Genomic DNA, 113,787 nt, shown 5'->3' on the forward strand with positions numbered 1-113,787 from the left:
CAGGGACTGCGCAAGCCGGTCAACGACCTCTCTCGCGGTTCCCTGGTGCAGGACATCGTCAACACCGTCGCGATCACCGCGATCCAGGCCCAGGGACAGGAGACCTCCGTATGACCGCCAGCCGCGTCCTCGTCCTCAACTCCGGCTCGTCATCCGTGAAGTACCAGCTGCTCGACATGCGGACGGACACCCGGCTGGCGGTCGGCCTGGTGGAGCGGATCGGCGAGCGGACGTCCCGGCTGGTGCACACCCCGCTGGCCGGCGGGGGCGGGAAGCGGGAGCGGACCGGACCGATGGCCGACCACTCCGCCGCGCTCAAGGCCGTCGCCGCGGAACTGGCCCAGGACGGACTGGGCCTGGACTCGCCCGAACTGGCCGCGATCGGGCACCGGGTGGTGCACGGCGGCCGGCGGTTCACCGAGCCGACGGTCGTCGACGACGACGTGCTGGCCGAGATCGAGCGGCTGGTGCCGGTGGCCCCGCTGCACAACCCGGCCAACCTCACCGGCATCCGTACCGCGCGGGCGCTGCGTCCCGACCTGCCGCAGGTGGCGGTGTTCGACACGGCGTTCCACACCACCATGCCGGAGCACGCGGCGCGCTACGCCATCGACGTGGAGACGGCCGACGCGCACCGGATCCGCCGCTACGGCTTCCACGGCACCTCGCACGCGTACGTCTCCCGCAGGACGGCCGAGCTGCTGGGCCGGGCACCCGAGGACGTCAATGTGATCGTGCTGCACCTGGGCAACGGCGCCTCGGCGACGGCGGTCGCGGGCGGACGCTGCGTGGACACCTCGATGGGCCTGACCCCCCTGGAGGGTCTGGTGATGGGCACCCGTTCGGGCGATGTCGACCCGGCGGTGACGTTCCACCTGGCGCGGGTCGCGGGCATGTCGGTCGACGAGGTCGACACGCTGCTGAACAAGAGGAGCGGTCTGATCGGCCTGTGCGGCGACAACGACATGCGGGAGATCCGGCGGCGGATCGAGGAGGGCGACGAACAGGCGCTTCTGGCATTCCGGATCTACGTCCACCGGCTGAAGAAGTACATCGGCGCGTACTACGCAGTACTGGGCAGAGTGGACGCCGTGGTGTTCACCGCGGGCGTGGGCGAGAACGCGGCACCGGTCCGCGAGGCGGCGATCGAGGGCCTGGAGCCATTGGGTCTGGCCGTCGACGGGGAGCTGAATTCTCTGCGTTCCGACGAGCCGAGGCTGATTTCCCCGGCGTACGCTCGTGTCGCCGTGGCGGTGGTTCCGACGGACGAGGAACTGGAAATCGCCCGCCAGGCGTATGCATTGGTGACCGTTTGACCGGTCGTACAACTGAGCAGAGGCCCGCCCATTTGTATTTTCCGCCAGACGGAATATTCCGCTTCGAAACAAACCGATAGGATCAGCCTCATGCGCCGTTCCAAAATCGTCTGCACACTGGGCCCCGCCGTCGACTCCTACGAGCAGCTGAAAGCGCTCATCGAGGCCGGCATGAACGTGGCCCGTTTCAACATGAGCCACGGGACCCAGGCAGAGCACCAGGAGCGGTACGACCGCCTCCGTCGGGCGGTGGCGGACACCGGCCGCGCCGTCGGTGTGCTCGCTGACCTCCAGGGCCCGAAGATCCGGCTGGAGACCTTCGCCGAGGGACCGGTCGAGCTGGTGCGCGGTGACGAGTTCACCATCACCACCGACGACGTCCCCGGCGACAAGTCCATCTGCGGTACCACCTACAAGGGCCTGCCCGGCGACGTGTCCAAGGGCGACCAGGTCCTGATCAACGACGGCAACGTCGAACTCCAGGTCACCGCGGTCGAGGGCTCGCGGGTGAAGACGATCGTCATCGAGGGCGGCGTCATCTCCGACCACAAGGGCATCAACCTGCCGGGCGCGGCGGTGAACGTCCCGGCACTGTCCGAGAAGGACATCGAGGACCTCCGGTTCGCGCTGCGGATGGGCTGCGACATGGTCGCCCTCTCCTTCGTCCGGGACGCCAACGACGTCAAGGACGTCCACCGCGTGATGGACGAGGAGGGCCGCCGGGTCCCGGTCATCGCCAAGGTCGAGAAGCCGCAGGCCGTCGAGAACATGGACGCCGTCGTCGCGGCGTTCGACGGTGTCATGGTGGCCCGTGGCGACCTGGCCGTCGAGTACCCGCTGGAGCGGGTGCCGATGGTGCAGAAGCGACTGATCGAGCTCTGCCGGCGCAACGCCAAGCCCGTGATCGTCGCCACCCAGATGATGGAATCGATGATCACCAACTCGCGCCCGACCCGCGCCGAGGCCTCCGACGTGGCCAACGCGATCCTGGACGGTGCCGACGCGGTCATGCTGTCCGCGGAGTCCTCGGTCGGCGCGTTCCCGATCGAGACGGTCCGGACCATGTCGAAGATCGTCCAGGCGGCGGAGGAGGAGCTGCTCTCCAAGGGTCTCCAGCCCCTCGTCCCCGGCAAGAAGCCGCGCACCCAGGGCGGCTCGATCGCCCGCGCCGCCTGCGAGATCGCCGACTTCCTCGGCGGCCGGGCACTGGTCGCGTTCACCAAGTCCGGCGACACCGCCCGCCGGCTCTCCCGCTACCGCGCGGAGCAGCCGATCCTCGCCTTCACCACGGACGAGTCCACCCGTAACCAGCTCACCCTGAGCTGGGGCGTCGAGTCCTACCTGGTGCCCTTCGTGGAGTCCACCGACCGGATGGTCGACCTGGTCGACGCCGAGGTGCTCAAGCTCCAGCGCTACAACGCGGGCGACATCGTGGTGATGACCGCCGGCTCGCCCCCGGGCGTGCCCGGCACCACCAACATGGTCCGTGTCCACCACCTCGGCGCGGAGGGCCGCGCCTGACACCCGGCGGCCGGCTCACCCGGCCGAGAACGACGGTGGCCCGCACCCACGGGGGGTGCGGGCCACCGTCGTTTCCGCGGCTCCCGGAAATCTGCCGACGGGGTGCTCAGCCGCCGTTGTAGAAATTCTTGAGGCCGGGGACCCTCAGGGTCCCGCCGAACTGGCCGGCCTGCTTCACCTTGGCGTTGGTGAAGAAGGCGAAGGGGACGTCCAGCGGAGGCGGGGTCTGCGGGCTGAACGTGACCGGGATGAGGCCGAAGAGGTTGCCCTTCAGCTCCTCCGTGTACATGGTGACCGTGCCGTTGCGGATGGTCGAGGTGGAACCCGGGTCCGAAGTCACGTGTGCGGTGGTGCCGTTCGGACCGACGACCAGCTGGTGCAGGTCCTTGATGTCGATCGACGTCGCGGTGAACTTCAGCGCCTTCTTGATCTTGCCGCTGCCCGTCTTCACCTCGACGATGCCGTGGTACTTGAGACCGCTCAGGGTGAGCCGGGAGCTCTCCAGGCGCCACGGGTCGTCCGGCAGGAGCGGGATGCCCGGCTCCAGTTCGGCGGCGGCGAGCGCTTCGGGGTCCGCGGTCGGACACGGGAAGCGGGGCTTGCCGTCGGCGCCCTCCGGGATGTCCTCGTCCTTGCGCGGCTCCAGGCCCTTGGCGTCCTCGTCGAGTTCCTCGACGGTGACGCCCGCCTTCGCGGCGGCGTCACGGATCGCGTCGGCGGTCGGGTCGGACGGCGAGTCCGTCTCCTCCGCCTTGCTCTCGCCGGACGTCTTGCTCGCCTCGGCCGCCTTGTCCGCCACCTTCTCGACCTCGGCGGCCGGCTGCTCGGCGGGGGCGGTGGGCTTCGGGGCCTCGGTCGTGGCCGCGGACGGCTGCTCGGTGGGCGTGGTCGTGGACGGCGTCGGCTTGTCCGGACCGTCGAGCAGGTCCTTGATGGCTGCGCCGACACCCAGCGGGTCGAGCGGGTTGATCTTCTCGGGCTCCGAAGTGGCGGGAGCCGCCGGCGTCGGGGCGGTGGTCTGCCCGGCGGCCGGTCCGGTGGGCGCCGGAGTGGCGCCCGGCTCGGGCTCGTCGGCCGGCCCGGTGGGCTCGGCCGGCTTGGTGGCACCCGGCGACGGCTGCTCCGCCGGCTTGTCCTCGTCCGCGGACTCGGTCGCGGACGGCGACGGGGACGCGGACTCCTCCGGCTGCGGCTCGTCCGAACGCGTCACGCACGGACCGGGGGCGAACGGGATGTCGTTCTCGTCGGCGATGGCCAGCTTGGGTGTGAGGCCCATCCCGACGAACACCGCGGTGGGCATCGCGGCCAGGGCCATCGCCTTGCCCGCGGGCACATGCAACTTGGTCAGCAGCGATTTCTTCGGGGCCGCGTGGCGCGGCCCCTTTCTCGTACGGGGCCCCTCGCCGTCAGCACCGATCAGCTGCGATTCATCACCCCGCACTGTTCCTCCCGCCGTTGGCGTCGACCGTCGTGTCCGTGCTCTCACCGCTCCACTGAGCGGGTACTGCCTCGCTCCCCGCAGCCGGCTCCGCCGGCGCATCCTTCGGCGCCTCGCCCGGCGCCCACGAAAGGGAGAGCGCACCGCCGACGAGGGCGAAGAGGAAGCCGATCAAGAAGCCGCCGATGTTGGACACCGGGAGGGACACCAGTGCCAGCAGGATCGCCGCGACACCCGCGAAGACCCGGACCACACTGTGGAACCACATGGTGAGACCGAGCGTCACCAGCAGTACGCCGATGATCAGCGACCCCGCACCGGCCGTGGTGGCCATGGCGAGCGTCATGTGGCCGAGCTTGAGACTGGCGTAAGGGAAGTAGGCAATCGGCACACCGCCGAGCATGGTGAACAGGCCTGCCCAGAAGGGGCGGTTGCCTCGCCAGGCCCGGAAGCGCTGCTTGAGGACGCGGAGATAGTGCTCGTTGTGTCCCTGTGTCTCGGCGCTCATGGATAGTGCTCCCTGGAACCGGTGGTGCTGTGAGGGGAAAGAAGGAAAAGAATCGGGCGGGCAGGTCCGCGCCAGGCTTCCCCGCCCGCCCTGGGGAGTGCTTAGAAGCACTCCTTGACGCCCTTGTGCAGCTTCAGGCTCAGGTCGGGGAGCTTGAAGGTGCCCGCGGTCGTGGCCCAGGCCGTCTGCTCGACGTTCGTCAGCTTCGCCACATCGGCGCGCTGCGCGAATCCGAACGGGTTGGCCTTGGTGCCCGGCTGGATGCCGGTCTTGTTGCTCTTGTCGCCGGCCGCGACACCGATGTCGATGTTCTCGAACTCGGCGTCCGCCTCGAGCTGGGCGACATCGAGGTAGATGTTCGTCGCCTCGATCTTGTCCTTGCCGGTGCCCGCGCGCAGCTCCAGGCTGACCGCGCCGAAGACCGGCACGTCGGGCGTGACGACGGACTGGCACATGTTGGAGATGGTCGCCCGGCCGAAGCCGGAGACCGCCACCGGGTGCAGCGTCTTGCCACCCTTGAGGTCATGACCCTCGGCAAGGCTGCCGTACTGGATGAAGTCGTAACCCGTGAGGCTCTCGGCCTTCACCTTGAAGCTCTGGCCCGACACGCTGAACGAGGCGGCGAGTGCGCCCTGCGCCAGACCGACGCCGATCGCGGCAGTCGCCGCGATGCTCGGGACCATGACGACGGCGAACCGCTTCCATCTGGTCCCGCCACGAACTTGGGACTGCATAAGTTCCTCCTTCTCGGACGTACATCTCCGGAGGGGCTGTGGGCCCGCCCTGGGATGGGAGAAGTGCTACGTCCTCGGGAAGGAGAGCGCCCTGTCTTCAGGCGCGTACCGCGTCCGAAACACCGGCGATCACCCCCGAGCGACAACCACTGGCCACGCCTTCGCGCAACCTGCATTGGACAGGCCCTGCCCGCGGGGGCAGGAACCCCCCTGTCCTCGGCCGGCGTCAGTGCCGCCGACCCACTCGGTGGGGACCCATGTCGCCCTGCTCCGGATGGCTCCCGGGACTGGTGCGGTAACGGACCGAGCGTGGCCGATCGTGGTCCATTCACGGCGCGGGCACAAGGGGGTTCGTTACTCGCTAGTAACGGACGGATAACCGGCGCGCGCCCGGAGGGTCTCGGGCGGGCACTCACGGTTCCGCGACGGCGCCCGGCATAACCTGAAATGGAATCCCAAAGAGGGACAGAAAACCCAAGATTCTTTACTGCCAGTAACAGCGGCCGCGTTTACCAAGTTTTGGTAAAGCGCGGCCGCGTGCGTCGCCGTGTCGTCAAATCGCCACAGGGTGCCTCAGCGGCACCCGGGGCTCAGAAGAGCACCCTCGCCAACGCCGTACGGGCGGCCGAAACGCGCGGATCCTCGGTGCCGACGACCTCGAAGAGCTCCAGCAGCCGCAGCCGTGCGGCGTCCCGGTCCTCCCCCGCCGTACGGCGCACGGTCTCGACGAGCCGGCCGAACGCGTCCTGGACGTGTCCCCCGACGAGATCGAGGTCCGCCGCGGCGATCTGGGCCTGCACATCGGTGGGGTTGCCCGCGGCGTTCCGCCGGACTTCCTGGGCGTCCATGTGCTGCACCCGTGACAGCAGCTCGGCCTGCGCCAGGCCCAACGACGCCTCGGTGTTGCCCGGGTCGTCGGCCAGCACGTTCTTGTAGGCCTGGACGGCGCCGGGGAGGTCACCGGCGTCCAGTGCGCGCACGGCCGCTTCCAGCAGTGCGTCGTGGGGCCCGGCCGGCACGGCGGCCTGCTCGCCGCCGTCCGCCGCGCCATCGGCGTCGGCGTCGACGGTCAGTCCGGTGAGGCCGAAGCGCTGCTCGGCGACCTGGATGAGCTGGTCCAGGGTGGCGCGGATCTGCGCCTCGGGCGCGGCGCCCTGGAAGAGCGGCAGGGCCTGACCGGCCACCACCGCGAAGACGGCCGGGATCCCCTGGATCCCGAACTGCTGCATCAGCATCTGGTTGGCGTCGACGTCGATCTTCGCCAGCACGAACCGGCCGCTGTAGTCGTGGGCCAGGCGCTCCAGCAGCGGGCCCAGCTGCTTGCACGGCTCGCACCACTCGGCCCAGAAGTCGATGACGACCGGGACCTCGTTGGAGCGCATCAGGATCTCGCGCTCGAAGTCCGCCTCATTGACTTCGATCACCAGACTCGCGGGGGAGACGGCCCCGCCACCGCCCTGCCTGGCGGCTTCGGCGCGCGCCTGCTCGGCCTTGGCCTTGGCCTCACCGGCCGCCTTCACCGCTGCGAGGTCGACGACGCCGCTCATGGACATGTTCCTAGGCTGCATGGGTCCATCCTCCCCCCTCCGCGGTGCTGCCGTGACGTCTCTGCCCTGCGCGAACCACGCTTATGCGCACCCTGTCGACACAAGGAGGCGCACAGATGGACGTGGTACGGAATTCCGGTGTATGTCGCGCCCTGGTCCCCACCCGGGCGCCGGTGGTTGTCACTCGTAGGAGCTCGTACGTTCCAAGCTTTCGCTACGAGTCGTAGCGTAACTGCAAGGGCGCCCCGCAGAACAGGGTTTTCCGGTGATCTGCCTCACGGGCTGTTCTCCTACCGGCCGGTATGGTCACCGCCATGTCCCGTCACGACAGCCCGCACCCCGCCACGGCCGCGCGCACCGGAAGGCCGCGCAGCGCCACCGCCGACGCCGCGATCCTGGACGCCACCAGGGCGGCGCTGGTCGAACTGGGCTGGTCGAAGCTGACGATGGGGGACGTGGCCACCCGGGCGGGAGTCGCCAAGACGACGCTCTACCGGCGCTGGGCCAACAAGAACGATCTCGTCGTGGACGCCGTGTCGGTCCTCTTCGACGAGATAGAGCTGCCCGACCGGGGCAGTCTGGCGGCCGATGTCGAGGGCGTGGTGCTGGAGTTCGCGGCGCTGCTGGAACGCCCCGAGGCGAAGACCGCCCTGATGGCGGTGGTGGCGGAGTCCACCCGTGACGAGGCACTGCGCGAACGCATCCGCACCTCGATCGTGGAACGCCAGAAGCGGCTCGTGCTCGAGGGCCGGGCCCGGGCGCAGGAGCGCGGCGAGCTGCCCGAGGAGGCGGACGAGGCGGGGGCCGCCCGGACCGCCGACCTGATCTTCGACGTGATCGCCGGCGCGGTGGTGCACCGCGCACTGGTGAGCGCCGAGCCCATCGACGCCGACTGGGCCCGCCGCTTCACCCTGCTGCTGCTCGCCGGCCTCGGTGCGGCAGCCGCTGCGCCCTGAGGGGCCGCCGCGCCCGGACCGTCAGAAGCCCGCGGGCTCCGTGTACGTGCCCCACTCGTCGCGGAGCGCGTTGCAGATCTCTCCCAGCGTCGCTTCGGCGCGCACCGCGTCCAGCATCGGCCCGATCATGTTGGAGCCGTCCCGCGCGGCGGCGAGCATGGCGTCCAGCGCGGTGCGGACGGCCGCGTCGTCCCGGCGCTCCTTGCGCTCGCCGAGGACCCGCACCTGCTCCCACTCGACCTCGTGGCTGACGCGCAGGATCTCCAGGTCGCCGGTGACCGAGCCGTGGTGGACGTTCACCCCGACGACCCGCTTGTCGCCCTTCTCCAGAGCCTGCTGGTAACGGAAGGCCGACTCGGCGATCTCGCCGGTGAACCATCCGTCCTCGATACCCCGCAGGATGCCCGAGGTGATCGGACCGATGGGGTGCTGCCCGTCCGGGTGGGCGCGTAGTCCGCGTTCCTTGATCTGGTCGAAGATCTTCTCGGCGTCGGCCTCGATGCGGTCGGTGAGCTGCTCGACGTACCAGGAACCGCCCAGCGGGTCGGCCACGTTGGCGACGCCGGTCTCCTCCATCAGCACCTGCTGGGTGCGCAGCGCGATCTCGGCGGCCTGCTCGGACGGCAGGGCGAGGGTCTCGTCGAGGGCGTTGGTGTGCAGCGAGTTGGTGCCGCCGAGCACGGCCGCCAGTGCCTCCACCGCGGTACGGACCACGTTGTTGTAGGGCTGCTGCGCCGTCAGGGAGACGCCCGCGGTCTGGGTGTGGAAGCGCAGCCACTGCGCCTTGTCCGTCCTGGCGCTGTACACGTCGCGCATCCAGCGGGCCCAGATCCGGCGTGCGGCGCGGAACTTGGCGATCTCCTCGAAGAAGTCGACGTGCGCGTCGAAGAAGAAGGAGAGACCGGGGGCGAAGACGTCGACGTCCAGGCCGCGGGAGAGACCCAGCTCGACGTAGCCGAACCCGTCGGCGAGGGTGTAGGCGAGCTCCTGCGCGGCCGTCGCGCCGGCCTCGCGGATGTGGTAGCCGGAGACCGACAGGGGTTTGTACGCCGGGATGTTCCGGGCGCAGTGCTCCATCAGGTCGCCGATCAGCCGCAGATGGGGCTCGGGCTCGAAGAGCCACTCCTTCTGGGCGATGTACTCCTTGAAGATGTCCGTCTGGAGGGTGCCGTTGAGGACGGACGGGTCGACGCCCTGGCGCTCGGCGGCCACCAGGTACATGCAGAAGGCCGGGACGGCCGGGCCGCTGATGGTCATGGAGGTGGTCACGTCGCCGAGCGGGATGTCCTTGAACAGGACCTCCATGTCGGCGGCCGAGTCGATGGCGACGCCGCAGTGGCCGACCTCGCCGAGCGAGCGGTCGTCGTCGGAGTCGCGCCCCATCAGGGTGGGCATGTCGAAGGCCACCGAGAGACCGCCGCCGCCCGCGGCGAGGATCATCTTGTAGCGCTCGTTGGTCTGCTCCGCGTTGCCGAACCCGGCGAACTGGCGGATGGTCCAGGTGCGGCCCCGGTAGCCGGTCGGGTACAGACCGCGGGTGTACGGGAACTCCCCGGGCCAGCCGATCCGCTCGAAACCCTCGTACCTGTCGCCGGGACGCGGCCCGTAGGCCGGCTCGACCGGGTCCCCGGACAGCGTGGTGAAGTCGGCGTCCCGCTTGCGTGCGGCGTCGTATCGCGCCTGCCAGCGGCGGCGTCCCTCTTCGATGGCGTCAGCGTCCATGCTTCGAATTTACTAGGACGTCCAAGTAAATGTCGATGGCAGACCGCCACGAACGTGTTCGCGGCGGTCGGGACGGGCTGCGCGTCAGGCCTTGGCGGGTTCCGCGGCGGCGTCCGCGATCAGCGGCTCGACCTCCGCGGCGACCTGGCGCTCGACGAAGAAGGCCGCCAGCGGGATGGTGCCGGAGACCAGCACCCACAGGAGCCTGCCGAACTTCCACTTCGCCTTGGACCCCAGGTCGAAGGCGAACACCAGGTAGATCATGAAGAGCACGCCGTGGATCTGCGAGATCACGAACGTGACGTCCTCGCCGGTGTCGAAGCCGTACTTGAAAACCATGCTCGTGCAGAGCACGAGCAGCATCACGGCGGTGACGTAGGCCATCACCCGGTAGCGGGTCAGCACGCTGCGTTTCATGCGGACGAGCGTAACCGCCCGGTTTGGGCGATCTTCGCGCGGGCCGGGGTGTCCGGCCCGGACACCCCTAGCCCTCGTCGAAGTCGTGGGCCGCGACCCGCAGCGGCCGGAGCATCGCGAAGAGCTCCGCGCACTCCTCCGCGTCGTAGACCCCGAGGCCGAAGTCCATGGCCATGAGGTCCCGGGTGGCCGCCTCGACGACCTCACGGCCCTTCCCGGTGATGGAGGCGAGGGTGCCACGGCCGTCGTTGGGGTTGGGACGCTTGGCGACGAGACCCGACTTGACCAGGCGGTCGACGGTGTTGGTCACGGAAGTGGGGTGCACCATCAGACGCTCGCCGATCTTGGACATCGGCAGCTCGCCCGCCTTGGAGAAGGTGAGCAGCACGAGTGCCTCGTAGCGCGCGAACGTCAGCCCGTACGGCTTGACCACCGCGTCGACCTCGGCGAGCAGGATCTGGTGCGCACGCATGATCGAGGTGATCGCGGCCATCGACGGCGCGGGGCCCCAGCGCTTCCGCCAGAGTTCGTCGGCTCGGGCGATGGGGTCGAAGGGGAGGCTGAGCGGCTTCGGCACGCTCCCGACCTTACCCATTGGTCATATGGTGGTCAGCTCCGTCTCGTTCCTCGGTCGGATGCCTTCCGTTCTGCGCACCTCGAGAAGGAGCGCGAGCATGCACAGCGTGCCCACGACACCGAACACCGCCACCGCCCGGTGCACCGGCATCGTCTCGGCCAGGGCCCCTGCGAGCACCATCCCGACGCCCTGCACGGTCATCATCCCCGCCGTCATCAGCGTCATCGCCCTGCCCCGCAGGTCCTCCGGCACGGCGTCGACGTACCACCGGTCGAGGCCCAGGGTGTAGGCCTCGGCGAGCCCGGACAGCACCAGCGCGGCCATGGCCGTCGGCACGCCCGGCCGCAGTGCGTACAGCGCCAGCGGCAGCAGGACCACGGCGGCGAGCGGTACGACGATCCGCTCCCGGGTCGCCGGGGCGAGGCGGGAGCCGGCGAACAGTTCGCCCACGATGGCCCCGACGGGCATCGCGCACATCATCAGCCCCAGCAGGGCCGGGGACGCGCCGATCGCATCGGCGTAGGGGGCGGCCAGCGCCTCGGGCGCCACCACGAACATGGGCGGCACCCAGAACATCAGGGTGAGCGCGCGGATCCGGCGGTCGCCGAGGACCAGCCGCGCGCCGGCCAGCGAGTCCCGGAGCAGCGCCCCGCCCTCCCCCGCCCTCGCGGGCCTGCGCCGGGTGCCGAAGCGGAGCAGCACGGCGGAGCCGAGGAAGGTGACGGCGGTGACGCCGAGGGCGCCGCGGGGCGGGACGACGGTGAGCAGTAGTCCGCCCACGCCGAACCCGGCCAGCAGGGCGCTCTGCGACACGATCCGCAGCAGCGACCGCCCGAGGACGTACAGGTCGCCCTCGCCGAGGATGTCGGTCAGGGTCGCCGTCCGCGTCCCCTGGAACACCGGCGACACCGCGGCGACGGCGCAGCGCAGCACGAGCAGCACCGCGACAGGGGTGGCGGGCAGCACCATCAGGGCGGCGCACGCGGCACACACGAGGTCGCAGACGACCAGCACCCGGCGCGGCGGATACCGGTCGGCGACGGAGGCGAGCAGGGTGCCGCCGGCCAGGTAGGGCAGGAAGCCGAGGGCGAAGGTGAGGGCGCTGAGCAGGGGTGAGCCGGTCAGGTCGTAGACGAGCACGGTGAGGGCGATCTCGCTGACGACGACACCGAGCAGGGACATGAGGTGTGCGGCGAACACGGCACGGAACTCGCGGACGGCGAACACCCGCCGGTATCCGCCGCCGGTTTCTGCAGGGGGCGGCGGGGCGGGCTGTCCGGTGGCCGGCGGGACGCACTCTCCGGCAATCCTCTGGCCGGTCTCTCCGGTGGTGCGCGGACCGGCCTCACCGGCGGCCGACCGGACAGCATCATCCGCGATCCGCGGACCGGCCTCTCCCGCGGTCGGCCGGACAGCTTCATCCCTGGTCCGCGGGGCGGTCTCACCGGCGACCCATGGGGCGGTTCCTCCCATGGGCGGTGGGGCTGGGGCGTTCCGTTCGGTGCCCGCTGGTGCGTGAGCGGGCTGGGAATGATCCGTAGGCATGGCAGGGAGCGTGCCCGGACCCCGGACCGGGACCCTAGACTTTCGGTTCAGGACGAATCCCGGAGGCTCCTGTGCCGTTCCACCTGCACTTCGGCGAATCCGATCCGCTGCGCTGCCGCTTCGCGATCTCGCCGCTGTGGGAGACGCAGGAAGCCGTGCGGATGCTGAAGCGGCCGGACCGGCAGAACTACCACCTGCCCTATCTGCGCCGGATCAGGGAGGCGGCCGCCGGACTCGACCTGGCCCCGGTGTGGCTGCTGATGCCCCCGCGGGGACACAACCCGGACTTCCTGGGGCCGCCCCCGATCGGGCCGGCCGCGTCGTTCGCCGAGGAGATCGCCGCGGTGCGGGCCGCCGACCCCGCGGCGGCCCGCGAGGACATGGCCAAGTCGCTGGCGTGCAGCCCGGGTTCCGCGGAGACCCCGGTCGCCCGACGGCTGCTGGAGGACCCGGCGCGCGCGGTGCGGGAGCTCGCGGATCTGATGGAACTGGCCTGGCACACCCTCGTCGAGCCCGACTGGCCGCGGCTGCGGGCCCTGCTGGAGGCCGACGTCGCGTACCACTCCCGGCGGCTGGCGGAGGTGGGCCTGGAACGGCTGGTGGGGGAGCTCCATCCGAGCCTGAGGTTCGACGGTCCGACGCTCACCATCGCGAAGGACCACGACCACTGCCGGGAGCTCGACGGCCGCGGGGTGGTGCTGATGCCGAGCGCCTTCTCCTGGCCGGACCTGGTGAGCGGGTTCGAGCCGCCCTGGCAGCCCACGGTGGTGTACCCGGCACGGGGCATCGGCGGCCTGTGGACGGAGAGCCCGGACCGCACCCCGGAGGTCCTGGCGCGCCTGATGGGCCGGGCTCGGGCCGACGTCCTGTGCGCCCTCGACGATCCGGGCACGACGACGGGCCTGGCCCACCGCCTGGGCCTCGCGCCCTCGTCCGTATCGGCGCACCTGTCGGCCCTGCGCGACGCGGGGCTGCTGACCTCACGCCGCTATGGTCACCAAGTGCTGTACGAACGGACCCCGTTGGGCCTCGCCCTCCTGAGCGGCGGACCGCCGGGGGCCTGAGCCCGGTGGTCTCGGCCGCCGGCCGCGCGGTCCGGCCCGGGTGCATGTGCGCACGGCGCGAGGGGGACCGGGGCACGACGAGGCCCCCGGCCAGGCAGCTTCGGTTCATGAGGTCGTTGCAGGGCCGGCGCGACCTACATCACGTCCTAGCCGGCGAGGTGACGCTCGACCGTCTCCACCTTGGAGGTGAGGCCGTCCGTGACGCCCGGACGGATGTCGGCCTTGAGCACCAGGGACACGCGCGGCGCGCGGGCCTCGACGGCGGCGACGGCGCGCTTCACGACGTCCATCACCTCGTCCCACTCCCCCTCGACCGAGGTGAACATGGCGTCGGTGCGGTTCGGCAGGCCGGACTCGCGCACCACCCGGACCGCGTCGGCGACGTACTCCCCCACATCCTCGCCGACACCCAGCGGGGTGACCGAGAAGGCAACGATCATGCGTTGACGACGCCTTCCTTGCGGGCGCGGGAGGCGACCACGCCGTCGCGCTCGTAGCGCTTGAGGAGCTTGTCGCCGTAGAGGCCGCCGAACGGCAGCAGGGCCAGGAGGAAGAAGAACGCCACCCGCTTCAGCGGCCACTTCGCCTTGTTCCACACGTCGAGCAGGAACAGTGCGTAGCCCACGAACAGCACACCATGGATCATGCCGAGCGGCATCATCAGGTAGTCGATGTCCGAGATCCGGCTCAGCAGGGAGCCGAAGATCAGCAGGGCCGGGAAGGACAGGGCCTCGGGAACGGACACGAGGCGCAGTCGGTGCAGGGCGGAAGCGGTCTTGACGTCCACGGGGACACCTTCGGTCGGGAGGGGGCGTTGGGCCGTACTTGCGAGCCGCCTTTGTGAACGGATGCACAAGCGGCCCCATTGTGGCACCCTCCCGCAGCGCACGGTTTCCGGGGGTGCCGCGACCGCGTCGGGTTCGCCTCGGGGTCGGCTCGGGTCCGACTCCGGGACGGCTCGGGGTCGGCATCGTTCCATGGGTGCTGTCGGTATGCGGCCGGGCCGGATACCGTCTCGCCCGTGGCTCAGTTCCGACTTCAAGGCAGCAAGGTGCTCGCCGTCTCCATGACGGGCGATGCCGTCAAAGCGAAGAACGGCTCGATGGTCGCCTATGACGGCCAGATGGCGTTCAAGAAGATGACCGGGGGCGGTGAGGGTCTGCGCGGCATGGTGACCCGTCGCCTCACCGGCGAGCAGATGACCGTGATGGAGGTGAAGGGACACGGCACCTGCTACTTCGCCGACCGCGCGAGTGAGATCAATCTCGTCTCGCTGAACGGCGACAAGCTGTTCGTCGAGGCCAGCAACCTGCTCTGCACCGACGGCGGCCTGCGCACCGGCACCACTTTCACCGGACTGCGCGGCGCGTCGCAGGGCAACGGGCTGTTCACCACGACCGTCGAGGGGACCGGCCAGGCCGCGATCATCTCCGACGGGCCCGCGGTGGTCCTGCGTGTCACCCCGCAGTACCCGCTGTCCGTGGACCCGGGGGCGTACATCGCGCACCAGGGCAATCTCCAGCAGCACTTCCAGTCCGGGGTGACGTTCCGGACGCTCATCGGCGAGGGCTCCGGCGAGGCGTTCCAGATCCGCTTCGAGGGCGACGGTCTGGTCTACGTGCAGCCGAGCGAGCGGAACACCGTGGGCGGTGAGGTCTGATGCCGTTCCGCGAGGTCAACTCCAAGATGATCGAGGCCACGGTCGTGCCCGGCCAGCGGCTGTACAGTCAGCGGGGCGCGATGCTCGCCTACCAGGGCGACGTCTCGTTCACCCCGAACATCCAGGGCGGCCAGGGCGGCATCGCGTCCATGATCGGCCGCCGGATCGCCAACGAGGCGACCCCGCTGATGACGGTCGAGGGCAGCGGCACGGTGATGTTCGGCCACGGCGGCCACCACATCCAGGTGATCAACCTGACCGGTGACACCCTCTACGTCGAGGCCGACCGGCTGCTCGCCTTCGACGGCACGCTCCAGCAGGGCACGATGTTCATGGGCTCACAGGGCGGGGTCATGGGCATGGTGCGCGGCCAGGTGACCGGCCAGGGCCTGTTCACCACCACCCTCCAGGGGCACGGGGCCGTCGCGGTGATGGCCCACGGCGGTGTCATCGAACTGCCCATCACTCCGCAGAGCCCGGTGCACGTCGACCCGCAGGCCTACGTCGCGCACCACGGCGACGTGCGCAACAAGCTGTCGGCGGCGCTCGGCTGGCGCGACATGGTGGGCCGCGGCTCGGGCGAGGCCTTCCAGCTGGAGCTGTCCGGGAACGGCGCGGTGTACGTACAGGCCTCGGAGGAGAAGCTGTGACCAGCCCTGTGATCTTCGATCCGTACTCCCTGCCGTCCGACGACAACGTCAACGCCTACACCTTCTGCGTGGAACTCAAGGGCAGCCAGTGGTTCCTGCAGAAGGGAAAGATGATCGCCTACTACGGGCAGATCGAGTTCAACGGGATCGGTCACGGCCGGCTCGACCGGCTGGTGCGGACGAGCTTCCACTCGCCGCTGCACGCCGGCGACTGGGTGGTCGCCGAGGGCTCGGGCAAGATGCTGCTGGCGGACCGGGCGTTCGACGTGAACTCCTACGACCTCGACGAAGGCAATCTGACGATCCGGGCGGGCAACCTCCTCGCCTACCAGCCGTCGCTGGCGCTGAAGCAGTCGATCGTGCCCGGGTTCCTGACACTCATCGGGACCGGGAAGTTCGTGGCCGCCTCGAACGGGCCCGTGGTCTTCATGGAGCCGCCGATCCGGGTGGATCCGCAGGCGCTGGTCGGCTGGGCGGACTGCCCGTCGCCCTGTCACCACTACGACCACGGCTATATGAGCGGGGTGATGGGCGGCCTGCGGGCGCTCACCGGGGTCGGCGGCGCCTCCGGCGAGGAGCACCAGTTCGAGTTCGTCGGCGCGGGCACGGTGCTGCTCCAGTCCACCGAGGTGCTGATGCCGGATTTGGCCACCGGCACGCTTCCGCACGAGCCCGGAATTCCGGGTGGAGGCGCCTCATCAGGGCACATGTCCGGTTCGCCGTCGGGGGTGCCGCGTCTTCCCGGCCAGCTGGGGGACCTCCAGCGTCGCTTCGGGCTGTGAGCGGTAGTCTGCGGAGTGTGACGTCGAACGCCTGCACAGGGCGAATAGGGTGCGGTGTGTCCGGTATGACCGGCCACACCGCGCCGGGCGTGCCGTGCGTCATGCCGCAGATTTTGTTAAGTCTTCAACTTCCTTAGGTAGAATCCATATATGGAGACCGAGACGGCCACCCCCCATTGGCTGAACGATGACGAGCAGTGCGCCTGGCGCACCTGGCTGGACGCCAGCAAGCTGCTGTGGCACCAGCTGGAGAAGGACCTGCAGCCGTTCGGACTGACCAACAACGACTACGAGATCCTGGTCAACCTCTCGGAGTCGGACGGGCAGCGGATGCGGATGAGCGACCTCGCCTCCGCCACGCTCCAGTCCAAGAGCCGGCTGTCGCACCAGATCACCCGGATGGAGAACGCCGGCCTGGTCCGCAGGGAGAACTGCGAGTCCGACCGGCGAGGGCTGTACGCGGTCCTCACCGAGACGGGTGACGAGACCATGCGCAAGGTCGCACCGCACCACGTCGAGTCCGTACGCAGGCATTTCATCGACCTGCTCACCCACGACGCGCTGGCCGACCTGCACGAGTCCCTCGCTCCCGTCGCGGACAGGCTGCGCGGCCGGCGCGGCAAGGTCTGAGGCCGCGTCAGGGCGCGTAGCCGGACATCACCGTGCCGTCGGGGAAGCCGAGATAGACGACGTCCCCGACGGCGAGGAGGGCGGGCCCGCCCGGCGCGGCGGACGCCGGCCAGCCCTCGTACGACTTGTCCTCCGCGGTCATCCCCGTCGCCGTGCGCAGGGGGTACGAGCCGAGGTCGCGGTCGCGGGAGACGATCACCCGGTCCCCCGCGAGGTACGGCGTTCCCCCGCCGTAGAGGACGCCGGCGTCGTCCCACACGTGCCGCGCCTCCCGGAGGCTGTACCGGTACAGCCGGTGCGCAGCGGGCAGCAGTACGGTGCCGTCCTCGGTGACCGCCGGACGGTGCCTGACCTCGATGCCCTCGGCGAGGGTGCGGCGCAGCCGCGGGTCGCGGACGTCCACCACGGTGATCCCGGTCCCCGCCGCCCTCCGCACGCAGACCAGGGACGCCCCGCGGAGCACCGGCAGTCCGCACTCGACCTCGCCCGGCGCCGTCGCCGAGCTTCGCTCGCCCGTCCGGGCGTCCCGGACCTCGATCGCGCGGCCCACCACCACCAGCCGGCCCTCGGCCACCAGGAGCACGGCGTCGGCCCCGGACTCCGCGACCGGGACGTTCCACAGTTCGGCACGGTCGCCGTCCAGCCGCTGCGCGACGAGCCGGCCTCCGCCGCCCGACCGCGGCTCCAGGACGAAGTAGAGCACCCCGCCGTCGGCCCGGGCGGCGACCGCGGACTGCCCCGGCGGGGCGGCGCGGCGCCAGACCTCCCGGCCGTCGGCGATTCCCACCCCGGTGATCCCGGCCGGGCCCGTGACATAGGCGACGCCGTCCACCAGGGCGGGCGGCCCGGCGACCGTCCGCGCGTCGGCCGCCGCGCCCGGAGGAAGGTCCCAGAGCCGACGGCCGGTCGCCGCGTCGAGGGCCGTGGCGCCGCCGCCCGCCCGGGCGCAGACCAGCGTGCCCCGGGCCAGCGAGCAGTCCCCCCGTGACCCGCGGACCGCCGTCCGCCACGGCTGCCAGCCGGCCGGACGGGCCGTCTGGTCGGCCCCCCGCCGGCCGAAGTCGCCGCTGCCGCCCGGATCCGCGCCCGGAACGACAGGCGGTGCCTCCGGAGACGGTGACGACGTGGAGGAGGCGGCCGGCCGGGCACCGTCGAGACCGGGCGGGTCCAGGGGTCCGTCGCCGAGCAGGCGCGGCACCAGGACGGCCCCCAGCACGGCAAGCACCACCGCCGTCACGGCCGGCCAGGTCCGTCCCCGGCGCGGCACCGCGCCGTCCGCCGGCCCGCCGGCCGGCGCCTGCGCACGGCGGAACAGCGCGAGCGTCCGGGTGAGCGGGGGCGCGGCCGCCCGGTCCACGGACCCGGACGGGCCGCGGCCCCCGGAGCCACCACCGGGACCGGGAGGCGGCACGGGCAGCGGAACGTCCACGCGGCCGGCCCCGTCCGCCCGTTCCGCGCAGGCACGCGCCGCCGACGCGTGCTCCTCGAACAGCGCGGGCACCCGCGGCGGCCAGGGGAACACCTCCGGCGGACCGCCCGGTTCCAGCCGGTCCGCGAGTTCGTCCGGCGTGGGACGCCCGGCGGGCCGCAGCCGCAGGCACTCCGCCACGATCCCCCGCAACAGGTCCGGTACGGCGTCCAGTTCGGCCTCGCCGCGGCTGATCCGGTAGACCGTGGCCGCCAGTTCGGGATCGTCGAAGGGGCCGCGCCCGGTCGCCGCGAAGCACAGCACCGCACCCAGGCAGAACACGTCCGAGGCCGGCACCAGCGACCGCGAGCCGGAGAGGTGCTCGGGCGACATGAAGCCCGGCGTCCCCACGACGACCCCGCTCTCGGTGAGGGACGTCGCATCACTGAGCCGGGCGATCCCGAAGTCGATGATCTTCGGGCCGAGCGGGGCGAGCAGCACATTGCCGGGCTTGAGGTCGCGGTGCAGCACCCGCGCGGTGTGCATCGCGGCCAGTCCCCGCGCCAGGGCGGCGCCGAGCGCCCGTACGGCGGGCACCGGCAGCGGACCGGTACGGGCCACGGCCTCGCCGAGCGAGGGACCGGCGATGTACTCGGTGGCGAGCCAGGGCAGCGGGCCGGACGCGTCCCCGTCGAGGAGCACGGCCGTGTGCGGGCTGCGCACGGCCCGCGCGGCCGCGATCTCCCGCCGGAACCTCGCCCGGAACCCCTCGTCGAGGTCCAGGTCGGCACGTACGGTCTTCACCGCGACAAGGCGGGCCGGACCGGTCCCCACGGAGTCCGCCGGACGGGCGAGGTACACCTCCCCCATGCCACCGGAACCGAGCAGTCCGAGCAGTCGGTACGGTCCCGCGTACCGCGCGGGGCGTCCGGCGGGAAGGGGCTGGATCACCGGGCGGCCCCGTCAGCCGGGCATCGGCACGGACAGCGCCGTGCCCTCGTCGTACACGATGTGCACCACACCGCCGAGCGGCAGCACGACCGGAGCGCGCAGCTCCTTGGCGTACCGGAAGCCGTTCGCCCGGTCGTACTCCTCCGGGACACGCGGGCCCGGCGCGCCGGTCAGGGGTGTCGTGCGGAGTGCGCCGGGCCGGCCGTCCCTGCTCAACGGGACGGTGTGGAGCGCGGAGCTGTCGGCCCAGACCAGTCGGCCGTCGGAGACGAGCGGGTCGGAGACGGTGAAGCGCTGCCCGCCGCCGGCGGTGGTGCGGTCCGGATAGCGCCCGAGCACCATGCCGTCGGCGCGGCTCACGACCACGACCTCGGGCCCGGTCCGCAGCCGGTGCAGCACGATCACCCGGTCGTCGATCGCGGCGACCTCGGCGTTCGCCGCCAACTCCGGGCCGAGCCGGAATGTGCCCCGCTCCGTGAGTGCCCCGGCCTGCAGCCGGTGCAGGACGGTGACCATGTCCGTGGAGCCGTCGCCGGGCGCCGCCGTGGTGAGGGCCACGCACCACCCGTCCGGTCCGCTCACCATGGCCCAGCCGCAGTCCCTGGCCTTCCCGGTGACCTGTCCCCGCCGCTCACCTGTGGCGGTGGCGAACGCCGTGAGGCCGTCGCTGCCGAGGGCGTAGACCGTGCCCTTCGCCGCGGCCACCGGCCAGAAGTTCCGCACCAGGGCGCGCGGGAGACCGCCCGGCGCCAGCGGCCTGCGCCACTTCTCCGCGCCAGTGCGCAGATCACGGGCGACGAGCTGCTGGGCTTCCATCGGCTCCCCGTCCGTGGCGAAGACCAGGCCGTCCAGGACCAGGGGCCGGCTGTCCACGTCGAGCGGCGCGCCCGAGCGGGTTTCCCAGAGGACCTTTCCGGTGCCGGCCTCGCGCCCGGTGAGACGTTCCCCGGACGCCGCGACGACGATGTCGCCGTACACGGCGGGCAGGGTGGACTGGGACGGCAGGACGTTCCAGCCGTCCCCGAGTGTGCCGGCCTCGGACACGCCCTCGCGGGCGTCGGCGCTCCACAGGGTGCGGCCGGTGGCCGGGGACACCGCCTGGTAGCTGCCGTCGACGAGCCGGCAGACCAGGACCTCGTCGCTCGCCGCGCAGCCCAGCGCGGGCTGCGCGAACCTCGCCTTCCAGGGTTTCCAGCCCGCCGGTCTGACGTCGTGTCCGCGGGCGACCGTTCCCGAGCCGTCCGGGCCGCCGTTCCCGTCGACGCCGCCGAGCACGCGGGCGGGGCGGTCCGCGGAACCGTCCGTGGTGCCGCCGTCCCCACCGCGCGTCACGAGCAGCGTCACGGCGAGCGCGCCGGCCACTGCCGCCGCGGCGAGGGAGACCGCCCCGGCACGTCCGCGGCGGCCTACGGGCACGGGGGCGGGCCGGGCGGCGTCCTCGGTGGGAGGTTCGTGGACATCGGGGCCGGCCTGCGTGGGGGTGTACGGCGGGAGGGCCATCACCCGGGCGACCTCGGTCTCGTAGGCCTCGATCCGCTGCCGCACGGGGTCCGGCCAGCGCAGCGCCGGCGGTGCAAGGAGCTCCACCAGCTCTGCGGGACCGGGGCGGTCAGCCGGGTCCGCGCGGAGGCACTGCGCGAGCACCGGACGCAGACCCTCCGGAACGGCGTCCAGGTCGGCCTCGACACAGGCCACGCGGTACAGGACGGCGGCGACCGGGCCGTCCCCGAAGGGGTCCTGGCCGGTTGCCGCGAAGCACAGCACCGAGCCGAGGCAGAACACGTCCGACGCCGGGACCACCGTGCCGCCTGCACCGCCGCCCACGTGTTCCGGCGACATGAACCCCGGGGTGCCCACCATCCGGCCGTCGGTGGTCAGTCGCGTGGCGTCCTCGGCCCGCGCGATACCGAAGTCGATCAGTTTCGGTCCCTCCGCGGCCAGCAGTACGTTGCCGGGCTTGACGTCCCGGTGGACCACACCGGCCGCGTGGATCGCCTGGAGCGCCCGGGCGAGCCCGGCACCGAGCGCCCGGACGGCAGGCTCGGGTAACGGCCCCGAGCGGCGGACGGCCGAGGAGAGGGCGGGGCCGGGCACGTACTCGGTGGCGAGCCAGGGCGTGCCGGCGTCCGCGTCGGCGTCTAGGAGGGCCGCGAGATGCGGACTGCGGACGGCCCGGCCGACCTCGGTCTCCCGGCGGAACCGTGCGCGGAACGCCGGATCACCGGCCAGGTCGTGCCGCACGGTCTTCAGCGCGGCAGGCGGCGCCCCGGGGGCGCGGCGGCCGAGGTACACCTCCCCCATGCCGCCGGAGCCGAGCCGCGCGAGCACTTCGTACGGTCCGATCGTCCTCGGTGATGGCTCACGCAGCGGTCCCAGCACGTACGACGCCCCCGATCGCCCACGAGTACCGTTTGCGGCCGGTATCTTCGCATGCACGGGCCGTACTTCACCGGGCTCACGGCGAATACGCCCTCCATACGGCCGAATGCCGACGGCCCGGACCAGATCGGGACGCCCGTTGATCGGGACGCTGTTGATCCGGACGGGGCCGTCGGCAGCCTCGCGGCGCCGGGGCGGGTGGCCGTCAGGCCGTCGCCGTCAGGCTGCTCACCAGTTCGTCGGCCGCCGCGTACGGATCGAGGGAGCCCGCGACGATCCGCTCCGCGAGGGCGTCGAGGCGGCTGTCGCCGTGCAGGTCGCCGATGCGCTCCCGCAGGGCCGTGACGGCGATCGTCTCGACCTCGCGGGCCGCACGGGCCCGGCGGCGCTCGGCGAGCGTGCCGTGCTCCTCCATCCAGGCGCGGTGCTTCTCCAGCGCCTCGACCACCTCGTCGATGCCCTGGCCGCGGGCGGCGACCGTCTTGACGATGGGCGGGCGCCAGTCGCCCGGCGCGCGGGCCTCGCCCAGGCCCAGCATGTGGTTCAGCTCGCGCGCGGTCGCGTCCGCACCGTCCCGGTCGGCCTTGTTCACCACGTACACGTCGCCGATCTCCAGGATCCCCGCCTTCGCGGCCTGGATGCCGTCGCCCATGCCCGGGGCGAGCAGCACGACGGAGGTGTCGGCCTGGGAGGCGATCTCCACCTCGGACTGACCGACGCCGACGGTCTCCACGAGGATCACGTCGCAGCCCGCCGCGTCCAGCACCCGGATCGCCTGCGGCGCGGCCCAGGCGAGGCCGCCGAGGTGACCGCGGGTGGCCATGGACCGGATGTAGACGCCGGGGTCGGAGGCGTGCTCCGACATCCGGACCCGGTCGCCGAGCAGCGCTCCGCCGGAGAACGGCGAGGAGGGGTCGACCGCGAGCACCCCGACCCGCTTCCCGGCCCGCCGGTAGGCCGAGACCAGGGCCGACGTGGAGGTGGACTTGCCGACGCCGGGCGAGCCGGTCAGCCCGACGACGTAGGCCCCGCCGGTCAGCGGCGCCAGCGCCGCCATCACCTCCCGCAGCTGCGGGGACGCTCCCTCCACCAGTGAGATCAGCCGGGCCACGGCCCGCGGCCTGCCCTGCCGAGCCTGTTCGACCAGGGAGGGGACGTCCACCATCGCTGCTCCGTTCCGATCGGTACGTACGAGACTTACTTGCCCGGGACGCGCACGATCAGGGCGTCGCCCTGTCCGCCGCCACCGCACAGGGCGGCCGCGCCGACACCGCCGCCGCGCCGCTTGAGCTCCAGGGCCAGGTGCAGCACGAGGCGGGCGCCGGACATGCCGATCGGGTGGCCGAGGGCGATCGCACCACCGTTGACGTTCACCTTTTCAGGGGACACGCCCAGGTCCTTCATGGACTGCACGGACACCGCGGCGAACGCCTCGTTGATCTCGACGAGGTCCAGGTCGGAGACCTCCAGGCCCTCCTTCTTCAGCGCGTGCAGGATCGCGTTGGACGGCTGCGACTGGAGGGAGTTGTCCGGGCCGGCGACGTTGCCGTGGGCGCCGATCTCGGCGATCCACTCCAGGCCGAGCTCCTCCGCCTTGGCCTTGCTCATGACGACGACCGCGGCGGCACCGTCGGAGATCTGCGAGGAGGTGCCGGCGGTGATCGTGCCGTCCTTGGCGAAGGCCGGACGCAGCTTGCCGAGGGACTCGACGGTGGTCTCGGCGCGGATGCCCTCGTCCTTGGCGAAGACGACCGGCTCGCCCTTGCGCTGCGGGATCTCGACGGGGGTGATCTCCGCCTCGAACACGCCGTTCTTCTGGGCGGCGGCGGCGCGCTGGTGGGACAGCGCGGCGATCTCGTCCTGCTCGGGGCGGGCGATGCCGAGGCGGGTGTTGTGCTTCTCGGTGGACTCGCCCATGGCGATGCCCTCGAAGGAGTCGGTGAGGCCGTCGTACGCCATCGCGTCGAGCATCTCGATCGCGCCGTACTTGAAGCCCTCGCGGGACTTGGGCAGCAGGTGCGGGGCGTTGGTCATCGACTCCTGGCCGCCGGCGACGACCACGTCGAACTCGCCCGCGCGGATCAGCTGGTCGGCGAGCGCGATCGCGTCCAGGCCCGAGAGGCAGACCTTGTTGATCGTCAGGGCGGGGACGCTCATGGGGATGCCCGCCTTGACGGCGGCCTGGCGGGCCGGGATCTGTCCCGCCCCGGCCTGGAGCACCTGCCCCATGATCACGTACTGCACCTGGTCCCCGCCGATGCCGGCCCGGTCCAGCGCGGCCTTGATGGCGAAGCCGCCCAGCTCCGCTCCGGAGAAGGACTTCAGAGATCCGAGCAGCCGTCCCATGGGCGTACGGGCGCCCGCGACGATCACGGAGGTAGTGCCGTTGGTACCAGTCATGGGGTGCGACCCCTTTCCGGCGAGAAGTTAACGAGGGTTATCGTCAATGTACTGAGCGGTACGCCCCTGGGTCACCGGCCTGCTGGTGTGATCGCGCGCACGTTGCGTAACCACCTCCGGAGCGCTGCACTGGAGGAATGCTGACGCGAATCGACCACATCGGGATTGCCTGCTTCGACCTCGACAAGACCGTCGAGTTCTACCGTGCCACGTACGGCTTCGAGGTGTTCCACACCGAGGTCAACGAGGAGCAGGGGGTCCGGGAGGCCATGCTCAAGATCAACGAGACCTCCGACGGCGGCGCCTCGTACCTCCAGCTCCTGGAACCGACCCGGGAGGACTCCACCGTCGCCAAGTGGCTGGCCAAGAACGGCGAGGGCGTGCACCACATCGCCTTCGGCACCGCGGACGTCGACGGCGACGCCCGGGCCATCGAGGACAAGGGCGTGCGGGTGCTCTACGAGGAGCCGCGGACCGGTTCGATGGGCTCCCGGATCACCTTCCTGCACCCCAAGGACTGCCACGGCGTCCTCACCGAACTGGTCACCTCCGCCGACCCCTCCTCCACGGACCACTGACCCTCGCTTTCCCCGGCCGGTAGAGTGGGCAACTCCGGGCCGTGGCCAGGTCGGGGCCTGGGCGGCCCGATGTCGATCTGACACCATTTCCCGGGGGGCCGTCCGCAGTCGGGCGGACTCGTTGGAGAGAGTTGCGACCAGGGGACGGATGGGACCGCGCAGTGCGGGGCTACGAACGCCACGAACCTGACGACCACCTCTCTCGGTTCGAGGCCGAGATGGACCGGCTGAAGACCGAGCGGGAGAAGGCCGTCCAGCACGCCGAGGACCTCGGCTACCAGGTCGAGGTGTTGCGCGCCAAGCTCCATGAGGCGCGCCGCACCATCGCCACCCGCCCTGCCTACGACGCCGCGAACGTCGGGTACCAGGCCGAGCAGCTGCTGCGCAACGCACAGATCCAGGCCGACCAGATCCGCAGCGACGCCGAACGCGAACTGCGCGAGGTCCGCAACCAGACCCAGCGGATCCTCCAGGAGCACGCCGAGCAGCAGGCCCGGCTCCAGGCCGAGCTGCACGCCGAGGCCGTGGCCCGCCGCCAGCAGCTCGACCAGGAGCTGGCGGAGCGCCGCGCCACCGTCGAGACACACGTCAACGAGAACGTCGCCTGGGCCGAGCAGCTGCGCGCCCGCACCGAGGCCCAGGCCCGCCGGCTGATGGAGGAGGCCCGCGCGGAGGCCGACCAGGCGATCGCCGCGGCCCGCGCCGAGTCGCAGCGAGTGGCCGAGGAGGCCAGGCAGCGACTGGGCTCCGAGGCGGAGGCCGCCCGCACCGAGGCCGAGGGCATCCTGCTGCGCGCCCGCAGGGATGCCGAGCGGCTGCTGAACGCCGCCTCCACGCAGGCCCAGGAAGCCACCGCGCACGCCGAGCAGATCCGCACCAGCACCTCCGCCGAGTCCGACGCCGCCCGCAAGCAGGCCGCGGAGCTGAGCCGGGCGGCGGAGCAGCGGATGGCGCAGGCCGAGACCGCCCTGCGCGAGGCGCGCACCGAGGCCGAGAAGCTGGTCACCGAGGCGGAGTCGGCCGCGTCCAAGCGGCTGGCGAGTGCCGAGTCGGACAACGAGCAGCGGACGCGCACCGCCAAGGCCGAGATCGCCCGGCTGGTCGCCGAGGCCACACAGGAGACCGAGGCCCTCAAGGCGGAGGCCGAGCAGTCGCTCGCCGACGCCCGTGCCGAGGCCGAGAAGCTGGTCGCCGGGGCCGCGGAGAAGGCCCGCACGATGGCCGCCGAGGACTCCGCGGCCCAGCTCGCCAAGGCGGCCCGCAGTGCCGAGGAGGTGCTGACGAAGGCGTCGGAGGACGCCCGGGCCACCACCAGGGCGGCGAGCGAGGAGGCCGAGCGGATCCGCCGCGAGGCCGAGGCCGAGGCCGAGCGCCTGCGCAAGGAGGCCGCGGACACCGCCGAGCAGCTCAAGGGCGAGGCCAAGGACGACACCAAGGAGTACCGCGCCAAGGCCGTCGAACTGCAGGAGGAGGCCCGCCGGCTGCGCGGCGAGGCCGAGCAGCTGCGGTCCGAGGCGGTCGCCGAGGGCGAGCGGATCCGCGGCGAGGCCCGGCGCGAGGCCGTCCAGCAGATCGAGGAGGCGGCGAAGACCGCCGAGGAACTGCTGACGAAGGCGAAGGCCGACGCCGACGAACTCCGCTCGGGCGCCACCACCGAGAGCGAGCGGGTCCGCACCGAGGCGATCGAGCGGGCGACGACACTGCGCAAGCAGGCCGAGGAGACCCTGTCGCGCACCCGCGCCGAGGCGGAGCGGCTGCGGGGCGAGGCCGAGGAGCAGGCGGAGCGCACCCGCGGCGAGGCCGAGGACGAGGCCCGCGCCATCCGCGAGGAGGCCGACCGCGCCGCGGAGGCGCGCCGCGAGGAGGCCGCCGAGGAGCTGACCCGGCTGCACACCGAGGCCGAGCAGCGGAACACCGCTGCCGAGGAGGCCCTGCGCGAGGCGCGCACCGAGGCCGAGCGGCTGCGCCGGGACGCTGCGGAGGAGACCGAGCGGCTGCGTTCGGAGGCCGCCGAGCGGATCCGTACGCTCCAGGCGCAGGCCGACGAGGAGGCCGACCGGCTGCGGATCGAGGCCGCGGCGGAGGCTGCCCAGTCGCGTGCCGAGGGCGAGCAGGTCGCGGTGCGACTGCGTGCCGAGGCCGCCGCGGAGGCGGAGCGGCTGAAGTCGGAGGCCCAGGAGACAGCCGACCGGCTGCGCTCGGAGGCCGCGGCGGCGGCCGAGCGCGTGGGCGCGGAGGCCGCCGAGGCGCTGGCCGCCGCGCAGGAGGAGGCCAACCGGCGCCGCCGGGAGGCCGAGGAACTGCTGACCGCCGCCCGTGAGGAGGCCGGGCAGGAGCGCGACCGGGCCCGCGAGCAGAGCGAGGATCTGCTGGCGGCGGCCCGCAAGCGGGTCGAGGACGCGCAGTCCGAGGCGCAGCGGCTCGTCGAGGAGGCGGACCGCCGGGCCACCGAGCTGGTGTCGGCGGCCGAGCAGACCGCGCAGCAGGTGCGGGACTCCGTGACGGGTCTGCACGAGCAGGCCGAGGAGGAGATCTCCGGACTGCGCAGTGCCGCCGAGCACGCGGCGGACCGCACGAGGACCGAGGCGCAGGAGGAGGCGGACCGGGTCCGCGCCGACGCGCACGCGGAGCGGGAGCGGGCCTCGCAGGACGCGGGCCGGGTCCGGAGCGAGGCGCAGGAGGAGGCCGAGGCCGCGAAGGCGCTCGCCGAGCGGACGGTCACGGAGGCGCTGGCCGAGGCGGAGAAGCTGCGCGCGGACGCGTCCGAGTACGCCCAGCGGCTGCGCACCCAGGCGTCGGACGCACTGGCGTCCGCGGAGCAGGACGCTTCCCGTACCCGTGCCGACGCGCGGGGGGACGCCAACCGCATCCGCAGCGAGGCGGCCGCCCAGGCCGACCTGCTCATCGGCGAGGCCTCGTCCGAGGCCGAGAAGCTGACCGCCGACGCGATCGAGCGGGCCGACCGGCTGCGGGCCGAGGCGGCGGAGACCATCGGCTCCGCGCAGCAGGCTGCGGAGCGCATCAGGGCCGAGGCGGAGAACCACCGCGCGGAGAGCGACGCGGTGGCGGAGCGGACCCGTGCCGACGCGCGGGAGGACGCCAACCGCATCCGCAGCGAGGCGGCAGCCCAGGCCGACCTCCTCATCGGCGAGGCCTCGTCCGAGGCCGAGAAGCTGGTGGCCCGGGCCCGCGAGACGCTGGCCGAGGCCGAGCAGGTCAAGGTGGACGCCGAGGCCGAGGCCGAGCGGATGCGCGCGGGTGCGCGGGCGGACGGCGACCGCATGATGGACCGGGCCCGCGAGGACGCGGCCAAGCGGCGCGCGGACGCGGCGGAGCAGGCGGACCGCCTGATCAGCGAGGCGGCGGCGGAAGCCGACCAGCTGACCGCGGAGGCCGTCGACCAGGCCGACCGGAGGCTGTCGGAGGCCACGGCCGAGGCGGAGCTCCTCCGTGCGGAGGCCGCCGAGACGGTGGGCTCGGCGCAGCAGGCCGCGGAGCGCATCAGGGCCGAGGCCGAGCGGAACCGCGTGGACAGCGACGCCCTGGCGGAGCGGACCGTCGTGGAGGCGCGCGAGGAGGCGGAGCGGGCGCTGGACGAGGCGCGGAAGGCCGCGGCCAAGCGCCGTGCGGACGCCGCCGAGCAGGCCGACCAGCTCATCGGCAAGGCCCAGGAGGAGGCGCTGCGAGCCACCACAGAGGCGGAGGAGCAGGCCGACGCGATGGTCGGCGCGGCCCGCAAGGAGGCCGACCGGATCGTCGCCGAGTCCCGCATCGAAGGCAACTCGCTGGTGGAGAAGGCCCGTACGGACGCGGACGAGCTGCTGGGCGAGGCCCGGCGGGACGCCACGGCCATCCGGGAGCGGGCCGAGGAGCTGCGCGGCCGGGTCGAGAGCGAGATCGAGGCGCTGCACGACCGGGCCCGCAAGGAGACCGCGGAGCAGGTCAGGTCGGCCGGCGAGCGCGTGGACAAGCTGGTGAAGGCGGCCGAGCAGCAGCGGGCCGAGGCGGAGGCCAAGACCAAGGAGATGCTGTCCGACGCGTCTTCCGAGGCGAGCAAGGTCCGTATCGCGGCGGTCAAGAAGGCCGAGGCGCTGCTCAAGGAGGCCGAGCAGAAGAAGGCCGAGCTGGTCCGGGAAGCCGAGCGGATCAAGAGCGAGGCGGAGCGCGAGGCCGAGCGGATGACCGATGAGGGTCGTCGCGAACTCGATGTGCTCGTCCGCCGGCGCGAGGACATCAATGCGGAGATCACACGTGTCCAGGACGTCCTGGAGGCGCTGGAGTCGTTCGAGGCACCGAGCGGTGGGGGCAAGGACGGTGTCAGGGCAGGTGCCGGTGCCGGGGGAACACGTTCGAGTGGCAAGCCTTCCAGTGGCTAGCCACTCAAAAGGCTGGACATTCTGCCAATCAAACGGGCATACGCTCGATGACACGCCGCTGCGGCCCCTAGGATTCCCCCTATCACCTCACCGGTCTCTTTCGACAGGAACCCCATGAGCGACACATCCTCCCCCTTCGGCTTCGAGCTCGTGCGGCGTGGTTACGACCGCGGTCAGGTGGACGACCGCATTACCAAACTCGTCGCCGACCGAGACAGTGCTCTGGCACGCATCACCTCTCTGGAAAAGCGCATCGAGGAGCTCCACCTCGAAACGCAGAACGCCCAGGCCCAGGTCAGCGACGCCGAGCCGTCGTACGCCGGTCTCGGCGCACGCGTCGAGAAGATCCTCCGGCTCGCCGAGGAGGAGGCGAAGGACCTGCGTGAGGAGGCCCGTCGCGCGGCCGAGCAGCACCGGGAGCTCGCCGAGTCGGCGGCCCAGCAGGTGCGCAACGACGCCGAGGGCTACGCGGCGGACCGCAAGGCCAAGGCCGAGGACGAGGGTGTCCGGATCGTCGAGAAGGCGAAGGGCGAGGCGCAGCAGCTCCGCACCGACGCGCAGAAGGACGCGCAGTCCAAGCGGGAGGAGGCGGACGCGCTCTTCGAGGAGACGCGCGCCAAGGCCGCGCAGGCCGCCGCCGATTTCGAGACGAACCTCGCCAAGCGCCGCGAGCAGTCCGAGCGTGACCTGGCCTCCCGTCAGGCGAAGGCCGAGAAGCGGCTCGCCGAGATCGAGCACCGTGCCGAGCAGCTGCGGCTGGAGGCCGAGAAGCTGCGCACGGACGCCGAGCGCCGGGCCCGCCAGACGGTGGAGACCGCGCAGCGTCAGGCCGAGGACATCGTGGCCGACGCCAACGCCAAGGCGGACCGTATCCGCAGCGAATCGGAGCGCGAGCTGGCGGCGCTCACCAACCGCCGCGACTCGATCAACGCCCAGCTGACCAACGTCCGCGAGATGCTGGCCACGCTGACGGGTGCCGCGGTGGCCGCCACGGGCGCCCCGGACGACGAGCCGATCAGCCGCGGCGTCCCCGCGCAGCAGTCCCGCTAGCAGACGTTCACGGAAAGCCCCCCGCCAGCGGTGGCGGGGGGCTTTTCGCCGCTCTAGCGTAAGCGGCATGATCGAGGTCGAGGATCTCACCAAGCGCTTCGGTTCCCTGACGGCGGTCGACCGTCTCTCCTTCCGGGTGCGGCCCGGTGTGGTGACGGGCTTTCTGGGGCCGAACGGGGCCGGCAAGTCCACGACGATGCGGATGATGCTGGACCTGGACATCCCGACCGGCGGGTCGGTCCGTATCGACGGCAGGCACTACCGCGAACTCGACGAACCCCTCCGGCACATCGGGGCGCTGCTCGACGCCCGGGCCATGCACGGCGGGCGCACCGCCTACAACAATCTGCTGTGTCTCGCGCAGAGCAACCGCATCCCGGCGAGCCGGGTGTCCGAGGTCCTGGATGTCGTCGGACTGACCTCGGTCGCCCGGAAGAAGGTCAAGGGTTTCTCACTCGGCATGGGTCAGCGCCTCGGGATCGCCTCCGCGCTGCTGGGTGATCCGGAAATCCTCATGTTCGACGAGCCGGTCAACGGTCTGGATCCCGAAGGAATTCACTGGATCCGCAATTTGATGAAGAGTCTTGCCGCGGAAGGCCGCACGATCTTCGTATCCAGTCATCTGATGAGCGAAATGGCACTGACCGCGGATCACTTGATCGTGATCGGCCAGGGCAGGCTGCTGGCCGATACGTCGATGGCCGATTTCATTCAGCAGAACTCCCGCAGCTATGTGCGGCTGCGTTCGCCGCAGCCGGAGCGGATGCGTGACGTGCTGGCCTCGGCCGGACTGACGGCCGTGATGACCGGGAGCGGGGCGCTGGAGGTGGACGGCGCGACCACCGAGCAGCTGGGCGAACTGGCCGCCCGCCACCAGGTGGTGCTGCACGAGCTGAGTGCCCAGCGGGCGTCGCTGGAGGAGGCGTTCATGCGGATGACGGCGGGCGCGGTGGAGTACCACGCGCACGAGCTCGACGACGGCCGCGCACCCGCCGCGGCCCCTCCCCCGCGGCGCTGGGGCGAGAGCTACGAGCGTCAGTGGCGCGGCGGGAGCAGCACCGACGAGGGAAAGGTCTGAGCCATGGCGTCCGTGCCTGCCGTTCTGCGGTCCGAGTGGACCAAGATCCGCACGGTGTCCTCCACGGTCTGGACGCTGGCGAGCGCGCTGGTGGTGACGGTGGCGCTGAGCGCGGGGCTGTGCGCGCTGACGAGGGCCCGGTTCGACGATCTCTCCGCCCTCGAACGGGCCACCTTCGACCCGACGCTCGTCAGCTTCTCCGGCATGGTGCTCGGCCAGCTGGCGATGGTGGTGTTCGGGGTGCTGGTGGTCGGTACGGAGTACGGCTCCGGCATGATCCGCACCTCCCTGGCGGCCGTACCGCAGCGCTCGACGTTCCTCTTCAGCAAGATCGCCGTGGCCTCGGTGCTGGCCCTGCTGGTCGGAATGGCCACGAGCTTCCTGGCCTTCTTCCTCGGGCAGGCGCTGCTGGGCGACCATCGCACCGGCATCGGTGAGCCTCATGTGCTGCGCGCGGTGATCGGCGGCGGCCTGTACATGACGCTGATCGCGCTGTTCTCGATGGGTGTGGCGGCGATGCTGCGCAGCTCGATGCTGTCGCTGGGCATCCTGATGCCGTTCTTCTTCCTGATCTCGCAGATCCTGTCCGCGGTGCCGGGCGCCAAGGAGGTCGCGCGGTACTTCCCCGACCAGGCCGGCTCCAAGATCATGCAGGTGGTGCCGGGCGCGATGAACAGCGGCTCCGCCCCCTACGGCCCCTGGGGCGGGCTCTCGATCATGGTGGGGTGGGTGGTCGCGGCGGTCCTCGGGGGGTTCGTGGTACTGCGGAACCGGGACGCTTGACGGGCCCGGGGCCCTCCGGAACCGCGATGCAGAAGGGACACCGGCCGCTGCGGACCGGGGCCACGGACGACCCGGCGGCCGGGCTGTGAGCAATCAGAGACTGCCTCGCCGAACCACCGGTGGGCAGGGCAGACTGCCGATGCATACCAGCGGATCGGGGAGTCCGGCGCTCAAACGGCCCGGCTGACGCGGGACATGCCGCCGGCGGCCCCGACGGCAGCCGGCCGCTGAAGGCGACGACAGCCTACACCGACCCGGCTCGCCGTCGGCGGGCGTCCCCGCCCAGCCGGCCGAGCCCGTCGCGGCGCGGGTGGCGCCGTGGCCGGGCCGCCCCCGGCTTCCGCCGGGGCGCGAGCACCTGGTCGTCACGGCTCCCCGCAGACCGGGAGAAGGAGTACGTGGCGGCGACGGTTCAAGGCCGCTGCGTACACCTGGACTCCCAAGTGCAGGATGCGCCGGAGCAAGCCGTCCGTGACCGGATGGGGAAGCCCCCGGCGCGACAGGGCCCGCGGGGAGGCCGTCGCCCTGGAATCAGCCGGTGACCTTTCCGGTGGTGACCAGGGCGAAGTCAGCGTCGGTCTCGGGGGTCTCCACGTGTGCGTCCGCGTTGACCTGGCTGGCGATGACCTCGATCGTCCAGGTGCCGGCGGCCGGGGCTTGGATGAACACGTTCTCGACGGTGTCGACCGTGTTCGCGGCGCCACCCGGCGTTGACCAGTTGCCTGCTGCGAGTCCGTTGTTCCCCCAGTACACGGTGCCGTCCGGGGCGGTGAGCTTCAGGGTCAGGTCGTTGACCCGCGCCTGGGCCGCCGATGGCGAGCCCATCGGGTCGGTGTAGACCATCGTCGCTTTCAGCGGCTGGCTGCCGTCGGTGGTCAGTGTGTATGTCGCGGTCTGGCCCTGCGTCAGCACGTCGGTCTCGTTGACCAGGATCGGCAGCCGCCAGTTGTTGCCCTGCGCCTGCTGGTACAGGTTGCCGGCGCCGGCCGTACCCCAGCCCTGCTTCATGCGGGCCAGGTCGTGGGACTCGCCCGTGAAGGAGTACTGGTCGGCCGAGTTGAGCAGCAACGCCTTCGCGGTGGCGGCATGTGGCCGGGACGCGAAGACGTCACGGTTCAGACCGGGGCCGCCCTCGAAGACTCCGTCGGCCCACATCTGGTGGATGAGGCCCGCGTAGCCGCAGGTGATCGGGGCGGAGGCGCTGGTGCCGTTGAACGTGCCGGTGTAGGCGGTGTCGCTGCCGCTGGCGGTGGTGAAGACCGCGTCGTAGTAGTTCGACAGATCGGGCTTGATCCGCCCGTCCGCGGCCGGGCCGATGCTCGCGCCGCCGTCCCACGCGTCATCGGTGCGCAAGACGGTGTCGTAGTGGTGGACGCCACCGACGGACACCACGTTCTTCGCCCACGCCTCCGGCCGGGCGGAGCGGTTGCCGCTGTTGCCCTGGGACTGGCAGATCAGGATGTCGTGGTCGAAGGCGATGTCGTCCAGCGCCGCCGACGTCGCGTTGTAGCTGTACGTCAGCGCGCTGCCCCAGCTGTTGGACTGGAACACCGCCCGGTACGGGCCTGCCGGGTCGACGAGCTGGGCGGTGTGCGCCCACCGGTCGGACACCAGGCTGCGGGCGGCGAAGACGGGCTGCGCGTGGGGGAGCAGACCGCGGGCGGTGGCGTTGACTCCGGAGGCGAAGATCTGCCCGTACGTCGAGGTGCCGTGGCTCGTGCTGGTGGTGTTGGCGGTGTGCATGATCGGCGGGAACGCCGCGAACTCCTGGTGTGTGGTGCGCAGCCCGGTGTCCATCACCTCACCGCGTACGCCTTGGCCTAGGTAGCCCTGCGCGGTCTCGACCGCGTTGGCGCCGCCCGCGATGCGGGCGTTGTCCATGTCGTCTTCGGGTGCCGTCCAGACGTCGAGCGCGAGCACCGCGTCCAGGTGTGCCACGGCAAGCGCCTGTGCCGGCTCCAGGGTTGCCTCGACCAGTTGTGTGCTCGCCGATGTGACGTGCACGCTCCCACCGATCCTGGTGATCCGCTCGACCATCGCCCGCTGGTCGGCGGCGTTCGGTTCCACGAGCGTGATGAGATACCGCCGGGTCCTCGACGGGACGGCCCCGCCTTCGAGCTTGTCGCCCGCGTCGTACGGGCCGACCCATCGCACGTACCGCAGCGCAGCGACCCGCCCCCGGGTCGCTGCGTCCATGCGCACCACGTACGTCGCGTCGGGAATGTAGGCGCCGATCCGGGCACCGAGGCCCTCCAGCTCGGCGCGGTGGCTGTCGAGCAGCGTGGTCGCGAACTGGACCAGATACGCGCTGCCACCCTCCGTCCGCAGGTTTCCCCCCGGCCGGGTGCGTTCCCCCTCCGGCGTGGTCGGATCGAAGGTACGGGTACGCAGCCGGATCAGTGTGGGTCCCGGGCGCTTCGGGCTCCACCGCGGGCTGTCGTTGCGATTCAGGTGGTCATGGGTGGCACCGGCGAGCGAGGTCGGTGCCGCGTGGCCGTGGCGTGCCGGCACGGACAGGGCGGGACTTGCGGAGGCAGCCAGGGCCAGGGCGAGGACGGTGTACGTCGCGGTGCGTGCGGAGTTACGCATGGGGCTCCTGGACGACGATCCGCCGAGGGTGCGGATACGCGAAACGGTCGAGGAATGCTAACCGCTCACAGACAGGCAGAAACCGCCTGAAAGAGTGATGACGGATCAAAAGCACCCACAGGGGTCTCTATAGTCGCCGCGTGCAGATGCTGTGGACGCTTATGGGCGTCGGGGCGGCGGTCCTGGTGGCGGTGCTGCCCGGCGCGGCGGCGCCGGCGGCGAGCCGCGACGTGGAACGCGTCGCGCAACAGCCGGACGTCCTGTCGATCACCGTGCCGGCCGCGGTGAATCTCGGCTCGACCTTCCCCGGTTCGTCGATCAGCCGGCAACTCGGTGAAGTCCGGGTGTCGGACGGGCGGGGCGGGCAGAACGCGGTCTGGACCGCGACGGTGACGGCGACCGACTTCACCACGCCCGGCGGCGGCGCCGCCCGGCAGATCCCCAGGGACCGGTTCTCCTACTGGTCGGGCCAAGCCACCAGGACCACCGGCCCCGGCACCCGAGTACCGGGCCAGGCCACGAGCGCCCAGGCGCAGAGCCTGAGCGTCCCGCGTACTGCTTTCGCCAAGACGTCGGGCAACGGGACCAACACCACCGCGTGGCAGCCCACGTTGATCCTCGCGGTGCCGGCGGCCGCCGTGGGCGGCACCTACACCGGGACGGTCACCCACTCGGTCGCATGACCCATGTCGCAAGCCAGTATTTCGCGACATACCCAACTATGGTGATTAAGTGCGCAGAAGAGCATTGCTTTCGTGTGTCGTCATCCTCGGGGTCGGCGCGACGTCGCTGCCTGCGGTCGCCCAGCCGTCGGGGGACACCACCGTAACGTTCACCGTGTCGACGTCGAACCTCACGATCGAGGTGCCCGCCTCGCGCGACCTCGGGTCCGGGTTCCCGGGGCAGACGGTCAGTGGTCAGCTCGGCACCGTGACGGTGAACGACCAGCGAGCCGCGGCGAGCGCCACGTGGACAGCGTCGGTGATCTCGACGCAGTTCGACACCGGAACGGACGCACCCGCCGAGATCATCCCGCCGAACCTGGTGGACTACTGGTCCGGGCAGGCGACCGCCACCACCGGCACCGGCACCTTCGTGCCCGGCCAACCCACGCGTGCCGACCGGCAGAGCCTGCAACAAGTACGCACCGCGTTCTCCAAGACCTCGGGCAGCGGAAACAACAGCGCGAGCTGGAACCCCACCCTCGAGATCACCATCCCAAGCGACGCCATCGGCGGGTTCTACAGCGGGACGGTGACCCATTCGGTGGCGTGAGCCCGCTGGCGGACTGCTCCTTGCCGCCTCACTGCTCGTCGGACCGGTCGCGCCCGCGGCCGCAGAAGCGCCCCGGCCGGCATCGGGCGACGTGAGCGTCGGCATCCGGATCGTCGACGCGCCGGTCAGCCGCCGCGACGACGAGCGTGCCCACCGCTACATCATCGACCACGTCAGACCGGGCGAGCGGATTCGCAGGCGGATCGCGGTCACCAACCTGTCGGACACGCGACACCGCGTCCAGCTCTACCCCGCGGCCGCGGCCGTCGGCAGACACGGCTTCACCTTCGCTCCCGGCCGTACCGGCAACGAGCTCACCAGCTGGGTGACGCTCAAGCCCGGCGAACTCGTCCTGGCGCCCGGCGAGACAGCCAGAGTGCAGACCGAGATCACCGTGGCAGGCGATGCCACCGGCGGCGAACACTACGGTGTCCTCTGGGCGGAGATCAGCCCCAAGCACGACTCCTCGCAGCAGGTACGCAACGTGGCCCGCGCCGGGGTGCGCATCTATCTGTCCGTCGGGCCGGGCGGAGAACCGCGGTCGGACTTCCGCATCGAGGATCTGACCGCCGCCCGCACCGCGGACGGCGTACCGATGGTCACAGCCCGAGTGAGGAACACCGGCGGGCGGGCCCTCGACCTCGCGGGCAAGCTCACCCTGTCCAACGGCCCAGGCGGGCTGTCCGCAGGCCCGTTCAACGTCAAGGCAGACACCCTCGGCCCGGGCCGCTCGATGCTGGCGAAGACCACACTCGACCCACGGCTGCCGGACGGCAGGTGGACCGCACGACTCACCCTCACCAGTGGACTCGTCAAACGACAGACCAGCGGCCGCATCGCCATCGGCACGCGGCAGCAGGCCACCCAGCGCGGCGGGAGCACCTCGATGGCCACGCTCACGGTCGGCAGCCTCGTTTCGGTTGCCGTGACAGCTCTGCTCGCCACCTACGCATACCGTCGCCGCAACCGCTCCCACTGACGAGCCCACACCCGCGGGAGCAGTGCTCGCGCGACGGCCAACCGCGCAGGTGTGGCCACGCATGTGACAGGCCCACCCGGCGGGCTGCCAGGGGTGCATCGTGATCCGTGCGATATCCAGCCGAGCTGGTACCGCGGGCCCGCTGGTGCGACGGTGACCGGACTGTGCTCTCTACCGATACCGAGGCCCGTCATGTCCGGTCTGCCATTCTTCGCCCCCTGGCTGGTGCCGGCCTCCCTGCTCTGGGCGATGCTGCCGTTCCTCTGTCCCCGGCAGCGGCGGACGGGCATCGTCGTCGCCGTCTCGCACCTCATCGGGACGCTGGCGATTACACAGCCCTGGACCGAGAACTGGTACTGGGATGTCGGGTGGTGGCTGATTCTCGTCTTCGGGCAGGGCACGCTTGTTGCGCTGGGGCGGTTGGCCTTCGAGATCAGCCTGCTCGGCGCCCGTCGCCGCCGCGCGGCGCCCCGGTCCCCGGATAGCGACCCGGTGGCGGCCCAGCCCGGGTCGTGAACCGGACCACGCGCTCCACGGATCCCCCGTCCGAGGACGTGCAGGGCGATGTCGGCCGGCAACCGGGAGATCGGTGAGCCCCAAGTCCCGGGGTGCACCGATCCAATGCCTCGCGGGCGTCCGGCCTGGCGATCTACGATGATCGGATGCTGACGTTCACCGATGTCATCCTCGACTGCCCCGACCCCTGGAAGCTGGCCGAGTTCTATGCCGAGCTGCTGGGCTGGGAGATCAACACCGACATCAGCCAGAAGGACTGGGTCAACCTGCGCAACGACGGCGTCGAGCTGTCGTTTCAGCGAGTGGAGAACTACCAGCGGCCCAGCTGGCCGGGCCAGGAGCATCCGCAGCAGTTCCACCTCGACTTCGAAGTGGACGAGTTCGAGCCCGAGCAGCGCCGGGTGGTCAAGCTGGGCGCCACCCTCCAGAAGAGCTTCGTCGGCGAGTCCGGCTACGGCTGGCAGGTCTACACCGACCCGGCCGGGCATCCGTTCTGCCTGTGCCGCAACCCTCCCCGGTCCTGACCGCACACGACGAGGGACCGCCCCGGCTGCGAACGGAGCCGGGGCGGCTGCTCATTTCCGGCCGGCGATCCGCGTCCCGCCACGGCAGGGGGTGTGCATTCATGCGCAGGGGAATGTGCGGGCGGCCGCGTCGGCCTGTCGCCGGTAGGCGCGGAACCTTGCCTGTACGAGGTCGATGGCGGCGTCGAGGGGAAAGATGTCGCGGGTGACGAGCTGTTCGTCGTTGTCGGCTCCGACAGGGTGCCAGTAGACGCCGTCGGCGGTGATGGTGACTTCCGGAACCAGGGTTTCCACGGTGAGTTCCAGGCCGTCGTCCGCGGCGCCCTCGTGGGCGAGCGGGCGGACCACCTGGTGCTGGCGGGGGATGCCGAGCGAGTCGAGGAACGACCGCAGTTCGCTTTCCTCGTGCCGGTCGTCGGTGGTGAGCGTGGCGGCCACCCGTACGGTGAAGCCCTCGGCGACGGCGGTGCGGATACCGGCGACGGCCTTGGCCCAGGTGCCCTTGCCCCGGTGGGAGTCGTGCAGGCCGGGGGTGGCGGAGTCGAGGCTGATCTGCAGGGCGAGCCGGTCGCGGGGCATCGCCCGGAGCATCTGGAGCCGGTGGCCGCGGAAGAGCATGCCGTTGGTGAGCAGGGTGGTGGGCAGCGCGGCGGTGCACGCGGAGACGATCCGGTCGAGGTCGGGGAGGATGAACGGTTCGCCGCCGGTGAGGAGGATCTCGGCGACTCCCGCGGCTGGGGCGGCCTTCGCGATCTGCTGGACCCGGTCCACGCCCAGGGCCCGCCGCGCCGTCTGCGGTGACGATCGTGCGCAGCAGTAGTCGCAGGCGAGGTTGCAGTCGAAGTTGGTGTAGAGCCACAGCCGCGCCCCGGGGCGGCGGTCCGGGGGCAGGGCCGCGATCGGGTCCGGAGGATGGCCCCTGCGGACCGTAATGCTCTTGGCGTCCGCGGAGACGAGGGTGTTGCCGGTGCGTTCACACCAGGCGGCGGCGAGTCGGGCCTCGCCCGGTGCGGCGAGAGGGAGCGTGATGGTGTCGCCTTCCGCTGTGGCGGAGAGCTTCTCGACGAGGTCGAGGATCACCATCGGGACGGGATCTCCTGTTCCTCCACTGCCTGGAAGATGTCGGCGTAGCCGTCGAGTCGGGGGTGTACCCAGCGGCGGAGACCTTCCAGTTCCAGGATCCGCCGGTGCCCGGGGTCGTTCCAGTCCATGGCCAGCAGGTGCGCGGTCCAGGCGTCGGCGCGGTCCGCATCGAGGCTGTCGAGTGCGGTGAAGTTGCAGTGGCAGTAGGCGGGGCTGGTCCAGAACGACTCCAGGGCGTTGGGCATCAGTTCGTCCCGCCCGATGGATTCCCAGGTGGTGATGCCGATCGCGGCGGCGTCGGCCTCGCCGTCGAGCACCGCTCGGACCGCGTCGAGCTCGCTGCGGCCGGTGTCCCCGTGCTTTCCCAGGTCGCTGTCGATGCGCAGGAGCTCCACGTCCCCGTCGGCGATGTCCTCGCGGCGCAGGTAGTACATCGGCAGGATGGCCGCCTGTGCGGAGTCACGGCTGCCCAGCGCCAGCCGCCGTCCCCTGAGGTCGGCGGGACTCCGCAGGCCGGCCCCCGCCCGGCAGACCAGGTGGCTGCGGAAGGCCAGGTCCGTGTCGCGCATGGCCAGTGCGCGGGCGCGGTCGCCGACCTGGAGCACGGTGCGTACCCAGGCCAGGTTGGTGTTCCAGGCGATGTCGATGGTTCCCGCAAGCAGTGCGTCGACCTGGCGGCCGTAGTTGGAGAACAGTACGAAGTCCATCTCGACGGGGGCTGCGCGGTAGTAGTCGCGGATGCCTTCCCAGATGGGCACGACGTTGGGGGTGTAGGCCACGGCGCCGAGCAACAGTGGTTCCATGCCGTCTCCTCTCAACCGAACACCGGCTGGCCGGTGATGGCTTTGCCGTAGAAGTCGTACAGCGCGTCGGCGGTGGGGGCCATGACGTGGCCGGCCCGGGCGTCGCGGAAGTACCGCTCGATGGCCAGGTGGTGGGAGAACGCGGCGCCGCCGCACACCCGCATGGCGTCGTCGGTGACGGTCAGGGCGGTGTCGTTGGCCAGGGCCTTGACCCCCAGGACGTACAGCGGGGTGTTCTCGTCGGGTGCGGCGATGCTCGCCGCCGCGGCGCGCAGGTAGGCGCTCGCGGACTCCAGCTGCAACGACATCCGGGCCAGTCGGGCGCGGATGGTGGGCAGTTCGGCGAGGGTCTGGCCGGTGTGCTGGAGCGTGGCACCCGTGGTGTGCCGTACGGCGGCCTGCAGGGCGGCCCGTGCCAGGCCCAGCGAGACGGCGGCGTTGCCCAGATTGAACCAGGGCATGACCGTCTGCGTCATCACGTCGAGCCCTTTGCCGGCCGGGCCGAGGCGCGTGGTGTCCGGCGCCGTCACGTCGAACCGCATCGGTGCGGACGCGTTGCCGCGCATCCCGAGACCGCGGAACGAACCGGTGACACTCACCCCTGACGCGTCTGCGTCCACGGCGAACAGGTCGACCGTGCCGGGCTTGTCCGCCGACAGCACGGAGGTGACATAGAGCTGTGCGTGGCCGGCGGAGGTCACCCAGCTCTTGTCCGCGGTGAACCGCACCTCGTGGCTGCCGTTGCGTGAGGCCTGCGACATCGGCGCCCAGAAGTGCGAGCGGGAGCCGGGCTCGCTGAACGCCAGTGTGGCGAGCGTGCTGCCGGTGGCCAGAGCCGCTGGCAGTGACCGCAGCCCGGAAGCAGGCGCGGCCAGCACCGTCACCGAAGCGGAGACGTGCATCAGGTAGACCATGGCCGTCGATCCGCAGGCGCCGGCCAGCTCGGCCGTGACCTGCGCGAACTCCTCCGGACCGGCTCCCAGCCCGCCCTCCTGCACGGGAAGGGTCAGGCCCAGCAGCCCGGAGGACCCCAGAGCCGCTACCGCCTCCGCGGGGAACCGGCCGTCCGTATCGACACCGGGGGCGTGCTCCGCGGCGGTGGCCAGCACCGGCTGCAGCAGTCTGTCGACGTTCATGGGGCATCGTGCCTTTCGGCGGCGGGGGTGCGCTCAGGCGCTCCGGGATGCGGCACCGTGGCGAGGCCGAGGGCGAGCAGTCCGACGGCGAAGCCGAGGAGCAGGGCCACGGTCGAGCCGTCCCCGCCGAGGAGGTTCGAACCGGTCCAGCCGATCTGCACCAGTTGCAGGGCCGCGGCCGCCAGGAAGCCCGCACCTGCCAGCACGATCAGCACCCATAGGGCCAGGAGTCCCGCCGTGATGGCCACAGCGGCCAGAACCAGCAGGACCAGGGTTCCGGCGCCGCCCAGCGTGACGATCCCCCAGGGGGGTGAGCCGACGATTCCCAGGACGCTGCTCGCTGCGGCGCCCAGACCGAGACCGGTGGCTGTTCGGGCGATGGGTGGGGGGGCAGTGTGCATGGGATTCCTTCTTGGTCACGACGCGGCGAGCAGTACCCGCGACACTCGGCCGCGACGCTGCCGCCAGACAGGGCGCAGCGCGCCGTCCACGCCGAAGGCGCGTCCCGCCGCAGTGGCCAGCAGCGCGAGGTGTACGGCGTACATCAGGAAGTACGACCAGAACCACTCGTGCGGGGTGTTCAGCACGGAGAAGGTGATCGCGGTCGTCTGCAGCAATCCGACCAGCGCCCAGAACCGGGTGGCCAGGCCCACCAGCAAGAACGCGCCGAGGCACGCCTCGACGGCGAAGGCGCCCCAGGCGAAGACCACGAAATTCGGAATGAACACATGCTCGACCAGCCACGCCCAGGGAGCGAAGACCTCGTTGTCCACCCCTTTGAGTGTCCAGTCGTACAGGTCACGCGGGGGAGTGGTCTTGTCTCCGAAGCTCGGCGGATGCTTCCAGGAAAGATTCTGGATCCACAGCAGAGCGACCGTGACACGGCAGACAGCCAGGAGCACGCGCGAGAACCGGGAAGAGCCCAGTGGCTCCGGGCCGGAGGCCGTGTACCCGTTCGTCACGTCCATGGGGAGCGACCTCTGATCCTGCTTTGCGGACTCGGGATGATCCGCTGCCGTACTCCGATCCACTCACGCCCGCCGACGCGCCGCAAGCCGCCTCGTCCGTACGGAACAGGAACGGCTCAGTAGTGCTACACGGCGCCGGGGCCCGGAGCCGCCCGCAGCGACGTTCCCAAGGGGCGGTAAGGGGACATCGGACCTGCCGGCCAGCCCGCGGGGAGCACTCGTCGGCCCTCCGTCATCCTTTGGCCGGAACCATCGGGCCCTGGATATCCTCCTAGTCCTTACGGGGAAGTCCGCCCAGCGATGACCGCCCCGACGAACCGCACACCGTCGATGGGGCTGGAGAATGATCGAGGCAGTCGGCCTGACCAAGCGCTACGGCGCCCAGACGGCCGTGGACGACCTTTCCTTCCAGGTGCGGCCCGGTGCCGTCACCGGCTTCCTCGGCCCGAACGGCGCCGGCAAGTCGACGACGATGCGGATGATCCTCGGCCTGGACCAGCCGACCGCGGGGCGGGTCACCATCGGCGGCCGCGCCTTCCGCGACCACCCCAACGCGGCCCGGGAGGTCGGTGCGCTGCTGGACGCCAAGGCGGTGCACGGCGGCCGCAGCGCCCGCAACCATCTGCTGTGCCTCGCCCAGCTGTCCGGCATCCCGGCCCGCCGGGTCGACGAGGTGCTCGGCGTGGTCGGCCTCCAGGACGTCGCCGGGAAGCGCTCCAAGGGGTTCTCGCTCGGGATGGGCCAGCGCCTGGGCATCGCCGCGGCACTGCTCGGCGACCCGCAGGTGCTGCTCTTCGACGAGCCGGTCAACGGGCTCGACCCGGAGGGCATCCTGTGGGTCCGCACCCTGATGAAGTCGCTCGCCGCCGAGGGCCGCACGGTGTTCGTCTCCTCGCACCTCATGAGCGAGATGGCACTGACCGCCGACCATCTGATCGTGATCGGACGCGGCCGGCTGCTCGCGGATCTGAGCGTGAAGGAGTTCATCTCCCGGAACTCCGCCGACTTCGCCCGGGTGCGCACACCGCGGGGCGCGCCGGAGCAGCGGGAGAAGCTGACGGCCGCGCTCACCGAGGCGGGCGGGCGCGTGATGCCGGAGCCGGACGGCGCGCTCCGGGTGACCGGGCTGCCCCTGCCGCGGATCAGCGAGCTCGCGCACGGCGCGGACGTATTGCTGTGGGAGCTGTCCCCCCACCAGGCGTCGCTGGAGGAGGCGTACATGCGCATGACGCAGAACGCCGTGGACTACCGCTCCATGGACGACCCCAGGGCGGGCCTGCAGGAACTCCCGTCGGACGGGTACCTGCACCAGGAGTACGCCCCGCCGGTGATCCCCGATGTGCCGCAGGAGGGGTGGTTCCCGCCGCCGCCCCCGCAGCCGGGCGCCGGCGAGCCGTTCGTGAACCCCTACGCGACACCGGCCGCCGATTCCTCCGCGGGCCCGGCCCTCCCCGCCGTTCCGGCGTCCGGCCCGGCACCCGTCCAGGACCCGACCAAGCCCGAGAGCAGCAACGAGGACGTCCGATGAGCAGCACCCCGACCACTCCCCGCCGGCCGGCCGCGCCCGCTGTGTACACCTCGCCGATCCCGGTCCGCCCCACCCACCTCGGGCACGCGATCGTCTCGGAGTGGACGAAGATGCGGTCGGTCCGCTCCACCATGTGGACGATCGGCCTCATGATGGCGCTGGTGATCGGCATCGGGCTGCTCGCGATCACCCAGACCGACGAGAACGACTACACCGGCGCCCCGGTGACCTTCCCCGCCCTGTTCGGTCTGATGCTGGGCCAGGTGTGCGTGATCACGCTGGGCGTGCTGGTGATCTCGTCCGAGCACGGCACCGGCATGATCCGGACGACCCTCACCGCCTCCCCGCTGCGCTGGCGGGTGCTCGCCGCCAAGCTGATCGTGTTCGGGACCCTCGCGTTCACCACGATCGCGGCTTCGGTCCTGCTGGTCGGCCTGACCGCCGCAGCAGTGCACAGCGGGCCCGAGACAGCGGGGACGACCGGTGCCCAGTGGGTCGGCGCGGTGATCGGCGCCAGTCTCTACGTGACCCTGCTCGGGCTGCTCGGGCTCGCCGTGGGGTCGATGCTGCGGCATTCGGCGGGTGCGGTCACGACCATGCTCGCCGTGGTGCTGGTGCCCGCCGTGATGCCGGCGTTCCTGATGGTCTGGGAGTCGACCCAGGGCCTGGCGGAGACGATCATCGACTACAGCGCCCCCAGGTCACTGCTGGCCCTGTTCCACTTCCCGGGCGAGGGGAACGGCGTCAAGCAGCTGCTCTTCCTGGCCGTGGTGACCGCCGTCGCGATCGCCGGCGCGTTCGTCCTCCAGGAGAGGCGCGACGTCTGACGCGGGCGAGGCCCGACACAGCGGACAGACGGCCTACGGCGCGTGCCGGAGGGCCGAGGGCCGCCCTCAGCGGCGCGGGGCATTGCGGGACCGCTGCACCCTGGAGGTGCGGCGGTCCTTCGCGTTCCAGCACGCCTTGTGCCAGTGCCGGCGGTCGTCCACCCCGCCGTACTCGGGCCACGCCACCACATGCGGAACGCCCGAGGGGATCTCCTGGTCGCAGCCGGGGCAGCGGTAGCGCTTGCCGGCCGCGCTCGCGCCGCTCACATGACGCACCGACCAGTCCTCGCCCTGCCAGCTCTCGGAGCTCTGGAACCCGCCGTACCGTCCGCCCTCGCCGCCGTCCGGCTCGATCGGGTTCTGGCCGCCTCGGGGGCGGTTGCGGCGCGGGGACACGGTTCACCTCACGGGGGCGGTCCGGAACGGGGTTCCCTCCAGCCTACGGGCAGCCGCGAGGGGTACCCGACGGCTGGTTACCGGAAAATCGCAAGAACTTCGCCCGCGGCCGTTGCCTTTGGCACGTGTCAGACGTTGTTGCCATCGGGGGAGTGAGCCGCGTCGGCCGCAAGGAGGCTAAAGGCGATGCGTGTTGGAGCTTGTGGGGTTGGAATCTTCGTACTGGCAGCCCAGTTCCCGGGGCAGGGGCAGGGGGAGGCATTGCACCGGGCGGTGCGGTCCGCCGAGGTGGCGGAGGAATCGGGACTCGACTCGGTGTGGCTGGCCGAGCACCACTTCGTACCGTACGGAGTGTGCCCGTCGGCCGTCACGCTCGCGGCCCTGCTGCTCGGCAGGACGCAGCGGATCCGGGTCGGCACGGCGGTGAGCGTGCTGCCCTCCGCCCACCCCGTGGCACTGGGCGAACAGGCCGCGCTGCTGCACCTGACGTCCGGCGGGCGGTTCTCGCTCGGGGTGGGGCGCGGCGGCCCCTGGGTCGATCTGGAGGTCTTCGGCGCCGGTCTCGCGGCGTACGAGGAGGGGTTCCCCGAGTCCCTGGACCTGCTGTTGCGCTGGCTGAACGAGCCCCGGGTGGGGGCGGACGGGGAGCGGTACCGGTTCCGTGACGTCGCGGTGGTGCCCCGGCCGGACGAGGTGCTGGGCGAGCCCGCTCCGGCCGGCCCCGAGGTCGTCGTGGCCTGCACGTCCCCGTCGAGTGTGCGGCTGGCCGCCCGGCGGGGGCTGCCCATGCTCCTCGGGATGCATTGCGGTGACGAGGACAAGGCGGAAATGGTCGCACTGTGGCGCAGGGAGGCGCGCGCGGCCGGCCATGCGCCGGAGGTGATCGCGGGCGCCGGGCACGTTTCGGCCGGAGTGGCGCAGATCGCCGACACGACCGAGGAGGCCGTGGAGACGCTGGCCAAGGCGATGCCCGGGTGGCTGAGGCAGGGCCTGGACGCGCATGTGACGATCGACGGCCGGCAGCGGTCCATGCGCGACCCGGCTGCGTACACGGAACTCCTCTGCGGCCTGCACCCGGTGGGCACCCCCGGGCTCGCCGCCGACCGGCTGGCCGCCACGGCGGAGCGGACGGGCATCACGCGCTTCGCCCTGCTCGTGGAGGGGTCGGGCGATGTGGCGGCGACGGAGGAGAACGTCCGCAGGCTCGGGGCCGAGGTGCTTCCGGCGCTCGGTTGAGCGCGGCGGCGAGCGGGCCGACCGGGCGGGGCCGACTGCCCCGGTGGTCGGTGCGCCGCCGATGACGGCGCCCGCGCGCACGGTCGGCCGGGCGGGCGTGCCCCGGTCGGCGCGGCTGAGCCCGGCCGGCTGTGCGCGGTGGCCGCACGGTGCCGGGCGAGGTCGGCTGCACGCGGACGACCGCGCCGCCGTGCGGTGATGAAGCCGTGCCGGGACCCGCGCCCGGCACCCCAGGGAGCCGCCCCGTCCGAAGCGCCCCATGGAGCGCTGCCGCCCCGTCGCGCCGGTGCTCCTCCGCACCTGCGGAGCGGCAGCGAAGACGTCTCAGCAGTCCCGCAGTTCCGGGGACTGGTTCAGCAACTGGGCCCGCACCGAAGTGAAGCGGGCCAGCCGCTCGTCCACCGACGGGTCCAGCGGGAACACCGCGACACGGTGGCAGTTCTGGAATGCCAGGCGCACGCCGAAGTGCCGCTGCAGCGCTCCGCGGATGGCGTCACTGGCCAGCGCGCGGAGCAGCTGACCGCGAGCCTGCTCGTCCGGCGGCGGCGTCTGGTTGTCGGCGAACTCCCCGCCGTCGACCTTCAGCTGGGCCACCAGAGAGCTGATCATCTCCCATGCGTAGGGCAGGGAGGTCCGGACGCAGTCGACGAAAGCGGCTTCGTCGACCTCGCCTCGCTCGGCCTGCTCCAACAGTGCCGGTGAGACGTCGAGCGACATGGGTTCTCCTCTCGCGACCCCGGTTCACGGGGCCTTACGGGCAGGGAAGGAGACCGACGACGCAGCGTGCCCGGTCGACGACCTCCTGCATCCACCGTACGGGTGGTGTCCGGACCGCACCAGGAGAATGGGCACACAACCGGCCAATAACGAACGGGGACAAGAAGGACGACCCGCAGCACCACGCACAGGGGCGACCCGAAGGGTCCCGGCCAGCAACGGCCACCCCGCCCCGGTCGGGGAGAATCGCGTGAACCGCCGGACGTCGAGTAGCGTTGCGGACCATGCGTCTCGTCATCGCCCGCTGCTCCGTGGACTACGCGGGCCGGCTCACCGCCCATCTGCCCTCAGCGCCCCGCCTGATCCTGGTCAAGGCGGACGGCAGCGTCTCCATCCACGCGGACGACCGCGCGTACAAGCCGCTCAACTGGATGTCGCCACCGTGCACGCTCAAGGAGGAGACCGAGGACGGCGTCGGCGTGTGGACGGTCGTCAACAAGGCGGGCGAAAAACTGATCATCACGATGGAGGAGGTCCTCCACGACTCCTCGCATGAACTCGGGGTGGACCCCGGGCTCATCAAGGACGGCGTGGAAGCACACCTCCAGGAGCTCCTCGCCGACCGGATCGAGACACTTGGCGAGGGTTACACCCTCATCCGGCGCGAGTACCCCACGGCGATCGGCCCCGTGGACATCCTCTGCCGGGACGCCGACGGCGAGACCGTCGCGGTGGAGATCAAGCGGCGTGGTGAGATCGACGGTGTGGAGCAGCTGACCCGCTACCTCGAACTGCTCAACCGGGACCCCCATCTCGCGCCGGTGAAGGGCGTCTTCGCGGCCCAGGAGATCAAGCCGCAGGCGCGGGTGCTGGCCACGGACCGCGGCATCGGGTGCGTGGTGCTGGACTACGACGCGATGCGCGGCATCGAGGACGACAAGCTGCGCCTGTTCTGACGCAGGCGTCCACTTCGGACGCCGACGTCCGGCGTACCCAGGGCTCGGCCCCCGGCGGGATCACCTGCCGGGGGCCGAGCCGTAGGTGCGTCAGCCGCTCGCCCCGCCCACGGTCGTCCCCTCGCCGTCGGCGACGGCTGCGCTCTCGCTCGCGGCTCCGTCGGACGTTCCTGCCGATTCGGTGCCCTCCGTGCTGCCGGTACTGCCGCCCGTGGGGTCGGGCGGCGGGCTGGAGGTCGGCGGCTGGCTGGTGACGGGCGGCGTCGTCGGCGGCTCGGAGGTCGTGGGCGGCGTCGTCGGCGGCTTGGTGACCGGGGGCCGGGTGGGCGGGCGGGTGGAGCCGCCGGTGGTGTTGCCACCGGTGCCCGGGGAGGTGGATCCGCCCGTGGTGGTCCCGCCGCCGGGCGAGGTGGGATCGCCGGTCTCCCCGGTCGCGCCGGACGCCCCGGCCGTACCGGTCCTACCGGGGTGCGCCGGGCCGGTGGCGCCGGGAGCGGGGGCGGCGTCGTCGTCCCCGTCGCCGCCGGGGACGGGAACGGGGTCCTGGCCGGGGTGGTCGGCGGTCCCGCCGACGTCCCCGCCGCCGTCGGTCGTCTGCTCGGAGGTCACGCTGTTGGCGGGGCGGTCCTCGCTGCCGGAGGTGGCGCCCACGGTGACGACGGTGCCGAGCACGCCGACGAGCAGCACGCCCGCACCCACGGCGACCATGTTGCGCCGTGCCGCGCCGATCACCGTGCGGCCGAAGCCCTGCTTGCCGGTCTTCTCCGACGCGGTGTGCGGGGTCGCGAGGGTGGTCGCCGCGGCGGGTGTCCGGTCGGCGGCCACGGGTATGCCGCCGGCCGGGGTGCGTCCGGCGGTCCCGGTCCGCTGTGCGGCGGATCCGAGGCCGGGGACCCGGGAGGCGTTGTTCCGGGCGCCGAAAGCGCCCGTCGGGAGCGGGCCGGGGAGCACGCCCGATGCGGCCGGGCGCTGCGCGGCCGTTCTGCCGGTGGCCGGTCCGCCGGGTGCGCCCCGCTTGCCCGGCGCGAGGGGAGCGGCCGTGGCGGGACCGTCGGCCCCGCGTTCCCTCGTGCGGTCGGCGACCAGGGCCAGGGCGCGGCGGCCCGCGACCGTGCCCCTCTTGTCGGCGAGCGCACCGCGCAGCGCGATCGACGCCTCCAGTTCGGCGCGGGCCCGGTCGAGGTTCCCGGCGCAGAGTGCGAGGACGCCCAGTTCGTGGTGGAAGTACGCCTCGTAGGCGACCTCACCGGTGAGCCGGGCGGCCTCGGAGCCGAGCCGCAGCATCCGCTCCCAGGCGCCCCAGTGCAGTCCCGCTGCGAAGGCCGGAGCGGCGCCGCGGGCGAGCTCCACGGCGGTGGCGGCGTGCTCGTCGGCGGTGCCGGGCACGAGGGCGTTCATGGCGGCGAGGACGGCGTCGGCCTCGCCGGTGACCCTTTCGGGGCCCACCGAGGGGTGGCCCGCCCACCAGGCGTAGTGCTTGCCGGCGGTGTGCGCGCGGGCCGCGGCATCCTCTCCCCCGTAGCCGGCGGCCTCCAGCTGGGTCATGACGCCGGCGGCGAGCCGGTAGTGGGAGCCGACGGGTGACAGCAGTCCGCTGCCGAGGAGTTCGCCGAGCGCTGCGTCGGCGTGGGTGTCGCCGACCAGGGCGGGCAGATGCGCCTGGTGGGGCATCTCGCCGCCGAGGGCGACTGCGAAGCGGAGCGCGGTGCGGGCTGAGGCACTGAGCCGGGAGGCGAGCAGGGCGACCGGGGCGACGCCGTCGGCGAGCGTGGGCAGCGGGACGTCCTGGGGGGCGTCGGCGTCGATCGGCGCGTCGACCGGAGGGTTCTCGAAGTAGTCGAACTCCTCGAGGGCGTCGGGGTCGGCGCGCAGGGCGTCGCGCTGCCGCAGCAGGGCGCCGGCCTGGATGAACCGCAGGGGCAGGCCCTCGGACTCGAACCAGAGGTCACCGGCCCAGTTGGACTCCGCCTCGGTGAGCGTCCGGCCGACGACGTGGGCCAGCAGCTCCACGGACGTCTTGCGGTCGAGTCCGCCGAGGAAGATCTCCTCGACCTCGGAGTCGTCGGAGGGCGCCGGGACGTCCGGGGTGACGGCGAGCACGAAGGCGCACTCGGGCGCGGCGCCGACGAGTTCGTCGAGTGCGGCTCCGCCGAGCTCCAGGTCGTCGAGGAGGACCACGGCGCCGATGCGCCGGACGTGGGCGAGCAGCTCGTCGCGGCCGAGCCGGTGCAGGGGTGCCTTGTGGACGGCGGTGAAGAGGTCGTCGAGCAGTTCGGCGGCGGTCCTGCGGTAGCCGGAGAGCCGAACGACGCCGTCGGGGGCGAGGTCGGCGCAGTCGGCGGCGACGGCGTCCAGCAGGGCGGTGCGTCCGGATCCGGCGGGTCCGGTGAGGCGTACGGAGCGGCCGCGGGAGAGCAGCCGGACGAGCCGTTCGCGTTCCTCGTCGCGCTGCAGCAGGGGCGGGCGGGGAGCGGCGGGGCCGGGGGGTACGGGCGGTGTTCCGGCGCGCAGCAGCTCGGCGCGTTCGGCGGCGTCGTGGCGTACGGGCGGCGCGGGGCGGCCGGTCGGCGGGCAGGCTTCTATCTCGCTGCCGTCGACGGGGTTGACCGTGACGAGGAAGTCGCCGGAGACGAGCTGCACGGTGCGGACCGGTCCGGCCGTGGACGGGCCGCCTGCGGTGGACGCGAGCGGATCGCGCGGGGGACGTGCCGCAGGCGCGCCGGAGTCGGCGTTGTCCTGTGCAAACTCTTCCGGTCCCCGGTCCTTCGGGTCCATGGTCGACGCCCCCAGGTGCGTTGCGTGCCGTATGCCCCTCCCGGCCTTGCGCACGTGCCGCCGTCGCTTCTGGTCCGGTGCCCGCCGGGTGGGTGCTCATGGGGCGGGCGTCCGAACATTAGACGTTCCGGCGGGATCCGGGAACAGCCGGGGTGCCGCAGCGCCCAAGACGTCACAGTCTCGAGAGGAATGTGCCCGGGGCGGTGTTCACATCCGGTTCACAGTCGTGACGAACTCGTGTTCACACGCGGCGCCGGCCGGCCATGGTCGGCCGGGCGCCGCCGGGTTCAGACCCTGGGCAGGCTGTCCGCCGCGATCCCGCCTTCGATCGCGAGGATGCGGTGGAGGCGGGTCGCGACGAGCAGCCGCTGCATCTGGGGCGGCACACCGCGCAGCACGAGCCGGCGGCCGGCCCGCCCGGCCCTGCGGTGTGCGCTCATGATCACGCCGAGTCCGGTCGCGTCCCAGGAGTCGAGCGCGGTCAGGTCGAGCACGAGGTCCCCGACGCCGCCGTCGAGGGCCGCTTGGAGGGCCGTCCGGGCGTCCGCCGCGCTCCGGACGTCGAGGCGGCCCCCGACGACCAGCTCGCTGTGGTCGCCCTTGATGTGCATGACTGCTCCCCAGGATGTCTCGTACTTCCGCGTACTCCGAATGTTCGTCCCGCAACAACTGACTGTCCCCAGGACAGCCAGGTTGCCGGTTGTAAGCGAACCGATACCCAATTCACCCGACCGGGTGAAAGGGTGTCAGTCAGTGCTTGTAGAAGCCCTGCCCGCTCTTGCGGCCGATGTCACCGGCATCCACCATCCGGCGCATCAGCTCCGGCGGTGCGAACTTCTCGTCCTGGCACTCGGTGTAGATGTTGCTCGTCGCGTGGAGCAGGATGTCGACGCCGGTGAGGTCCGCCGTGGCCAGGGGCCCCATGGCGTGGCCGAAGCCCAGCTTGCAGGCGATGTCGATGTCCTCGGCGGTGGCGACGCCCGATTCGTACAGCTTGGCCGCCTCGACGACGAGGGCGGAGATGAGGCGGGTGGTGACGAAGCCCGCGACATCACGGTTGACGACGATGCAGGTCTTGCCGACCGACTCGGCGAACTCGCGGGCGGTGGCGAGGGTTTCGTCGCTGGTCTTGTAGCCGCGGACGAGCTCGCAGAGCTGCATCATCGGTACGGGCGAGAAGAAGTGCGTGCCGACGACCCGCTCGGGGCGCTCGGTGACCGCGGCAATCTTGGTGATCGGGATGGCGGAGGTGTTGGAGGCGAGGACGGTCTCGTCCTTGACCAGCTTGTCCAGCGCGCGGAAGATCTCGTGCTTGACCTCCAGCTTCTCGAAGACGGCCTCGACGACGACGTCCGCGTCGGCGACCGCGTCCAGGTCGGTGGTGGTGCTGATCCGGGCGAGCGCGGCTTCCGCGTCCTCGGCGGCGAGCTTGCCCTTGCTCACGAACTTGTCGTAGGACGCCTTGATGCCGTCGGTGCCGCGGGTCAGGGCCGTGTCGGTGACGTCTCGCAGGACGACGTCCCAGCCGGCCTGGGCGGAGACCTGCGCGATTCCGGACCCCATGAGTCCGGCACCGATGACGGCGAGCTTCCTGGCCACTGAGTTCCCCTTAACGCCTGTTTACCTTTTGCTCTCCGGCGGAGGTTAGCGCCCGTGAGCGCTCCGTAGGCGGGGAAGAGATGCGCGTCACGTCTCAGATGACGGACATCACACCGGACCGGCTCACCGGGCGGCACAGGGCGGGTCACCGGGCGGCACCGGGCGGGCCATTCCGGCCGCGCGGGACGGTGATCGGACGGCTCGGCGCGGGCGGCACGGGCGCGTTCGGCCCGTCCGCGGACCACCGTGACGGCGGGCACACGAGTGTTCCGGACGGCCGTGCGTAACTACGCTGACCACATGGTCAATCTGACGCGCATCTACACGCGCACCGGCGACAAGGGCACCACGGCACTGGGCGACATGAGCCGGGTCGCCAAGACGGATCTGCGGATCTCTGCGTACGCGGACGCCAACGAGGCCAACGCCGTGATCGGCACCGCCATCGCCCTCGGCGGCCTGCCGCAGGAGGTCGTCAAGGTCCTCGTCCGTGTGCAGAACGACCTGTTCGACGTCGGCGCGGACCTCTGCACCCCCGTGGTCGAGGACCCCAAGTACCCGCCGCTGCGCGTGGAGCAGGGCTACATCGACAAACTGGAGGCGGACTGCGACCGCTTCCTGGAGGACCTCGAGAAGCTGCGCAGCTTCATCCTCCCGGGCGGCACCCCCGGCGCGGCCCTCCTCCATCAGGCCTGCACCGTGGTCCGCCGCGCCGAGCGCTCCACCTGGGCCGCCCTGGAGGTCCACGGCGAGACCATGAACGCCCTCACCGCGGCCTACCTGAACCGTCTCTCCGACCTCCTGTTCATCCTCGCGAGGACGGCGAACAAGGAGGTCGGCGACGTTCTCTGGGTCCCGGGCGGCGATCGCTGACCGGACCGTCGGCGCCTCCCCGGCGGTCCGGGCCGCTCAGTCCCTGGTGAGGACCTTGTCGTGTTCCGCACCAGGCACCCCGGCGGCCGGGGTCCCGGCGGTGTCCCCGGTGGACTCGCCGACGGCCGGGATCACTGTGGTCTCCCCGGCGGCAGCGGCCTTGGCGGCGGGCTCCTTCTTCGGCCAGATCACGAAGGTCAGGGCGATCAGGCCGTGGATGACGACCACCCGGGCGGCGGCCGTCTGCCAGGAGTGGAGGGAGGCCGTGTCGCCGTCGGCTCCCACGTACCAGGCGGCGAGCTGGAGGAGGACGGCGGCGACGGATGCGGCGAGCAGCGTACGGAGCCAGAGCATGACCTCGTGCCGGGTGCGGCCCTTGCCGTAGCGGGGCGGCTTGGGCGCGGGCGGGGCGCCGGCGAAGCGGTGGGCGACCTTTCCGTCGATCCACTTGATCGTGTAGTGGCCGTAGGCCACCGTGTATCCGATGTACAGCGCGGCGATGCCGTGCTTGGCCGACGGCTCCGCTCCGTTCTTCAGGTCGATCGCCGTGACGATCAGCAGGACCAGTTCGAGCACCGGCTCGCACAGCAGTACGGCGGCTCCGGCGCGCGGCATCTTCGCCAGGTAGCGCAGGCCGAGGCCCAGGGCCAGCAGCACCCAGAATCCGACTTCACAGGCGATGATCAAAGCGACGATCACGGTCTTCCTCTCCTCCCGTTTCGGCTTCCAGCCTCCCCCGGCCGAAGCCCCGCGGCGTCGTCGGCACTGACGAATCCGCACTGCATCCTTCGATGTAGTCGGCGCTCCCCCCGTACGGGGAGGTCAGCACGCCGGAGGCCGTGTTTGATGGGTTGGTGACCCTCCCCCGCCCCCATCGCGAAGACGTCTTCCTGGCCGTGTCAGGGCTGCTCCTCGGACTGCTGCTGTGGTCCTTCGGGCTGCACATGCAGGCCGGCCGGCAGCTGCTGCCGGCGTGGGCGGTGCTGGTGCCGCTCGTGGTGACGGCCGGTACGGAGTTCCTGCGCCGCACACGGCCCCTCACCGCGCTGGCGATCGCCTCGGCGGCTCTGGTGGCGGACCAGTTCACCCAGGGCAGCATCGCGACGGTCATCATGTTCACGGACGTCATGTACGCGGCCGTGGTGTACGGGACCCCGGCCACCGCCCGCCGGCTGCCGGTGGCGACGGGGCTGTTCAGCGTCGCCGTGACGCTCGGCGTACTGGCCTGGTGGCACACCCCCGAGGCACTGCTGCTGGGCGTGGTGACGGCGGTCATCTGTTTCGCCCCAGCGGTCACCGGCGCCACGGTGCGCAATCACCGGGAGGCCGCGGATGCGGCCCGGCTGCGTGCGGAGCAGACCACCCTGCTGGCCGAGTTCGACCGCTCCCAGGCCATTGCCGCCGAACGGGCGAGGATGGCACGCGAGTTGCACGACATGGTGGCCAACCACCTGTCGGCGATCGCCATCCACTCCACGGCCGCGCTGTCCCTCGACGACGACGCCACCTCGCGCAAGGCCCTCACCGTCATCCGGGAGAACAGCGTCGAGGGCCTGGCGGAGATGCGCCGGCTGATCGGCCTGCTGCGGGCGGCCGGCGCCGACACCGAGCCCACGGTCGCACCGACGCTCGACGGTCTGGACGCCCTGATGGGCCAGGCCCGGAAGAACGCGTCCGCGAGCGGGCTCGCCTTCATCCTGCACGACCGGCGCGGCGCGGACACCCGGCTGCCCGCACCCGTGGAACTGGCGGCCTACCGCCTGGTGCAGGAGTCGCTGACCAATGCGCTCAAGCACGCCGCGCCGGGCGTGGTGACGGTGACCCTGGACCGCACCGACGACGAGCTGACGGTGGAGGTCACCAGCCCCTACGGGGACCGGCCGGGGCCGCGGGCACCCGGTTCCGGTGCCGGGGTGATCGGCATGCGGGAGCGGGTCGCCCTGCTGGGCGGCGAGTTCGAGGCGGGTCCTGCAGCGGGCCCGCCCGGCGGTCCGCCGAAGATCTGGACCGTACGGGCGGTCATGCCCGTGGGAGACGAAAGGGAACCGTCGGTATGACGACAGCCATCCGGGTACTGGTCGCCGAGGACCAGAGCGCCGTACGCGCCGGGCTGGTGCTGATCCTGGGCAGCGCCCCGGACATCGAGGTGGCCGGCGAGGCCGCCGACGGGGAGGAGGCCGTGCGGCTGGCCCGTGAGCTCCGCCCCGACGTCGTGCTGATGGACGTGCAGATGCCACGGCTCGACGGGGTGTCCGCGACCCGGCAGGTCGTCGCGGAAGGCCTCGCGGACGTCCTGGTGCTCACCACCTTCGACTTGGACGAGTACGTGTTCGGCGCGCTGCGGGCGGGGGCCGCGGGCTTCCTGCTGAAGAACGCCGAGGCGGCCGATCTGATCGACGCGGTACGGACGGTCGCGCGCGGCGAGGGGCTGATCTCTCCTGCTGTGACCCGGCGGCTGATCGCCGAGTTCGCCGCGCCGAGCGGTCCCGCACGGCCGGGACCGGGGCCCGATCCGGCGGTGCTGGACGCGCTGACCCGCCGGGAACGGGAAGTGCTCTCCTGCCTCGGCCAGGGGCTTTCGAACGCCGAGATCGCGGCCCGCCTGGAGATGGCGGAGGCGACGGTGAAGACGCATGTGAGCAGGTTGCTGGGCAAACTGGAGCTGCGCAGTCGGGTGCAAGCAGCCGTGCTGGCACAGGAGTTGGGCATCTGACCCGAGTACGGCCGGGCAACTCGCCCATGGTCTGGACCTCTTGACGATTGGTCCAGACCTTCCTACTCTCACGGCACACTTGTGGTGAGCGTGCCATGCCGAAAAGCGCTCACGGGCGGCGCAGGTCCCCACCTCCGAAAACTCGGACCTCACTCGAGGAGCATCCTTGAGCACAGCAACCCCCACGCGCACACGCTTCCGCGCCAGAGTCACCGCGGCCGTCGCCGCGCTGGCACTCCCGCTGGCCGCGATGATCGGTCTCGCCGGTCCCGCCCAGGCGGCCGAGGCCACGGCCACCTATACCGAGGTCTCCGACTGGGGCACCGGCTTCGAGGGCAAATGGACGGTCAGGAACACCGGCAGCGCGCCCCTGACCAGCTGGACCGTCGAATGGGACTTCCCCTCCGGGACCTCCGTCACCTCGGCCTGGGACGCCGATGTGACCGGTTCCGGCACCCACTGGACGGCCCGGAACAAGAGCTGGAACGGCACCCTCGCCCCCGGTGCCTCGGTGACCTTCGGGTTCAACGGCGCCGGACCCGGCGCCCCCTCCGGATGCAGGATCAACGGCGCCTCCTGCGACGGGGGCGGCGGCACCCCCGGTGACAACCTGCCCACCGCCCCGGGCACCCCGGTCGCGAGCGGGGTCACCGGCACCTCCCTGTCACTGAGCTGGTCCGCCGCGACCGACGACAAGGGGATCAAGAACTACGACGTCTACCGCGGCTCCACGAAGATCGCCACGGTGACCTCGGCCTCGTACGCCGACTCCGGCCTCACCGCCGGCACCACCTACTCCTACAGCGTGCGGGCCCGGGACACCGCCGACCAGGTCGGCCCCGCCTCCGGCACGCTGACCGTCAGCACCACCGGAGGGGGCGGCGACCCGAACCACGGCGCCAAGGTCAAACTGGGCTACTTCACCGAGTGGGGCATCTACGGCCGCAACTACCACGTGAGGAACCTGGTCACCTCCGGCACCGCGTCGAAGATCACCCACATCAACTACGCGTTCGGCAACGTCCAGGGCGGCCGCTGCACCATCGGCGACTCGTACGCCGCCTACGACAAGGCGTACACCGCGGACCAGTCCGTCGACGGTGTCGCCGACACCTGGGACCAGCCGCTGCGCGGCAACTTCAACCAGCTGAAGAAGCTCAAGGCCAAGTATCCGCACATCAAGATCCTGTGGTCGTTCGGCGGCTGGACCTGGTCGGGCGGCTTCCCCGACGCCGCGAAGAACCCCGCCGCGTTCGCCCAGTCCTGCTACGACCTGGTCAACGACTCCCGGTGGGCCGGCCTCTTCGACGGCATCGACCTCGACTGGGAGTACCCGAACGCCTGCGGCCTGAGCTGCGACACCAGCGGCCCGGCCGCGTTCAGGAACATGATGCAGGCGATGAAGGCCAAGTTCGGGTCCAAGCTGGTCACCGCGGCGATCACGGCGGACGGCTCGTCCGGCGGCAAGATCGACGCGACCGACTACGCCGGCGCCGCACAGTACACGGACTTCTACAACGTCATGACGTACGACTTCTTCGGCGGCTGGGCGGCACAGGGCCCCACGGCCCCGCACTCCCCGCTCACCTCGTACGCCGGTATCCCGAAGGAGGGCTTCAACTCCGACGCGGCGATCCAGAAGCTCAAGGCCAAGGGCGTCCCGGCCGCCAAGCTGAACCTCGGCATCGGCTTCTACGGCCGCGGCTGGACCGGAGTCACCCAGGCGGCACCCGGCGGCACCGCCACCGGACCCGCGCCCGGCACCTACGAGCAGGGCATCGAGGACTACAAGGTGCTCAAGGGCTCCTGCCCCGCCACCGGCACCGTCGCAGGCACGGCCTACGCCAAGTGCGGCAGCAACTGGTGGAGTTACGACACCCCCTCCACCATCGCCGGGAAGATGGGCTACGTGAAGAACCAGGGCCTGGGCGGCGCGTTCTTCTGGGAGTTCAGCGGTGACACCGCGAGCGGCGAGCTGGCGACCGCGATCGACAGCGGCCTGAGGTAGCCGCCACACGACGGAAGCCGGGGAGGGGGCACCGCCCGCCGTCTCCCCGGCTTCTCCCTGTCCTCGGGACGTCCTGAAACGTCCTCGGCGGGCTTCCGGCCCCGATCAGGCCACCTTCGCCCTCCCCGGACCCCGTCCGGGGGGACCCCCGCCGGAAGGAGGCCGATCAGGCCACATTCACCCTCTGCCCGGGAGGCGCAGCCTCCAGCCAGGCCAGGAAGCCGGTGAGCGCGTCCTCGCTCATGGCCAGCTCCAGCCGGGTCCTCCCGTGCGTACAGCGCAGCACCACCGCGTCCGACAGCAGGGCCAGCTCCTCCTCGCCCTCGGGGGTGCGCCGGCCGATCACCTCGATCTCGGATCGCTCCAGTATGCGGCGCGGCCGGGGAGCGTACGAGAACACCCGGAACCACTCGACCCGGTCCCCGTTGTAGCGGGCCACTCCGTACACCCAGCCCTTGCCGGTGGTGTCCGGTTCCTCCGGCAGGTTCCAGCGCAGGCTGCAGTCGAAGGTCCCTCCGGAACGCTGGATCAGCCGGCGGCGCAGTCCGAAGACGAAGAGTCCCACGACCACGAGCGCGACAACCACGCCGCACACAAGCAGAGCGAGGGCCATCTACACCGACCTCCTCGCTCCATTCGAGGTCCGGGGATCCTCCCGGGACCGACAAACTCCTGCATTGCCTCAGCCGCGGCCCGGTCTGGATGATTCCAGCCCGGGCCGCGGCTGAGGTTCACACTCGGTCGGCTACGGCGCTCAGCGCGCCGCCGCCGTACGCAGCCGGACCTCGGCACGCCGCTCGGCGGCGGCGTCCGTTTCCGACTTGGCGCGCTCCAGCGCGCGCTCGGCACGCTGGACGTCGATCTCGTCGGCCAGCTCGGCGATCTCCGCCAGCAGCGACAGCTTGTTGTCCGCGAACGAGATGAACCCGCCGTGGACGGCGGCGACGACGGTCCCGCCGTCGGTGGTGCGAACGGTCACCGGGCCCGACTCCAGCACACCGAGCAGCGGCTGGTGACCGGGCATGACGCCGATGTCGCCGGAGGTGGTGCGCGCGACGACCAGGGTGGCCGCGCCGGACCAGACCTCTCGGTCCGCGGCAACCAGCGCGACGTGCAGCTCAGCAGCCAAGGGAGTGGCTCCTCGGGTCACCACCCGGCCTGTGCGCCGGGTGTTGGGACAAAAGTCTAATGGGGCTCGAAGGGTGCCAGGCGCCCCGGGCCCGCCCCGGCGGTGCCGGGGTTTCCGGGGTACCCCCCGGGGGATGCGGTTGTCGGGCGTGCAGAGGGGGGCGGGACGAAACCCGCCCCCCTCGGTGAGTCACAGGGACTCATGAGTCACAGGACTCAGGAGACGCCCAGCTCCTTGGCGTTCTTCTTGAGGTCCTCGAGACCACCGCACATGAAGAACGCCTGCTCCGGGAAGTGGTCGAACTCGCCGTCGCAGATCGCGTTGAACGCGGCGATCGACTCGTCGAGCGGCACGTCCGAACCGTCCACGCCGGTGAACTGCTTCGCCGCGTGGGTGTTCTGGGACAGGAAGCGCTCGACACGACGGGCACGGTGGACGACCAGCTTGTCCTCCTCGCCCAGCTCGTCGATACCGAGAATCGCGATGATGTCCTGGAGGTCCTTGTACTTCTGCAGGATGCCCTTGACGCGCATGGCGGCGCCGTAGTGGTCCTGCGAGATGTAGCGCGGGTCCAGGATGCGGGACGTCGAGTCCAGCGGGTCCACCGCGGGGTAGATGCCCTTCTCGGAGATCGGACGGGACAGAACCGTCGTCGCGTCGAGGTGGGCGAAGGTGGTGGCCGGCGCCGGGTCGGTCAGGTCGTCCGCGGGGACGTAGATCGCCTGCATCGAGGTGATCGAGTGACCACGGGTCGAGGTGATGCGCTCCTGCAGGAGGCCCATCTCGTCCGCCAGGTTCGGCTGGTAACCCACCGCGGACGGCATACGGCCGAGCAGGGTGGACACCTCGGAACCGGCCTGGGTGAAGCGGAAGATGTTGTCGATGAAGAACAGCACGTCCTGCTTCTGCACATCGCGGAAGTACTCCGCCATGGTCAGACCGGCCAGGGCCACGCGCAGACGGGTGCCCGGGGGCTCGTCCATCTGGCCGAAGACCAGCGCGGTCTTGTCGAGGACGCCGGACTCGTCCATCTCCGCGATGAGGTCGTTGCCCTCACGGGTGCGCTCACCGACACCGGCGAACACGGAAACACCCTCGTGCAGCTTCGCCACACGCATGATCATTTCCTGGATGAGGACGGTCTTGCCGACACCGGCGCCACCGAACAGACCGATCTTTCCACCCTTGACGTACGGGGTGAGAAGGTCGACGACCTTGAGGCCGGTCTCGAACATCTCGGTCTTCGACTCGAGGTCCTCGAACTTCGGGGCCTTGCGGTGGATCGCCCAGCGCTCGGTCTCCTGGCCGTTGGCCTCGGGCTCGTTCAGCACCTCACCGAGGGTGTTGAACACCTTGCCCTTGGTGAAGTCGCCGACCGGGACGGTGATGCCCTTGCCCGTGTCGGTCACCGGGGCCTGGCGGACCAGACCGTCGGTGGGCTGCATCGAGATCGTGCGGACCACGCCCTCACCGAGGTGCTGGGCGACCTCGAGGGTCAGGGTCCGGGTGGCGCCGGCCTGGGCCGGGTCCGCGACCTCGACGTTCAGCGCGTTGTAGATCTCCGGCATCGCGTCGACGGGGAACTCCACGTCGACGACCGGGCCGATGACCCGCGCGACGCGGCCCGTCGCCGTGGCCGTCTCAACAGTGGTGGTCATTAGTAGTCACTCCCCGCGGTCGCGTCGGCCAGGGCGCTCGCGCCACCGACGATCTCGCTGATTTCCTGGGTGATTTCGGCCTGGCGGGCCGCGTTGGCAAGTCGGGTGTACGTGTTGATCAGCTCACCCGCGTTGTCGGTCGCCGACTTCATCGCCTTGCGGCGGGACGCGTGCTCGGAGGCAGCGGCCTGCAGCAGGGCGTTGTAGATACGGCTCTCGACGTACCGGGGCAGAAGGGCGTCCAGGACGTCCTCCGCCGAGGGCTCGAAGTCGAACAGCGGCAGCAGTTCCTTCGCCGCGCCCTCACCGGTCTCCGCCGTGCTGCCGAGGCTGAGCGGCAGCAGCCGGTCGTCGACCGGCGCCTGCGTCAGCATCGAGACGAACTCGGTGAACACGATGTGGAGCTCGTCCACACCGCCGTCCGCCGTCTCCTTCTCGATCGCCTCGATCAGCGGGGCCGCGATCGTCTTCGCGTCCGCGTACGACGGGTTGTCGGTGAAGCCGGTCCACGAGTCCGCGATCTTCATCTCACGGAAGCCGTAGTAGGCGACGCCCTTGCGGCCGACGATGTAGCTGTCGACCTCCTTGCCCTCGCCACGGAGCCGCTCGGTGAGCCGGGCGGCCGTCTTGATGGCGTTGGACGAGTAGCCGCCGGCCAGACCGCGGTCGCTCGTGAGGAGCAGGACTGCGGCACGAGCCGGCTTGTCCACCTCGGTCGTCAGCGGGTGCTTGGTGTTCGATCCCGTCGCCACCGCGGTGACCGCACGGGTCAGCTCGGTCGCGTACGGAGTGGAGGCCGCCACCTTGCGCTGCGCCTTGACGATGCGCGAGGCGGAGATCATCTCCATCGCCTTGGTGATCTTCTTCGTCGCAGTGACCGACTTGATACGACGCTTGTAGACCCGGAGCTGGGCTCCCATGAATCAGGTCCCTTCCGTCGTCACTTCGAGACGTTGACGGCGGCCGGGGCGTCCTCGCCGAGCAGCTTGCCGTCCGACGTCTCGAACTGCTTCTTGAAGGCGGCGATCTGCTCCGCGACCTTCTCGAGGGTGTCGTCGGACATCTTGCCGCCCTCACGGATACCCGTCATCAGCGAGCCGTGCTCACGGTGCAGGTAGTCCAGCAGCTCGCGCTCGAAGCGGCGGATGTCCTCGGCCGGGACGTCGTCCATCTTGCCGGTGGTGCCGGCCCAGATCGAGACGACCTGGTCCTCGGTGGAGTACGGGGCGTACTGCGCCTGCTTCAGCAGCTCGACCATGCGCTTACCGCGCTCCAGGGCGGCCTTGGACGCGGCGTCCAGGTCCGAACCGAAGGCGGCGAACGCCTCGAGCTCGCGGTACTGGGCGAGGTCCACGCGGAGGCGGCCGGAGACCTGCTTCATGGCCTTGTGCTGGGCGGAGCCACCGACACGGGAGACCGAGATACCGACGTTCAGGGCCGGACGCTGACCGGCGTTGAACAGGTCGGACTCCAGGAAGCACTGGCCGTCGGTGATGGAGATGACGTTGGTCGGGATGAACGCCGACACGTCGTTCGCCTTGGTCTCGACGATGGGCAGACCCGTCATCGAACCGGCGCCCATGTCGTCGGAGAGCTTGGCGCAGCGCTCCAGCAGACGCGAGTGCAGGTAGAAGACGTCACCCGGGTAGGCCTCACGGCCCGGCGGGCGGCGCAGCAGCAGGGACACGGCGCGGTAGGCGTCGGCCTGCTTCGACAGGTCGTCGAAGACGATGAGGACGTGCTTGCCCTCGTACATCCACTGCTGACCGATGGCGGAGCCGGTGTAGGGCGCCAGGTACTTGAAGCCGGCCGGGTCGGACGCCGGGGCGGCGACGATGGTCGTGTACTCCAGGGCACCGGCCTCCTCCAGCGCGCCGCGCACGGACGCGATGGTGGAGCCCTTCTGGCCGATGGCGACGTAGATGCAGCGGACCTGCTTCTTGGGGTCGCCCGAGCGCCAGTTGTCGCGCTGGTTGATGATCGTGTCGACGGCCAGGGCGGTCTTGCCGGTCTGGCGGTCACCGATGATCAGCTGACGCTGGCCACGGCCGATCGGCGTCATGGCGTCGACGGCCTTGTAGCCGGTCTCCATCGGCTCGTGGACCGACTTGCGCTGCATGACCGTGGGGGCCTGCAGCTCGAGGGCGCGGCGGCCCGAGGTCTCGATCTCGCCGAGGCCGTCGATCGGGTTGCCGAGCGGGTCGACGACACGGCCGAGGTAGCCCTCGCCGACGGCGACGGACAGGACCTCGCCGGTGCGCTGCACGGGCTGGCCCTCCTCGATGCCGCTGAACTCACCGAGGACGATCGCACCGATCTCGCGCTCCTCGAGGTTGAGGGCGAGGCCGAGGGTGCCGTCCTCGAACTTCAGCAGCTCGTTTGCCATGGTCGAGGGCAGTCCCTCGACCTTCGCGATGCCGTCGCCGGCAAGGCTGACCGTACCGACCTCCTCGCGCGAGGCCGCGTCCGGCTTGTACGACTGGACAAAGTTCTCCAGCGCGTCCCGGATCTCCTCCGGCCGGATCGTGAGCTCCGCCATCTGGGTTCCCTGCTCTCCTTGTTGGGCCCGAAGTTTCTTTGGGGGTCTGGGGCTGTATTCCTCAGCGGCTGCGCCGCGGGACCCCCAGGAATCCTCTGCACGGCCCAACCGGGCCGCTAGCAATGCTTGTTGAGTTGACCGGCCGATCAGCCGGTGATACGGCGGTCCGCCTCGGCGATCCGCTCGGCGATCGTGCCGTTGATGACCTCGTCACCGACGCGCACCTGGATCCCGCCGAGGACCTCGGGGTCCACGTCGAGGTTGAGGTGCATCTCACGGCCGTACAGCTCGGCGAGGACAGCACCGAGGCGCTGCTTCTGCCGGTCGGACAGCGGCACCGCCGAGGTCACGACGGCGACCACACGGTCCCGGCGCGCCGCGGCCAGCTTCGACAGGGACTCCAGTCCCTGTTCCAGGCTACGTCCACGCGGACGGGTCACCAGGCGCCCGACCAGACGCACGGTGACACCGTGTGCCTTGCCGCCGAGCAGGTTGTTCACCAGCTCGGCCTTGGCCGTACCGGTGGCGCCACGGTCGGTGAGCGCGGCCCGCAGGTCGGTGCTGGACTCGACGATCCGGCCGAACCGGAAGATCTCGTCCTCGACGTCGTCGAGCTGACCGGCCCGCTGCGCGACGATGAGCTCGGCGGTGTCCGCCAGCTCCTCCAGCGCGTCGACCAGGTCCCGCGACTGCGACCAGCGGGAGCGGACCATGCCGGACACCAGGTCGGCGGCCTCGCTGCCCACCTGACCGCCCAGCAGTCGTCCCACCAGCTCGGCCTTGGCCTCACCGGCCTGCGCCGGGTCGGTGAGGACCCGACGCAGCGAGACCTCGCGGTCGAGCAGCGCGGTGACGGCGGCCAGCTCCTCGGCGAGCTTCGCCGCGTCGACGGACGTGGAGTCCGTCAGCGCGTCTAGACGCTCACGCGCGGCAGCCAGTGCCTCGCGGCTCGCTCCGTTCATCGGGCCGCCTCGGCCTTCTCCTCGAGCTCGTCGAGGAAGCGGTCGATGACGCGGCTCTGGCGGGCGACGTCCTCGAGGGACTCACCGACGATCTTGCCGGCCAGGCCGGTGGCCAGCTGGCCCACGTCCTGACGCAGCGCCTGCGAGGCAGCGCGGCGGTCGGCCTCGATCTGGGCGTGCCCGGCAGCGATGATCTCCTCACGCTGCCGCTGGCCTTCGGCGCGCATCTCGGCGATGAGCGCGGCGCCCTGCTCCTGCGCCTCCTGGCGCAGACGCGCGGCCTCGTGCCGGGCCTCGGCGAGCTGGGCCTTGTACTGCTCCAGAACGCTCTGGGCCTCGACCTGAAGCGCCTCGGCCTTCTCGATGCCACCCTCGATGGCCTCGCGGCGCTCTTCCAGAACCTTGTTGATGTTCGGGATGAGCTTCTTGGCGAGGAAACCGATGACGATGACAAAGGCGATCAGACCGATGACCAGTTCAGGCAGCGGCGGGATGAGGGGGCTCTGCGCCTCCCCCTCTTGCGCCAGCATCATGGCGAGGTTCACATCAGTGCCTTTCGTCTATTGGACTGGTCGTCGATCCGAGGATCAGGGGCCGTAGACGAACGGCATGACCAGACCGATGAGGGCGAGCGCCTCACAGAAGGCGAAGCCGAGGATCTGGTTGGCGCGGATCAGACCGGCAGCCTCGGGCTGGCGGGCGAGCGCCTGGGTGCCGTTACCGAAGATGATGCCGACGCCGACGCCGGGGCCGATGGCCGCGAGGCCGTAGCCGATGGAGCCGAGGGAGCCAGAGACGGCGGCAAGGGTCTGGGACATGCCAGTTCTTCCTTCTCTTTCACGGACCGGTGGGGGTTGGCCACCGGACGAACGGGGGGTCGGGCGGGCGTGTTGCTCAGTGGTGCTCGGCGAGCGCGCCCTGGATGAAGCTGCAGGCCAGGAGGACGAAGACGTACGCCTGGACGGCCTGGATGAAGAGCTCGAACGCGGTCATCACAAGGACCATCACGAAGGAGACGCCGGCGTAGGCGATGCCGATGCCGTTCAGCAGGTACCAGCTGGCGATCGTGAAGAGCAGCAGCAGCGTGTGACCGGCGAACATGTTCGCGAACAGTCGGACCGCGTGGGTGAAGGGGCGGACCAGGACGTTCGAGAAGAACTCGATGACCATGACCATCGGCAGAACCGGGCCGAGCGACTTGTCGTAGCCGGTGAGGTTCTTGAAGCCGCCGACGAAGCCGTGGCGCTTGAAGGTGACGCTCATCCAGATGACGTAGACGATGGCGGCCAGAGCAGCCGGGTAGGCGATGATCGCCGTCACCGGGAACTGGGCGACCGGGATGATCGACCAGAGGTTCATCATCCAGACGAAGAAGAACAGCGAGACCATGAAGGGGACGTACTTCTCACCCTCCTTCTTACCGAGCGTCTCGTAGACGATGCCGCGGCGGACGAAGTCGTAGCCGGCCTCGGCGACCATCTGGAGCTTGCCCGGGACGATCTTCGGCTTGGCGAACGCCGCCCAGAAGAAGCCGACGATGATCGCACTGCCGAGCAGCGCCAGCAGCATCGTCTTGTTGAAGTAGAAGCCGTCCGCGTCACCGAAGATCGGCTCGAACAGGAACGAGTGCAGGCCGGGAGCCGGGAAGCCACACCCGTCGAAGATGTGACAGTCGGTCTCGAAAGCGAGCACCTGAGTCTGGTCAGCACTCACCGCGGGCTCCTTCAGCGTGGCGCATGGATACGGCAACCTCGTTGTGTCGGCGCGGCGCGCAGCCGCAGTTCGGCACGGGACTGGTGTTTCGAATGGTGGGGCGGCTGGGGGGCAACAAGCCTCGCGAATGAGCAGGCGTCAGCTCAGATGCCCGCGCCCGCGATGCCGCAGTTGGCACCGGACGATAGCAGTTTCTCGATCCTGCCTTTATACCGGCCCTACCCCTCACGACGACTGCCCCTTGTTTCCGGGCTTCTTGGCCGCGGAGGAGTCCGGTTCGACGTAAAGGATCTTGGCCTTCATATGGGCACGGGTCTGCGCGGCGATCCAGACGAGGGTCAGCGCGACCAGCGTGATGGCGAAGGCCTTGGGGTTGAACAGCGTGGTGTCCTTGAACACCGCGACGAAGATGAAGAGCAACAGCAGCTGGGCCGTGTAGAGCATCAGCCCCATGGCCTGGAACAGTTGCGGAAGCGATTTGGCAACGCGCTGCAGGACGAAGAGCCCGATCCCCATGAACAGGATCACCACCAGCGTCGCGACGATCGCGCCGACCGCTCCCTTGCCGCCCGCGATCACACCGCTCACGATCGCGGCGACGGCGCCGGCAGCAGCGGTGGGTACGGCGGCCTGGAGCAGGGTCCGGACGTCGTTGGACGGCATGGCGGCAACTCCGCTTGCTGGTGGGGGCAGGGTGTCGTCATGGACGAGCGTAGGACCCGGGCCGAGGTGGTCCCTCGCACCAAAGGGCCGTCGCACTAGGGTCCTTCGGCTCTCTTTCCGGGTCTCGTGAACCGTATCACAAACTATTTGATGAGGTCTTTACCAACGGAGTGTGCAGCCCATCACACATGAGAGTGACCCCGCCCGTGTGTGCATGCAGGCGGGGCCGTTTGTCTGGTATTGGGATCCACTGCCGCTTTCGTCAGCGCGGCGTTCCCGTCTTACGCCGGTCGGGAAAACGCGAACGGGGGCCGACCGCGGTCGCGCCGTTGACGCCGCTGACACCGACACCGACCGGGGTGCGGGACTCCTCGTGGGGCACCTCGATGTCGTCCAGGAGCGTGGCGGCGGGCTCCGGCCGGGCGGGCACCGTACGGCGGCGGTACCGGGGCGGCACGAACGATTCGGCCCAGCGGGGGGCCCGCGGTGTGAAGCGCGGCAGGAGCAGCAGGACCAGTCCGACCGCGCTCAGCGCGACGATCGCCAGCACGATCCACATGGACGCCGAGTGCACGGAATAGGCCACCGCGCCGAAGGACAGCAGTGCCGACCAGAAGTACATGATCAGCACCGCGCGGCTGTGCGAGTGGCCGATCTCCAGCAGCCGGTGGTGGAGGTGGCCGCGGTCCGCGGCGAACGGTGACTGGCCCTTCCAGGTGCGGCGGACGATCGCCAGCACCAGGTCGGCCATCGGGATCGCGATGATCGTCAGAGGCAGCAGCAGCGGGATGAAGACCGGCAGCGCGCTGTGCGTCGCACCCCGGGTACCGCCCTCGAAGATCTTCAGCGCGTCCGGGTCCACCTGTCCCGTCACCGAGATCGCCCCGGCCGCCAGGACCAGGCCGATCAGCATCGAGCCCGAGTCCCCCATGAAGATCCGCGCGGGATGCATGTTGTGCGGCAGGAAGCCCAGGCACATGCCGATCAGCACGACGGCGAAGAGGGTCGCCGGGGCGGCCGCCTCGATGCCGTAGCCGTACCAGATCCGGTATGTGTACATGAAGAACGCCGCGGACGCGATGCACACCATGCCGGCGGCGAGCCCGTCCAGGCCGTCCACGAAGTTCACGGCGTTGATGGTGATGACCACCAGGGCGACCGTCAGCAGCGTGCCCTGCCAGGAGGTCAGCGAGACCACGCCGACACCGGGGATCGGCAGCCACAGGATCGTCAGACCCTGCACGACCATCACACCCGCGGCGATCATCTGCCCGCCCAGTTTGATCAGGGCGTCGATCTCGAACTTGTCGTCCAGGACACCGATCAGCCAGATCAGGCCGGCGCCGGACAGCAGCGCCCTCGGTTCGTTCGACAGCTCGAAGACGCTGTTCAGCCCCGCGAGGTGATCCGCGACCAGCAGTCCCGCGCACAGCCCGCCGAACATCGCGATCCCGCCGAGCCGCGGAGTCGGCTCGCGGTGCACGTCACGCGCGCGGATCTCCGGCATCGCCCCGGTCGCGATGGCGAACTTCCGCACCGGGCCGGTCAGCAGATAGGTCACCGCGGCCGTGACGCAGAGCGTCAGCAGGTATTCACGCACGGGCTGCCCCAACAGGTATCGCTGGCCATCTCAGCCCCACACCCTAGCTTCGACGGCACACGTGTGAGGACACACGGAGGCACCCGAGCGGTTCCGTCCGCCACCGGGGCACGTTCTAGCGGGCGCGGTCCGGGTACGGAGGGAAGTCCGCCGTGAGCTCCCGCACCTCGGCACGGGCGGCGTCGTCCCCGCGCAGGACGGCCGAGAACAGCGTCGCGATCCGGTCCATCTCGGGCTCCCGCATGCCCTGGGTGGTGACGGCCGCGGTGCCCAGCCTGATGCCCCTGGTGTCCCCGTAGGGCAGCGGGCAGGTGTCGAGGACCACTCCCGCCGCGGCCAGCCGGCCGCGGGCCGCACGGCCGTCCACGCCGAGCCGGGCGGGATCGGCCACGATGAGGTGGGTGTCCGTGCCGCCGGTGACCAGGGTGAACCCCTCCTGCTCCAGCGCCGCCGCCAGCGCCCGGGCATTGGCCACGACCTGGTGGGCGTACGCCGCGAAGCCGGGGGTCGCCGCCTCGCCGAAGGCCACCGCCTTCGCCGCGATCGTGTGCATCTGCGCACCGCCCTGGGTGAACGGGAACACCGCCCGGTCCACGCGCTGCGCGAGCGGCGCGCCGCAGAGCAGCATCCCTCCGCGGGGGCCGCGCAGCACCTTGTGGGTGGTGGCGCAGACGACGTCGGCGTACGGGACCGGACTGGGAGCGGCTCCACCGGCGACCAGCCCGATGGGGTGCGCGGCGTCCGCGATCAGGTACGCGCCGGTCTCGTCGGCGATCTCGCGGAACGCGGCGTAGTCGATGTGCCGCGGATAGGCGATGGAGCCGCACACGATCGCCTTGGGGCGGTGCTTCGCGGCCAGCGTCCGTACCTGGTCGAGGTCGATGAGACCGCTCTCCGCGTCCACTCCGTACCCGACGAAGTCGAACCAGCGCCCGGAGAAGTTCGCGGGCGAGCCGTGGGTGAGGTGGCCCCCGTAGGGCAGCCCCATCGCCAGGACGCTGTCGCCGGGCCTCAGCAGCGCCGCGTAGGCCGCCAGGACGGCGGACGAGCCCGAGTGCGGCTGGACGTTCGCGTGGTCGGCGCCGAACAGCGCAGTGGCCCGTTCCATGGCGATCCGCTCGGCCACGTCCACCAGCTCGCAGCCGCCGTGATAGCGGGCGCCGGGATAACCCTCGGCGTACTTGTTGGTGAGGGGCGAGCCGAGCGCGGCGAGCACGGCGGGTGAGGTGAAGTTCTCGGCGGCGATCAGCTGGAGCCCGGTGGACTGCCGTGCCGCCTCCCCCAGCAGGACGTCGGCAACCTCCGGATCCTGGTGGCGGAGGGCGTCCAGGCCCTGCCAGGCGGCCGCGGTCGTGGACACGGACGTTGACTCAGTGGTGACCGGCATGGGCGTGCTCCGGACCTGACGGGACGTGCGCGGGGGGCGACGCCTCCACTGTAGGCCCGCTCCCCCGCACTGCGCCCCTCCTGTGCGCCGACCGGTCAGCGGAGCGAGGGAACGCCGGTCAGCGCGGTGACCACCGGGTCGAGGGCCTGCTCGATCTCGCCGCCGATCGCACGGAAGAACGAGATGGGTGCGCCGTACGGGTCGTTCACCTCGTCGGCCTCGGCGTTCGGGGCGAGCAGCCAGCCCCGGAGGGCCGCGGCGGCACGGACCAGGGCCCGTGCCCGCTCGACCATGCCGTCCTCCAGGGGGTCGGGCAGCGTCGCCGGATCTATCGCCCCGACCAGGCGGGTGAACTCCTTCAGCGTGAACGTGCGCAGGCCCGCCGAGTTCCCCATGGAGATGACCTGGGCCCGGTGGTCGCGGGTGGCGGTCAGCACGAGATCGGCCCTGATCACGTGCTCGTCGAGCAGTTCGCGGCCGACGAAGCCGGACGCGTCGGCGCCGAAGTCGGACAGCACGGTCGCCGCGTGCGCCTCCATCGGGGCGCCCTCGTGGCCCCAGGTGCCCGCGCTCTCCACGACGATGCCGGAGGCCCTGCCGAGCCGGTGCACCAGGGCGTGCCGGGTCAGCCGCTCGGTGATCGGCGAGCGGCAGACGTTGCCCGTGCTGACGTGGAGGATGCGGAATTCATCTATGCCACGCCCCTCACCGGGGGTCAATTGGCCACCTCGAGGTCGGGTACGACCTTGCGGAGCTCCTCCTCGGTGACCGCTCCCGCGCGCAGCAGGACCGGAATCCTGCCGGTCACGTCCACGATCGAGGAGGGGACGATACCGGGGGTCGGGCCGCCGTCGAGGTAGACGGACACCGAGTCGCCGAGCATCTCCTGTGCGGCGTCGCAGTCCTCGGGAGCCGGGTGGCCGGTGAGGTTGGCGCTGGAGACGGCCATCGGGCCCACCTCGGTGAGCAGCTCGATGGCCACCGGATGCAGCGGCATGCGGACCGCCACCGTGCCGCGGGTGTCGCCGAGGTCCCACTGGAGGGACGGCTGGTGGCGGGCCACGAGGGTGAGCGCACCGGGCCAGAACGCGTCGACGAGCTCCCAGGCCTGCTCGGAGAAGTCGGTGACGAGACCGTGCAGGGTGTTCGGGGAGCCGATGAGGACCGGGGTGGGCATGTTCCGGCCGCGGCCCTTGGCCTCCAGCAGGTCGGCGACGGCCTCCGAGCTGAACGCGTCGGCGCCGATCCCGTACAGGGTGTCGGTGGGCAGCACGACCAGTTCGCCGCGGCGGACGGCGGACGCGGCCTCGCGCAGGCCGGTCGAGCGGTCGGTCGCGTCGTTGCAGTCGTATCGCCGAGCCATTTAGCGGGCCTCCTCGTACGGGTTCCGGTGGTGCTGCGTGCCTGTCGCGCCGCGGGTCACGGGGTGGCCTTGCGGGCGGTCGCGAAGCGCGGACGGTTGTTCAGGTCGGGGTGGTCGGCGGCGTCCGTCCAGCCGGCCTCCTCGTTGAAGATCCAGGGGACCTGGCCGCCCTGGGTGTCGGCGTGCTCGACGACGACCAGCCCGCCGGGCCTGAGCAGCCGGTGCGCGGTCCGTTCCAGGCCGCGGATGGTGTCCAGGCCGTCCTCGCCGGAGAACAGCGCGAGGTCCGGGTCGTAGTCGCGCGCCTCCGGTGCGACGTACTCCCACTCGGTCAGCGGGATGTACGGCGGGTTGGAGATGACCAGATCGACCTGGCCGTCCAGTTCGGGCAGCGCGGTCAGGGCGTCGCCCTGATGGAGAACGACCCGGGACCCCTCGACGTTCTTCCGCGTCCACTGGAGGGCGCCCTCGTCGAGCTCCACGGCGTGCACGCGGGAGCGGGGCACCTCCTGGGCCATGGCGAGGGCGATGGCCCCGGAGCCGCTGCACAGGTCGACGATGAGCGGTTCGACGACGTCCATGGCGCGTACGGCGTCTATGGCCCAGCCGACGACCGACTCGGTCTCCGGGCGGGGGACGAAGACGCCCGGCCCCACCTGGAGTTCCAGGTAGCGGAAGAAGGCACGTCCGGTGATGTGCTGGAGCGGTTCGCGGGCCTCGCGGCGGGCCACGACTTCCCAGTAGCGGGCGTCGAAGTCGGCGTCCGCGACCGTGTGCAGCTCCCCGCGCTTGACGCCGTGGACGAAGGCGGCGAGCTCCTCCGCGTCGAAACGCGGGGACGGCACACCGGCGTCGGCCAGCCGCTGGGTGGCCTGGGCCACCTCGGCGAGCAGAAGGTTCACGCGCCTTCCTCCCTGGAGAGCTGCTTACTGTGCGGCCGCGAGCTTGGCCGCGGAGTCGGCGTCCACGCACGCCTGGATGACGGCGTCGAGTTCCCCGTCGAGCACCTGGTCCAAGTTGTACGCCTTGAAACCGACCCGGTGGTCGCTGATCCGGTTTTCCGGGAAGTTGTACGTACGGATCTTCTCGGACCGGTCGACGGTGCGGACCTGGCTGCGGCGGGCGTCCGCGGCCTCCTTCTCGGCCTCCTCCTGGGCCGCAGCGAGCAGCCGGGACCGGAGGATGCGCAGGGCCTGCTCCTTGTTCTGGAGCTGGCTCTTCTCGTTCTGGCAGGAGGCCACGATGCCGGTCGGCAGGTGGGTGATGCGCACGGCCGAGTCGGTGGTGTTGACGGACTGGCCACCGGGTCCGGACGAGCGGTAGACGTCGATCCGCAGGTCGTTGGCGTGGATCTCGACGTCGATCTCCTCGGCCTCGGGGGTGACGAGGACGCCGGCCGCGGAGGTGTGGATGCGGCCCTGCGACTCGGTGGCGGGCACGCGCTGCACGCGGTGCACCCCGCCCTCGTACTTCAGCCGTGCCCAGACGCCCTGGCCTGGCTCGGGGTTCTGGCTGCCCTTGGTCTTGACCGCGACCTGGACGTCCTTGTATCCGCCCAGCTCGGACTCGGTGGTGTCGATGATCTCGGTCTTCCAGCCGACGCGTTCGGCGTACCGCAGGTACATGCGCAGCAGGTCGCCGGCGAACAGCGCGGACTCGTCGCCGCCCGCGCCCGCCTTGATCTCCAGGATGACGTCCTTGTCGTCGCTGGGGTCACGGGGGACGAGCAGCAGCCGGAGCTTGTCCGTGAGCTCCTCGCGCTGCTTCTCGAGGTCCTTGACCTCGGCTGCGAAGTCGGGGTCGTCGGCCGCCAGCTCACGGGCGGTCTCGATGTCGTCGCCGGTCTGCTTCCAGGAGCGGTACGTGGCGACGATCGGGCTCAGCTCCGCGTAGCGCTTGTTCAGCTTGCGCGCGTTGGCCTGGTCGGCGTGGACCGAAGGGTCGGCGAGCTTCTTCTCCAGATCGGCGTGCTCGCCGATCAGTTCCTCGACCGCCTCGAACATCGGGGGCTCCTGGGTATGCGTACGACGAAGGTGCTACGGACGGCAAACGCCGGTCCCGGCCACCCCGCGCTGGGGCGGCCGGAGACCGGCGCAGGGGCTCGCTACTTCTTGGCGGAGCCGGCAGCCTTGCCGAAGCGGGCCTCGAAGCGGGCCACACGGCCACCGGTGTCGAGGATCTTCTGCTTGCCCGTGTAGAACGGGTGGCACTCGGAGCAGACCTCGGCGCGGACGGTGCCGCTCTCGATCGTGCTGCGGGTGGTGAACGACGCGCCACAGGTGCAGCTGACCTGCGTCTCGACGTACTGGGGGTGGATGTCGCGCTTCAAGGTGTCTCCTAATTCCGGGAGGGCGCCGGGTCGCTCGCGCGGGATGCGGAACGTGAACCGGAGCCGACGTACCAGTCTGCCAGGACTGGCCGCATCTCCCAAAACCGGGGTGGGCCCGGATCTATTCCGGATCCGGGCCGGCTCGGCTGCGCAGCCGTTCCGGATCCGTTCCTGTGGTGCCCGGTGGCCGTTTCCGGCCGGCTCCCGGTCCGTTCCGGCCCCTGACCGGCACATGACCGGCGTCGTCCGGACCGTGGTCAGGAACCGGTGACCACCCCGTCGGCCTTGCCCTGGGCCGTGTTCTCCGTGACGGAGGCCGGGACCGGCACGTCCCGCCGGAGGGCGTCCCAGAGCCGTGCGCCCTGGCGGTCCAGGGGAACGACACGGTTGGGGTCGGAGATGTCGTAGACCACGGGCAGCGTGATCATGTGGACGCTGCTCGCGTCGAGGCCCGCCAGTCCGCGGGCGAAACCGGCCAGCTCCTTGACCGAGTCGAGCTCGGAGTCCGGCTTGACAGCCTTGGTCGCCGAGTCGGCGAGATCGTAGAGCTTCGTGGGGTTGCCGAACACCCCGACGTCCTTGACCTGCTTCATCAGGGCCTTGATGAAGGCCTGCTGGAGCTGGATGCGGCCGAGGTCGCTGCCGTCGCCGACGCCCTTGCGGGTGCGGACCAGGCCGAGTGCCTGTTCGCCGTCGAGGGTGTGGGTGCCCGGCGCCAGGTCCAGGTGGCTCTTGTCGTCCTTGATCGCCTTGGCGGTGGTGACCTCGACCCCGCCCAGGTCGTCGATGAGCCGTTTGAAGCCGGTGAAGTCGACCTCGATGTAGTGGTCCATGCGGATGCCGGACAGCTTCTCGACGGTCTTCACGGCGCAGGCGGGCCCGCCGGTCTCGTACGCGGTGTTGAACATGGCCCGCTGGGCGCCCCTGATCTGCCTGCCGTCCGCGTCGGTGCAGTCGGGGCGGGTGATCAGGGTGTCGCGCGGGATGGAGACCACGTCGGCCCGCTTGTGGCCCTCGGAGACGTGGACGACCATCGCGGTGTCGGAGCGGGCGGCGCCCTCGTCCCTGCCGTAGGCGGCGTTGGCGCCGGACCGGGAGTCCGAGCCGAGGACCAGGATGTCCATGGACCCGTTGTCGACGTCCTCGGGGCGGTCCTTGCCCAGCTGGGCGTTGATGTCGACGCCCTCGAGGTTGCCGTCCAGCTTGACGTAGACGTAGCCGAGACCGCCGCCGCCCACCAGCAGCAGTCCCGCGGCGGACCAGGCGACGACGCTCATCGCCCGGCGGCCGGTGGTGGGCTGTCTGCGACGCGACCCGGTCGCCCGTATTCGGCTTCCCCAGCTCTGATCTGCCATGTCCCCCTCAGTCCCGTCGGTCCCTCCGTCCCGGCCAATCAGACGGCTTTTCACTCGAAAGGGTTGCACAACGGGCTGTGAACGGGCTGTGCCCACCGTGCGGGGCACGGTGGGCACAGCGGGTGCTACTGCTCCGTACGGCTCAGCCGAACAGGTCGTAGCCGTTCCAGCCGGTACCGATCTGGAAGCGGCTGCTGAGGCTGAACGGCTGGGTCGCGGAACCGCGGCCCGGGTACGCGAAGAGCGCGCCGTTCGCGTCACGGACGATGAAGTCCGACTTGCCGTCGCCGGTCATGTCACCGGTGGAGACGTACGCGGTGAAGTTCCACCCCGTACCGACCTGCACGCGGGACTTGAACGGAAGGGTGGCGTTGCCGGTGCCCATGTACATCCACAGGCGGGCCTGCGGGTCGCGGGCCAGCAGGTCCGGCTTGCCGTCGCCGCTGTAGTCGCCGTTGCCGATGACGGTGTAGCCGCCCCAGCCCGTGCCGACCTTCGACTTGGCGCCCAGGGTGCCGTCGGCCTTGCCCGGGAACAGGTAGAAGGTGCCGACGGAGTCCGACGCGTTCAGGTCCGGGATGCCGTCGCCCGTGACATCACCGGTGACGGTGATGTTCTTGTAGCCGCCGAAGCCACTGCCGATCTGCTTGACGGCACGGGTGGCGAGGTCGGTCGTCGACAGCACGCCCGTGGTGGAGCGGGTGAGCAGCTCCTTCTTGCCGTCACGGTTGAAGTCGACCTGACGGATGACGTCCGCGTTGCCGAGGAACCCGACCTGGTCCGGGGACCACAGCGAGGTGCCCTTGGAGTAGAACACCCGGCCGAACTTGTCGCTCTTGTTACGGGCGAACAGGTCGGCCTTGTTGTCGGTGACCTCGGCGTCGGAGACGCGCGGCCCGATCATCGAGGCGAAGGTGCTCGTCTTGGCGTAGACGCTGTACGCACCCTGCTCGACGCAGTCCAGGACACCCCACGACACCACGCCGACGATCTTGCCGCCCGCGATGAGCGGGCCGCCGGAGTCGCCGTTGCACGGCGAGACCGTGGTTGCGTCCGTACCGCCCGCCGGGTAGCCGCCGCACACCATGGCGTCCTTGACGAACTCGTTGCCGAGCTGCCAATCGGCGCAGGTGGCGTCGGAGTTGAGCGGCAGGGTCGCCTTCTTCAGGACCGACGAGATGCTGTCGTTGGTGCTGCTGGTGCGGCCCCAGCCGTAGACGGTGGCCTGTGTACCCGGGTTGTACAGCGCGCTGTCGCCCGGCTGGGCGACCGGCAGGGTCGCGTACGGCAGGTTCTTGTCCAGGGTGAGGACGGCGACGTCGTTCTTCAGCGTGTAGTCGCTGTAGGACGGGTGCTGCCACTGCCGCACGACCTTGGCCCGGGTACCGCCCGAGTTCAGGCTCGCCGTACCGGCCAGGACCGATGCGTCGACGGAGCTCGGGTAGCTGGTGCCGGACACGCAGTGCGCGGCCGTGAGGACCTTGTTCGGCGCCACGAGCGCGCCGCTGCAGAAGAACTGGTCACCGGTGGCCCAGTCGACACCGAAGACCTGGACCGCCCACGGGGCGGACTCGATGGTGGCCGGGCCACCACCGATGATCATCGGCGTCTTGGAAGGCGCAGCCGTACCGGCCGGCTTCTGCATCTGCTCCTTCAGCCACTCCGCCGACTGGGCGCGGAGCTTGGCGCCCGCCGACGGCGCCGGTTCGGCAGCCTGAGCGGGAGCGGCCACAAGGGTCGCACCGCCCATGGCGATCGCGGCGAGCGCCGCGGGGAGGGCTATACGAGCCCTCCGCGAGGTTATTGACACTCACATCTCCTGTCGAATCTCATCGCACAGCGGAACTACACGCGTGTGCAGGCAGAAACGCTCGAAGGAGAGAGAAGGCGCGCTGCCCGAGGGCTGGTCCGAGCACAGGAAGGCAGTCGAACACCCAGCGGCGCAGCGAAAAGAAATTCCCCCCACCTTGGCAGGCCGATCCTACAAGCCAGAAGTCCGCCCCGTCACGAATGTGACGGGGCGGACTTCTCTACGTACGCCGCAAACGGCCGGAAATCAGTCGTTGTTGCCCGGCGCAGGCGTCGTCTTCTGGATCTGGAGCAGGAACTCCGCGTTGGACTTCGTCTGCTTCATCTTGTCCAGGAGCAGCTCGATCGCCTGCTGCTGGTCGAGGGCGTGCAGCACCCGGCGCAGCTTCCAGACGATGTTGAGCTCCTCACCCGCGAGCAGGATCTCCTCCTTGCGGGTGCCGGAGGCGTCCACGTCGACGGCGGGGAAGATCCGCTTGTCGGCGAGCTTCCGGTCGAGCTTGAGCTCCATGTTGCCGGTGCCCTTGAACTCCTCGAAGATCACCTCGTCCATGCGCGAGCCGGTCTCGACCAGCGCGGTGGCCAGGATGGTCAGCGAGCCGCCGTCCTCGATGTTCCGCGCGGCACCGAAGAAGCGCTTCGGCGGGTACAGCGCGGTCGAGTCGACACCACCGGACAGGATGCGGCCGGAGGCGGGAGCCGCGAGGTTGTACGCGCGGCCCAGACGGGTGATGGAGTCCAGCAGGACGACCACGTCGTGACCCAGCTCGACGAGACGCTTGGCGCGCTCGATGGCCAGTTCGGCGACCGTGGTGTGGTCCTCGGCCGGGCGGTCGAAGGTCGAGGAGATGACCTCGCCCTTCACCGACCGCTGCATGTCGGTGACCTCTTCCGGACGCTCGTCGACGAGGACGACCATCAGGTGGCACTCGGGGTTGTTGTGCGTGATGGCGTTGGCGATCGCCTGAAGGATCATGGTCTTGCCGGTCTTCGGCGGGGCCACGATCAGACCGCGCTGGCCCTTGCCGATCGGCGACACCAGGTCGATGATCCGCGTCGACAGCACGCCCGGGTCGGTCTCCAGGCGGAGCCGGTCCTGCGGGTAGAGCGGGGTCAGCTTGTTGAACTCGGGGCGGCCGCGGCCCGATTCGGGGGCCATGCCGTTGACCGAGTCCAGCCGGACGAGCGCGTTGAACTTCTCGCGGCGCTCGCCTTCCTTCGGCTGCCGCACGGCACCAGTGACGTGGTCGCCCTTGCGCAGGCCGTTCTTGCGGACCTGGGCGAGGGACACGTACACGTCGTTCGGGCCGGGGAGGTAGCCGGAGGTCCGGATGAACGCGTAGTTGTCAAGGATGTCCAGAATGCCCGCGACGGGGATCAGGACGTCGTCCTCGGCCAGCTGCGGCTCGCCGGCGAACTCCTCACGGCCGCGACGGCCACGACGGTCGCGGTAGCGGCCGCGACGACCGCGACGGCCGCCCTCGAAGTCGTCCTCGTCCTGCGGGCCGGCGCCCTGGCGCTGCTGGCCGGCACCGCCCTGCGGCTGGCCCTGGCGCTGCTGGCCCCCGGCCTGCTCCTCGCCCTTGCCGCGCTCGCGGCGGTCGCGCTGGCGGTCACGGCGGTCGCCGCGCTCGCCCCGCTCCCGCTGGCCGCGGTCCTGGCGGTCGCGGCGGCCCTCGGCGGTGTCGACGGCGGCCTCGGCCTTGGCCTCGGGCTGCGTCTCGGTCCGGGCCTCGGTCTTGACGTCGGTCTTGACGTCGGTGGCCGTGGCGGCGGACTCGGGGCTGCCCGCGGCGGCAGTGGCCCGGCGCCGGCGGCGCTCGCCGACCGGCTGGTCGTCGCTGGCCGGCTGACCCGGGATGTCGATCTGCTGCTGCTTGACGGCCTTCTCGGCAGCGGGCTCCTCGGCCGTACGGGCCTTGGAGGTGGCGCGGCGCTTCGGCTTGGCCTCGGCCTCGCCTGCGCCGCCTTCGGCGCTCTTGGGCGCGGTGGCGCCGCCTGCGGCCTGGGAGGAGCCCCCAGCGGCCTGCGCTTCCTTGATGACCTCGATCAGCTGGCTCTTGCGCATCCGCGCAGTGCCCCTGATGCCGAGGCCGGACGCGACCTGCTGCAGCTCGGCCAGGACCATGCCCTCGAGGCCGGTGCCGGAGCGGCGGCGCCGTGAGGTGGTGCCAGTGGCAGCACCTGCGGCGGGCGCGGCGGTGTCGACAGTGCTGTCGGCATTCACGCCCATCAGATCGGTGGTGTCGCTCACGAAGGGTCCTTCCCTGGAGCGGACGTCGGCCTGTCTGGCTCGGCGACCGGTTGTGCTGTCCGACTGCGGTCCTAGGCTTGTGGACCGGGTCGGGGCGGTGGTCCGCCGGTTGTGGCGGAGAGATGTACGTGCTGGGTGCCCGGCCCGAGGCCCCCACCTCGGCCCCTCCTGGGAAAAGCATGGGGTTTCGTGCCGGTTCCGGAGCATGCTCGAAACTGCTCAGGCAGGCTGCTCAGGCAGTTTGGGAGGCTCCCGGAAGAATTGGCGGTCCCTGATGGGGACACGAAGCACCGCGCCACGAAGACGTCGGTTGCAGAATTGAGGTTAACACTACCGGCTCCAACAAACATTCCCCCTCTCGTTCACCGGTATGCCGTGTCGGCGTTCCCGACGGCATTCCCGTCCCGGCCCGCCGCCCTACGAACCCAGGGGCAGCACGCTCGCCCCCGCCTCGTCGAGCGTCAGCCGGTTGGCCGCCCATCCGTCGCCCGCCAGCCGGGCGACCTTGTCGGCCGTGCTCTCGTCCGCCAGCGCCAGCACGGTCGGGCCCGCACCGGAGATGACGGCAGGGACGCCGTCGGCCCGCAGCCGGTTGACCAGGGCCGTGCTCTCGGGCATGGCGGGAGCGCGGTATTCCTGGTGCAGCCGGTCCTCGGTGGCCGGCAGCAGCAGCTCGGGGCGCCGGGTGAGGGCCTCGACGAGCAGTGCGGCCCGGCCGGCATTGGCCGCGGCGTCCACATGGGGAACGGTGCGCGGCAGCAGGCCGCGCGCGGTCTCCGTCAGTACGGGCTTACCCGGGACGAAGACCACCGGAACGATGGAATCGGCGGGGTCCATCCTGATGGCCCGGGCGGCACCGCCGTCGGTCCACGCGAGGGTGAAGCCGCCGAGCAGGCAGGCGGCGACGTTGTCGGGGTGACCCTCGATCTCGGTCGCCAGGTCCAGCAGGGCGGCGTCGTCGAGTCTGGTGTCCCCGCCTATGGTCACCGCGCGGGCGGCGACGATGCCGGCGCAGATGGCGGCCGAGGAGGAGCCCAGTCCACGGCCGTGCGGAATGCGGTTGGCGCAGACGACCTCAAGGCCGCGGGGCTGTCCGCCGAGCAGGTCGAAGGCGGTGCGCAGGGAGCGTACGAGCAGGTGGCTCTCGTCCCGTGGAAGCGTCTCGGCGCCCTCGCCCGCGATGTCGATGTGCAGCCCCGAGTCGGCGACGCGGACCACCACGTCGTCGTAGAGCCCCAGCGAGAGGCCGAAGGCGTCGAAGCCCGGGCCGAGGTTGGCGCTGGTGGCGGGGACGCGCACCCGTACGGCGGCGGCGCGGAAGGCTGGACCGGCCATCGCTGTGATGACTCTCCTTGGTGTGACTGCTGGGTTGACGAGACCTTCTCGGCGACTGTGGGGAACCCGTGGGCCGCGACGGCGGCAGCACCGCGGCACATGCGGCGGGGTGGGTGGTCACAGCCTATCGAAGGAAGGTTGAGTGGCGACATAGGGCGCACGAGAGGCGCACGATGCGTGTCGTGTGCCCCCTGTGCTTCCGATGTCAGGGCTTGCTGGTGTTTGACCTCGGGTTTTGCCTTCCGGAGCCCGGCCGCGAGGTCCGGTCCGGGCCCTGTGGGGGCGGGCCTCCGGGCCGGTCGGTGCCGGGTCGGTCGGTGCCGGGGGCGGGGCCGGTCCCGGGGCCGGCTCCGGGGGCTCGGGGCAGGTGCCGGGGCCGGCCTTGGGGCAGGCTCCGGGACCGTTCGCAGCGGACGTATCCCGGCGCCGTACGGAGGCGCCCCGGCGGACGGAAGCGGCGCCTCGGGAACGAGCCCGGACGCGTCCGGAATCCGTCCGGCGTCGGTCCTGTCCGGCCGCTCCCGCCCGGGGAGCGAGGGTCCGTACCGGCGCGGCCCGAAGGTCCGCACCAGCGCCGGAGCCCAAGGTCCTTACCAGCACGGAACCCACGGTCCGTGCCGGCCGGCCCCCGAAGGTCCGAGCCGTCCCGTACCTGCCCTGTCCCGGCCCGGAACGGCTCTGGAGCCGCCCCGGGCGACCGGACACCTCCCCCGGCCCCTCGCCGGAACCGCGACCGGACCCCGACTGCCGGGCCTCAGGCCAAGCCGAGACGTTTCGCCGCGGTGGACGCGTCGACCGGGACCGTGACCGGCTGCGGCGCTCCGGCCACCGCCCAGTCGGGGTCCTTCAGGCCGTTGCCGGTGACCGTGCAGACGATCTTCTGTCCGGGGTCGACCTTGCCCTCCTCGGCGGCCTTGAGTAGACCCGCGACGGAGGCGGCGGAGGCCGGCTCGACGAAGACGCCCTCCTGCGCCGCCAGCAGGCGGTAGGCCGCCAGGATCTGACGGTCGGTCACCTCGTCGATGAGACCACCCGATTCGTCCCGCGCGGCCAGCGCGTACTGCCACGACGCCGGGTTGCCGATGCGGATCGCGGTGGCGATGGTCGACGGTTCCTTGACCACCTCACCGCGCACGATCGGCGCGGAACCGGAGGCCTGGAAGCCCCACATGCGCGGGGTCCGGGTGGCGATCCCGTCCGCGGCGTACTCGGTGTAGCCCTTCCAGTAGGCCGTGATGTTGCCCGCGTTGCCGACCGGCAGCACATGGATGTCCGGCGCGTCGCCCAGCATGTCGACGATCTCGAACGCGGCCGTCTTCTGGCCCTCGATACGCACCGGATTGACCGAATTCACCAGCGCGACCGGGTAGTTGTCGGAAAGCGCGCGGGCGAGCGTCAGACAGTCGTCGAAGTTGCCGTCGACCTGGAGGATCCGTGCGCCGTGCACCAGGGCCTGCCCCATCTTGCCCAGCGCGATCTTGCCCTGCGGCACCAGCACGGCGCTGACCATGCCGGCCCGCACCGCGTACGCGGCGGCGGACGCGGAGGTGTTGCCGGTGGACGCGCAGATGACCGCCTTGGCCCCCTCCTCCTTGGCCCGCGTGATCGCCATGGTCATGCCCCGGTCCTTGAAGGAGCCGGTGGGGTTGGCACCCTCGACCTTGAGGTGGACCTCGCATCCCGTGCGCTCGGAGAGCACCTGCGCGGGTACGAGCGGCGTACCACCCTCACGGAGCGTGACGATCGGCGTCGTGTCCGTGACCGGCAGCCGGTCGCGGTACTCCTCGATGATTCCGCGCCACTGGTGAGTCATTGCTGGTTACTCTCCTTCGACCCGCATGATGCTGGCGACACCGCGCACGGTGTCGAGCTGGCGCAACGCCTCGACGGTCCCGCTGAGGGCGGCGTCGGGCGCGCGATGGGTGACGACGACGAGCGAGGCGTCGCCGTCCTTGCCCTGCTGGCGCACCGTGTCGATGGATACGCCGTGCTCGGCGAAGACCGTAGCGACCTGGGCGAGCACACCCGGTTTGTCGGCCACGTCGAGGCTGATGTGGTACCGCGTGACGACCTCGCCCATCGGGCTCACGGGCAGCCGGGTGTACGCGGACTCGCCGGGGCCGGTGGCCCCCGCGAGCTTGTTGCGGCAGACCGCGACCAGGTCGCCGAGCACCGCCGAGGCGGTCGGCGAGCCGCCGGCGCCGGGGCCGTAGAACATCAGCCGGCCGGACGCCTCGGACTCCACGAAGACCGCGTTGTAGGCCTCGCGGACGGATGCCAGCGGGTGGCTGAGCGGGATCATCGCCGGATGGACGCGGGCGGTGACGGACCGGCCGTCCGCGGCGCGCTCGCAGATGGCGAGCAGCTTGATGGTGCAGCCCATCTCCTTGGCGGAGGCGAAGTCGGCCGCGGTCACCTCGGTCATGCCCTCGCGGTACACGTCGTCGAGGCGCACCCGGGTGTGGAAGGCGATGCCCGCCAGGATGGCGGCCTTCGCGGCGGCGTCGAAGCCCTCGACGTCGGCCGTCGGGTCGGCCTCGGCGTAGCCCAGGGCGGTGGCCTCGTCCAGGGCCTCCTGGTAGCCGGCACCGGTCGAGTCCATCTTGTCGAGGATGAAGTTCGTGGTGCCGTTGACGATGCCGAGGACCCGGTTGACCTTGTCCCCGGCGAGGGACTCGCGGAGCGGGCGGATGAGCGGGATCGCACCGGCGACGGCGGCCTCGTAGTAGAGATCACGGTCGTGCTGCTCGGCCGCGGCGTGCAGTGCGGCACCGTCCTGGGCGAGCAGGGCCTTGTTCGCGGAGACGACGGAGGCGCCGTGCTCGAACGCGGTGGTGATGAGGGAGCGGGCCGGCTCGATACCGCCGATGACCTCGACGACGACGTCGATGTCGCCGCGTTTGACCAGCGCGGTCGCGTCGGTGGTGATCAGCGCGGGGTCGATGCCCTCGCGCACCTTGGAGGGGCGGCGGACGGCCACGCCCGCGAGTTCCACCGGGGCGCCGATACGAGCCGTGAGGTCGTCGGCGTGCGTCGTCATGATGCGCGCCACCTCTGAGCCGACCACTCCACAGCCCAGCAGCGCCACCTTCAGCGGACGCGTACGCATCATCCGACCTCGTTTCTCGTACTTCTGCGTATTTCTACGGTGTGGTCCAGTCTCACGCACCGGACGGCAGTTTCTATCCCCTGTCCGGAACGTGAGACGGTTATTTCATCAGCCGACATCGAGACGCAGGAGATCCTCCTCCGTCTCGCGCCGGACGATCACTCGCGCCTCACCGTCCCGGACGGCGACGACCGGTGGGCGCAGCGCATGGTTGTAATTGCTCGCCATGGAGCGGCAGTACGCCCCGGTGGCGGGCACGGCGAGGAGGTCTCCCGGGGCGAGGTCCGCGGGCAGGAAGGCGTCCTTCACCACGATGTCGCCGCTCTCGCAGTGCTTGCCGACGACGCGCGACAGCATCGGCGCCGCGCCGGAGGTCCGCGAGACCAGGGCGACGCTGTACTCGGCGTCGTACAGGGCCGTACGGATGTTGTCCGACATTCCGCCGTCCACGCTCACGTAGGTGCGCAGACCGTCGAGGGGCTTGATCGTCCCCACCTCGTAGAGGGTGAAGGCGGTCGGACCGACGATGGCACGGCCCGGCTCGACGGAGATCCGGGGCGTCGCGAGCCCCGCGGTCTCGCACTCACGGGTGACGATGTCGGTGAGTGCCTTCGCGATCTCATACGGTTCGCGCGGGTCGTCGTCCGCGGTGTACGCGATGCCGAGGCCGCCGCCGAGGTCGATCTCGGGCAGCTCGACGCCGTGCTCGTCACGGATCGCCTTGAGGAGGCCGACGACACGGTGGGCGGCCACCTCGAAGCCGGAGGTGTCGAAGATCTGCGAGCCGATGTGGCTGTGGATGCCGACGAGCTCCAGCCCGTCCAGCCGCAGCGCACGCCGCACCGCCTCGGCCGCCTGGCCCCCGGCGAGCGCCAGACCGAACTTCTGGTCCTCGTGGGCCGTGGCGATGAACTCGTGGGTGTGGGCCTCGACGCCCACGGTGACCCGGATCAGGACGCGCTGCCGCACGCCGAGGCTCTCCGCGATGTGCGCCACGCGGACGATCTCCTGGAAGGAGTCCAGAACGATGCGTCCGACACCGGCCTGGATCGCCCGCTCGATCTCGTGGACGGACTTGTTGTTGCCGTGGAAGGCGATCCGGTCGGCCGGCATCCCCGCGTCGAGGGCGGTGGTCAGCTCGCCGCCGGAGCACACGTCGAGGTTGAGTCCCTCTTCCTTGAGCCAGCGCACAACCGCCCTGGAGAGGAAGGCCTTTCCGGCGTAGAAGACGTCGGCGTCCGCACCGAAGGCGTCGGCCCAGGCACGGCACCGGGCCCGGAAGTCCGTCTCGTCGAGGAAGTAGGCGGGCGTCCCGAACTCCTGGGCGAGCCGGGTCACTTCGACACCGCCGACGGTGACCACGCCGTTCTCGCCACGGGTGACGGTACGTGACCAGACCTTCTCGTCAAGGGCGTTGAGGTCGGCGGGCGGGGCGACGTAGTGCCCCTCGGGGAGGACATCGGCGTAGCGGGGCCCGGCGGGGTGGGCGGAACGGCTCATGGTGCGTCTCTCTCACAGGTGTTCGGGTGCGCTGATACCGAGCAGGGACAGGCCACCGGCGAGCACCGTCCCGGCGGCTTCGGCGAGGGCGAGCCGGGCGCGGTGGGCGGCCGAGGGTTTCTCGTCGCCGAGGGGCAGCACGGTGTGTGCGACACGTCCGAGGAACGCGTCGGCCGTCGCTTCGAGGTGCCGCGCGAGCCGGTCGGGCGCGCGGTGCCGTGCGGCGGCTTCGAGTACGGCGGGGTGGTCACGGAGCGCGGCAAGCAGGCCGGGCTCGTCGACGGTCTCACCGCAGGCGCCGGAGAACCCCAGGTCATGGGCGTTCCGCGTGAGCGCACGGGTGCGGGCGTGGGCGTACTGCACCCGGAAGAGGGGACTGCTCTCGCGCAGGGCGAGGAGCTCCGGGGTGACACGGACGTGATCGTGGGCGGCCGTGGCGAGGAAGGCCCAGCGGCGGGCGTCCTCCCGGATGCGAGCACTGTCGTCCGGGGCCGGGACGGGGCGGAGCGTCTCGACGTCGGCCGGGTCAGGTGGGAGCCTCTCGACGTCGGCCGGGACGGGGCGGAGCGCCTTCCCGTCGCCTCCTCCGCCGCCGACGACCCCGGCGGTGGCGCCTTGGGCGCGCAGCAGACCGATGACGGTGTCGGTCATCAGCGCGGCGCGCGGATCACGGCCGGCCGTGAAGCGGAACGTCCGGCCGACGAGGGCGTCGGAATGCCCGTAGGCGAGCCCCTGGGTCAGGATCGTCCGTACGAGGACCTCGTGCGTATCGCCCGCGAAGGTGAAGTTCAGGAACCCGGGCCCGGTGATCTCCACCCGCTCCAGGCCGGGGACCTCCCCCATACGGTCCCGCAGCACCACGGCGACATCCCGGGGCGCCCGCCGCGCGGGCCCCGCGAGCTTCAGGGCGACGCCGCTCGCATAGTCCCCGCATCCCCCGGGCCGGGACCGCTCGACCACGACCCGCCCGGGCACCGCCACGTCCAGCACACCCTCGTCGACCGCACGGCGCACGGCGCCCAGCACGGTCAGGGAGAGCTCTGCGGGGGTCACGGGTCAAGCGTATGGGAGAAGGGGGGTGCCTTCGCGAACCGGTTTCGCAATGCGGTCACGGGGCAGGGTCACAGGGGGCCGGCGGGGCGTGCGGGTCCGGGGCTCGGGGAGTCGTCCTGACACGGGCTGACACGAGTCGACGTGGAGCTGGCACGGACGACCTTGCTCGCGGGTGCGCACTCACAGCCTGGGGCCTTGCTCGGCCTTGATCACCTGTAGGACGTCCCCCCATGCAGACGGCACCCCTGCCCGTCACGCGTCTTCACGACCACCCCGCTACCCTCTGAGGCCTTCCCGCTCATATCCCCCAGGGGGCAGGGACGGCCTCAGCCACGGGACCGACCGACCCGGCCGGCCTGTGTTCCCGGCCACCCGTCACGGTCGGAGGGGACCTCGCCGTCCCCCTCCCCCTGCACCACCTTGAGCATCAACTGCCGCACCAACCTGACCAACTCGGCGGGCTCGAAGGGCTTCGCGAGAAACGCGTCGACGCCGGCGGCGAGCCCGCTGTCCAGCTCGTGCTGGGTGCACGCGCTCACGATCGCCACGGGCAGCGCGCGGGTCCGCGGATCCGACCTCAGGCGCTCGGCGGTCCGCAGCCCGTCGAGCCGGGGCATCACCACGTCGAGCGTCACCACGTCGGGACTCACCCGATTGACGACCTCCAGGCACTCGGCACCATCGGCCGCGGTCACGACCTCGAAGCCCTCGAGCTCCAGGTTGACCCTGATCAACTGCCGAATCACCTTGTTGTCGTCGACAACCAGCACCCGGCCGGACACGCCTGACACAACTCGAGCGTAGGTCCGCAACCGCCGCCGCGTCCGGGTTTTGCCCACTTCCACCCCCTGCGGGGGATCCCCGACGGCCCCGGCCGACCGCACCGGATCCCGCCGCCTCCCCTGCCCGGAAATACCTGTTCACGGGCACCCCACCGAAGCTGGTAGGGTTCTACCCGTCGCCACACAGAAGCGACACCGCCCCCGTAGCTCAGGGGATAGAGCAACGGCCTCCGGAGCCGTGTGCGCAGGTTCGAATCCTGCCGGGGGCACCTTGTGTGAGGTGCCCAAAGACCCCGTCACCAGCGGAAACGCTGAGGCCGGGGTCTTCGCGTATGTGCAGGCGTATGCGGCCCGGAGCGGCCGTATGCCGGGGTCCGTGGACGAGGCGTGGACGGGATCTTGAGGCATCGCCGCAGGTAACGTCCGCAAAAGGACGAGGGCCCGCAGTAGCGAGGGGAACGCCCGGCACCACGCTGCGGGGCACGGACTCACGCCTTGCTCCAGGCCTGGCGATGTCGAGCGACGCTGTACACCTGCTCTACCTGCTCGGTGGTCAGCATGCCTGAGAGCGGGGCCAGAGCCGAGACTTGGCGCTCCTGGTACACCCGGACGTCGAGTTGCGTGGCAACCACCTTGAGGTCGGTGACGCCGACAAAGACAAGCACTGGCTCAACCGGCACGGGGAAGTCGCAGTAGCGCTCAAGTACTCGAACGACTCGCTTGGCCTCCGCTCGGCTCTTACGTGCGTAGGGCGCCGGCTTGCCGTGATCGACTTTCACAGAATCGTCGCCGACCCATACAACCTTGTTGTGGTGGTGCTTCGTATTGATGCTGAACACTCCGCCAGGCCCGATCAGCAAATGATCGACATCCACATTGTTGGCCAGCGGGATGGAATGCAGGACCCGCCACCCACGCCGCGCCAAGCGGTGCAGCTCTGCTCCCACTCTCGTCTCCCCCGCCAGGCCCTTACGCCACGAGTCCCACTCCGTGGGGCGCCGCAGAAGCAATGAGACGACTCGCTCGATGAGGCCTGGGCCGGACTCGGCGAGCAGATCACGGAGGGATTCACCGGGACGGTTGGTGGACAGGTCGTCCGCCGGCGTCAGAGGCGGCAGCATCGGGCGGGCTTCAGCCCCAGGCGCCTCCTGTGACGAGACCGGTTCAGGACTGTCCCGTAAGTGGTGTGTCAACGCGGCGATCACATCGTCGCGATACTCGGCGACCAAGACCGTGATGTCCCCCGTCCTCACGTCCGCCCAGCCGACAGCAGTGCCCTCCGGCAGGTTCGCGTACAGGCGATCATGTCCGTACCGCTTCCAGCGCGTGACCTTCAGCTCCACGAGCCCCCCTCGTCTGATCTCCCGTCGAAGCGTTGCAGCGGGTAGGGCTCAAGACGAGAGTGGCCCCGGACAAAGTGCCCGGGGCCTCGGTGGAGTGCAGCGCGCTTCACTCGTATTCGCGAAGTAGGTCCTCGATACGCCGGTTGGCGACGTCCTGCCGCCCGTCGAGGCACTTGGCGTAGCGAGTCAGCAGGACCTCCACGCTGTTGCCGGCGCGCTCGGCCACCTCGGTGGGGTCGACACCGGCGTTGAGCCACGTCGACAGCGCCGAGTGCCGGAGGTCGTACGGTCGACTCGCGAGTGGCGAGGCCGCGACGGCGGGCGAAAGCGCGAGAAGCCGAGCTTCCTGCCACACGCGGTAGTAGGTCGACGACGGGACGACCGAGCCCTTCTCACTGAAGAAGAGCCGTCCGTCGTCCGCCGTGCCGAAGGTGGCCAGGTGATCACGGAGCACGGCGACGAGGTGAGGCGGGATGGGCACCCGCCTCACGTCCTCGGTCGGCCGGTTCTTCAGCCCGCGGTCGTCATGGGTCTCCCCCGAGTCGGTCCACTGCTTGCCGACGGACGGCCTGGTCCGGTGGAGCAGCGCCGAACCCCAGCCCTGCTCGGGAAGCTTCAGGTCCGTCTCGACGAGGCCGACCGCTTCCGCCGGCCGTAAGCCACCGAAGTACATGGCGGCGAACAGACCCACGAGGCGGCGACCCCGGGCACGCCGGTACCCACCCACGTAGGAAACCGCCGCCAGGAGGTTCCGTGCCTGCTCAGGATTGGCGACAACCCGCGGGTCGACCTGGTTGGACACCTTCGGCTTCTGCCAGCGGACAGCCGTGATGGGGTTCTCACGCAGCTCCCCCAGGTCGACGGCGTAGTTCGCGGCGTTGACGAGTGTCCGACGCTTGCGCCGCACGGTCTCCGCCGCTGCCGCCGTGCCGTCAAGCTTGAGCTTCAGCGAGTCGAGGACCGTGCGAGCCGTGGCCGCTTCAGCAAGATCGGCGAGCGGCCGGGATGCCTTGGACACCCAGTGGAGAACGTTCCGCACGTCGTCCGGGACTTCCCGATCATCGGGCCCTGGCAGCACGAAAGCCCAGTTGCGCAGTGCTCTGCGGATGTTCTCGTCGGATGGTCGTCCGGCGCGCTCGTCGAGGAGTTCCAGCGTCACGCTGGTGAGGGCTTCGTTGATGCCGTCCCGTGTATTGGGGGCGGCATGAGGCCATTTCATGGCGAGGTACCTAAGAGCGAAGGCGTACCACGACACGGCCGACTTCTTCTCTTCCATCGAGGCCGGAAGTCCCGACTCCGTGTCGAACTCCTCGCCCTCGCGCATCGCACGCATGAGCTTCGTGCGGTAGTGGTCTGCGAGGGCCTTGGTGCGGAAAGACTCGGAGAACACATTGCCCGCGACGGACCAGCGGACACCGTACGAAGGTGTCTTGGTGTCCCGCTTACGGACTCCCCAGACCTTCACATCGAGAGACTTCACGCCGCCTCCTCCAGCTGTCGCAGCCATGTGTTGAAGTCACTCCGCCAAACCCGCAGCTCTCCGTTGGGCAGCTTGAATGCGGCCGGCCCGTACCCCAGCTCTCGCCAGCGGTAGAACGTCCGACGGGAGACCCCGCCCAGCTCATCCAGGACTTGGCGAACGGTCATCAGCTCGTCGTGACGGGCGTCCATGTCGGTTCTCCTTCCGTTCCGAGGGCGGGTTCGAGGGATGCGGCCAGCCATTGCTCACCGGTGCTGAGGCCGGTTCCGGCAAAGACCCAGTGGGCGAGGACGAGAGTGGTTTCGCCGTCCTGGGGAGCGGCCGTGGCGGCTTGCGCACGGCGCCATTCGGCGCGGGCGTCGCGGAGGGCGCCGAGGGTGGTGGAGTAGCGGCGGGACTTGGTGGAAAAGTGGCCGCGGAATCCGAGCATGTGGGCCCAGGCGCGTAAGCGGAGGTGTTCGAGGTCCTTGCGGGCGCCGAGGGTCCAGGCGGTTCGGATCATGCGGCGGGCGTGGTCGGTGATCCGGGCCTGTGCCAGTTCGGCGAGGAAGCGGATCGGCCGGTCCAGGGTGCCGGTAGCTGTCTCGGCGCCCTTGGTGGCGTACTTGGCGATGTACGCCGCTACAGCCCGATCGGTCAGCTCCTGACCGCTGTCGAAGTCGGCGGAGCGGATGGTGCGCACGTCGAGTTGGCGGCCGAAGGTGAAGGTGTGGGCGCGGCCGTCGATGTCAGGTCCGTTGACGCGTGTGGCGGTGGCGGCGGCATGGATGGCATCGGTCAACAGCTCGGCGGAGGCCCAGGCCGGAGGGGCCGTGTCGCCGCCCTCCGGACCGTCGAGGCGGATGACCGCGTGGAAGTGGACGGCGCCCCGCTTCTGGTACTCGGCGACCTTGGCGAAGGAGACGCGTGCGTGATGCCGAAACGCGCGTTGGGTGAGTCCGGCGCGCTTGGCGATCTCACGGCGCAGGTAGATCGAGAAGCGCCGCCAGAGGGCCCCAGCGTGGGCGTTCCAGAGCACGGCCGCTTCGTAGTCGTACGTGTCCGGGTCGAGGGGCGTGCCGAGGGCCGGGTCTGTGTCGTCGTGCCGAGCACCGCAGCGGCAGGGTCGGCCGCTGGAGGGGCGGTTGTGGACCGGGCCGAAGCTCGGTGCGGTGAGGGTGGCGAAGACGCGCGGGTGCGTGCCGACCTGTGCGGCGGTGCCCTTGCCGCCGCGGAGTCCGGCGGTGATCAGGTGGAAGGTGTCTCGGCGGTAGACCTCCGCGCAGGCCGCGCAGCGGGTGGCACGGCGGTTGTTGCAGCGAACGAGGAGACTTCCGGCGGGCAGGGAGGACGAGTCGAGGTGGTGGAGGACGCGCCCGATCTCTCCGGTGGTCCGGTCGACCGCGTACTCGGTGCGGTGGCCGTCGAGGCGCACGGGGTTGGTGCAGCCGCCCAGGCCGGAGAGTTGGCGGGCCAGCTCGGGCATGGTGCCGAGGGAGGCCAGCATGGAGAGTTCCGCCAGTGGGGGCGGAGTCTGCCGGGTGATGATGGGTCTTCCTTTCGGCTGTTTCGGCGGTTGGGAGGTACGGCCCCGGGGCGGCGGGATGCTTGGCGGCGTTTGCCGCCCCGGCGGCCGGTCAGCGCCTGTTGGCGCCGGTGATGAGGGAGCGCAGGACCACGGCGGCGATGGCCACGGAGACGGCCGAGACGGCGACCGCCGCCAGGAGCGCGGTGAGGACGACGCCGACGACGACCACGGCGGCGACCGCACCGGCGCCGACCCCGACGAACGGGGCGACCGAGCGGCCGGCGGAAGGAACCGGGGCGTGATCCTGCGGGATGTGGGTGGTGATGCTCGGGACGTGCGGGGTGTCGGGCAGTTTGGGGCGGAACATCGCGGGACTCCTTGTCGGTCGGGGTGTCATTCGTGGGTGCCGTTGACGACGTCGACCCCGGTGCGGGTGCCGGACTCGATGGCCGGGGCGAGGATGGTGTGCGAGAGCCAGAAGCCGAACAGTGCGATCACGACGGCGACCCAGAGGCGGATGCCGAGGAACTTGATCGCGGCCCAGGCGATGACGCCCAGGACGAAGACGAGTGGCAGCGAGACGGTCACGGGAGCTCCTCAGCGGACGCGGCAGCGGTGGGTGCGTGCGGCCAGCTCGGCGGCGGCGCGGCTGTCGTAGTCGGTGGAGAAGCCGCAGCGCGGAGCCGTGCAGGCGGCGGTGTGCTTCTCGCGGCCCCGGCCGTCGTTGTAGGTGGCGACCTGGACGGGGCCGATGCGGACGACGCGGCGGAAACGGCGGTTGGCGGTCATCAGCGCCTCTCCTTGTCGGTCTCGCCGGTGAAGTCGGTGACGTGGTCGGCCAGCCAGCGCAAGATCTCGTCGCCCTCGTAGCTGTCGGCGGCGAGGATCACCGGTTCGGCGATCAGCACGGCTTCGATGAGGCGGTTCTGTCGGGTCAGCTCGGCGGCGCGCTTCAGCGCGCGGAGCGTGGACGGGCGCAAGGGGGGAAGTCCTCCGGGTCAGGTGAGTTGGGTGGTGATGGCTTCGGCGAGCGGCATGGGCACACCAAGCCGGGCGCGAAGGGTCGAGGTGTCGATGTCGGTCCCGGTCCGGGCGCGGTGTTCGTCGGCGACCTTCCGGGCGAGAGTGACGAGCGCGGGCGGTACCGGGGCTGCAGGCGGCGGCGCCGACTCCAGTGCGGCGGCCGGCAGTCCGGGCGCAGCAGTAGGCGGCTCACTGTCTGCGGCGGTCGGTTCCGGCGCCTGTGCCGTCGAAGGTGGTTCCGGTGCCGTAGCCGGGTCCGTGCTGGGATGCGCTGCTCCGTGAGCGAGCAGCGTGCCGCCGAGGAAGGCAACCGCAGGCCAGCCGGCGACGAGGATGCGGAGCCAGGCCGGTACGTCCTCCAAGTCGAGCAGCCCAGCGGTGGCGACGTTGGCGCCTAGGGACGCCGTCAGCGCGACGAAGAACCAGCACCACCCGGCCGCTTTCGCCTCACCGGAACGCAGGCGCCGCCAGGCCGCGACCAACAGCAGGTCGACGGAGACCGGATAGGCCCACGCCTTCCAGCCGTCCTGTCCGGCAGCGAGCGCCAGGTCATGCAGGTGAGCGAAGGACAGCGCGGCGGCGATCACCGCTTGCACGAGCACGGCGTCCACACGGACGGGCAGGGCACGCACGGCCACTCCTTCCAGTTCCGGCATGGGTGGGGTAGGGACTTGGCGCGGGACGGCCGCGCCGACCGTGGGAGCGAGTCGGTTACTCGGTGATCGGCTGAGGAGTGGCCAGGGGCCCGGACTCCTTCACCGGCACGGGTGGAACATGAGGCCGGAACGGCGCGAGCGCCGGAACATCCGGGACGAGGTGCGCCGTCTCGCGGCAGGTGGCCGCAGCGTCGGCGAGGGACAGGTGAGGGGTGCGGATGCGGGACCAGCCGCCGGACGTGTCGCCGACGACGGCGAGGCCGGGCAACTCAGCCGCTATGGCGCAAGAGGCCAGAACAGCCTCAGGGGCGATGTCACCGAGCGCCATCTTCGCGGACGCTTCGTCGTTCACCCGATGGCAGACCCGGCCGGTGAGCTGTGCCCGGAGCATGGTCGCTCCCTTGCCCAATTCGGCCCCGAAGCGCTGCCCGCAGACCTCCAGGTAGATGCCGGCCGCCCGGCCGAGCTGGGCGAGTCGGATGAGCTGGGTGACCATCTCGTCCCGCCGCTCCTCCTCCTTCCTCGTGGCGACGAGAAAGAGTTCTGCCACCTCGTCGACGAACAGCACGATGGGAGCCGGGCGTTCGTCCTCCGGCAGGCCCCAGACGTCCGAGGTGATCAGCTCATCCGGGGTGCCAGGTGCTATGCCCTGCCGCGCTTTGATTAGGTCGTATCGGTCCTCCATTTCCTTGACGAGCACGGGCAGCAGCTCGGCAGCCTGCTCCGGGTCGGTCGCCAGCGCCGAGAGCCGGGGAGCGAACGGCGCCAGCTCCACCCCTCGCTTGCAGTCGATCCCGACCAGGACCACCGGCTGAGCGGCCAGCCCGACAAGCAGGTTCCGCAGGAACATCGACTTGCCGGACAGCGTGGCCCCGAGCACGAGTTCGTGAGGTACGGCCCGGTAGTCCCGCACGAAGGCGGTCGCGTCCTCCCGCAAAGCCACCGGCACGCGGAGCGGACCGGCGTCGGTCCGGCGGGGCATCCGTACCTTGCGCAGGACGTCGAAGCCGACGAGCCGCAGTTCCACGACACCGGGCTTGACATCCCGCACGTACACGGCGTGAACGCCCCACGCATGCCGGAGTCGTTCGGCCGAGGCCGCCACGTCCGCCGGTTCCTGGCCCGGAGCCAGCCGCAGCCGGAGCCGCAGACCGGTCGAGGTGGGCCGGATCGCGCCCCGGCGGGGAGGCACGGGCCGGACCTCACGGCGAGTCGTGGCCTTGACGGCCAGGACTCGCCACCGGGGCGGCTCGACCGTCAGGCCACATGCGTCCATGGTGGAGGTGTAGGAGGCCAGCAGCCGGGCCACTGATACGGGCAGCCCGACCGTGGACCAGTACGCCGCCGGATGGGCATGCCGGGCGTAGGCCGCGCCGCCTATCGCAGCGAGCGACCCGCCCAGCTCGGCCCACGTCACCAGGTCGGTCACGACGATCAGCCCGCCTGCTCCATCGGGAAGGCGCCTGGAGCAACGGCGGTCGCCCGGTAGGCGATGCCGTGCCGCTGCTGCCCGTTGAAGACGCTCTCCCATGGCCGGGCGATGAGCCCCGGCAGCGAGACCGGGGCCCCGACGGTCAGGCCCTCCGTCACACCGCTCTCGGGGACGGTGACCTGAATCAGCGACGACTCACCTTCGTCGATGTAGACGACGCCGACCGTCATCAGTGCCTCACCGCTCACGGCGTCCTTGGCGATCTCACCGGTCTGCCGGTCGCGCACCTTCGGCGCCGGCGCTTCGGTGAGCAGGATCGTGGCGGCCGAGGCATCAATACGGATCACACGCACAGATTTCTCCTCTTGAGTCGATCAACTCGCCACCTGACAAGTTGACTTAGCAAGTTCGAAGCTAGGGATGCCAAGTTGACTTGTCAAGTGCGAATTGAGAAGCGGCAGCGAACGGGCCACCCATCGGGCTCAGTTCAGACGGTAGGTGTCTTCCAGTTCCTGCCGGTCGGCGGGAAGCAGCACGTCGGAGACTTGCAGTGCCTGCCCGGAAGCGTCACACGCGACGACCAGGACACTGAGGACCGGAACGCCCTCAGGGAGATCCAGAAGCTCCGCTTCGGAGGGCTCCGGCAGACGTGCCGAAACCCGTTCCGTCACATGGTCGAAGCGGACCTTCTTACGCGTCTCCAGGTGTGCGCGGGTGCCACCTGCCAGCGCGTCGGCGCTCTCCAGTTCCGTACCTTCGACCAGGCCGGCGGGGAAGTAGGACGACACCAGCTCCACCGGTTCGCCATCCTCCTCCGCCAGGAACCGGCGCATGAGAACCTTGGCCCGCTTGGGCAGCCCGAGGACGGATGCGACCCGCGCCGGAACAGGGACGTAGCCGACTTCGACCAACCGGCCCGCCGCTCGCGACTCATCGCGCGTGAGCGTCTCAGTCCCCCGGCGGTCCTTCTGCTCAACGACAGCCGGGCGGCCTCGCACGATCGTGCCGAACCCCTGTCGGGACTCCAGCCAGCCATCACGCTTCAGCAGTTCCAGCGCCCGCACGACGGTGGGGCGGGACATCCCGAAGGACTGCACCAACTGATTCTCGCTGGGTACCCGAGTGCCAGGCGGGTACGTGCCGTCCTCGATGCGACGCTGGATCGTCTGTGCGAGGCGCACGTACTTCGGTGGCTCCACTTCATACGCCATGAACGCCGCCTGTCGAGATTGGCCAAGTCAACTGGTCAACCAGACTAGCGAATCTTCGATTGTCAAAGTAGAAGCGGAGCGAACTCTTACCTTCCGGGCCATGCATCGGCTACCAGGAAGGAGACGACGGTTCCGCCGAAGCGGCTCGGTGCGGCGTGCCACGACTCGGCCAGCGAATCGACCAGGAGAAGTCCACGCCCGTGGGAGTCGTTGGCGTCGGGATGCCTCAGCCGCACGTTCGCCGGAAAGCCGGGGTTGTGCACGTCGACTCGGAGCGAGGTCCCCTCACGGAACCACTCAACCCGTACGAGCCAGGGTTCGTCCGACCGGCCGTATGCGATGGCGTTGGTGACCAGCTCCGAGATCATCAGCACGCAGTCGTCGACGGAGCAGGCTGGGTTGTACGGGGCGATGAACTTGCGGAACCAGCGCCGAGCCCGCGGCACAGACTCAGCGACAGGGTGCAAGGTCATCGCACCGAGACGCGGTGACTCCTCAGACGGGTAGCGGTCGATCATGTAGGCCATGGGTGCTCACTTCCTGCCGCTGCCGTCGCAGTCGAGGCAGCGCCGCTTCGATGTGGCGCGGGCGCGGTCGGCAGCGGTGGCAAGCGCCAGGGTCGTACGCGAGCCGACGCGCTTCCAACCGCGCCCCCGGCAACCCCGGCAAGGTAAGTGCGTGCCCTGATCCGGCCGCTGACTCGTCACACCGCGCCTCCTCCCAGTGAAGTGGCCTTAGCCACTTTCTGGATAGTGGCATTAGCCACTTGGCCCACGCAAGCGATTCGCCCCAACTGGCCCCCTCAGGTGAGGGGGTAGCCCTGCTCGAACGCCCAGCGATGCGGCGGGTAGGTGGCCTCAGCGAACTCCAACGGCCGGTCCTGGAGGTCGAAGACGACGTGGTGCACGATCAGCACAGCTGAGCCGGCGGCAAGTTGAAGGTCCTCGGCCTCCTCCTCCGTCGCCTCCCGCGCGCACATGCGATCTTCCGCGTAACTTCCCTGCCGACCGGTCATGTTCTCGACGTACAGCAGCGTGCCCTCTTGGATCCGCTCCGGCTCCAGCAGCTTCGGCGCGCGCTGACCGACATCCGGAGCGAACCACGAGGTGGACAGCGTGATCGGCCCGTCCTGGTTGTTGGTCACCCGCCGGCGGTGCACCGCACGGCGATCCTTGACCAGGCCCAGCGCTTCAGCCACATGGTCCGGCGCTTCCAGCCAACCGGCAGAGGTGATTACGGCGTACTCCCCGGGCGTGTAGATCTTCCCGGTCTGCCGAGCGCGCCCGTACAGCTCACGAGCCCGCCGGTTGACTTCAAGGCTCCGCACATACGTGCCCGACCCCTGACGCTTCTCGACGAGCCCTTGATGGCTCAGCGCCTCCAACGACCGCGCGGCCGTGGGCCGCGACACCTTCCAGTCCGCTGCCAACTGCCGTTCGGACGGCACTTCGTCCCCCGGTCGCAGGTCACCCCGAAGAATCTGATCACGGATGTAGTGCGCGATCTGGAGATACTTCGGCTGAGCCTCCTCGATCTGCGGCATCAGTCCTCCTCACCCAAGGCGAGCCCCAGGCGAGTAGGCGGGCACCCCGCTACCGAGCTGAGGCCTGCTTCTCGATACAAGTGGCTATGGCCTCTAGCCACTATAGGGTGAGTGGTCAACCCCCCACCCCGTAGGCTGAGACGCATGACGCGGTTGATCGTCGCAGGAGGAGGAGGGGGCGACGCAGTCGCCGCCGCAATGATTCACGCCGCCCTCTACGGCGACGAGGAGCAGGCGGTGATCCTCACGTACGCGTGGGACCGTCTCCTGATCGACCCGGTTCCCGGTCCCCGAGGACCGGACAACTTCACCGGTCTCCAGCCCCTCACCCCAGCGGTCTGGGCAGTGCCGGCCGAAGCTCGCCCGATCGCTCCGGCGGGCTCGACTCTCCCCCGACTCGCAGCAGAGCTCCGGCACACGTTCGCGCTGATCGATCCGCGCTACGGGGTCGAAGGCGTCACCCGCCAACTCGAAGAGCTGGCGGACCACTTGTCACCAGAGTCGATCGACCTCCTGGACGTGGGCGGCGACATCCTCGCCCGCGGCGATGAGCCGACGTTGAAGAGCCCGCTTGCCGATGCCGTCACCCTCGCCGCGTGCTGCCAGCTGAACGCTCCTGTTCGCCTCCTGGTGGCGGGCCCCGGCCTCGATGGCGAACTCCTTCTCGACGAACTGCGTGGCATGCTCGGTCCGCTCATCCGCACCCTCACAGCGAAGGACGTCGAGCCGATCAGCCCAGTCCTGGAGTGGCATCCCTCCGAGGCAACCGGGATGCTCGCGGCGACAGCCCGAGGCGTACGCGGCACCTGCGAAATGCGAGACGCCGGCCTACCGGTCCCCCTCACCGACGAAGGACCGAAGGTGCACGAGGTGGACCTGGACGAGGCACTGACCCGCAACCAGTTGGCCCGAGCCATCCTGACCACAGCCTCCCTAGACGAGGTCGAGGCACACAGCCGCGAAATCTGCGGCTACTCGGAAATCGACTACGAGCGCAACAAGGCCGCATGGCTCAAGGACCAACCACCGGTACAGCTCGATCCGAAGGCCGTACTGTCTCAGCTCGACCAGTTCGAAGCCGAGGCCCACGGCCGCGGAGTTACCCACACGACGTTCCGCCGCATCACTGAGGCCCTGAACCTCAACGGCTCCTTGCGCGAGGACCTGCGTCAGCTGCTCATCAACAGCCGTCCGGAGCAGTACGAAGCGCCCTTGTGGCGCATCACAGCCTTGTCGGATCCCAGCTGATGCCTGACGTTCTGGTCCCAGGTGATGCTTGACGGTGGGCCTAGACAACATCGGAAGCCCCGTGGGGCTTGTTGGCTTTCACGTTACGGACCGGGACGTCGGTCGTGCGCCGGATCACCCGGACCTGGCCATCCAGATCGACGGTGATCGTGGAGTCTGAGACGTGCACGGTCACGGTCTGCCCTGCGTACGGGCGGCCGAGGGCGACGACTTGGCGGCAGACCATGACGGTGCCCACGGCGCTGACCCGCCGCTGCACCCGCACGGGCTCGATGCCCGGGCGGGGCGGCGGTCCGGCCGGCCGCAGGCCCCGCAGCCCGCGGACTTCCACGCTGGTCAGCGGGTTGGGCCGCACTCGCAGCAGTTCCCGTGAGGAGGGGTCGAAGAACGACAGGGTCTCGTCGTCGATCCGGATACCCACCTGGCGGCCGCCGAGGATCTCCGCGGCCAGGACCTGGTGCCCGCCCAGGCCCACCAGGCCGCTGTTGTTCACCACCCGGTCCACCTCGAACGCCGCCCCGTCGCCGGTCGGCAGTGGCGAGGGTCCGGCCGCCCGACCGCCCCGGGCCGCCAGACGCACCAGATCCGCCACCGACAGATGCGACCGCACCGTCTTGATCCGCGTCCCCGCGACCAGCAGATGGATCACCGACGTGTCCGCCCAGAACGTCACCGTCAGCCCCGACCGGGACGGCCCCAGCCAGAACTGCTTGCCCGCGACCTGCAGATTCCCACTCGCCGGCACCACCCGCTCGAACTCCACCGGCCCACCCGCCTCCACCGGCAACGGTTCGGGCAGGACGGCTGGCACCGGCGGCACGTCGACCGGTTCCGGGTCTGCGGGAGGTGTCCGCTGCGGCGGCACCACCGCCAGCATCCCGGGCACCCTCAGGCCCAGCATGTCCCGCTCCGCGTCTGGAACAGGGGTGAACCGGTCGGCGGGAGACTGCATGTCCAGCGCCTGATGCGGACGCATCGAGTTGTATTCCTCCACCCAGCGATCCAGCGCCGCCTGAGCCTCCCCGACGCTCTCGAAGGCACCACAGTCGTCGAGGAGTTCACGCCGCAGCGTCTGATGGAACCGCTCGACCTTGCCCGTCGTGGTCGGGGAGGCCGGCTGGGTGAGCCGGTGGGCGATCCCGTTCTCCCGGCAGATCCGGTCGAACAGCACCTCACCGCCATGCCCGAACCGGTCAGTGAACTGCTTGCCGTTGTCGGTCAGCACCTCCTCCGGCACCCCGAACGTCTGCAAGGCCCGGGCAAACGCCGCGCAGACCGCACGACCGGTCGCCCGCTCCACCACCTGCGCGATCACGCAGTACCGGGAATGGTCGTCCACCCCCGTCACGACCTTCGCCTCGGTCAGCTCCCCAGTGACCGGGTTGACCAGCATGACCCCGCCGACAATGTCCATCTGCCACAGCTGCATCGGACGGTCCCGCTGCCAGCGCTTGAAATCCGACCGCTTCCGGCGCCGCACCCCCGGCTCCACCAGCCCATGCCGGACCAGGATCCGATAAACGGTCATCCGCGACGGCACCGGCGTGACGGTCCCGGACCGCTCCAGCACGAACGCGATCCGCCGCGGACCCCACCTCGGATGCTTGCGCCGCAGCTCACACACCGCCGCCTCCACCTCGGCAGACGCCTGATGCGGACACGACGCCGGCCTACGCGACCGGTCCGCCAACCCGGCCAGACCTGAAGCCTCATACCGGGACTTCCACCCACTCACCGTCTGCCTGGACACCCCCAGCTGGGCGGCGACCTCCGTCACCGTCGCACCCGCCAGCACCGCAAGCACAGCCCGGTATCTCTGCTCGACAACCGACAACTCCACCAGCGCCAATCCCGGCCTCCCCACACGCACCGCAACGACGCGCACAGAAAAGCCGAACACGGCCACCGTCAACCATCAGCTGGGACCGAACTGTCAAGCATCTACCGGGACCGGACAGGCGCATCACAGCCTACTGAGTAACAACCTTCTTCACGGGTTCAAGGCCCGCGCACGGCGCGGGCGCGCGCCGCCTCTGTGGCGCGGCCCGCCTCCTGTCTGCGCCCCGGCTGGCCGCGCCCGGCGGCGCGCTGCGTGCATGCGGGCGAGAACGAGATGTTCCCCGTCGGTAAGGACGATGCCTCCGGCGGGGGATCGGCCGGCACCGGGTGTGAGGGAACGGCACTCCCGGCCGCGGGCACATGGTGGCGAGCGTTAGGGGCTCCCATCCCGTCCACCGTCGACCCAGGCAAAGCCGAGCAGACGTGGCCCCTGGCGTCCAGGTCGTTCGTACAGTGGCGCGCTCCACCTGGACGCCAGGGGCCACGCCCGCTCCACGGTGTGTGGGTCGACGGCGGACGGGATGGGAGTAGGAAGAGTCGTGGGCGAGGGGTGGAGAGCAAGCAGATGCCAGCACCACTCCGTCAGGCCCATTTTTCTCAGGAAACCACTAAAAGTCGTCGTCCTCGATCACGACGCGTGCGCCAATCTCTTGCCCCTTCGAAACAATGCGCCCCTCGTGACCTTCCGCAGTCGTCAGCGTGACCTTCAGATCGATGAGCTGGTGATCCCGCTCGTTGAAGAACGCAGGGTCCAGGGCCTTGGCGAACTCCCGCAGGAGTTGCCAGATTTCTTCCCGCTTATCGTGGGAGGTAACACTCCTGTTGGCTACTTCAAGGTGATACCGCTTATACACCGTCGGACCAATAGGAGCATTCTCGTCGTCAGATTGACTCGGTGCTTCCGCTGATGAGGTTTCCCCACCCGGCCCCTGCTCAGGAGAGCTCCCGGAGCGGCTTCCCGTTTCGCCTTCCCCAAAAAGCTCGCCCGCGACGTCTTCTTTGCCCCCGTGTGACGACTCCGGAATTTTAAAGGAAGGCTGAAGCGTCACACTGATCGAGTTGATCTGGATTTGCCCCTGGGACTGCACTGAAAGAGCAGCGCCATTGCCGTCAACAAGCTCCCAACCATTTTCAATGAGTTCAAAGATCACATGCCGGATCTCATCGATAGAGGTGACGAGGGGGAACGCCGGATTCTTATAGAACGCCTGAACCACTTCACGTGGTGTCAGGGCGCGATCGAAGTTCTGCAGGAGGGCGGCCAAGTACGAGTGCGCCAAACCACCGCGCCGAGTAGCCCGGCCGTTGTCAACGAGCTGATCCCAGACCGCCTGACCGTGAAGAGCCGACTTGCCGTCGTCCTCGAACCGTTTGAACTCAACGACGAGGTTCTCTCCCACCCGGAGGAGGTAGGCATAGTGTCGGTAAGCCTTGAGGACCGCTTCCTTGAGCTTCGTCTCGGCCGCACTCAGTTTGCTGCGTGCCTGGACGAGGTCGTCTTCGGCGTCGTCACTGACCTGCTGGAGAACGTGACGCCAAGCGAGAACTTCCCATGCGCGCTTACGCGCATGGTCGCGTTGCTGTGTGTTGACGCAAGCAACGATGCAACTTGCTGCGTTATCGACAGTGAGCGCTAGGGGACCCAAGCCAAAGAGAGCGGATATCTCGGTCCGGCTACTGTTGTCCTTGCCGTTGAGTAGCGTCCATCGGCGCGGGTCGAGCACAACGAGTCGTGTGGCATTCGAATCAACATCAGCGAATATTTCACTCAGCTCTACATCTTCACCGCGAGGTCGATCAACGGTAATGACTTGCTCGAAGGGGCCTTTAGAGTTCTGGGCGATCTGCTGTGCGACGTTCCAAACCAGGGCTTCCTGTTCCGCACGCTGCACGAGGGCTTTGGCCGCCGTGAAGTACATGCGGAGGTTTTGCTTGATTGAAAGCGAGTAGCGCGCTGGGGCGTTGGTTGGCGTATCAGTTGAGAGCGCGCCAAGGCCCTCTTCCGCCGTCAGCGCGTTGAAGACCTCTTCCGCTGCGTTGAACTCCGAGGCCCCGAAGAAGGAGGGTTCGAAGATGCTGGCCAGCAGTTCGGCCTTCGTAGCCCCCCGTCGTCCTTGAGCTCGACCGACGAGTGAGTAACACATCAAAGCCGTGGCCATTCGCACGGCTGGTGCCGGCTGCCGCGACTCAACGCCTAGGTTGCGCAGCTCCTTATCGATCGTGACCGCTCGACCGTGGGTCTTGTCGGAGCTCGTTATGTCCGTTCCGGCGACGGCTCGCCAACCTTGCACTGCGCGATCATTCCCCATGAGCAGCCCGGATGAGAGGACTTGCTCCAGCGCCACTGTGAGAGGAATATCCCCCACGCCGACCAGTGTCGGTGCCCAGCGTCCGGCCTTGTGCTCATCTACCCAGTGCATAGCGGTCCGGGCGAAGATAGCGACTGTGGAACGGACTTCCTGGAAGCCTTGAACGAGGGACCATTCCTCCTGCACGAGCCGCATCAGCTCGGGATGGAACGGGTAGCTCTTTTCGACTCTCTCCGGGAAGCCGGCCACGCCACGGTTGGCTCCGAGCTTGTCGAAAACCTTGGTCGTGAAGGGGCCTGTAGCTGCTCTTATGTAGGAACGACCGAGGTCCAGAGCAGGAAGTTTGTCACTTGTGGCTTGGAAGAGCCTTCGCCGAATGATCGACGAGAAGTCCTGGGGTTCGTTGACTGGGATGGTAAGGCCGTTTCGGACAACGCGGTCGGCAATGAACTGACGGAAGTCCTGCGCGGCAATGTTGTATCCCCGCTCATCTCGCTCTGAGCGAATCATGACAAGGACGAACGACACTCGCGGTACGTCGTCGCAGGCATCCATGAGTGCGCTTAGGAACGCCTGCTCATCGGGCATGGTGTCGACGTACTTCGGGGCCGAAAGGGGTAGTACGTAGTCCATGAGCTCATCCAGGAGGACAAGCACGGGACGCTCGGCATCGGACAGGGCGGTGCGGAGTGTGTCTTTATTAGGACCCATTCCGACATAGTGCTGGTAACGGTCCATGTCGCCGTCGACAAGCGCCCAGATGAACCGTTCGAAGAGATTGACCGCGGGCCCGAACACCTCGGTTGGGCGCCCTGGGGAGAAGTTGTCTGCTGTAAGCGTTACAACCTTGGGCGACTTGATATCGAGTATGATCCCACCTTGCTCCGCCTCTTCCCGGACTGCTTGCCCGAGGTCGGTAGCGAAGAATTCGTCCGGTGTATTGGCCATATGGTAGAGGCCAACTAGGGCATGGGACTTGCCCCCACCCATTCCCTGGTCAAGGTGGAAGAGGGCAGTACCCATGTCGTCGGTTCCCAGCCGCCGCGCGACTCGAGCGAAGAACCCAACCAGGCTGGGGGTGGGTTCCGTGATTTCGGCGTAATAGTTGACCTTGCGATACGGTACGTCCTTCGTTTGGTATACCGCCTTGTGCAACGACATCTGGAGTTCACCGACGGAGCCGTCCGAAGCGCGAACCTCCGGCCTCAGGGCCAGTACATCTGCCCAGTGGGGCACGGTCTGTTGCGCGCTCATCAGGTGCTCTCCTCAAGTAGATTGGCGAAGGTCAATTGCGTCGAGCCAGGCATGGATGTCTCTGCTACTCGCTGAGCGAGGTTGCTGATGGCATGGACGTTCCTCTGGATCGCGGTGAGTGCTTTGGCCACTTTGTCGCTGGCCGGCAGTTGCGTCACTATTTCCCCAACAACTGCCCAAAGGTGTGGGTCATTGGCCGCAAACTCGGCGGCAGCGATCACTCCAGCCACTGCTTCCGTCCCGCCTTCATCCCAGGCGCCGGCCATTGCCCGGGCAACCTCGAACGTCGACGAGTCCGCTGAAATGCTTTCAGGAGGATCAAGTCGGAGTTTGAATCCTCGGTTACTCTCCTTCAGCAGGCTCGTTCGAACCTCGTCGAAGTTGAGACTGTCTGCTTGGGCGAGGAACCTCGCCTCGCCTTTGGGGACGGTGGTCAGCCCGTTCAGCCTCTGCCAGAACACGGCAAACCTAGTGCGCTTGTCGAAGGTCTCAAGGGGGAGCTCGTCGAGTTTGAGCGCCATGGCATCGCGGACAGCCACTCTGGACAGAGTTAGGTATCGGTCGAGCTCGGCTTCCGTACCGTCCGGCTTTAGGATCTTGCTGTAACGGCCGTAGACTTCCATGCCTCGACCAATGGAGGCCATCAGTTGGTCGGTGAAGGCCAGGCCGTCCCTCTCCCACTCGCGAACCGCCGCTTTGACAGCTTCGCTGACCTCCCGGTCGACCTGAGCTGCGGTCGCCACGGGTCGGTTTCGTGGAGCGACTCGGCAGCCACTGGTGACCGTGACCTTAATGCTGGCCACGCCAGTGTTGGTGCTCTCCGATCGGGATGGCCACGAGCTGGTGACGACAAAGCCCGCGGCATGCAACGCGGCCAAGAGCCGCTTCCACGCTTCGGGATCCGAATGGCCGAAAACAACCACGAGGTGTCCATCGGGACGCAGCACGCGACGAGCTTCACTAAAGGCCCGGGCTAGAGACTTCTCGTAAAAGTCTCGATCGTGTTTAATGCCACCGTTGTATACGCGACGGACGATGATCTCGTCGTCTTTGTTCTGGAGACGTGGGGCAACTACCGTGCCGATATCTTCAGAGAAGAGGTCAGGCTGGATTGACAGTAGGGCGCGTCGGAGCCACACATAGAAAAAGTCAGAGGCATCGGCGTACTCAATCATGTCGTAGTAAGGCGGGTCGCAAACTACGGCATCAACTGATCCGTCACGGTAAGGGAGCGCCATCGCATTCGCGCGACGAATTTTGGCTGGCTTTCCTGTCAGGCCGCGCAAATGTGCCGCGAGCGGCGCGATGCCAGTCTCGGTCAACCCTGCCCAAGTCCCAGGGCCGTTTCCGATACCAGCTTCAAAGTAGTCGAACTGGAATGCCAGACTCGCCTCGTTGCGGAAGATGTGATCAATCTGGACACGATTCTGTTTGGACCCGTCAGGCTTGCCGTGTGCCCTTAGGATAGCGCCCCTTGTCGCATAACGAAGTGCACGCACCATGGTTCCGGCTGCGAGCGACGATAGTACGGAGGCGTACTCCTTGGAGACCCCCGACTGTGTCATCTCTTCAAAGCATGCCCGAATCTCATGTGCCAGTGTCCCGAACAGAAGAGCCTGTCGGTCATTCATGAGCCGTCCGTAGCTCGCGTAACCGTGCCCACTAGCCTGAACGGTATGAGAATTCCCTGAGGGGATTTCTTCGTCAGGGATAGGTGAGAGACCATTATTCGGTGGTAGCTCGCTTGGGTCTGCCCTCAAAGCAGCCTTGACTTCATCGTCTCGCAGAACTCGAAACACCTTCTTGGTGTCGGTCCTCTTGATCCCGAGCCCCTCGAAGTCGGCAACGACGAGAGGCTCGTCCTGGTACTGCCCAGCAAATCCCTTAGCCTTCACTGTTTCCAGGCTGTGGATATGGCCGCAGAAGAGACAGCGTGCGCTCTTCCCCTTCTTGCCGGCTGATGTATAGGTCGGCTGACCCTTCGCTGGACCGTCAACAACCTCGACCCGCCACGTATCCCCCTCGACTACAAGGTCCATCGACTGGCCAACGTCAGATGTCTTGCTGTAAGGGTGCCGAAGAGTCAGGCTCCCAAGCAGGGGGAATCGCCGACGGCAATGATCACAAGGCATCGAGACTGCCCAGAGGTAACCCCAGGGAAGCTGCCCACGGTGATCTCGCGGATAATAGTCGGCCAATTTACTCCGGAGGCGGCGGCCAATTTCGGCATGAAGCGTACGCGCGTCCGCTACTAGTCTCGGTTCCCCTTCAACCTTGAGGCCATCCCCGATTACTTCCTCATCGAAAGGCACAGGCGCTTCGTGGCGCCAGTCGCGCAACGGCCAGTCGGCGAGTAGGCGCCCCGCAAGCGTGGCCACCGGGCTGAGATCGGTTCCAACGGATGTGACCCCGAGCCGTGCGGCTTCCAGAGGAAGGATTCCACGGCCTGAAAACAAATCAAGAACGACGGGCGTCCTACCACCGTAATTCTCTTTGACGACTTCAGCCAAGAGGTCGAGCGACATTCTATTGCCATTCCGGACTGCGCTTTCAACATGGACCCGCATCCGGTCGTCGACGGGGAGCAGAGTGGTAAGCACTGCGGCGCGGGCCTGGGCGATTGGCCGCGAAGCAAACCATGGAAATATTGCTTTCTCATTCCGGCCCGAACCGGCAGGCGTCGAGCACGCTTCGTCAACCGCTGCGCAAGGGAACCAAGTATCAATGAGTCGATTTCGGACATCATCCGCTGGCTTGGCTGCGGGCGTCACTGCGGCGCCAGGTTCAGCGGTGTTCACGGCTCATCTCCATCATTCGCATAAGTTCTGTGACTCTGATCTGCACACGTTCAATACGCCGAACGTTGTTGCCGAGCTTTCCGGCGGGGTCCTGAGCTCGAATGGTCACTACCGGGTTGGTGGCGCAGCTCGTCACCACGTATAGCCAGTAGTCCTGTGCTCGCTGTTGAGCCTGAGCCCACTCATGCTGCTCCAGCCACACGGGGCGTAGATCGTCGACAAGCCCCTTGACCTCGACCAGACGCTGCTCGCCGTGCTCACGGTGTCGAGCCAAGAGGTCGTAGCCAACCCCTGCTGTCTGCCGGTCGTCGACGATGTATCCAAGGCGCTCCAGCTCCGCCAGCACCGTAGCCACGGCGACTCGCTCACTGTTGGGGTCATAGCCGAGCTCGGCTTGCTTTGCTCCGCCAGCGACGTCTAGCCACCCGATCATGCGCTGCGCGGAGGGGTTGACCTTCTCGATCTGAGCGAGTTGCGCTAGACGGTCCTGTTTGTGCCTCGAAAACTGAGCCATGCGCTCTCGCCGCACGTCAGGACGCAGCTCCTCGAGCTCCTCTAAGTACCTGTACTCGACCTGGTCGAGCTGCTCGCGCGCCTTGGCTACCCATGCCCGACGTTGCTCTCGGAAGCGAGCAGTCTCCGCTTCCAGGAGTAGCTGCGCTTCGCGTGCCCCTTCGGCCCGCATCGCTGGGGTCAATCCGCTCTGCGGGAGCGTCTTGTCGGTCGCCGGCGCCTGGAGGTTCATTAGGGATTCCCAGCCGGCAACGAACGCTCCTGCGCCGGAGTAGCGAACGAGCATCGGTGCCTTCTCTCTTACCCTCCGGACCCCATCGTGGACTTCGACTTCGGCGTCGTAGAGCAACAGGGTGTAGCCCGTCAAGGAGGCTGTGTCCACCACGTGCGCTCCCCGCACGAGGTCGGTCTCGCCCGTGCGCAGCGCAAGCTCGACAAGTTCCCCGAAAGATTCCTCGGTAGGGCCTAGCACCACGACATCGTCCAGATCGGTGGCACCGTCATTGATCGCTTGGCGCACCGAAGCCCCGTCCGCTGCGACGAGCCGCTCTGGGCCGCCCCCTAGGGCAGCGGGGAGGGCCTTCGGCGCCGACACCCGTCGCAGCCCCTGAGCCGGACCGGGGGAGAGAGTCCAACCCTCTGCCTTAGCCAGTTGATCAAGAAATGCGTCGACGATGACAGGGTTGATCGCTTCGAGGCGGTCTGCGCGGAACCGGTCCATGGCGGCATCCACGTTGGCCGGGCTGACGAGTCTGTCTTCGTCTCGTACCAGTTCTCGCGCGCTAGCCACCAAGGTTCGGGCGTCAGGGATCCGCACGTCCTGCTGCGGGCGCTGTTGAGCCGCGGCCAGAGCCTGGGCGAAGTCGAAGCCGGATCGAGCCGTAGCAGCATCCATAAGGTCGAAGATGCGACCTCCGAGTGCCTCGCTGGCGGCCTCGATGTTGGCAAGCATCACCTCTTGGACGCGGCCCTCCCGTGTCTGCGGCGCCACAAGATGGTAGATGTGGACCGGACTTGCTTGGCCGATCCGATGCAGACGGCCCATACGCTGTTCCAGCCTTACCAGAGACCACGGGATGTCCCAGTTGATCATCACGTGGGCTGACTGAAGGTCGATTCCTTCGCCTCCAGCGTCGGTCGAGACAAGGATCTGAAACGCCCCACTGAGGAACTGCTGTTGCAACTTGTCGCGGTCGTGGTGCCCAACAGTTCCGTCGAGGATATTCACAGAGAAGCCGGCAGCAGCAAAACGTGAAACTAGCCACCGGGCCGTGTCGGTGAACTCAGTGAAAACGAGAAGCTGACCACTGCCAGGCGTGATCGAATGCTTGTCCAGTACCTCCTGCGCGAGCCTCCACTTGGAGGAAGTCCCTTGCCTCTCGGCGTGGTCGATCGCCGAGAGGACGGACTCGATACGGGCCAGTTCCTTCCCCTTGTCCTGAGTCTGCGTCAAGACAATGAGGTCCTCTGCCCGACCCCATGCTTCTTCGTCATCGACCGCAAGAGTGAGTCCGCCGTCGGAATCCGTGGTGAACTCTTCGGGGATCGCACCGGCAGTGCGGCGGCTAGCAGGCCCCTTGAGAGCGATTTGGCGACGCTGCACAGTGGCACGTGCTGCTGCCAATGACGATGCGGCTCTTTTACCGTAGATAGATCGGGCGAGTACCGCAGTGTCGGAGTAAAAATCGTCCACGTACTCCATCACCGCTGAGTAGGCGGCGTATTCGCGGGCTTCAAGATCTACAGAGATGGTGTCCGCGTATCGGGGGGGAAACAAGTCGTTTCCCTCGAGGTCCTTGAGCTCCTCTTTCATGCGGCGCAGGAAGGAGAGCGAGCTAGGGCGCAGGGCTCCTTCATAGTCTGTAGTACGCGGGTCCCATGGGTACATAGTGGGATCAAGGAGGTTCATCAACCCGCGGAAGAAGTGCTCCTTGCCGCGGTGGGGCGTCGCAGTCAGGAGCAGGAGGTGGTGAGTGCGTTCAGCTAGTTCCTGAGCAGCACCTAGGTATCTGGATGTGGGCGTGAGTCGGTGCGCTTCATCGAAGACAGCCAGCGACCAGGAGGCCCGTGAGCCAGACACCTTACGGAAAACGTCCGAGTTATAGGTGTAGAGATCAACGCTGACCACCCAGATGGTCACACGTGGGTCGAGGTCCTTCGGATCCCGTGCAATCTCCGGAGTGAGGCGGCCAGCTTCGATAGCGAAGTATCGGCGCAGGTCTCGCTGCCACTTCGTTACCAGATGCGCCGGGACCACGATCACAGTTCGGCCGGGGATTAAGCCGCGACGTGTCCCCTCCGCAATGTACATGCCTGTCATGATCGTCTTGCCGGTGCCCGGTTCATCCGCAAGCAGGAACCGCAGCCGCGGCTGCGCCAGCATGTGCGTGAAGACAGCTTCATCTTGGTGTGCGTACGGCTTCAGGGGGCGTGTGGCGAGGACCGCCGAGCGGATGCGAGGAACGGCGTACTGCATCCAGCGCCCCCACAGACCTGCGAGGGCACGCTCTGGGTGACCCCCTGCGTCGTTTGAGGGGACCGCTGCTTCACGGAGTTCGTCGTGGGTGAGGGCCGCATCAGCGAGCGCCCCGTTCCCGTGACGGATGACCAGGTCACAACCAGTGGGTGTAGGGGTGGCCATGACTACAGTGACAAGGTGACCATCGACAGTGATCTGGCTGCCGGCTTTTGGGAGCGCGATGGGGTCGCCGGTCACCCTGTACCCCCCTGTGGTCCGATCCCCATGCTCTTGCAAGGTGAAGCCTACTTCTGCTTGCGGTCAGAGATCACACGTTCCGCCTCTCCGGTCACCGCATCGCTCACAACAGCTAACAATGAGCTGAGTTGTCGGTGGGCCATGAGGCAGCAGGGGAGTCTGAGCACTGCTTCGTGGATGTCGGCCTGGCGTTCTCACCGGGTCCGGAGTCGGTCGGAAGCCGTGCAGCCACGCGAACGTTCTCTCCACGACCCAGCGGTGGGTGCTCAGTTACGGTGCCGTGTCGTGTTCCGCGTCTGGCGATCGCGGGAACGATGCCACGGGCGCGGACCTGGCGGCGGTAGATGTCTTGGTCGCAGCCCCGGTCGGCGAAACGGAGAGTCCGGCCTGCGGCGAGGGTGTCCCACCCGGTCTGCGCCATCACTTGGGCTCTGCTTCAGGGCTGGTAAGCACCACGCTGACGGTTGCTGAAGTGTGGACCACCTGTGGACGGAGATCCGAGAGCTTGACCTGATCAAGCTGCTGACCAGCACATTAGCCGTGGGATGAAACGGCCTCCGGAGCCGTGTGCGCAGGTTCGAATCCTGCCGGGGGCACTTCCGGAAGAAGGCCCTGACCAGTGGAAACGCCGGTCAGGGCCTTTCTCGTACATGCCAAATGCATACGGTCCTCACAAGCTGCGGATCACCGGTCGACAAGACCCGACCTCCAGGCCCACGCGGCGATCTCGACGCGGTTGCGGGCGGGGAGTTTGCTCTGCACGTTGCCGAGGTGGGTCTTCACCGTGCCCACGGAGATGGACAGTTCGGCGGCGATCTCCGCGTTGGTGAGCCCGGTGGCCACCAGCCGCACCACGTCCGTCTCGCGTGCCGACAGCCCGGACTGCCGGGGTTCCGGGGGACCGGACGCGGTCCCGCCCGGCAGGCCTCGCAGCAGGCGGAGGGTGATGGACGGGCTGACCAGGGCTTCCCCGGATGCCGCGGCTCTGATCGCCTCGACCAGCAGGACGGGGCCGGAGTCCTTGATGAGGAAGCCGCAGGCGCCGTCGCGCAGGGCTCGATGGACGTACTCGTCGTCTTCGAAGGTCGTGACCACGACGACCTTCGGCGGATCTACCAGGCCGGGGCGGGCCAGTCGGCGCAGCGCCTCCAAGCCGTCCAGCCTGGGCATGCGGATGTCCATCAGCACCACGTCAGGGCGGTACCGTTCGGCGAGCTCGACTGCTTGCAGACCGTCCACCGCCTCCGCAACCACCTCGATGTCGTCCTCGGCGGCAAGGATCATTCCGAAGCCGGTGCGGACCATGGCCTGGTCGTCGGCGATCAGCACACGGATGGTCATGCGGCGTTCCTCACGCGGTGGTCCACGGGAAGCATCGCCTCGATGCGCCAGCCCCCGGCAGCGGCGGGACCCGCCTGGACCCGGCCGCCGACCATACCCACCCGTTCGGCCAGCCCCTTCAGTCCGAAACCTCCGCCCAGTGTCTGTCCCAGGGCATTGCGTGGCCGTCCGTCGTCGCTCACCTTCACGGTGATCCCGTCTCCCGACCGGACCAGGCACACCTCGACCTCGGTGTAGTCACGGGAGTGCTTGCGCACATTGGTCAGCGCCTCCATCACCACCCGGTGCACGGTGGTCGCCACCTCCACCGGCAGATCCGCGAACTGCCCCTCCATCCGCAGGCGTGCCCGGCTGCCGCCGACCGTGGCGAACCCCTCGACGAGGGACCGCACTTCGGCCATGCCCGCCAGAGGCGTGAGGGCGACACCGTCCTCGTCGGTGCCGACGTCGCGCAGCATCCCGACCATGGCGCGCATCGACTTCAGCGCCTCCGCCCCCGCCTGCTCGATCCGTTCCAGTGCCGGCGACACCAGGTCCGGCCGCTTGACGGCGATGGTGCGTGCCCCCTGCGCCTGGATGACGATGCCCGTCACATGGTGGGCGACGAAGTCGTGCAGATCCCGGGCGAACTCCGCACGCTGCTCCATCCGTACGGTGATCTCCCGCCGCCGCCGGTCCGCGATGACCAGGCGTACGGTCAGGCCGATCCCCAGGGACGCCGTCGCCGCCAGGGTGAAGAAGAACGCCACGATCATGCTGCCCTCGTCGACCTCGACGGCCAACGGGCGCAGGACGATCGCCGCCATGCACCCCGGTGCGGTCGGCGCCGCCCACACCGGCGCCCCGCGCCAGACGGTCAGCGTCAACAGCCCGAACAGCGCGGCCGGTTCGGTGAGTGCATACGGGTCCTCCACAGAGGTGATCCCCTCAGGCCCGACGGGCAGCCTCGCGATGACGTGGACGGCGATCGTGGTGCCGAGCGACACCACCGACGCGGCACCGGCCGCCCACGGCAGGCCTCGTGCGCCGAGCCGGGGCGAGAGCAGGAGAGCGGCGACCGCCAGCAGGGCGGACCCCAGCATGAGCGGACCGGTCGTGTCGGCGTCGAGCTTGTCGAACGCGTCACCGAACGGACCGAACGCACCCAGTGTGTAGTCGAACAGACCGAGACCGAGCAGCAGCACCACCACCGTGGGCCACACCGCCGCGCGCAGCCAGGACCGTATCCGGGACCTCATGCCGGTGAGGGTAGCCGGGGAGGTCGGCCGAAGGTCGTAGTGGCCCGCGGAAGATCTGCCTTTCGCAAGATCCGCCGTCCCGGTGCGACGGGTGAGAGTGGCAGCGCCGCCGGACGTCGTCGGCGTCCGTCCGTCTCACCGAGGAGCACACCTCTCATGGGCAACGTGAACTTCGAGATCCCCGCCGTGGCCGTGTTGGGCCCCCTGTTGGCCGTGTTCTGCCTGGTCCTGGGCATACGCGCGGCACGCCGAAGGCCCGGGTGGACCGGAGGACAGGCCGTGACCCGACTGGCGGGGGCCGGGTACGCCGCCGCCGTACTCAGCCTCACGGTCCTTCCCCTAATCGTGAACTGGGGCGAGTACGCGAACCAGATGCCCTGGCAGAGTCAGGTCGAGCTCACCCCCCTCCTCCACGCCGACCTCCGCGGCTTCGCGCTCAATGTGCTCATGCTGGTCCCGTTCGGGCTGCTGATCCCGCTCATGTCCACGAAGGGCTCGTCACCGCTGCGGGTCACCGGCCTCACAGCGGCGATCAGCCTGACCATCGAGATGACCCAGCTGCTCATCTACGTCCTGTTCAACGACCCCCGGATCGTGGAGGTCAACGACCTCATCGCCAACACGCTCGGGGGAATGACGGGTTACCTGGTGTTTCTCCTGCTGTCCCGCGCCCCGGCCATGGCGCGCATGCTGCGCGCCTTCGCCCTGCCGGGTTCGGCGATGGCCTCGCAGGACACGCACCACGACACGAATCCAGCCGTCGCCGGCCCGTCGGGCACCGGTGTCCACCGTCCGGTGACCGGGCTCACCGGAACGCCACGGAGCCGGCTCCGGCCCTGACCGCCTCGATCACGGCGTTCACCCTCCGGCAACCGTTCTCCAAATTACGCTACGGCGTATATTCGGAGGTGACGAAGTAGGCCCCGTACTTGAAGGAAACAATCGCCAGCACGGCGAACGTGACAGCCAGTGAGATCGGCTTGGCCTTGGCCAGGGAGGTGGCCGCGGGCAGCAGCAGAGTGAATCCGGGCAGCAGAAAGCGGGCCTTGATCTGAATGAAGCCGCTCACGCCTACAGCCATGGCCACCAGGACCAAGCTGAAGACGATTACGGCTGTCGGCGGACGCGAGCTCAAGAGGACCCACAGGAGTACGAGGCCAGTGATCACGACGAGCACGGAGACTTGCTCCACCGCGCTCACGTTGCCGGCGGCCACCCTGCTTGTGGCCTCGATGACAGACTGGCCGAAGTCGACGTGCGTGTTCCAGTCGTGCTGCACATCGAAGTATCCCATCGGTCGCCCGGTACACATTCCGACCCACACGAAATAGCCGAACAACCCCAGTGGCGCGATGATGATCGCGGCGAGCGTTCGACGCCCGCGCGAAGAAGCGAGCACCGCCGTAATGACGACAGCAGCCACCACCGCGACGCCCAACGGGCGGGTCAGGCCCGCAGCCACGGCAAGGAGGGACGCCGTGATCGGACGCTGCGTCACCAAGGCATACAGCGACCAGGCGCACAGCGCGGTGAACATTGCCTCCGGGTAGGCCATGGACTGGATGAAGGCCTGCGGCAGCAGACCCCACAGGATGACGAGCAGCACCCCGACGCGCTTGCTGTGCAGGACTGTTCCGAGAGCATGGATCCCCCATGCTGCGACACAGGAGGACACGCATGTGGTCAGCAGTGCGGTACCGACGATCTCCATCGGTAGCAGTTCGCTGACCGCTCGCACGACACCCGGATACAACGGAAAGAACGCGAGGTCCTGCCATCTGCCGACCGGGCCACCGCCGTAGCCGGGAATCAGATCTGCCTGCCCGTAGCCATGCTGCGCAATGCCCAGGTACCACTGCGCATCCCACACATAGCCCAGCAACGCCACAAGAGACTTGCCGCTCTCGGCTGATTGCACCGCAATCCAGGCGACACCCAGGACCTTGCACGTCAGGTAACAGAAGAGTGCCAGCCTGGCGCGTCGATACGACAAGATGACACGTCGAACCAGAATGCTCCGCCATGACTTCTGCAGAACTACCTGTCTGGTTTTCGCATGAACCTCGACGGTCAATTCGTGCCCAATCATCGGCGCCGCAGCCGATAGCGCGGTCGTGAACAGTAACTCTGAGGAGCCTACTAAGAGCACGTTCAAGAATGCGCGCAATGGAAAGTTACTCGCCGAGGATCACAGAGTGGTCACCGATCGGGTGACAGCCAGCAGT

Annotated in this window: 102 protein-coding genes, 2 tRNA genes and 1 pseudogene (1 of these 105 running past the window's edge); 31 read left to right on the top strand and 74 right to left on the bottom strand. The window is 69.7% G+C overall.

Annotated features, from left to right (window positions below; translation table 11 throughout):
- From pta to pyk, 3 genes are all read left to right on the top strand, one after another.
- On the top strand, positions 1 to 114 hold the 3' end of the coding sequence (gene pta, locus ACZ4Z5_RS00400) for a phosphate acetyltransferase (protein WP_468254328.1). Its footprint begins 1,968 nt before the window's first position; the window shows 114 of its 2,082 coding nt (coding positions 1,969-2,082); its start codon lies beyond the left edge, outside the window; its stop codon occupies positions 112 to 114.
- Entirely contained in the window at positions 111 to 1,316 is a 1,206-nt protein-coding gene (locus ACZ4Z5_RS00405) for an acetate kinase (RefSeq protein ID WP_468254332.1), read from the top strand. The genes pta and ACZ4Z5_RS00405 overlap by 4 nt, the downstream gene beginning before the upstream one ends.
- A gap of 90 nt (positions 1,317 to 1,406) precedes the next feature.
- Positions 1,407 to 2,837: a pyruvate kinase gene (gene pyk, locus ACZ4Z5_RS00410; RefSeq protein WP_468254337.1), complete on the top strand. Its 1,431-nt coding sequence runs from the start codon at positions 1,407 to 1,409 to the stop codon at positions 2,835 to 2,837.
- Between the two features lie 106 nt (positions 2,838 to 2,943).
- On the opposite strand, the gene ACZ4Z5_RS00415 is transcribed toward pyk, so the two are convergent.
- The 4 genes from ACZ4Z5_RS00415 to ACZ4Z5_RS00430 form a co-directional block, all read right to left on the bottom strand.
- Positions 2,944 to 4,278 (bottom strand): hypothetical protein, encoded by a 1,335-nt coding sequence (locus ACZ4Z5_RS00415; RefSeq protein WP_468254342.1) that lies wholly within the window; start codon positions 4,276 to 4,278, stop codon positions 2,944 to 2,946.
- Entirely contained in the window at positions 4,268 to 4,783 is a 516-nt protein-coding gene (locus ACZ4Z5_RS00420; protein ID WP_468254346.1) for a DUF6114 domain-containing protein, read from the bottom strand. The genes ACZ4Z5_RS00415 and ACZ4Z5_RS00420 overlap by 11 nt, the downstream gene beginning before the upstream one ends.
- A gap of 101 nt (positions 4,784 to 4,884) precedes the next feature.
- Positions 4,885 to 5,517 (bottom strand): DUF6230 family protein, encoded by a 633-nt coding sequence (locus ACZ4Z5_RS00425; protein WP_468254350.1) that lies wholly within the window; start codon positions 5,515 to 5,517, stop codon positions 4,885 to 4,887.
- Positions 5,518 to 6,107: 590 nt separating this feature from the next.
- Positions 6,108 to 7,085: a tetratricopeptide repeat protein gene (locus tag ACZ4Z5_RS00430; protein WP_468254356.1), complete on the bottom strand. Its 978-nt coding sequence runs from the start codon at positions 7,083 to 7,085 to the stop codon at positions 6,108 to 6,110.
- Positions 7,086 to 7,378: 293 nt separating this feature from the next.
- Between ACZ4Z5_RS00430 and ACZ4Z5_RS00435 the strand changes: the two genes are divergently transcribed.
- Positions 7,379 to 8,020: a TetR/AcrR family transcriptional regulator gene (locus ACZ4Z5_RS00435; protein ID WP_468254363.1), complete on the top strand. Its 642-nt coding sequence runs from the start codon at positions 7,379 to 7,381 to the stop codon at positions 8,018 to 8,020.
- A gap of 21 nt (positions 8,021 to 8,041) precedes the next feature.
- On the opposite strand, the gene ACZ4Z5_RS00440 is transcribed toward ACZ4Z5_RS00435, so the two are convergent.
- The 4 genes from ACZ4Z5_RS00440 to ACZ4Z5_RS00455 form a co-directional block, all read right to left on the bottom strand.
- The gene (locus ACZ4Z5_RS00440) at positions 8,042 to 9,742 is read right to left on the bottom strand and encodes an acyl-CoA mutase large subunit family protein (protein ID WP_468254368.1); all 1,701 of its coding nucleotides are present in this window, start codon (positions 9,740 to 9,742) and stop codon (positions 8,042 to 8,044) included.
- An 84-nt stretch (positions 9,743 to 9,826) separates the two neighbouring features.
- Positions 9,827 to 10,159 carry a DUF3817 domain-containing protein gene (locus ACZ4Z5_RS00445; RefSeq protein WP_468254373.1) on the bottom strand — a complete coding sequence of 111 codons (333 nt, stop codon included), beginning with the start codon at positions 10,157 to 10,159 and terminating at the stop codon, positions 9,827 to 9,829.
- Positions 10,160 to 10,226: 67 nt separating this feature from the next.
- Positions 10,227 to 10,736, bottom strand: coding sequence for a MarR family winged helix-turn-helix transcriptional regulator (locus tag ACZ4Z5_RS00450; protein ID WP_468254380.1), 510 nt, complete (start codon positions 10,734 to 10,736; stop codon positions 10,227 to 10,229).
- A 21-nt stretch (positions 10,737 to 10,757) separates the two neighbouring features.
- On the bottom strand, positions 10,758 to 11,963 hold the full coding sequence (locus ACZ4Z5_RS00455) for an MFS transporter (RefSeq protein ID WP_468254387.1): 1,206 nt from the start codon (positions 11,961 to 11,963) through the stop codon (positions 10,758 to 10,760).
- Between the two features lie 389 nt (positions 11,964 to 12,352).
- On the opposite strand from ACZ4Z5_RS00455, the gene ACZ4Z5_RS00460 reads away from it, so the two are divergent.
- The gene (locus ACZ4Z5_RS00460) at positions 12,353 to 13,345 is read left to right on the top strand and encodes an ArsR/SmtB family transcription factor (protein WP_468254392.1); all 993 of its coding nucleotides are present in this window, start codon (positions 12,353 to 12,355) and stop codon (positions 13,343 to 13,345) included.
- Between the two features lie 146 nt (positions 13,346 to 13,491).
- Here ACZ4Z5_RS00460 and ACZ4Z5_RS00465 read toward each other — a convergent pair whose 3' ends face one another.
- Together ACZ4Z5_RS00465 and ACZ4Z5_RS00470 are read right to left on the bottom strand one after the other, a co-directional pair.
- Positions 13,492 to 13,785, bottom strand: a complete 294-nt coding sequence (locus ACZ4Z5_RS00465) for an MTH1187 family thiamine-binding protein (RefSeq protein WP_234762221.1) — start codon at positions 13,783 to 13,785, stop codon at positions 13,492 to 13,494.
- Complete coding sequence (locus tag ACZ4Z5_RS00470) at positions 13,782 to 14,132, bottom strand: DUF3817 domain-containing protein (RefSeq protein WP_468254401.1); 351 nt, start codon at positions 14,130 to 14,132, stop codon at positions 13,782 to 13,784. Before ACZ4Z5_RS00470 ends, ACZ4Z5_RS00465 begins: the two co-directional genes overlap by 4 nt.
- Before the next feature lie 234 nt (positions 14,133 to 14,366).
- Between ACZ4Z5_RS00470 and ACZ4Z5_RS00475 the strand changes: the two genes are divergently transcribed.
- From ACZ4Z5_RS00475 to ACZ4Z5_RS00490, 4 genes are all read left to right on the top strand, one after another.
- Positions 14,367 to 15,005, top strand: a complete 639-nt coding sequence (locus ACZ4Z5_RS00475; RefSeq protein ID WP_468254405.1) for an AIM24 family protein — start codon at positions 14,367 to 14,369, stop codon at positions 15,003 to 15,005.
- Positions 15,005 to 15,655, top strand: coding sequence for an AIM24 family protein (locus ACZ4Z5_RS00480; protein WP_468254409.1), 651 nt, complete (start codon positions 15,005 to 15,007; stop codon positions 15,653 to 15,655). Before ACZ4Z5_RS00475 ends, ACZ4Z5_RS00480 begins: the two co-directional genes overlap by 1 nt.
- Positions 15,652 to 16,437 (top strand): AIM24 family protein, encoded by a 786-nt coding sequence (locus ACZ4Z5_RS00485; protein ID WP_468254416.1) that lies wholly within the window; start codon positions 15,652 to 15,654, stop codon positions 16,435 to 16,437. The genes ACZ4Z5_RS00480 and ACZ4Z5_RS00485 overlap by 4 nt, the downstream gene beginning before the upstream one ends.
- A gap of 150 nt (positions 16,438 to 16,587) precedes the next feature.
- Complete coding sequence (locus ACZ4Z5_RS00490) at positions 16,588 to 17,067, top strand: MarR family winged helix-turn-helix transcriptional regulator (RefSeq protein WP_468254420.1); 480 nt, start codon at positions 16,588 to 16,590, stop codon at positions 17,065 to 17,067.
- Positions 17,068 to 17,074: 7 nt separating this feature from the next.
- Here ACZ4Z5_RS00490 and ACZ4Z5_RS00495 read toward each other — a convergent pair whose 3' ends face one another.
- The 4 genes from ACZ4Z5_RS00495 to ACZ4Z5_RS00510 all read right to left on the bottom strand — a co-directional run bounded on the left by ACZ4Z5_RS00495 (position 17,075) and on the right by ACZ4Z5_RS00510 (position 24,205).
- Positions 17,075 to 19,426, bottom strand: a complete 2,352-nt coding sequence (locus ACZ4Z5_RS00495; RefSeq protein WP_468254425.1) for a protein kinase domain-containing protein — start codon at positions 19,424 to 19,426, stop codon at positions 17,075 to 17,077.
- Positions 19,427 to 19,438: 12 nt separating this feature from the next.
- On the bottom strand, positions 19,439 to 21,754 hold the full coding sequence (locus ACZ4Z5_RS00500) for a protein kinase domain-containing protein (protein WP_468254427.1): 2,316 nt from the start codon (positions 21,752 to 21,754) through the stop codon (positions 19,439 to 19,441).
- Positions 21,755 to 22,010: 256 nt separating this feature from the next.
- Positions 22,011 to 22,970: a methylmalonyl Co-A mutase-associated GTPase MeaB gene (gene meaB, locus ACZ4Z5_RS00505; RefSeq protein WP_468254431.1), complete on the bottom strand. Its 960-nt coding sequence runs from the start codon at positions 22,968 to 22,970 to the stop codon at positions 22,011 to 22,013.
- A 32-nt stretch (positions 22,971 to 23,002) separates the two neighbouring features.
- Positions 23,003 to 24,205 (bottom strand): acetyl-CoA C-acetyltransferase, encoded by a 1,203-nt coding sequence (locus tag ACZ4Z5_RS00510; RefSeq protein WP_468254433.1) that lies wholly within the window; start codon positions 24,203 to 24,205, stop codon positions 23,003 to 23,005.
- 137 nt (positions 24,206 to 24,342) lie between these two features.
- Here ACZ4Z5_RS00510 and mce point away from each other — a divergent pair, with 137 nt between their 5' ends.
- The 5 genes from mce (at position 24,343) to ACZ4Z5_RS00535 (ending at position 32,070) form a co-directional block, all read left to right on the top strand.
- On the top strand, positions 24,343 to 24,783 hold the full coding sequence (mce, locus tag ACZ4Z5_RS00515; RefSeq protein WP_468254435.1) for a methylmalonyl-CoA epimerase: 441 nt from the start codon (positions 24,343 to 24,345) through the stop codon (positions 24,781 to 24,783).
- A 161-nt stretch (positions 24,784 to 24,944) separates the two neighbouring features.
- Complete coding sequence (gene scy / locus ACZ4Z5_RS00520; RefSeq protein WP_468254441.1) at positions 24,945 to 29,159, top strand: polarized growth protein Scy; 4,215 nt, start codon at positions 24,945 to 24,947, stop codon at positions 29,157 to 29,159.
- Positions 29,160 to 29,273: 114 nt separating this feature from the next.
- Positions 29,274 to 30,209, top strand: coding sequence for a cellulose-binding protein (locus ACZ4Z5_RS00525; protein ID WP_468254446.1), 936 nt, complete (start codon positions 29,274 to 29,276; stop codon positions 30,207 to 30,209).
- Between the two features lie 67 nt (positions 30,210 to 30,276).
- The gene (locus ACZ4Z5_RS00530) at positions 30,277 to 31,287 is read left to right on the top strand and encodes an ABC transporter ATP-binding protein (RefSeq protein WP_468254451.1); all 1,011 of its coding nucleotides are present in this window, start codon (positions 30,277 to 30,279) and stop codon (positions 31,285 to 31,287) included.
- A gap of 3 nt (positions 31,288 to 31,290) precedes the next feature.
- Complete coding sequence (locus ACZ4Z5_RS00535) at positions 31,291 to 32,070, top strand: ABC transporter permease (protein ID WP_468254456.1); 780 nt, start codon at positions 31,291 to 31,293, stop codon at positions 32,068 to 32,070.
- A gap of 531 nt (positions 32,071 to 32,601) precedes the next feature.
- Here the strand turns inward: ACZ4Z5_RS00535 and ACZ4Z5_RS00540 are convergent.
- Positions 32,602 to 34,659 (bottom strand): S8 family serine peptidase, encoded by a 2,058-nt coding sequence (locus ACZ4Z5_RS00540; RefSeq protein ID WP_468254459.1) that lies wholly within the window; start codon positions 34,657 to 34,659, stop codon positions 32,602 to 32,604.
- A gap of 140 nt (positions 34,660 to 34,799) precedes the next feature.
- Between ACZ4Z5_RS00540 and ACZ4Z5_RS00545 the strand changes: the two genes are divergently transcribed.
- The 5 genes from ACZ4Z5_RS00545 (at position 34,800) to ACZ4Z5_RS00565 (ending at position 37,953) form a co-directional block, all read left to right on the top strand.
- The gene (locus ACZ4Z5_RS00545) at positions 34,800 to 35,342 is read left to right on the top strand and encodes a hypothetical protein (protein WP_468254461.1); all 543 of its coding nucleotides are present in this window, start codon (positions 34,800 to 34,802) and stop codon (positions 35,340 to 35,342) included.
- A 49-nt stretch (positions 35,343 to 35,391) separates the two neighbouring features.
- Positions 35,392 to 35,934, top strand: a complete 543-nt coding sequence (locus ACZ4Z5_RS00550) for a hypothetical protein (protein WP_468254463.1) — start codon at positions 35,392 to 35,394, stop codon at positions 35,932 to 35,934.
- 91 nt (positions 35,935 to 36,025) lie between these two features.
- On the top strand, positions 36,026 to 36,913 hold the full coding sequence (locus ACZ4Z5_RS00555) for a COG1361 family protein (RefSeq protein WP_468254465.1): 888 nt from the start codon (positions 36,026 to 36,028) through the stop codon (positions 36,911 to 36,913).
- Between the two features lie 192 nt (positions 36,914 to 37,105).
- On the top strand, positions 37,106 to 37,429 hold the full coding sequence (locus tag ACZ4Z5_RS00560; protein WP_468254468.1) for a hypothetical protein: 324 nt from the start codon (positions 37,106 to 37,108) through the stop codon (positions 37,427 to 37,429).
- A 146-nt stretch (positions 37,430 to 37,575) separates the two neighbouring features.
- The gene (locus ACZ4Z5_RS00565) at positions 37,576 to 37,953 is read left to right on the top strand and encodes a VOC family protein (RefSeq protein ID WP_468254471.1); all 378 of its coding nucleotides are present in this window, start codon (positions 37,576 to 37,578) and stop codon (positions 37,951 to 37,953) included.
- Positions 37,954 to 38,052: 99 nt separating this feature from the next.
- Here the strand turns inward: ACZ4Z5_RS00565 and ACZ4Z5_RS00570 are convergent, their stop codons facing one another.
- From ACZ4Z5_RS00570 to ACZ4Z5_RS00590, 5 genes are read right to left on the bottom strand one after another with little or no spacing between them, the layout of a single operon-like run.
- Entirely contained in the window at positions 38,053 to 39,036 is a 984-nt protein-coding gene (locus ACZ4Z5_RS00570; RefSeq protein ID WP_468254477.1) for an Rv1681 family radical SAM protein, read from the bottom strand.
- Complete coding sequence (locus tag ACZ4Z5_RS00575) at positions 39,030 to 39,839, bottom strand: Rv1680 family SBP-like protein (RefSeq protein ID WP_468254480.1); 810 nt, start codon at positions 39,837 to 39,839, stop codon at positions 39,030 to 39,032. The genes ACZ4Z5_RS00570 and ACZ4Z5_RS00575 overlap by 7 nt, the downstream gene beginning before the upstream one ends.
- 11 nt (positions 39,840 to 39,850) lie before the next feature.
- The gene (gene fadE16 / locus ACZ4Z5_RS00580) at positions 39,851 to 40,975 is read right to left on the bottom strand and encodes an Rv1679 family acyl-CoA dehydrogenase (RefSeq protein ID WP_468254482.1); all 1,125 of its coding nucleotides are present in this window, start codon (positions 40,973 to 40,975) and stop codon (positions 39,851 to 39,853) included.
- A complete protein-coding gene (locus tag ACZ4Z5_RS00585; protein WP_468254486.1) occupies positions 40,972 to 41,376 on the bottom strand; it encodes an Rv1678 family membrane protein in 405 nt (134 codons plus the stop codon). The genes fadE16 and ACZ4Z5_RS00585 overlap by 4 nt, the downstream gene beginning before the upstream one ends.
- Before the next feature lie 15 nt (positions 41,377 to 41,391).
- Complete coding sequence (locus tag ACZ4Z5_RS00590; protein WP_468254489.1) at positions 41,392 to 41,943, bottom strand: DoxX family protein; 552 nt, start codon at positions 41,941 to 41,943, stop codon at positions 41,392 to 41,394.
- A gap of 343 nt (positions 41,944 to 42,286) precedes the next feature.
- Between ACZ4Z5_RS00590 and ACZ4Z5_RS00595 the strand changes: the two genes are divergently transcribed.
- Both ACZ4Z5_RS00595 and ACZ4Z5_RS00600 read left to right on the top strand, forming a co-directional pair.
- Complete coding sequence (locus ACZ4Z5_RS00595) at positions 42,287 to 43,471, top strand: ABC transporter ATP-binding protein (protein WP_468254492.1); 1,185 nt, start codon at positions 42,287 to 42,289, stop codon at positions 43,469 to 43,471.
- On the top strand, positions 43,468 to 44,298 hold the full coding sequence (locus tag ACZ4Z5_RS00600) for an ABC transporter permease (protein ID WP_468254495.1): 831 nt from the start codon (positions 43,468 to 43,470) through the stop codon (positions 44,296 to 44,298). Before ACZ4Z5_RS00595 ends, ACZ4Z5_RS00600 begins: the two co-directional genes overlap by 4 nt.
- Before the next feature lie 66 nt (positions 44,299 to 44,364).
- On the opposite strand, the gene ACZ4Z5_RS00605 is transcribed toward ACZ4Z5_RS00600, so the two are convergent.
- Positions 44,365 to 44,694: an ATP/GTP-binding protein gene (locus ACZ4Z5_RS00605; RefSeq protein WP_468254497.1), complete on the bottom strand. Its 330-nt coding sequence runs from the start codon at positions 44,692 to 44,694 to the stop codon at positions 44,365 to 44,367.
- A 186-nt stretch (positions 44,695 to 44,880) separates the two neighbouring features.
- On the opposite strand from ACZ4Z5_RS00605, the gene ACZ4Z5_RS00610 reads away from it, so the two are divergent.
- On the top strand, positions 44,881 to 45,930 hold the full coding sequence (locus ACZ4Z5_RS00610; RefSeq protein WP_468254499.1) for an LLM class flavin-dependent oxidoreductase: 1,050 nt from the start codon (positions 44,881 to 44,883) through the stop codon (positions 45,928 to 45,930).
- A gap of 324 nt (positions 45,931 to 46,254) precedes the next feature.
- On the opposite strand, the gene ACZ4Z5_RS00615 is transcribed toward ACZ4Z5_RS00610, so the two are convergent.
- Positions 46,255 to 46,647, bottom strand: a complete 393-nt coding sequence (locus ACZ4Z5_RS00615; RefSeq protein ID WP_385418850.1) for an SCO5389 family protein — start codon at positions 46,645 to 46,647, stop codon at positions 46,255 to 46,257.
- Positions 46,648 to 46,931: 284 nt separating this feature from the next.
- Between ACZ4Z5_RS00615 and nucS the strand changes: the two genes are divergently transcribed.
- The gene (gene nucS / locus ACZ4Z5_RS00620; protein ID WP_468254504.1) at positions 46,932 to 47,603 is read left to right on the top strand and encodes an endonuclease NucS; all 672 of its coding nucleotides are present in this window, start codon (positions 46,932 to 46,934) and stop codon (positions 47,601 to 47,603) included.
- Positions 47,604 to 47,693: 90 nt separating this feature from the next.
- On the opposite strand, the gene ACZ4Z5_RS00625 is transcribed toward nucS, so the two are convergent.
- The 3 genes from ACZ4Z5_RS00625 to ACZ4Z5_RS00635 form a co-directional block, all read right to left on the bottom strand.
- The gene (locus ACZ4Z5_RS00625) at positions 47,694 to 50,378 is read right to left on the bottom strand and encodes an ATP-binding protein (RefSeq protein WP_468254507.1); all 2,685 of its coding nucleotides are present in this window, start codon (positions 50,376 to 50,378) and stop codon (positions 47,694 to 47,696) included.
- Between the two features lie 287 nt (positions 50,379 to 50,665).
- The gene (locus tag ACZ4Z5_RS00630) at positions 50,666 to 50,989 is read right to left on the bottom strand and encodes an STAS domain-containing protein (RefSeq protein ID WP_468254510.1); all 324 of its coding nucleotides are present in this window, start codon (positions 50,987 to 50,989) and stop codon (positions 50,666 to 50,668) included.
- A gap of 139 nt (positions 50,990 to 51,128) precedes the next feature.
- Positions 51,129 to 51,977 carry a 3-hydroxyacyl-CoA dehydrogenase family protein gene (locus ACZ4Z5_RS00635; protein WP_468254513.1) on the bottom strand — a complete coding sequence of 283 codons (849 nt, stop codon included), beginning with the start codon at positions 51,975 to 51,977 and terminating at the stop codon, positions 51,129 to 51,131.
- 300 nt (positions 51,978 to 52,277) lie between these two features.
- On the opposite strand from ACZ4Z5_RS00635, the gene ACZ4Z5_RS00640 reads away from it, so the two are divergent.
- A complete protein-coding gene (locus ACZ4Z5_RS00640) occupies positions 52,278 to 52,850 on the top strand; it encodes a cob(I)yrinic acid a,c-diamide adenosyltransferase (RefSeq protein ID WP_468254518.1) in 573 nt (190 codons plus the stop codon).
- Between the two features lie 36 nt (positions 52,851 to 52,886).
- On the opposite strand, the gene ACZ4Z5_RS00645 is transcribed toward ACZ4Z5_RS00640, so the two are convergent.
- On the bottom strand, positions 52,887 to 53,549 hold the full coding sequence (locus ACZ4Z5_RS00645) for a hypothetical protein (protein ID WP_468254520.1): 663 nt from the start codon (positions 53,547 to 53,549) through the stop codon (positions 52,887 to 52,889).
- A 152-nt stretch (positions 53,550 to 53,701) separates the two neighbouring features.
- On the opposite strand from ACZ4Z5_RS00645, the gene ACZ4Z5_RS00650 reads away from it, so the two are divergent.
- From ACZ4Z5_RS00650 to ACZ4Z5_RS00660, 3 genes are all read left to right on the top strand, one after another.
- The gene (locus ACZ4Z5_RS00650; protein ID WP_468255490.1) at positions 53,702 to 54,907 is read left to right on the top strand and encodes a sensor histidine kinase; all 1,206 of its coding nucleotides are present in this window, start codon (positions 53,702 to 53,704) and stop codon (positions 54,905 to 54,907) included.
- Positions 54,904 to 55,563: a response regulator gene (locus ACZ4Z5_RS00655; protein WP_468254523.1), complete on the top strand. Its 660-nt coding sequence runs from the start codon at positions 54,904 to 54,906 to the stop codon at positions 55,561 to 55,563. The genes ACZ4Z5_RS00650 and ACZ4Z5_RS00655 overlap by 4 nt, the downstream gene beginning before the upstream one ends.
- 166 nt (positions 55,564 to 55,729) lie before the next feature.
- Positions 55,730 to 57,571 (top strand): glycosyl hydrolase family 18 protein, encoded by a 1,842-nt coding sequence (locus ACZ4Z5_RS00660; RefSeq protein ID WP_468254527.1) that lies wholly within the window; start codon positions 55,730 to 55,732, stop codon positions 57,569 to 57,571.
- Between the two features lie 166 nt (positions 57,572 to 57,737).
- Here the strand turns inward: ACZ4Z5_RS00660 and ACZ4Z5_RS00665 are convergent, their stop codons facing one another.
- The 26 genes from ACZ4Z5_RS00665 to ACZ4Z5_RS00790 all read right to left on the bottom strand — a co-directional run bounded on the left by ACZ4Z5_RS00665 (position 57,738) and on the right by ACZ4Z5_RS00790 (position 86,168).
- The gene (locus ACZ4Z5_RS00665; RefSeq protein WP_468254530.1) at positions 57,738 to 58,184 is read right to left on the bottom strand and encodes a DUF2550 domain-containing protein; all 447 of its coding nucleotides are present in this window, start codon (positions 58,182 to 58,184) and stop codon (positions 57,738 to 57,740) included.
- Between the two features lie 141 nt (positions 58,185 to 58,325).
- Positions 58,326 to 58,700, bottom strand: coding sequence for a F0F1 ATP synthase subunit epsilon (locus ACZ4Z5_RS00670; RefSeq protein WP_468254533.1), 375 nt, complete (start codon positions 58,698 to 58,700; stop codon positions 58,326 to 58,328).
- A gap of 215 nt (positions 58,701 to 58,915) precedes the next feature.
- Positions 58,916 to 60,358, bottom strand: coding sequence for a F0F1 ATP synthase subunit beta (gene atpD / locus ACZ4Z5_RS00675; RefSeq protein ID WP_468254536.1), 1,443 nt, complete (start codon positions 60,356 to 60,358; stop codon positions 58,916 to 58,918).
- The gene (locus tag ACZ4Z5_RS00680; protein WP_468254539.1) at positions 60,358 to 61,278 is read right to left on the bottom strand and encodes a F0F1 ATP synthase subunit gamma; all 921 of its coding nucleotides are present in this window, start codon (positions 61,276 to 61,278) and stop codon (positions 60,358 to 60,360) included. The genes atpD and ACZ4Z5_RS00680 overlap by 1 nt, the downstream gene beginning before the upstream one ends.
- 20 nt (positions 61,279 to 61,298) lie before the next feature.
- Complete coding sequence (gene atpA / locus ACZ4Z5_RS00685) at positions 61,299 to 62,897, bottom strand: F0F1 ATP synthase subunit alpha (RefSeq protein WP_468254545.1); 1,599 nt, start codon at positions 62,895 to 62,897, stop codon at positions 61,299 to 61,301.
- Positions 62,898 to 63,043: 146 nt separating this feature from the next.
- Positions 63,044 to 63,859 (bottom strand): F0F1 ATP synthase subunit delta, encoded by an 816-nt coding sequence (locus ACZ4Z5_RS00690; RefSeq protein ID WP_468254548.1) that lies wholly within the window; start codon positions 63,857 to 63,859, stop codon positions 63,044 to 63,046.
- Positions 63,856 to 64,392, bottom strand: coding sequence for a F0F1 ATP synthase subunit B (locus ACZ4Z5_RS00695; protein WP_468255492.1), 537 nt, complete (start codon positions 64,390 to 64,392; stop codon positions 63,856 to 63,858). The genes ACZ4Z5_RS00690 and ACZ4Z5_RS00695 overlap by 4 nt, the downstream gene beginning before the upstream one ends.
- 54 nt (positions 64,393 to 64,446) lie before the next feature.
- Complete coding sequence (gene atpE / locus ACZ4Z5_RS00700) at positions 64,447 to 64,677, bottom strand: ATP synthase F0 subunit C (protein ID WP_468254551.1); 231 nt, start codon at positions 64,675 to 64,677, stop codon at positions 64,447 to 64,449.
- 76 nt (positions 64,678 to 64,753) lie between these two features.
- Positions 64,754 to 65,587 carry a F0F1 ATP synthase subunit A gene (gene atpB / locus ACZ4Z5_RS00705; protein WP_468255495.1) on the bottom strand — a complete coding sequence of 278 codons (834 nt, stop codon included), beginning with the start codon at positions 65,585 to 65,587 and terminating at the stop codon, positions 64,754 to 64,756.
- Between the two features lie 210 nt (positions 65,588 to 65,797).
- The gene (locus ACZ4Z5_RS00710; RefSeq protein ID WP_468254553.1) at positions 65,798 to 66,235 is read right to left on the bottom strand and encodes a hypothetical protein; all 438 of its coding nucleotides are present in this window, start codon (positions 66,233 to 66,235) and stop codon (positions 65,798 to 65,800) included.
- 262 nt (positions 66,236 to 66,497) lie between these two features.
- Entirely contained in the window at positions 66,498 to 67,835 is a 1,338-nt protein-coding gene (locus ACZ4Z5_RS00715; RefSeq protein WP_468254556.1) for an MraY family glycosyltransferase, read from the bottom strand.
- A gap of 115 nt (positions 67,836 to 67,950) precedes the next feature.
- Complete coding sequence (locus ACZ4Z5_RS00720) at positions 67,951 to 69,222, bottom strand: serine hydroxymethyltransferase (RefSeq protein WP_468254558.1); 1,272 nt, start codon at positions 69,220 to 69,222, stop codon at positions 67,951 to 67,953.
- A gap of 95 nt (positions 69,223 to 69,317) precedes the next feature.
- Positions 69,318 to 69,941, bottom strand: coding sequence for an arsenate reductase/protein-tyrosine-phosphatase family protein (locus ACZ4Z5_RS00725; RefSeq protein WP_468254563.1), 624 nt, complete (start codon positions 69,939 to 69,941; stop codon positions 69,318 to 69,320).
- Positions 69,938 to 70,585, bottom strand: a complete 648-nt coding sequence (locus ACZ4Z5_RS00730) for an L-threonylcarbamoyladenylate synthase (RefSeq protein WP_468254567.1) — start codon at positions 70,583 to 70,585, stop codon at positions 69,938 to 69,940. Before ACZ4Z5_RS00730 ends, ACZ4Z5_RS00725 begins: the two co-directional genes overlap by 4 nt.
- Positions 70,586 to 70,641: 56 nt before the next feature.
- Entirely contained in the window at positions 70,642 to 71,487 is an 846-nt protein-coding gene (prmC, locus tag ACZ4Z5_RS00735) for a peptide chain release factor N(5)-glutamine methyltransferase (RefSeq protein WP_468254569.1), read from the bottom strand.
- A 24-nt stretch (positions 71,488 to 71,511) separates the two neighbouring features.
- Positions 71,512 to 72,588: a peptide chain release factor 1 gene (gene prfA, locus ACZ4Z5_RS00740; protein WP_468254571.1), complete on the bottom strand. Its 1,077-nt coding sequence runs from the start codon at positions 72,586 to 72,588 to the stop codon at positions 71,512 to 71,514.
- A 101-nt stretch (positions 72,589 to 72,689) separates the two neighbouring features.
- A complete protein-coding gene (rpmE, locus tag ACZ4Z5_RS00745) occupies positions 72,690 to 72,914 on the bottom strand; it encodes a 50S ribosomal protein L31 (protein WP_468254573.1) in 225 nt (74 codons plus the stop codon).
- Between the two features lie 257 nt (positions 72,915 to 73,171).
- On the bottom strand, positions 73,172 to 74,269 hold the full coding sequence (locus ACZ4Z5_RS00750; protein ID WP_468254575.1) for an LCP family protein: 1,098 nt from the start codon (positions 74,267 to 74,269) through the stop codon (positions 73,172 to 73,174).
- A gap of 142 nt (positions 74,270 to 74,411) precedes the next feature.
- Positions 74,412 to 76,079, bottom strand: coding sequence for a trypsin-like serine protease (locus ACZ4Z5_RS00755; protein WP_468254577.1), 1,668 nt, complete (start codon positions 76,077 to 76,079; stop codon positions 74,412 to 74,414).
- A gap of 246 nt (positions 76,080 to 76,325) precedes the next feature.
- Entirely contained in the window at positions 76,326 to 78,332 is a 2,007-nt protein-coding gene (gene rho / locus ACZ4Z5_RS00760) for a transcription termination factor Rho (RefSeq protein ID WP_468254580.1), read from the bottom strand.
- Positions 78,333 to 78,749: 417 nt separating this feature from the next.
- Positions 78,750 to 79,667 carry a homoserine kinase gene (thrB, locus tag ACZ4Z5_RS00765; RefSeq protein ID WP_468254583.1) on the bottom strand — a complete coding sequence of 306 codons (918 nt, stop codon included), beginning with the start codon at positions 79,665 to 79,667 and terminating at the stop codon, positions 78,750 to 78,752.
- Positions 79,668 to 80,421: 754 nt separating this feature from the next.
- On the bottom strand, positions 80,422 to 81,480 hold the full coding sequence (gene thrC / locus ACZ4Z5_RS00770; RefSeq protein WP_468254586.1) for a threonine synthase: 1,059 nt from the start codon (positions 81,478 to 81,480) through the stop codon (positions 80,422 to 80,424).
- 6 nt (positions 81,481 to 81,486) lie between these two features.
- Positions 81,487 to 82,776, bottom strand: coding sequence for a homoserine dehydrogenase (locus ACZ4Z5_RS00775; RefSeq protein ID WP_468255498.1), 1,290 nt, complete (start codon positions 82,774 to 82,776; stop codon positions 81,487 to 81,489).
- A gap of 108 nt (positions 82,777 to 82,884) precedes the next feature.
- Entirely contained in the window at positions 82,885 to 84,276 is a 1,392-nt protein-coding gene (lysA, locus tag ACZ4Z5_RS00780) for a diaminopimelate decarboxylase (protein ID WP_468254589.1), read from the bottom strand.
- A 12-nt stretch (positions 84,277 to 84,288) separates the two neighbouring features.
- Positions 84,289 to 85,329, bottom strand: a complete 1,041-nt coding sequence (nrtL, locus tag ACZ4Z5_RS00785; protein WP_468254593.1) for an ArgS-related anticodon-binding protein NrtL — start codon at positions 85,327 to 85,329, stop codon at positions 84,289 to 84,291.
- A gap of 326 nt (positions 85,330 to 85,655) precedes the next feature.
- Entirely contained in the window at positions 85,656 to 86,168 is a 513-nt protein-coding gene (locus tag ACZ4Z5_RS00790) for a response regulator (RefSeq protein ID WP_468254596.1), read from the bottom strand.
- Between the two features lie 140 nt (positions 86,169 to 86,308).
- Between ACZ4Z5_RS00790 and ACZ4Z5_RS00795 the strand changes: the two genes are divergently transcribed.
- Positions 86,309 to 86,380: transfer RNA gene (locus ACZ4Z5_RS00795), tRNA-Arg, on the top strand.
- A 219-nt stretch (positions 86,381 to 86,599) separates the two neighbouring features.
- Here ACZ4Z5_RS00795 and ACZ4Z5_RS00800 read toward each other — a convergent pair.
- The 14 genes from ACZ4Z5_RS00800 to ACZ4Z5_RS00865 form a co-directional block, all read right to left on the bottom strand.
- On the bottom strand, positions 86,600 to 87,454 hold the full coding sequence (locus tag ACZ4Z5_RS00800; RefSeq protein ID WP_468254599.1) for a nuclease-related domain-containing protein: 855 nt from the start codon (positions 87,452 to 87,454) through the stop codon (positions 86,600 to 86,602).
- A gap of 106 nt (positions 87,455 to 87,560) precedes the next feature.
- Entirely contained in the window at positions 87,561 to 88,934 is a 1,374-nt protein-coding gene (locus ACZ4Z5_RS00805; protein ID WP_468254603.1) for a tyrosine-type recombinase/integrase, read from the bottom strand.
- A complete protein-coding gene (locus ACZ4Z5_RS00810) occupies positions 88,931 to 89,125 on the bottom strand; it encodes a helix-turn-helix transcriptional regulator (protein WP_361118168.1) in 195 nt (64 codons plus the stop codon). Before ACZ4Z5_RS00810 ends, ACZ4Z5_RS00805 begins: the two co-directional genes overlap by 4 nt.
- Complete coding sequence (locus ACZ4Z5_RS00815) at positions 89,101 to 90,420, bottom strand: replication initiator (protein WP_468254606.1); 1,320 nt, start codon at positions 90,418 to 90,420, stop codon at positions 89,101 to 89,103. Before ACZ4Z5_RS00815 ends, ACZ4Z5_RS00810 begins: the two co-directional genes overlap by 25 nt.
- A gap of 130 nt (positions 90,421 to 90,550) precedes the next feature.
- On the bottom strand, positions 90,551 to 90,808 hold the full coding sequence (locus ACZ4Z5_RS00820; RefSeq protein WP_466902300.1) for a SpdD protein: 258 nt from the start codon (positions 90,806 to 90,808) through the stop codon (positions 90,551 to 90,553).
- 26 nt (positions 90,809 to 90,834) lie between these two features.
- The gene (locus ACZ4Z5_RS00825) at positions 90,835 to 91,029 is read right to left on the bottom strand and encodes a hypothetical protein (RefSeq protein WP_037765200.1); all 195 of its coding nucleotides are present in this window, start codon (positions 91,027 to 91,029) and stop codon (positions 90,835 to 90,837) included.
- Positions 91,030 to 91,038: 9 nt separating this feature from the next.
- The gene (locus ACZ4Z5_RS00830) at positions 91,039 to 91,230 is read right to left on the bottom strand and encodes a mobile element transfer protein (protein ID WP_468254610.1); all 192 of its coding nucleotides are present in this window, start codon (positions 91,228 to 91,230) and stop codon (positions 91,039 to 91,041) included.
- Positions 91,230 to 91,421, bottom strand: coding sequence for an RING finger protein (locus ACZ4Z5_RS00835; protein ID WP_468254613.1), 192 nt, complete (start codon positions 91,419 to 91,421; stop codon positions 91,230 to 91,232). The genes ACZ4Z5_RS00830 and ACZ4Z5_RS00835 overlap by 1 nt, the downstream gene beginning before the upstream one ends.
- Positions 91,422 to 91,439: 18 nt before the next feature.
- Positions 91,440 to 92,096, bottom strand: a complete 657-nt coding sequence (locus ACZ4Z5_RS00840; protein ID WP_468254615.1) for a DUF2637 domain-containing protein — start codon at positions 92,094 to 92,096, stop codon at positions 91,440 to 91,442.
- Positions 92,097 to 92,175: 79 nt separating this feature from the next.
- Positions 92,176 to 93,549 carry an FtsK/SpoIIIE domain-containing protein gene (locus ACZ4Z5_RS00845; RefSeq protein WP_468254618.1) on the bottom strand — a complete coding sequence of 458 codons (1,374 nt, stop codon included), beginning with the start codon at positions 93,547 to 93,549 and terminating at the stop codon, positions 92,176 to 92,178.
- A gap of 5 nt (positions 93,550 to 93,554) precedes the next feature.
- The gene (locus tag ACZ4Z5_RS00850) at positions 93,555 to 93,905 is read right to left on the bottom strand and encodes an SCO3933 family regulatory protein (protein WP_142232385.1); all 351 of its coding nucleotides are present in this window, start codon (positions 93,903 to 93,905) and stop codon (positions 93,555 to 93,557) included.
- A gap of 129 nt (positions 93,906 to 94,034) precedes the next feature.
- Positions 94,035 to 94,763, bottom strand: a complete 729-nt coding sequence (locus tag ACZ4Z5_RS00855; RefSeq protein ID WP_466745117.1) for a GntR family transcriptional regulator — start codon at positions 94,761 to 94,763, stop codon at positions 94,035 to 94,037.
- 86 nt (positions 94,764 to 94,849) lie between these two features.
- Positions 94,850 to 95,290 carry an ATP-binding protein gene (locus tag ACZ4Z5_RS00860; protein ID WP_142232383.1) on the bottom strand — a complete coding sequence of 147 codons (441 nt, stop codon included), beginning with the start codon at positions 95,288 to 95,290 and terminating at the stop codon, positions 94,850 to 94,852.
- Between the two features lie 275 nt (positions 95,291 to 95,565).
- Positions 95,566 to 96,306 (bottom strand): GntR family transcriptional regulator, encoded by a 741-nt coding sequence (locus tag ACZ4Z5_RS00865; protein WP_114254373.1) that lies wholly within the window; start codon positions 96,304 to 96,306, stop codon positions 95,566 to 95,568.
- Between the two features lie 144 nt (positions 96,307 to 96,450).
- On the opposite strand from ACZ4Z5_RS00865, the gene ACZ4Z5_RS00870 reads away from it, so the two are divergent.
- On the top strand, positions 96,451 to 97,554 hold the full coding sequence (locus ACZ4Z5_RS00870; protein WP_468254635.1) for a DUF1152 domain-containing protein: 1,104 nt from the start codon (positions 96,451 to 96,453) through the stop codon (positions 97,552 to 97,554).
- A gap of 40 nt (positions 97,555 to 97,594) precedes the next feature.
- Here the strand turns inward: ACZ4Z5_RS00870 and ACZ4Z5_RS00875 are convergent, their stop codons facing one another.
- The 5 genes and pseudogenes from ACZ4Z5_RS00875 to ACZ4Z5_RS00895 form a co-directional block, all read right to left on the bottom strand.
- Positions 97,595 to 99,403 (bottom strand): IS481 family transposase, encoded by a 1,809-nt coding sequence (locus ACZ4Z5_RS00875; RefSeq protein ID WP_468255501.1) that lies wholly within the window; start codon positions 99,401 to 99,403, stop codon positions 97,595 to 97,597.
- A 598-nt stretch (positions 99,404 to 100,001) separates the two neighbouring features.
- Complete coding sequence (locus ACZ4Z5_RS00880) at positions 100,002 to 102,956, bottom strand: DUF499 domain-containing protein (RefSeq protein WP_468254638.1); 2,955 nt, start codon at positions 102,954 to 102,956, stop codon at positions 100,002 to 100,004.
- Positions 102,956 to 104,995 carry a hypothetical protein gene (locus ACZ4Z5_RS00885; RefSeq protein ID WP_468254640.1) on the bottom strand — a complete coding sequence of 680 codons (2,040 nt, stop codon included), beginning with the start codon at positions 104,993 to 104,995 and terminating at the stop codon, positions 102,956 to 102,958. The genes ACZ4Z5_RS00880 and ACZ4Z5_RS00885 overlap by 1 nt, the downstream gene beginning before the upstream one ends.
- Before the next feature lie 745 nt (positions 104,996 to 105,740).
- A complete protein-coding gene (locus ACZ4Z5_RS00890) occupies positions 105,741 to 108,983 on the bottom strand; it encodes a helicase-related protein (RefSeq protein ID WP_468254644.1) in 3,243 nt (1,080 codons plus the stop codon).
- 119 nt (positions 108,984 to 109,102) lie between these two features.
- Positions 109,103 to 109,393, bottom strand: a pseudogene (locus tag ACZ4Z5_RS00895) (transposase); the annotation flags it as partial.
- Positions 109,394 to 109,520: 127 nt separating this feature from the next.
- On the opposite strand from ACZ4Z5_RS00895, the gene ACZ4Z5_RS00900 reads away from it, so the two are divergent.
- Positions 109,521 to 109,579 (top strand) — tRNA-Ser (locus ACZ4Z5_RS00900).
- A gap of 88 nt (positions 109,580 to 109,667) precedes the next feature.
- Here ACZ4Z5_RS00900 and ACZ4Z5_RS00905 read toward each other — a convergent pair.
- Both ACZ4Z5_RS00905 and ACZ4Z5_RS00910 read right to left on the bottom strand, forming a co-directional pair.
- Positions 109,668 to 110,324: a response regulator gene (locus ACZ4Z5_RS00905; protein WP_468254647.1), complete on the bottom strand. Its 657-nt coding sequence runs from the start codon at positions 110,322 to 110,324 to the stop codon at positions 109,668 to 109,670.
- Positions 110,321 to 111,562 (bottom strand): sensor histidine kinase, encoded by a 1,242-nt coding sequence (locus ACZ4Z5_RS00910; protein ID WP_468254650.1) that lies wholly within the window; start codon positions 111,560 to 111,562, stop codon positions 110,321 to 110,323. Before ACZ4Z5_RS00910 ends, ACZ4Z5_RS00905 begins: the two co-directional genes overlap by 4 nt.
- Before the next feature lie 156 nt (positions 111,563 to 111,718).
- Here ACZ4Z5_RS00910 and ACZ4Z5_RS00915 point away from each other — a divergent pair, with 156 nt between their 5' ends.
- Positions 111,719 to 112,402 (top strand): VanZ family protein, encoded by a 684-nt coding sequence (locus ACZ4Z5_RS00915; protein WP_468254653.1) that lies wholly within the window; start codon positions 111,719 to 111,721, stop codon positions 112,400 to 112,402.
- Positions 112,403 to 112,451: 49 nt separating this feature from the next.
- On the opposite strand, the gene ACZ4Z5_RS00920 is transcribed toward ACZ4Z5_RS00915, so the two are convergent.
- Positions 112,452 to 113,636 (bottom strand): hypothetical protein, encoded by a 1,185-nt coding sequence (locus ACZ4Z5_RS00920; protein WP_468254656.1) that lies wholly within the window; start codon positions 113,634 to 113,636, stop codon positions 112,452 to 112,454.
- Between the last annotated feature and the right edge of the window lie 151 nt (positions 113,637 to 113,787).

It is taken from the genome of Streptomyces sp. NPDC030222 (assembly GCF_055573115.1).

Bases quoted from the DNA above. Each gene is read 5' to 3' on its own strand.
- ACZ4Z5_RS00405 (WP_468254332.1), top strand. From the start codon at position 111: ATGACCGCCAGCCGCGTCCTCGTCCTCAACTCCGGCTCGTCATCCGTG.
- pyk (WP_468254337.1), top strand. From the start codon at position 1,407: ATGCGCCGTTCCAAAATCGTCTGCACACTGGGCCCCGCCGTCGACTCC.
- ACZ4Z5_RS00420 (WP_468254346.1), bottom strand. From the start codon at position 4,783: ATGAGCGCCGAGACACAGGGACACAACGAGCACTATCTCCGCGTCCTC.
- ACZ4Z5_RS00425 (WP_468254350.1), bottom strand. From the start codon at position 5,517: ATGCAGTCCCAAGTTCGTGGCGGGACCAGATGGAAGCGGTTCGCCGTC.
- ACZ4Z5_RS00430 (WP_468254356.1), bottom strand. From the start codon at position 7,085: ATGCAGCCTAGGAACATGTCCATGAGCGGCGTCGTCGACCTCGCAGCG.
- ACZ4Z5_RS00435 (WP_468254363.1), top strand. From the start codon at position 7,379: ATGTCCCGTCACGACAGCCCGCACCCCGCCACGGCCGCGCGCACCGGA.
- ACZ4Z5_RS00440 (WP_468254368.1), bottom strand. From the start codon at position 9,742: ATGGACGCTGACGCCATCGAAGAGGGACGCCGCCGCTGGCAGGCGCGA.
- ACZ4Z5_RS00445 (WP_468254373.1), bottom strand. From the start codon at position 10,159: ATGAAACGCAGCGTGCTGACCCGCTACCGGGTGATGGCCTACGTCACC.
- ACZ4Z5_RS00465 (WP_234762221.1), bottom strand. From the start codon at position 13,785: ATGATCGTTGCCTTCTCGGTCACCCCGCTGGGTGTCGGCGAGGATGTG.
- ACZ4Z5_RS00480 (WP_468254409.1), top strand. From the start codon at position 15,005: ATGCCGTTCCGCGAGGTCAACTCCAAGATGATCGAGGCCACGGTCGTG.
- ACZ4Z5_RS00490 (WP_468254420.1), top strand. From the start codon at position 16,588: ATGGAGACCGAGACGGCCACCCCCCATTGGCTGAACGATGACGAGCAG.
- meaB (WP_468254431.1), bottom strand. From the start codon at position 22,970: ATGGTGGACGTCCCCTCCCTGGTCGAACAGGCTCGGCAGGGCAGGCCG.
- ACZ4Z5_RS00510 (WP_468254433.1), bottom strand. From the start codon at position 24,205: ATGACTGGTACCAACGGCACTACCTCCGTGATCGTCGCGGGCGCCCGT.
- mce (WP_468254435.1), top strand. From the start codon at position 24,343: ATGCTGACGCGAATCGACCACATCGGGATTGCCTGCTTCGACCTCGAC.
- ACZ4Z5_RS00525 (WP_468254446.1), top strand. From the start codon at position 29,274: ATGAGCGACACATCCTCCCCCTTCGGCTTCGAGCTCGTGCGGCGTGGT.
- ACZ4Z5_RS00530 (WP_468254451.1), top strand. From the start codon at position 30,277: ATGATCGAGGTCGAGGATCTCACCAAGCGCTTCGGTTCCCTGACGGCG.
- ACZ4Z5_RS00535 (WP_468254456.1), top strand. From the start codon at position 31,291: ATGGCGTCCGTGCCTGCCGTTCTGCGGTCCGAGTGGACCAAGATCCGC.
- ACZ4Z5_RS00540 (WP_468254459.1), bottom strand. From the start codon at position 34,659: ATGCGTAACTCCGCACGCACCGCGACGTACACCGTCCTCGCCCTGGCC.
- ACZ4Z5_RS00560 (WP_468254468.1), top strand. From the start codon at position 37,106: ATGTCCGGTCTGCCATTCTTCGCCCCCTGGCTGGTGCCGGCCTCCCTG.
- ACZ4Z5_RS00565 (WP_468254471.1), top strand. From the start codon at position 37,576: ATGCTGACGTTCACCGATGTCATCCTCGACTGCCCCGACCCCTGGAAG.
- ACZ4Z5_RS00570 (WP_468254477.1), bottom strand. From the start codon at position 39,036: ATGGTGATCCTCGACCTCGTCGAGAAGCTCTCCGCCACAGCGGAAGGC.
- ACZ4Z5_RS00575 (WP_468254480.1), bottom strand. From the start codon at position 39,839: ATGGAACCACTGTTGCTCGGCGCCGTGGCCTACACCCCCAACGTCGTG.
- fadE16 (WP_468254482.1), bottom strand. From the start codon at position 40,975: ATGAACGTCGACAGACTGCTGCAGCCGGTGCTGGCCACCGCCGCGGAG.
- ACZ4Z5_RS00585 (WP_468254486.1), bottom strand. From the start codon at position 41,376: ATGCACACTGCCCCCCCACCCATCGCCCGAACAGCCACCGGTCTCGGT.
- ACZ4Z5_RS00590 (WP_468254489.1), bottom strand. From the start codon at position 41,943: ATGGACGTGACGAACGGGTACACGGCCTCCGGCCCGGAGCCACTGGGC.
- ACZ4Z5_RS00595 (WP_468254492.1), top strand. From the start codon at position 42,287: ATGATCGAGGCAGTCGGCCTGACCAAGCGCTACGGCGCCCAGACGGCC.
- ACZ4Z5_RS00600 (WP_468254495.1), top strand. From the start codon at position 43,468: ATGAGCAGCACCCCGACCACTCCCCGCCGGCCGGCCGCGCCCGCTGTG.
- ACZ4Z5_RS00610 (WP_468254499.1), top strand. From the start codon at position 44,881: ATGCGTGTTGGAGCTTGTGGGGTTGGAATCTTCGTACTGGCAGCCCAG.
- ACZ4Z5_RS00615 (WP_385418850.1), bottom strand. From the start codon at position 46,647: ATGTCGCTCGACGTCTCACCGGCACTGTTGGAGCAGGCCGAGCGAGGC.
- nucS (WP_468254504.1), top strand. From the start codon at position 46,932: ATGCGTCTCGTCATCGCCCGCTGCTCCGTGGACTACGCGGGCCGGCTC.
- ACZ4Z5_RS00625 (WP_468254507.1), bottom strand. From the start codon at position 50,378: ATGGACCCGAAGGACCGGGGACCGGAAGAGTTTGCACAGGACAACGCC.
- ACZ4Z5_RS00630 (WP_468254510.1), bottom strand. From the start codon at position 50,989: ATGCACATCAAGGGCGACCACAGCGAGCTGGTCGTCGGGGGCCGCCTC.
- ACZ4Z5_RS00640 (WP_468254518.1), top strand. From the start codon at position 52,278: ATGGTCAATCTGACGCGCATCTACACGCGCACCGGCGACAAGGGCACC.
- ACZ4Z5_RS00655 (WP_468254523.1), top strand. From the start codon at position 54,904: ATGACGACAGCCATCCGGGTACTGGTCGCCGAGGACCAGAGCGCCGTA.
- ACZ4Z5_RS00665 (WP_468254530.1), bottom strand. From the start codon at position 58,184: ATGGCCCTCGCTCTGCTTGTGTGCGGCGTGGTTGTCGCGCTCGTGGTC.
- atpD (WP_468254536.1), bottom strand. From the start codon at position 60,358: ATGACCACCACTGTTGAGACGGCCACGGCGACGGGCCGCGTCGCGCGG.
- ACZ4Z5_RS00680 (WP_468254539.1), bottom strand. From the start codon at position 61,278: ATGGGAGCCCAGCTCCGGGTCTACAAGCGTCGTATCAAGTCGGTCACT.
- atpA (WP_468254545.1), bottom strand. From the start codon at position 62,897: ATGGCGGAGCTCACGATCCGGCCGGAGGAGATCCGGGACGCGCTGGAG.
- ACZ4Z5_RS00690 (WP_468254548.1), bottom strand. From the start codon at position 63,859: ATGAACGGAGCGAGCCGCGAGGCACTGGCTGCCGCGCGTGAGCGTCTA.
- ACZ4Z5_RS00695 (WP_468255492.1), bottom strand. From the start codon at position 64,392: ATGATGCTGGCGCAAGAGGGGGAGGCGCAGAGCCCCCTCATCCCGCCG.
- atpE (WP_468254551.1), bottom strand. From the start codon at position 64,677: ATGTCCCAGACCCTTGCCGCCGTCTCTGGCTCCCTCGGCTCCATCGGC.
- ACZ4Z5_RS00710 (WP_468254553.1), bottom strand. From the start codon at position 66,235: ATGCCGTCCAACGACGTCCGGACCCTGCTCCAGGCCGCCGTACCCACC.
- ACZ4Z5_RS00720 (WP_468254558.1), bottom strand. From the start codon at position 69,222: ATGCCGGTCACCACTGAGTCAACGTCCGTGTCCACGACCGCGGCCGCC.
- ACZ4Z5_RS00730 (WP_468254567.1), bottom strand. From the start codon at position 70,585: ATGGCTCGGCGATACGACTGCAACGACGCGACCGACCGCTCGACCGGC.
- prfA (WP_468254571.1), bottom strand. From the start codon at position 72,588: ATGTTCGAGGCGGTCGAGGAACTGATCGGCGAGCACGCCGATCTGGAG.
- ACZ4Z5_RS00750 (WP_468254575.1), bottom strand. From the start codon at position 74,269: ATGGCAGATCAGAGCTGGGGAAGCCGAATACGGGCGACCGGGTCGCGT.
- thrB (WP_468254583.1), bottom strand. From the start codon at position 79,667: ATGGCCGGTCCAGCCTTCCGCGCCGCCGCCGTACGGGTGCGCGTCCCC.
- thrC (WP_468254586.1), bottom strand. From the start codon at position 81,480: ATGACTCACCAGTGGCGCGGAATCATCGAGGAGTACCGCGACCGGCTG.
- ACZ4Z5_RS00775 (WP_468255498.1), bottom strand. From the start codon at position 82,776: ATGCGTACGCGTCCGCTGAAGGTGGCGCTGCTGGGCTGTGGAGTGGTC.
- lysA (WP_468254589.1), bottom strand. From the start codon at position 84,276: ATGAGCCGTTCCGCCCACCCCGCCGGGCCCCGCTACGCCGATGTCCTC.
- ACZ4Z5_RS00810 (WP_361118168.1), bottom strand. From the start codon at position 89,125: ATGGACGCCCGTCACGACGAGCTGATGACCGTTCGCCAAGTCCTGGAT.
- ACZ4Z5_RS00815 (WP_468254606.1), bottom strand. From the start codon at position 90,420: ATGCTGGCCTCCCTCGGCACCATGCCCGAGCTGGCCCGCCAACTCTCC.
- ACZ4Z5_RS00820 (WP_466902300.1), bottom strand. From the start codon at position 90,808: ATGTTCCGCCCCAAACTGCCCGACACCCCGCACGTCCCGAGCATCACC.
- ACZ4Z5_RS00830 (WP_468254610.1), bottom strand. From the start codon at position 91,230: ATGACCGCCAACCGCCGTTTCCGCCGCGTCGTCCGCATCGGCCCCGTC.
- ACZ4Z5_RS00855 (WP_466745117.1), bottom strand. From the start codon at position 94,763: ATGGCGTATGAAGTGGAGCCACCGAAGTACGTGCGCCTCGCACAGACG.
- ACZ4Z5_RS00860 (WP_142232383.1), bottom strand. From the start codon at position 95,290: ATGGCCTACATGATCGACCGCTACCCGTCTGAGGAGTCACCGCGTCTC.
- ACZ4Z5_RS00865 (WP_114254373.1), bottom strand. From the start codon at position 96,306: ATGCCGCAGATCGAGGAGGCTCAGCCGAAGTATCTCCAGATCGCGCAC.
- ACZ4Z5_RS00870 (WP_468254635.1), top strand. From the start codon at position 96,451: ATGACGCGGTTGATCGTCGCAGGAGGAGGAGGGGGCGACGCAGTCGCC.
- ACZ4Z5_RS00880 (WP_468254638.1), bottom strand. From the start codon at position 102,956: ATGAGCGCGCAACAGACCGTGCCCCACTGGGCAGATGTACTGGCCCTG.
- ACZ4Z5_RS00885 (WP_468254640.1), bottom strand. From the start codon at position 104,995: ATGGACCTTGTAGTCGAGGGGGATACGTGGCGGGTCGAGGTTGTTGAC.
- ACZ4Z5_RS00905 (WP_468254647.1), bottom strand. From the start codon at position 110,324: ATGACCATCCGTGTGCTGATCGCCGACGACCAGGCCATGGTCCGCACC.
- ACZ4Z5_RS00910 (WP_468254650.1), bottom strand. From the start codon at position 111,562: ATGAGGTCCCGGATACGGTCCTGGCTGCGCGCGGCGGTGTGGCCCACG.
- ACZ4Z5_RS00915 (WP_468254653.1), top strand. From the start codon at position 111,719: ATGGGCAACGTGAACTTCGAGATCCCCGCCGTGGCCGTGTTGGGCCCC.